Raw genomic sequence first — 105432 nt, forward strand, 5'->3', positions numbered from 1 at the left:
CTTTGTTGTATGCGAAGTCGAATAAGCACGGTACTTACTGCGCTGTTTCATCCAAATTGCTTGGCTCGCTTGCGACTGGTTCAACAAGACACTGTTCTGGCACAGTGCGACCGTCGTTCTGTTGATTCGTCCAGTTGTGCTTCTCGCGGTTCAGGGATTGAATGTTTCGCTCGTGCAGTCAGCCTCCCAATCACTGGGATATCGGCTACTCGCAAGGAGACGCGTGCATGTCGACCCTGAACACTTACGCGCTGCCCACGGTATGGAAAAACCCCGGTTCGCTCGACTCGACCTTCGCCATCGGCGGTGTTGCGCAGGTGTACTTTGCCGGTAGCCTGTCCAGCCAGACGCAACATGTCGCGCTCGATGCGCAGGGTCGGATTCTGGTCGCCGCCAAGGTCGGTACGCCGAAGGGAAGTCGTTTTGGCCTGGCGCGGCTGCTGGGTGATGGTTCGGCGGATTTGTCGTTCGGTACTCAGGGCAGCGTGATCGGCGGCTTCATCGAGGGCTTCGAAGCCAAGGCCGGCAAGGTTCAGGTACTAGCTGACGGCAAGATTCTGCTGGCCGGCCTGCATTATGAAGACACCCATCGCACCCTCCCCGCCTTCGCCCTGTTCGATGCCGACGGCAGGCCAGATCGAACTTTCGGTGATGACGGCTTCCAGATCGTGCGCCTGCCCGGCGAGCTGTCCATGGGCACCCGCGACAACTGGCTGCCGCCGGGTGTGCCAGGTGTTGAAGCCTGTGACTTTGCGGTGCAGGAAGACGGTCGCATTCTGCTGATCGCCAACCATCATTTCAGCCTCGCCGACCACGCCGGGATGCTGATTCGCCTCTGTTCTGATGGAAGCCTCGACGAATCGTTCAACGGGCGCGGATTTGTCATGGTTCGCCACTTGCTGCTCAACACCTGGCTGAGCACCCTGCTGTTGAAGGCGGATGGGCGAATTGTCGTCGCAGGTTCCATCGACTTTCCGCAGCAAGGGCTGCTGGCGGTTTACCAGTCCGATGGGCGTCTGGACGAGCGTTTTGCCGTGGACGGTTTCATGGCGTTCAGGGCCCACGGCAACAGCGCTCAGGTCAGCCAGATCATCGAGTCCGCCGACAGGCTCTACTGCTTCGGCAGCAGCCGCGATCCGATCCGCTGCCTGACGTTTGTCCTGCACGCCAACGGTCGACCGGACCTGCACTGTCATCATGGCCAACCACAGGTGGTGGACATCGGTCCCAGCGGATGCCAATGGAACGCCGCCCAGTTGATGAGCGATGGCCGCATCGTTGCCGTGGGCGCGACCATCGGCGGGGTTGAAGCCGACTTCATGGTCGCCCGTTATCAAGCTGACGGCAGTCTCGATCCCGCGTTCGGCCAGGGCCACGGTTGGTTGCGCACGCGACTGGGGCGAAGTCTCGATACAGCCAATTCTCTGGCTGTACAAACTGACGGGGCTATCGTGGTGGGGGGCTATTCACTGGATGGCAACTACCGGGCAATGGTTGCGCGTTATCTGAATCCCTAGAGCATTCAACAGGATCGAGGTTATCGGCGACTTGATCTTCCTTGAAACATCCGGCAACTTTCGCGCTTCTAAATAAAAGGAGCAGCCGATGTCCGGTTCAATCGCCCAGGCGTTCGCGCACAACTTCCTCGGGCAATCGCCACGCTGGTACAAGGCGACCATCGTCGGTTTTCTCATTCTCAATGCCGTGGTGCTGTTCACCATCGGCCCGGTCGCCGCAGGCTGGTTGCTGGTGATCGAATTCATCTTCACCCTGGCCATGGCGCTCAAGTGTTATCCGTTGATGCCCGGCGGCCTGCTGTTGATTGAAGCGTTGCTGTTGAAGATGACCACGCCGCAAGCGCTTTACGATGAATTGCTGCACAACTTTCCGGTGATCCTGCTGCTGATGTTCATGGTTGCCGGTATCTACTTCATGAAAGATCTGCTGCTGTTTCTCTTCTCGCGGCTGCTGTTGGGCGTGCGCTCGAAAGCGATTCTGGCGCTGATGTTCTGCTTCCTGTCGGCATTTCTTTCGGCATTTCTTGATGCGTTGACCGTGACGGCGGTGATCATCAGTGCGGCTGTCGGGTTTTACTCGGTGTATCACCGGGTCGCGTCTGGCAATGATCCACGCAAGGACAGCGAATTCGGTGACGATGAGCATCTACCGTCGCGACACCATGAGGACTTGAATCAATTCCGCGCTTTCCTGCGCAGCCTGTTGATGCACGGCGCGGTCGGCACGGCGCTCGGTGGCGTCTGCACCTTGGTCGGTGAGCCGCAGAACCTGTTGATCGGCCATGAGATGGGCTGGCATTTCGGCGAGTTCTTCCAGAAAGTTGCCCCGGTGTCGCTGCCGGTACTGGTGGCGGGTCTGGTTACTTGCGTGCTGCTGGAGAAGCTGCGCTGGTTCGGATACGGCACGCTGCTGCCGGACAACGTCCGCGCTGTGTTGGCTGACTACGCTGCCGAGGACAACGCCAAACGCACGCCCCGTCAGACGGCGGCGCTGCTGGTGCAAGGGGCGGCGGCGCTGATTCTGATTGGTTGCCTGGCGTTTCACCTGGCTGAAGTCGGCCTGATCGGTTTGATGGTGATCGTATTGATCACCGCGTTTACCGGGATCACCGACGAGCATCGCCTGGGCAGCGCGTTCAAGGATGCAATGCCGTTTACCGCGCTGCTGGTGGTGTTTTTTGCCGTAGTGGCGGTGATCCATGATCAGCAGCTGTTCGCACCGCTGATCCAATGGGTTCTGGCGTTGCCGATGGATCAACAGCCGGGCATGTTGTTCATCGCCAATGGTCTGCTCTCGGCGATCAGCGACAACGTGTTTGTCGCGACCATTTACATCACTGAGGTGAAACAGGCTTTTCTTGCCGGGCACATGACTCGCGAGCACTTCGAAACCTTGGCGATTGCGATCAACACCGGCACCAACCTGCCGAGTGTGGCGACACCGAATGGTCAGGCAGCGTTTCTGTTCCTGCTGACCTCGGCAATCGCTCCGCTGGTACGTCTGTCGTACGGGCGCATGGTGTGGATGGCGGTGCCGTATACCGTGGTGATGGGTTTGTTGGGCTGGTATGCGGTGAGCTATTGGCTCTAAGCCACACTGAATAACCCTGTGGGAGCGAGCCTGCTCGCGAATGCGTTAGGTCAGGCAAAGAAGGTGTTGAATGTGCCGACGCCTTCGCGAGCAGGCTCGCTCCCACATTGGTTTTTGTGTCGGGTCAGTGCGGGAGGATGTACTGCTCGATCGCCAAAGCCACGCCGTCTTCGGTGTTCGACGCTGTAACGACATCCGCCTGACGCTTCACCGCATCTTCCGCCTGTCCCATGGCAATCGACAAGCCGGCGCATTTGAACATCGCCGGGTCGTTGCCGCCGTCGCCGATGACAGCGGTTTGCTCCAGCGGCACGCCGAGGTATTCGGCAATGGTTGTCAGCGCGGTACCTTTGTTAGCCTCAAGCGCAGTGACGTCCAGATACACCGGCTGCGAGCGCGACACTTGCGCCATGCCGTTGACCTTGGGCAACAGCTGCGCCTCCAGCTCGATCAGCAACTCAGTGTTGTTGCTGGTGGCAACGATCTTGTCGATGCGCTCCAGATACGGTTCGAAACTCTCGACCACCACCGGCGGATAGCCGAGGCCGCTCTGTTCACGTGGGACCATTGGCCCGTGTGGATCCTTGAGCAGCCAGTCGCCGCCGCTGAACACCCAGATTTCCACCTCCGGTTGATCGGCAAACTGCGCCAAAGCAATCAGCGCGGTCGTCGCTGGCAGATAATGCGCAGCCAACAGTGTGCCGTCCGGTTTGACGATGGTGCCGCCATTGAACGCCGCCGTCGGCAGATCAACGCCCAGCGCCTCGATCTGCTGCAACATGGCTTTCGGCGGGCGGCCGCTGGCGAGGCTGAACAGCACGCCGGCCTCGCGCAACGAGCGCACGGCTTCGATGGTGCGTTGATTCAGCGTGTGATCGGGCAGCAACAACGTGCCGTCCATGTCGCTGAGCAGAAAACGTATCGGTTGTTTCGACAAATCACTCATCCCAGGCTGTGCCAGACGCGACCATCGCGAGTCAGGAGATCTTCCGCTGCTTGCGGGCCATCTTCGCCGGCCGCGTAGGTCTCGACGCTGGCGTCCTGCTGCCAGGCATCAAGGAAAGGCTGCACGGCTCGCCAACCGTTCTCGATGTTGTCGGCACGCTGGAACAGCGTCTGGTCGCCGGTCAGGCAGTCATAGATCAAGGTTTCGTAGCCGGTGGAAGGCTGCATCTCGAAGAAATCCTTGTACGCAAAACCCAGCTCGATATTGGCCATGTTCAGCGCCGGCCCCGGGCGCTTGGCCAGCAGGTCGAACCACATGCCTTCGTTTGGCTGGATCTGGATACGCAGGTAAGTCGGCTGCAACTCGTCGACTTCGGTGTCGCGGAACTGCGCGTACGGCGCCGGTTTGAAGCAGATGACGATCTCGGTGTCGCGCACGCTCATGCGCTTGCCGGTGCGCAGATAGAACGGCACGCCGACCCAGCGCCAGTTATCGATCATCACCTTCAGCGCCACGTAGGTCTCCGTGGTGCTGTCGGGCGACACGTTGGCTTCTTCGCGATAACCCTTCAACGGCTGGCCATCGCGCTCGCCAGCGCTGTACTGGCCGCGCACCGAGTTGGCCCGGGCTTCTTCCGTCGACCAGGGACGAATCGCCCCGACGACTTTGGCCTTCTCGCCGCGCACCGCGTCAGCGCCGAAAGCAGCCGGCGGTTCCATGGCGACCATGGCCAGCAACTGGAACAGGTGATTGGGCACCATGTCGCGCAGTGCGCCGGTGTGTTCGTAAAAACTGCCACGGGTTTCCACGCCGACGGTTTCCGCCGCAGTGATCTGCACGTGGTCGATGTAATGGTTGTTCCAGAACGCTTCGAAGAGGCTGTTGGAGAACCGGCTGACCAGGATGTTCTGCACGGTTTCCTTGCCCAGGTAATGGTCGATCCGGTAGATCTGCTTTTCGCTCATGACCTTGAGCAGGCAAGCGTTCAAGGCTTCGGCAGTGTGCAGATCGGAGCCGAACGGCTTCTCGACCACCACCCTTCTGAACGCTTCGGGCGTTTCTTCAAGCAAACCGGCGCTGCCGAGACGGCGCACCACTTCACTGAAGAAACGCGGCGCGGTGGCCAGGTAGAACACCGCATTGCCGGTGCCGCTGTCGGCGATTTTCGCCGCCAGGGCTGAATAAGTGCTGTCGTCGAGGAAATCGCCCTGGACGTAGCTGATGCCCTTGGCGAGCTTGGCCCACAAGGCCGGATCAAGCATCTGATCGCCCTTGCCGACCTTCGCCGCCACTTCGGTACGGATGAAGTCTTCGAGCTTTTGCGCGAAGGCTTCATCGGTAATGGCGTTGTGATCAACGCCGACGATCCGCAGATTCTCGTCGAGCAGACCGTCGCGACTGAGGTTGTACAGCGCCGGCATGAGCAAGCGCTTGACCAGGTCGCCGTGGGCACCGAACAGGAACAGCGTGGTCGGTGGTGCGGGTTCTGCCTTGGATTTTCTGCGGATCGTACGGGTCATTTCTTGGCAATCTCCACGTGGCCGCCGAAGCCGAAGCGTTGTGCCGACAGGATCTTGTCACCGAAGGTACCCTGCCCGCGCGAGCGGTAACGGGAGAACAGCGAGTTGGACAGCACCGGTACCGGCACCGCTTGCTCCATGGCCGCTTCGATGGTCCATTGGCCTTCGCCACTGTCGGCGACCGAGCCGGAGAAGCCGTCGAGCTTCGGATCGCTGGCCAGCGCATCGGCAGTCAGGTCCAGCAGCCACGACGAAACCACGCTGCCACGACGCCAGACTTCAGCGATATCGGCCACGTTCAGATCAAAACGCTGATCTTCCGGCAGGCGTTCGCTGGATTTGGTCTTGAGAATGTCGAAGCCCTCGGCGAACGCGGCCATCATGCCGTACTCGATGCCGTTGTGGATCATCTTCACGAAGTGCCCGGCACCGGCGGGACCGGCGTGGATGTAGCCGTGCTCGGCACGGTGGTCATCGGACTTGCGATCCTTGGTGCGTGGGATGTCGCCCATGCCCGGCGCCAGTGCGGCGAACAGCGGATCCAGACGTTTGACCGTCTCGGCGTCGCCGCCAATCATCATGCAATAGCCGCGTTCCAGGCCCCAGACGCCGCCGGAGGTGCCGACGTCGATGTAGTGCAGGCCCTTCTCGTTCAGCGTCTTGGCGCGACGAATGTCGTCCTTGTAGTTGGTGTTGCCGCCGTCGATGATCGTATCGCCGGGCTCAAGCAGTTCGCTCAGGGTGTTGATGGTGTCTTCGGTCGGTGCGCCCGCCGGCAGCATGACCCAGACCGCGCGCGGCTTGTCGAGGCCGGCAACCAGCGCTGGCAAGTCGGCGACGCCGGTGGAGCCCTCGGCGACCAGGTTATCGATGAAAGCGGTATTGCGGTCGTAAACAACGGTGGTGTGCCCGTTGAGCATCAGACGTCGCGCAATATTGCCGCCCATGCGGCCCAGTCCAATAATCCCGAGTTGCATGTGCTGATGCTCCTTACTACAAATAAATGTGTGTCATTGGTTATAGCCCAACGCGACTGATGGAGGTTAGTCCAGAGCGTTGCGATGAAGTTTCCGGGCATTGTGCCCGATCCAGAGTGATAACGCCCCGAATCCTGCCGAAGACACACCGACCATGAAAAATAAAAAAGTTCCCTTTCAGGGCAAAAGAAATCAAAATTGGCGCCGATAGTAAGTCAAGCGCCTCAAAACGAGGAGTGACTTACAGTTGATGCACGCCATTTGCGAGGTGAGCAATGGGCACAGTACACACAGCAATGCCGCCACAAACCCTCTACGTTACGATCCGTCGCGATGAATTGCGCCAGTTGAAAGACGAGCGCGACCAGTTGAAGCACGAATTGGCGCAATTGCGCGCATTGACCCAAGGCTCGCAGCCGCAACCGCGTCCGGTTGTGCAGCGCGCACCCCACGCCTGATCCCCGCCTGCTTCGGGAACGGCCCCCGTCGTTCCCGACACGTTGCACCTCTGACCGCCTGATACTCATCAAACGCGGCGCTTAACAAATCTTTCACATGCCCTTGGGGATACTGCGCCCCATTCTGGCCGTACCTGCGTGTACGGCCTCTGTTCGTCGGTGTCATGGAAGCGTTCCGGCGTGGGATTGATGATTGAGCTGGAGCACTGAATGGCATTGTTCAAACGCAGCAAAACGACTGCGACGGGTTTTGACTGGGCTGGATTTATCTGGCTGTTCGTTTTCTTCTGGTACTTCTCGGGCATCACCCAACTGCTGATCCAGCTGACCGGCACATCCGGCTTCACCGGCTTCCGCCAGGCCTTCGTGATGAGCGCGCTGTGGCTGGCGCCGATGCTGCTGTTCCCCAAACAGACCCGCCTGCTCGCCGCCATCATCGGCGTGGTGCTGTGGGCCTGCTCGATGGCCAGCCTCGGCTACTTCTTCATTTATCAGCAGGAATTCTCGCAGAGCGTCATCTTCATCATGTTCGAGTCGAACGTGTCGGAAGCCGGCGAGTACATGACGCAGTATTTCGCCTGGTGGATGATCCCGGCGTTCCTCGCCCATACCGCGTTCGCTTACTTTTTATGGACGCGTCTGCGCCCGGTTTACATGCCGCGTGGTCGCGCGCTGGTAGCGGCGACGGCAATTGTCGTCGCCGTGGTCGGCTATCCGCTGGTCAAGCAAACCATGCGTATGGGCACCTTCGCCCAAGGTTTCGAGAAATTCGAAACCCGTATCGAGCCCGCCGTGCCCTGGCAGATGGCTGTGGCCTATCACCGCTATCAGGAAACCCTCGCCGACATGCAAGGCATGCTCGACAGTGCGAGCAAGATCCCGCCGCTGAAAAACCTCAAGGACGCCTCGGCCGGGCAACCGGCGACTTTGGTGCTGGTGATCGGCGAGTCGACCAACCGCCAGCGCATGAGCCTCTACGGTTATCCGCGCAACACCACACCGGAACTGGACAAGCTCAAGGATCAACTGGCGATCTTCGACAACGTCATCACTCCGCGCCCCTACACCATCGAAGCGCTGCAGCAAGTGCTGACCTTCGCCGATGAGCAGAACCCGGATCTGTACCTGTCGACGCCATCGCTGGTCAGCGTGATGAAACAGGCCGGTTACAAGACGTTCTGGATCACCAACCAGCAGACCATGACCAAGCGCAACACCATGCTCACGACCTTCTCCGAACAGGCTGACGAGCAGGTGTACCTGAACAACAACCGCAACCAGAACGCCGCGCAGTACGACGGTGACGTTATCGAGCCGTTCAACAAGGCGCTGACTGATCCGGCTGAACGCAAACTTATCGTCGTGCACCTGCTCGGTACGCACATGAGCTACCAGTACCGCTATCCGCCGACGTTCGACAAGTTCCAGGATCGCCAGGGTGTCCCTGCCGGCGTGCGCGATGACCAATTGCCGACTTACAACAGCTACGACAACGCGGTGCTGTACAACGATTTCGTGGTTTCAAGCCTGATCAAGGACTACGCCAAATCCGACCCGAACGGCTTTTTGCTGTACCTGTCCGACCACGGCGAAGACGTCTTTGACTCGGCCGGCCACAGCACCTTGGGCCGCAACGAGAACAAACCGACCGCGCCGATGTACACCATCCCGTTCATGGCCTGGGCTTCGCCGAAGTGGAAAGAAAACCACGACTGGAATTTCGCTGGCGACCTCAGCCGCCCGTACAGTAGCTCGCAGTTCATCCACACCTGGGCGGATCTGGTCGGATTAAGCTCGGATGAACTGGACCGCAGCAAGAGTCTGGTCAGCGACAGCTTCGTGCCGCGCAAACTGTTGATTGGTGATCCGTATCAGACGGCGAAACGCTCACTGATCGATTTCAGCTTGATGAAACCCAAGCAGCCTGCCTCGGCAGAGGTGGCGAAGAAGTAAGACGACAAAGGGCCCGCGAGGGCCCTTTTTTGTGCCCATCGGCCGCGATGTTTCTGTAATACGCCGCAATATTTGCCCTGAACCAGCGTTAACCCATTGTTAATGGCGGCGACACAGACTCTTTTCTGCGGTCTGCTTCACGGACGAACCGACTCCCACTTGTTCAGTAGGAGGCACCATGAAAACCACTACCTTCATTCTCACCACCCTGCTCGCCCTCGGCTCCACCAGCGCCTTCGCCGAAGGCGGCGCCGAGCGCATGCGTTATTACTACGACAATTTCCCGGTCCAGCACGCGCAAAGCGAGCAAAAGGCCGACTCCAGTGCGAAAGAAATCCGCGTCCCTGCTGACCAGACGGCCCAGGTGACCGAGTCTTATCGCGACTGAATTTTACCGAGCAACCGATGAACCTTCCGTGGCTCCGCTCTGGCCCGGGAGATGACAGTTAGGCGCCCTCATTGGGGCGCCTTTTTTTATGTTGGTGATTTGCGGTGAGGCGCCTTCAGGCCTGCAAGTCCTTTATCCAGAACAGCATCCGCCCGTGATCCGGATTGAACATCCCCGGTGCAAAGCCGAATTTGCGATACGAACCCTGCGCCACCGCATTGCCTTCCAGCACTTCCAGGGTGATTTTGCAGCAACCGCGCTGACGGGCGATTTCTTCTACCTTCTGCAGCATTTTCTGACTGAGCCCCAGGCCGCGAAATTTGCCGACCACGGCGACGTCGTGAACGTTGACCAGCGGTTTGCAAGCGAAGGTCGAGAAGCCTTCGAAACAGTTGACCAGCCCGGCCGGTTCGCCGCCGACGAAGGCCAGCACGCTGAAGGCATGCGGGCGGCGGGCGAGTTCTTCGGGCAGGCGTTGCAGCAGTTCGGGCGCGATCGGCTGACCACCGCCCATGGGATCTTCGGCGTAGTGGTTGAGCACGATGCCGATGGCTTCGGCGTGCACCGGGTTGCTGTAGCTGGCCTGAAGTACGAGTATTTCTGCGGAATCCATTTCCATCCCCGATAAGCAAAAAGCCCCGGCGCGCAAGGTGCTAGCTGAAAGGCCTGGGGGGGACCTTAGCTTGGGTGCGCCGGAGAGGGCAACTTGAAAAGCTGAAGATCAAAAGATCGCAGCCTCGTTGCACTCGTCAGCTCCTACGGTCCTATATGTGTAGGAGTTGACGAGTGCAACGAGGCTGCGATCTTTCGCGGTCAGTGGCCCCAGATAAGCTCTTCAGTCCAGCCCAGTTCGGCGAAGTCTTCGGCGCGCAATGCGCTTTCGCCGACGCAGAAAAATTCATCCAGTTGCGGTGGCTTTACCGCCGTGCCGCTGAGCATGGCGTGCACCTGGCCACGATGATGGATCTGGTGTTCGAACAGGTGCGAAAGCATGCGCAGGCGGCTGTCATGTTGCGGTTCGTCGCGAGCGATAGTGACGATTCTCGGCAGATCGGCATCGCGCAGTTGCTCGCAATAGGCGATCAGCCGGCGATCAACGCGGGCCTGTTCGGCACGCAGCGTTGCCGCATCGGTAAACGGCTCGTCCTGAATAAAGAATACGTAGCAATCCGGGTGCGGCTCGTCCCCGCGCAATTCGCGTTCCAGCGCGTCGACGTAGAACCAGTCGCAAGTGAGGATGTGATTAAGCGTGAGGCGGATGCCGGGGAAGAAGCTCACCCGTGGCGCCGCCAGTTCAGTGGCATCGAGCTGGCTCCAGGCCTTGGCCAGACGATGATTGGCCCAGGCATTCTGGTAGGCCATGGTCAGCAAATGATGGGACAACGGTTGACTCATGTCGGCGCCCTCTTCTTTCAGGCTTCAGCGAAGCGCTGCAATTGCATCTCCCGCAAACGGCTGAGGGTGCGGCGGAAAGGGAATTCCAGATAGCCCTCGGTGTACAGCGCGTCCATCGGAACGCTTGCCTCGACGTACAGCGGCACTTTGCGGTCGTAGCATTCGTCGACCAGTGCGATAAAGCGGCGAACGCCGTCGTCGTGCACCGATAACTGTGGCAGTTCCCGGTCGCCGGCGACCACGCGCTCAGCGCCGTCTTCGGTACCGCGTGCGATACGTCCTTCGCGTTTTTTTGCGCTGAGGTTCGGTACTTCGCTCAACAGAATAGCCCGGTAGCGATCACACAGGGCGATGAAGTCCATGGCGGCGAAAGGTTGTTCGCACAAATCGCTGTAGCGACACCACAGCACGGATTCGCTGGCTTGCACCACGTTGAGTGTGCGGTGGCCCACGGCGACGGGTTCCTCGCTGACAGTCTCATCTGCAGCCAGCGATTTGAACACGGCCTCCAGTGCGCTCGGTAAAACATCCGCGCGAACAAAATAACGCTGCTCGATCGTCCCCGGATGCAAGCGATGATCCTCGGCGCCATTCACCGCGACCACTGTCATGTGTGCCTTGATCGCCGTAATCGCCGGCGTGAAACGGTCGCGGTTGAAGCCGTCGGCGTATAGATCATCCGGCGGCAGATTGGAGGTGCAGACGATCACCACACCTTCATTGAACATCACCTGAAACAGCCGGCCGAGAATGATCGCGTCGCCGATGTCATTGACGAACAGTTCATCGAAGCACAGCACGCGCACTTCGGCGGCCAGCTCTTTGGCCAAGGCGCGCAACGGATCGGCGATGCCACTGAGTTGGAACGAACGCTGATGCACCCAGCCCATGAAGTGATGAAAGTGTTGACGCCGCGCCGGCACGCGCAGGCTCTGATAGAACTGATCCATCAGCCAGGTCTTGCCGCGCCCGACCGGCCCCCACAGGTACACGCCGCCGACCGAGCGGGCGCCGGCGTGCAAGGCTTCATGGCATTTTTGCAAGGCCCAGACCGCGTGTTCCTGGGCTTCATCCTGGATGAAACCCTTGTGGTCGACTGCGTGTTGCCAGGCACTGAGGGGGGAGTCGAAAGTCATGCGCGGGAGTATGCCACGGGCGCTTTTCCATTGCCGGTCGAGGCACGCTTGATCGTTCCCGCGCTCTGCGTGGGAATGCCTCAAGGGACGCTCCGCGTTCCAGCTCTGGAAGGGACGCGGAGCGCCCCGGGCTGCATTCCCACGCGGAGCATGGGAACGATCAGAACAAGGGAGAGGCAGTAAAACCTGACCTTTCAGGCAGTTATTGCTCGTTGCCCTCGCCGCCCTCTTCCGGCATTCTGCGCACCCATTTTCTGACCCGGCCCCGCCTTGCGGCGCGCACATCACCATGACCGCCTCTGACAAAACCCCGCGCAACAACGACCTGATCTATGGCCTCAACGACCGTCCGCACCTGACCGCCACGGTGTTCGCCGCGTTGCAGCACGTGTTGGCCAGCTTCGTCGGCATCATCACCCCGACCCTGATCATGGGCGGCGCCCTCGGTCTGCACAGTGAAATCCCCTACCTGATCAGCATGGCGCTGTTCGTCTCCGGCCTCGGCACCTTTGTCCAGGCCAAGCGCTTCGGTCCGGTGGGTTCCGGTCTGCTTTGTCTGCAAGGCACCAGTTTCTCCTTTATCAGTGTGATTCTCAGCGCCGGGTTCATGGTCAAGGCGCGCGGCGGCGGCACTGATGAAATCCTCTCGACGATCTTCGGCGTGTGCTTCTTCGCCGCGTTCATCGAAGTGGTGCTCAGCCAGTTCATCGGCAAACTGCGCATGCTGATCACGCCGGTGGTGACCGGCACGATCATCACGCTGATGGGCCTGTCGCTGATCAAAGTGGCGATGACCGACATCGCCGGCGGCTTCGGCGCGCCTGACTTGGGTGCGGCCAGTCACGTATTTCTGGCGGCGCTGGTGATCGGTACCATCGTTGTGTTGAACCGTGTCGACGTGCCGTTTCTGCGCCTGGGCGCGATCGTCATCGGCCTGACCCTTGGCTACGTGGTGGCCTGGCTGATGGGCACGGTGGATTTCGCGTCGATGCCCGAGGTGCCGCTGGTCAGCGTGCCGGTGCCGTTCAAGTACGGTTTCAACTTCGATTGGGTGGCGTTCGTGCCGGTGGCAGTGATTTTCCTTGTGTCGCCGCTGGAAGCGGCCGGTGACCTGACCGCCAACTCGATGATCTCGCGGCAACCGGTGAAAGGCCCGCTGTACATCCGCCGGATCAAATCCGGCCTGCTCGCCGATGGTCTCAACTCGGCCATGGCGGCAGTGTTCAACAGCATGCCGATGGTGACCTTTGCGCAGAACAACGGCGTGATCCAGTTGACTGGCGTGGCCAGCCGCTACGTGGCGTTTTTCATCGCCGGGCTGCTGGTGTTGCTCGGTTTGTTCCCGATGATCGGCGCGGTGCTGCAACTGATGCCGAAACCGGTGCTGGGTGGCGCCGAACTGGTGATGTTCGGCACCGTCGCCGTGGCCGGAATCAAGATCCTCGCCGAGGCCGGCCTGCATCGACGCAACATGCTGATCGTGGCGATTTCGCTGGGCATGGGCCTCGGCATCGCCGCCGTACCGGAAGTCCTGCGCGAACTGCCGCAAGCGCTGCGCAACATCTTCGAATCGCCAATCACTGTCGGTGCGTTGTGCGCTATCGTGCTGAACATCTTCCTGCCGGAAGAATTCATCGAGCTGGAAGAAGACGATTTCGACCCGGAAGCTTCGATCCTGCAGGTCATGGAAAACCCCGACGTCACCGGCAAAGGTGAACCCGGCCAAGCGGCGGCTGTCGCACAGTTGAACCGCTGACGTCGCGCCTTGGCAAAAAGGGCTGCACCGGCAACGGTTCAGCCCTTTTTTGTCGAGAGATTTTTATGCGCCGCCTCCACGCCGTCATCCTGTCGCTTCTGCTGTTGTCGCTCAGTGCCTGCGCACTGTTTCCCAATCGCGACCCAGTGAACATCAACGTGGTTGGCCTCGAACCGTTGCCCAGTCAGGAACTGGAAGTGCGCTTCGCGATCAAGCTGCGCGTACAGAACCCCAATGAAACGGCGATCGATTACAACGGCATCGCCCTGGATCTGGAGGTCAATGGTCATTCGCTGGCTTCGGGTGTGAGCGATCAGAGCGGCTCGATCCCGCGTTTCTCTGAAGCCATTGTCACGGTACCGGTCAGCGTCTCGGCGTTCTCGTTCCTGCGCCAGACCTTGGGCCTGAGCCAGACGCAAAGCCTCGATAACCTGCCCTACGTGCTGCGCGGCAAACTGGCGGGCGGTTTGTTTGGCACGATGCGCTTTACCGACAGCGGCAAGTTGAGCTTGCCTAAAGCGAGTGCGGCGACTTGGTAGTCAGCGGTTCCAATCGGCAGAACAACACACAATCCCTGTGGGAGCGAGCCTGCTCGCGAAAGCGGTAGTTCAGGCAATTCCAATATTGCAGGTGCCTACGTCTTCGCGAGCAGGCTCGCTCCCACAGGTTCTCTGCAAGTTTCAAGGTCAGGAATTGAACCGCACCCCCGGCTTCGCCCGCTCATCAACGTTCAACTCGAACACATCCGGCCGCGCATAGTGGCCGACCACATCGTAGTCATACCGCGCGCGGATCAGTTCATCGGTGTCGATCTCCGCCGTCAGCAACCCCGCCTCGCCACGCAAAGGTCCAGCCAGCACATCGCCCATCGGCCCGACGATCACGCTGCCGCCGGCAATCAACGGTCGATCCCCGGGCCAATTGGCAATCTCCACCCCCAACGCATTCGGCGAGGCCTGCACCTGACAGGCGCTGACCACGAAACAGCGGCCTTCGTGGGCGATGTGGCGCATGCTGACCTGCCACATCTCGCGCTCGTCAACGGTCGGCGCGCACCAGACCTCCACGCCCTTGGCATACATCGCCGTGCGCAGCAGCGGCATCATGTTTTCCCAGCACACCACCGCGCCAAGCTTGCCGACCTGGGTGTCGAACACTGGCAGCGTCGAGCCGTCACCCTTGCCCCAGATCAGTCGCTCGGTGCCGGTGGGCATGAGCTTGCGGTGTTTGCCGAGCAGCCCGGCCTGCGGATCGAAATACAGCACCGTGCAATACAACGTGCTGCCGGCGCGCTCGATCACGCCGATCACCAGATTGGCCCCGGTGCGCGCTGACAATCCGGCCAGGGCGTCGGTTTCGGCGCCAGGCACATCAATGGCGTTGGCAAAATAACGCGCAAAGGCCTCACGCCCCTCGGGCAGTCGATAACCCAACTGGGTGCCGAAACCTTCGCCTTTCGGATAACCACCGAGCAAGGCTTCCGGCATCACCACCAGCGCAGCACCGGATTCGCTGATTGCGTCTTCCCAGCTCAAGATCTGTTCAAGGGTTTCGTCTTTGCCACCGGGCAAGGCGCCTATCTGCAACGCCGCCACTATGGATTTGGCCATCGTGTTTACTCCATCAGGTTCAGGTGTTGCTGATTTTCCAGCGTCACGCGATCATGAATAAAGCCCTGCCCACTGCTGAATGATATGAGCCAAATGAATATCGCCGATATCGACCTCAACCTGCTGAAAGTCTTCGAAGCGCTGCACGAGGAATCCAGCGCCAGCCGCGCCGCCCTGCGTCTTGGCGTAACGCAGTCGGCGGTCAGCGCGGCGTTGCGTCGTTTGCGTGAGGTGTATGGCGATCAGTTGTTCGTGCGCACCGGGCGCGGTCTGGCGCCGACGCTGCAAGCCAATCAGTTGAAACCGGTGATCAGCGATGCCCTGAACAAATGCCGGCAAAGTCTGGCCATGCTTGATCCAGCGACCAATCAGTACGAGGGGCGCTCGGTGGCGATCGGTCTGTCAGATGATTTTGAAATTGCCTACGGCCGCCGCCTGATCGAGGAAATTGCCCGTCGTGCGCCGAAGCTGCGGCTGATATTTCGCCAGACCCACAGCCAGATCGTTGCCCGGGCGCTGATGGAGCGCAGCATCGACCTGGCGATCACTGCCGGAGGATTTGCCGAGCGCCTGCTCAGCCGTCAGGTGTTGGGCGAAGGCGGATATGCGTGCCTGGTCGACCCGGCCAGTCTCGCGCCAGGCCAACAGCAGATCGCGTTGCAGGAGTTCGTTGAACGCGAGCACATTCTGGTGTCGTCGGGCGGCTTTATCGGCATTACCGATGAAGGATTGGCGGCAGTGGGTTTGAGCCGCCGAGTCTGCGCGTCGACCACGCATTTTGCTGCACTGCCCTTTTTGCTCAAGGGCAGTCAGGCGGTGGCGACGATCCCGGCCCATGCCGCCGCAAGTATCGCGGCGCTGAGCGGGCTGGCGCTGCTGCCCTGCCCTCTGGCTTTACCGCGCTATCCGGTGGAACTGGGCTGGCGCACCAGCACGCAGATCGATCCGGTGCTGGTCAAGGTTCGTGAGGCGATTGCCGCCACGTTCAGCCAGGGGTGAAGCGGATTATTTGTTCGCCGCCATCAGGCGATTGACTTCACTGCGCACCATGTTGGCGAACTCCGGCGGCGACATGCCGTCCAGCTCGGCGCGGACCCACTCGGCCCATTTGCCCTTGCGCTTGGAGCGCTCCCCAAACAGGCGCGCGGCTTCGCCTTTGGCTTTGCCCAGATTGTTCTGCCAGAGTTCGAACAGACGGGATTTCTCGTCTTCCAGCGCTGCGCGCTCTGCGAGGGATTTGTCGGCCAGATTGAAACTCATGGGGATTTATCCTGCTGCGTAAAATGGCGACATCTTACACGCTCGGCACAAATCTCCGGTGCAGGTTTTTCCCTTGTCCGCGAATGACATGCAACTTTTCGCCTGCCGCTACACTCCATTGGTCACTGTCCATTCACCTGCAAGGAGTCACCCAATGGCCCGTAAAACCGCCTCGCAAGCTGCCGAAGAGCAAATCAAGGATCAAGCTTTCAGCGAGCTTCAGGCTCTGATCGAAGAATCGGACAAACTGCTCAAGAGCAGCGCTTCACTGGTAGGCGAAGAAGCAGAAACGCTGCGCGCACAAATTGCCCAGAAGCTGCAGCTGGCACTGGATTCGGTGTCCAGCGTGCGCGACCGCACCAAACCCGCCGTTGAAGCCACGGAAAATTACATCGGTGGCCACCCTTGGCAAACCGTGGCGATTTCCGCCGGTTTCGGCCTGGTGGTGGGCTTGCTGCTCGGCCGTCGCTGAGTTCCAGCGCCACAAAAAAAAGCGAGCCTTGCGGCTCGCTTTTTTATGCCTTGTGCAAACTCAGTCCCCCGCCAACTCCCGCAACTGCCCCAGCGTCTGTTCATCAAGCGTGATGCCCTGCGCTAATGAGCGGGCACGCTGCAAATGCCGCCGATCCCCCGGCAAACGCTTGAGCCCGACCCCGTGCATCTGCCGCACCAGTTCCTCGCTGCGCTGGGCGAAGTTCTGCCCCGCCGCTTTGCTCGGATCGATGACGATCAACAACTGGCCGGTCCACGGCGTTTTCGCGCCGGGATGGTTGGACCAGTCAAACTCGAATGAGAAATTGCCGCCGGTCAATGCCGCCGCCAGCAACTCGACCATCATCGACAGCGCCGAGCCTTTGTGCCCGCCGAACGGCAACAACGCGCCGCCTTCGAGAATAGCCTTGGGGTCCTGGGTCGGTTGGCCGAGGCTGTCGACCCCCATGCCGACCGGGAGTTTTTCCCCCTTGCGCGCGGCGATCTGCACATCGCCATGGGCAATGGCGCTGGTGGCAAGGTCGAACACAATCGGCGCGGCGTTGGCTCTTGGTGCGGCGAAGGCAATCGGATTGGTGCCGAACAATGGCCGATCAGCGCCATGGGGCACCACGCAGGTCATGCTATTGACCACGCTCAGCGCGACCAGACCTTCGTCGGCGAAGGGCTCGACATCCGGCCACAAAGCAGCGAAATGATGCGAGTTGCGAATCGCCAGCACCGCGATCCCGGCATGACGCGCCTTCTCGATCAGCAGTGGTCGGGCCGCTGCCAACGCTGGCTGGGCAAAACCGTTGCCGGCGTCAACCCGGACAAACCCCGGCGCGACGTCTTCAACCTGGGGCACCGCATGGCCATTGACCCAACCGCTTTTCAGCGTCGAGACATAACCGGGGATGCGAAACACGCCATGACTGTGAGCGCCGTCGCGTTCGGCGTTGGCGCAGTTGGCGGCCAGCACCCGGGCGACTTCGCTGGAAGTGCCGTGGCGCAGAAAAATCGTTTCAAGCAGTTGCGTCAGTGCCTCGAGGGACACTGTGGACGAGCCAGGATCGTGTAGCGCAGACATCTGAAGCTCCAGAATGATTATTGGAGGGAACAACAGCGTACGGTCGAATTTGCCCACCGATTAACCGCGCCCGAGCTGCCAGCTGTCAACCCTTCGATTGATCGGCATCCGCTGGCGCGCCCTGATGCACATTTCACGGTCAGCGTGTGCGGTAACTATCTACCGCAAGTGCTCCAGTCTGCGCATCTACTGTTGAGTTCCAGCCCGATGGCGCCCCGTTCAGAGTTGCAATGATGTCCACCCCGACTGCCCCGCTGTTGTTTCCAGTGATATTCGATTCACCCGGCCTGCATGCTGCCCTGGGTCCGGCACACGGTCTCAACAGCAAAGACTTCGACTGGCTTGCCCATGCGCAACTGGCGACGCAATCGCTGCGCAACAAGCAGACCCCGCCGATGCTGGCCGAACGCATCCTGCTCAACGCCGACAAGCAACAGGCCGTGCCGCTGGCGGGCAGCTTCATGCTCAGCGCAGGGCCGGATGACAACGGCGTGTTTCTCTATACGCCCTACGATGGCCTGAAAAAATTCGCTGACCGCCAAGCACTGACGGACGCCCTGCAGACACGCCTCGACAATGCCGGGGAAGCTGATGATCTGCTGGCTGTCCTCTCGGTTTCGCTGCGCAAGGAACTGGTGGAAAAACGCGGGATTACCCTGACCTGCGAAACCATCGAAGGTGATGTGTTCGAGGACCAGCAAGCGGCTATCGGCGAATCTCTGGACCGGTGCGCCCGTGACCTGCTGGACGAGCTCAAACGCCTGCCATCCCTTGCAACGTTGCTGGAAAAGATTCTCGACGAACTGCTCGAAGCGCATTTTGCCGCGTTGCAACAGTCGCTAACCCGGGTCGGTTTCTATTCGACGACCTCCTCTGCGGACAAACAGTGGGTCGACGCGCTGTCGCTCAGTGACGCGCTGCTGCTGCACTTTCATCGCCAGGGCTGGCCGCACGGTCAGACCGTGGAATTTACCCATCCTGCTCGTCCGGTCAGCGAAGACGATCAGTCTGCCTGGACCCAGGCGATCGAGTGCGCATCGGGAAAATTGACCATGCTGTTGTTTCGGCAGCTTGAGATCTACTGGAATGGCGCCTCATTCGAGGGCTCGCCCAGACGTACTTTCTTCAGCCAGACGCTACAGGATCAAGCGCGAGCCGATCTGATGATCAAGCGCGAAACGCAGATCCTCACTGCCAGCGAATTCGACGCCCTGCACTGTCTGGTCCGTGAGCCAAGCGTTGCAGTGCGGCGGCCAACGTTCGAAACCGTGTGCCTGAGCGAAGAGACAGCCTGTGTCGAGCTGGCCGGTTCGCTGATGATCAATCATGACAAGGCTTATCTCTATACGCCCAGCCAGGGCCTGCAGGTACTCACCGACTACGCCGACCTCAAACAGACACTGACCGCCAAACTGCGAGCTGCCGGGCACGAAGATGAGCTGTACGGGCTGATGAACCTGCAAGAGCGCAATCGCTACCTTGGCTTCACTAACGCACAGGTATCCGGGGAAAACATTGGCGGTGAGATCATGACGACGCTGTTCGAGACCATCATCACCAAACAACGCCAGAACATTGAATTCGTGTTGCAGCGCTTTCGTCAGAGCAAACGCACCACCGATATCCATGCACTCTTTGATAAGGCATTGGATATCCGATCGATGATTCATGAACGATTGCTCAAGCTCGATCTCAATCAGCGCTGGAGTACCCGTCCGTTATTCACCAGCACTCCGCCATCGTCACTGGTGCAAGCGGACAAGGCTGCGCAGCAGGCGACGAGTCTGGGACGGACGCTGGATAATCTGACCAGCCACTTCAAAGACCAGCCGACCGCGCACAGCGCCGAACAGCGCGTCTTTTTGGAAGGCATTGTGTGGAAGCTGGCCCAGGCGTTCGAAGATGGCCTGCGCGGTGAGGCCTACCTGCGCAATCTCAGCGGGTCATGGCTGGAGGCGGAGCGAAAGATCGTCGACACCGTGTTCGATGCCACGCATCCGACACGCAGGGAGCGCCAGTCACTCAATGGTTTTCGCCCCGATGCATGGTCGCTCACCCTCACCTGTGCCGAGTTCAAAGGTGCATTGCCGCTCGCTCACTGCGTGCTCCTGACCGAGCGCGGCGGCATGGATGACCAGCATTCTGGACGCGCCATCCTGTGGACACCGGCCACGGGGCTGGAACAGTTCGAGAATATCGCCGTCGCGCAGAAGCAATTGCAACAACGCCTGGATGACAACAACCAGAGTCACACGCTGCTGGAAAATCTGCCAAGGGCTCAACGTCGACTGGACCAGCAATACACCCTGGGCAGTTTTCAATTGATTGAAGACCGGGTTTCCAGCAATCGCATGCAATCGGGCATTGAACACTTCCTGGCCAATTCAGAAGAGCTGCGCGTGTGTATCAAGGACCAGCGCACGTTGCAGACTTACCTTGAGCAAATGAAAAGCGCGGTGATCGATACCAATCTGCGCCGCGCCGTTGACCTTGCCCGAACCCTTGCCAGTCATCTGGATTATCCCGACTGGTTGCGCATGGCCTCGGCGACCGAGCAGCGCACGCAACTGGCGTTGCTGGATGAACTGCGCCGCGCGTTCATCGACGGCAAGGATTTCCTCGATGAGGCCCCGGCGCTGGCCACTCATATCGAGCAGACCCTCAAGACACTGCTCGATGCGCGATTTCCAGGCAACGGCCTCAAGCCACAGGACATCCGGATCACCCCCAACCTGACACTGGCCGGCCCTGCCTGTGACTTGCTGGAGTTTAGCTTGCATCACTACAACGTCGTGCAGGACAGCGGTTTCAAAGTGGCATCGACAACAGCGACAGCACTACCGAAGGATTTTGGCCAGTCCGCCGTACGGCAACTGCTGCAATCTCTCGACGTTGCCACTACCTACACCGCGAAAGTGACGGAAGCGCTGACAGCTGATAGCGCGTCAGCACACCTCAGCAAAGAACGGTTCTTGCGCCAGCTGCCCTGGCAGTTGATGCAGCACGCCCACTCGATGAAGTTGCAACAGCAACTCTCCGATACCGGCTACGACTATATCTGCCAGGTCCTCGATATGCCGGACGGGATAGCGCGGGCGATGGTCGACGGTGCTCACGCCATCGCTTGTCCGCTATCGTTGATCAAGACTTCAGGCGCTGATTGCGTAGACGCGCTCGGACTGTATGTCTTCAGTCCGGGCGCAGGGCAAACAGGTCCCCGGGTCCTTTATGCACCTTACTCAAGATGGATATTTCGCGAGTTCGAGAACGAAGCGCAGTTGATCGAAGCACTGAATACCCCCGGCCACTTTCAGGACTTGCTCATCCGGCGTCTGCCTGACGCGCAGCAGGCCGTATTCAAGAGCCTGTTGAAAACAACGATCGGCAAAAACAGTGAAATCACCCTTCATGACTCCCCCATAAAGGGCAACGTGCTTGAGCAGTTGCACAAAGACACCCTGAGTCTTCTGCCACAAATGCTGCGCAGCCAACCACAGATCAACGCCCAGGCAGATTGGGAAGCAGTGAAGTTTCTGTTCAGCCACGGCGTCCGCCTGGTGCCGCACGTGTTGCCGGGCAAACTCGCCTGCGGATTTTTCCTTTGGCGCAGCTATCAGGATTTCAAGGCCTCCGCTGAAGGCCTGCAGGATCACCACTGGGCGAACGCCCTGAAAAGCTTCATTGCAGGGGCGATTACCCTCTTCAGCCTGGGACGTCTGTCGTGGGAAAGCGAGGCAGAAACGGTCAGTACCGAATTCGCCGCAGAAGCGCACGCACCTGAGGGTACAGCCACGACGGTGCAAGCAGCCTCTCGCTGGGCAAAAGTGTCACCGGTAACGCCCGCCCGCGTGGATCTGCAGCCCTTCGAAAGCAGCACGGCACTGGAAAGCCTCAAGCTCGATGCCAATAAGCTGGTCTATGGAGATTCGTCGACGACGCAGAAATACGCCGCTATTGCCGGCAAGGTGTATCCGACGGTCCAGGTCGAAAAGACCTGGTATTTGCGCAAAAAAGACGGCAACCAGGGGCCGGCACTCGAGGAGAAAAATTCCCGTCTGGTCGTCGCAAGCACCAGCCAGCAGGTGTATCGCTGCCGGTCAAAAAAACGTGACCCTGTGCAACACGAAGTCGAGGAAAACCGTTCCATAGAAATGTATATCCAGGCCAGAGGCATGGCCCAGATCAACCGTCGCTATCCGGCCAGGGCGTTCGTGATACAGCAAGCGGTAAATCGTGCAAGAGAATACGCAGTCAATTGTCTGCATAACTACGTTACGCAGCGCGACAACCTTACCGGCACGCGGTTAGAGACAGTTTTAAAGGAGTTCTTCGAGGTGTCGGTAATAACGCCTACGCTGCTCAGGAAATTCGAGAAGGTGATTATTCCTGTTTGCCGAGAACTGACGAACCCGAAAGACGATCTGCTCTACACCGAACGCTTTTTTACTGGTCTGAACGGACCTGGCAGCGGCAATACCGTGGCATTCGTTTTCAAACAGGATAAGAGAAAAATCATTCATCTCACTGAGCTGTTTTTCAACCCGGGACTGGATAAATACACTGCGCATTTGCCCCCTCGGTTCAATGTTGATTCCCATGCCCGCGCTGTAACGCTGATCCATGAGCTCTCGCATCTGGTTTGCGACAGCGACGATCTTGTCGCCGTGCAGGCCATGGCGCCTTATCTGGACCTCATCGATACGAGGACGCCCTCGGGCAAACATGCCAAGGAATCTATTGAACGTCATCGCAGCTTATTGTCGCGCTACGGCAAGCATTTGTTTGCGGTGAAGACCGGCAAACAGGTCTGGACCGACCTGGACAAAGTACCCGCGCATGCCGGCAATTACCAAAAAATCCTCAGCCTTACCAACACCACAAACCTTGCAGATGCACGCCTGGCGTTTTGCCGCCCTGATTCTGCAGATGCAAGGATTGACGTCATGCTCGCCAACGCCGATTCGATCGCATTGCTCATCAGTGAACTGGGCCGTCAGCTCGACCCGCTTCCCGCCCCCCTATCGTCAGCGGCGCCGGGGTCGGATCAGGCAGGAGCCTCGCAAGCGCTGCCGTGAAGACAAAAAAATGCGCTGACGTCGCGCCAGCGCATTGCTCAACACAAGAATCAGTGAGTGCTTAAGGTGGGTTAGTCCTTCTGGTCCCGCAGCACATTGCCGGAAGCGCCATCAATGCGAAATTCGTAAACAGTGCCGTCGGCCTTGCGCCCTTCGCCTTCCCAGTAGCCGTCATTGTCGGCGCCGATCTCATAGACCTCGACATAACCGGCCTTGGTCTTGGCGACCTCGATGGCCTTTTCGATGGTGATCCAGCCTGCGCCTGGCTTGTCCGCCAGGGCGGCACCGGCGCTGAACAAACCGGCAGTGGCAATCAGGGCTGCGAATGTCTTTTTGATCATTTTTTCACTCCATTTATGGATAGTAGGCAGTTGCTTCCTGTTTTTTTGGGCGCCACAGGGAAAAATAAGTTCCACGTTGATGGGTAAATGCCATGACGGATGTTCTCGGCAGCCTGCCGGCGAGGTTAGAATGAGCGAAATCAGGACGAGTCAATGACCCAAGACACTCTCTCGGAAGCCGAATACGATGCGATCACCGATGCCGCCGCGCACTGGTGCATGCGTCTGCACGCCGCTGACTGCACGGACGAGGAGCGTCGCGCATTTGAAGCCTGGCACGAAGCCCATCCGCTGCACGCCTTTGAATACGAAGCCATGCAGGAAATCTGGGAAGTCGCCGGAGACCTGCCTCGAACCGAACCCGAGGCGCTCGCGGCGCAGCGCAAACCCTTGCGTTCGTGGCGCAAGTTCGCGGTCATCGCCGGCGCCTGCGCTATCGGCTTGCCGCTCGCGGCCTACAGCGGCTGGAATCTGGGTTGGGTACCCAACAGTTATCAGCATTACGCCGCCACTGACAGTGTGCGTCAGATCACTCTGAGCGACGGCAGCCAGCTGGAACTCAACCTGAACACCGACCTGACTTTCAGCAATTACAAGAATGAACGTCGCGCCACTCTGAACAAGGGCGAGGCGTTTTTCAATGTCAGCCATGACGCGTCTCATCCGTTTGTGGTGCGCGCCGGCGATGGCAAGATCCGCGTGACCGGTACCCGATTCAACGTGTGGATGTATGAAGATCAGGTTCGGGTCAATCTGGTCGAAGGTTCGGTGCTGGTCAGCAGCAATCGCGATCTGCCGGGCGACGGCCTGCGTTTGAGTCCATCGATGCAGGCACGCTACCGACATGGCGATTACGCACCGCAAATCAGCCAGACCTACCCCGGCGATACCTCGCTGGCGTGGCGCAGCGGCCGACTGATACTGGACAACCTTGCGCTGCACGACGCCCTGCCTTTGATCAACCGTTACCTCGACAAGCCGTTGATGCTGGCCGACACCAGTACCGGCGCGATCCGCGTGGGCGGTGTCTACAACATCAAAGAGATGAACAACCTCGCCAACAGCCTGCCGAAAGTGCTGCCGGTCTACCTGACTCGCAACAAGGAAGGCAACCCGGTAATCAATTCGATGCCGCAACGCCCGCCGAAAAGCTGAAGGCCGCGTCCCTTGCGGGAGGCGGCCTTCGTTTGTTTCAGGCGACGACTGTTTACTGCGCTGCCACCTTCCCTGCCTGATCCTGCTTGATCGTCCGCACCTGATATTGCGGATCCGCCTGGATCTGCTGCTCAGTGAATGGCAGGACACTCCACTGTTTCTTCGAAAACGCCTCGGTCTGATCGCGTGAATATTTCGACGCCGGATCACTGGATAACGAGAACGCCAGCAGCCCTTGGGCGTGCGGGCCTTTTTCGTCGAAGCTCACCACTTGCAGATAGCTGGTGCCGCTGACCACCTCAAGTTTGCCATCCTCACGGGGCACGCTTTGCATCGCGTTGTAGATGCCCAACGTACCCGGCCCGCCATGAATCGGCGTTTGCCGCCCGCCACTGCTGACCACCTGGATATCACCCCAGCGCATGTCCGGCTTCAGGCCCATTTTGCCGGCCAGTTCGACCGACGCCAGCATCGCTTCACGCAGCGCCTTGGCCACGGCCGGTTGTTCGAGCGCCAGGCCGTGCGGAGTGTGTTGCGCATCAGCCGGATTGAATGCAACACGCCAGATATCCGGTGATTCAAGCAGCGCCTGCATGATGTTCTGGAAGTGCACCAGACCGATCCCGGAATCCAGACTGGCACGACCATCCCAGGCTTTGAGGCTGGCACAGACCGGCTTCAGCGTGGCCGCATCGCTGCCCAGATCGGCGCCGCAGAACTTCAGCAGATCGGGCATGACCTGCGCGGCCAGATAGACCTGATCGTCCATGACCATATGCTGCAGATCCTTGACCGCCAACGGGCCTTTTTTGCTCAGTTCAGCCAAACGATCAAGCGCAAATCGCGAGCGCAGGCCCAGCGGTTGTCCGTCCTGACTGATCAGCGGTGAATAGCCAGTGAGCGGTTGCGCCGGGTTGGCCAGCCACGCTGAATCGTTGGAGTGCTGAACGAAATCCTTGCGCAGCAATTGCGGTAACTGGCTGGACGCAAAAATGCCCTGCTGCGCCGCTTGCGGATCGACATCCCAGGCACAGCCGCTGTTGGCACCGTCCAGGACAATCATGCGCAGACCGAGGCGTGGGTCGCTGCACTTGGCCAGTTTTTCCGCGCTGACATTCGGCACCACCGACAGGTTCATGTACAGCGTCTGGCCCTTGTCATCCACCGCCAGAGTGTTGACCCACGGAATGCCCTGGGTCGTGTGCACCGCGTCTTGCAGATCCTTGAGACTGCCGGCCCGGTTCATCGCATACCACTGTTCGAGCACGCGATCGTTGTCGAGGTTGGCATCGCGCAAGCTGTAGGCATATTGCTTGTCCCAGTCGAGCTTGCCCGGCCATTGCACGATCGGGCCGAACTTTGAACTGTAGATATCGCGCTTCACTGGCACGACCTGCCCGTCAGCCTGCTTGACCTGCACGGTAACCGCCTGCTTGCTCAGTGGCAGCGACTTGCCATCGAGCAAATACCGGGTCGGATCCTTTGGATCGAGTTGCAGGCGATACAAGGTGAAGTGTTTCGATGAGTCGACAGTGTGGGTCCAGGCCAGATGCTGGTTGAAACCGATGTTGATCATCGGCAGACCCGGCAAAGCCGCGCCCATGACATCGAGCTTGCCGGGGATGGTCAGGTGCATCTGATAGAAACGCATGCCGCCGACCCATGGGAAATGCGGGTTGGCCAGCAACATGCCACGGCCGTTGAACGAACGCTCGCTGCCGACCGCCACGGCGTTGCTGCCGCGATCCAGGGCGAAACGTTGCTGACGGGCGTCGGCCAACTGGAACGCCTCGGTGTCGTGCTTGACCTGTGCGGTCGCTTGCGGCGGAGTGGCGCCGGCCAGAGCCTCGGCGAACTGCCCGACCCCGCCTTCCACCAACAGGCGCCGCGTCAGTTTGACCAGATCCTCGGCACTGATATCACGTACCCACTCGCCCTGGCATTGCTGCGGCAATCCCTGCTGGCGCCGTTCGGCCAGATAGCGGTTGTATCCGGCGGCATAACCCTCGACCAGGTCGCGGACCTGCGTCGGTTGCGCCTGCCAGAAGGTTTCGACCGCTTCTGGAGTATTGAGCCAGGTGAAGAACACATCACTGACGCGGTTTTCCCGTTGTTCGACAGTGAACTGCTCCGGGCCGAAGTAGCGTGAGCGCTCGCCGTTGACCGTCACAATCTCGTTGGCCAGCAAACACAGGTTGTCCTGGGCATAAGCGTAACCGATGCCGAAGCCCAGCCCGCGTTCGTTCTCGGCACGAATGTGCGGCACGCCGAAACTGGTGCGGCGAATATCGGCGCTGGTTTGTGCAGCCGGGCTCAGTGCATGGGCCGACAGGCTCAGTCCGAACAAGGTGCTGGCGAGGGCCAGCCCGGTGAGTTGCCTGGAAATAATCACGCTTGCTCCTGATCGAAAGGTCGATTGCCCCTGCGTCCACGCGCAATGAGCCTGACGAAGAAACGAAGCTGAGGAAAAAAATTTAGCGGGCAATCCTTCGGCACGAGGCCGGCATCACAAGGCCGGGACGAATTTGCGACGAAATTTCTACATCTTTTCTTTCATGATTTGTCGTGCTGAAACGTCTTGTTTAGAGAGCGCAACAAAACCTTTCCCGATCTGGCTCTGAAAAGGAGTAATCGCATGTACAACTCGCAACTACCAACGGACGGTAGCCAGACGCCACAGGGCGTTTCCATGGGTTCGCACACCGGCAATTTCACCCAGCGCGGCGAGCGTCCGGGCAACGAGCGTATTCGCGTGCTACTGAAGAGTTTCGGCCTGCGCACCAGCCTGATTCGTCTGAAAGTCATCGACGCCCTGCTGGTGGCGGCACAGAGCAATCGTCGCCTTGGCGTACGTGGCGTGCATAGCCAGTTGCTCGATCTGGACGTGCCGTTGTCCTTTCTCAGCGTGCGCGAAGTGCTGAAACGCTTGTGCGCCGAAGGCGTGATCACCTTCAATGCCGACAAGAGTTACAGCCTGCACCCGCAGGCTGCAGCGGTCCTCAACCACGAATGAGGCTCGCTTTCAGGGCTTGACCTTGCGGCGCATCACGCCATTGATCACCACCACAACCACGGCCACGCCGATCGCGACGTATTGGAAAGTTTTCTCGGTGATCATGCCGGCGTTTTGCAGCCAGGACAGGCCCAGCATGATCGCCAGTACCGACAGGGCGATCAGAATCGAATAAATCAAGCGTTGCTTCTGGGTCATTGCGGTTTCCTGAAACGTTGGAATGTATGCGTTTACAAGCCATACGCTTGCCGAATTAGGGGACGTGCCGGGGCAAACGGAGTGCCATGTTACAGCCGCGGAAGATTTTTCGCTGCATGGCCGCCCAACCCGGAAGCGCGGCCCGCCCGGTCGATTTACCGCAAACAATGCCCGCCCTGTCGCGAGCATTGTTGTTTCTGCCGCAATGGCAGCCAGGTAAACATGTTTGCGTTCCGCCCGCCCTTTAAACATGCCGTAAGTTTTTGAAATCTGCTGACGCAGCAAACGGCTAGGTCTGCTGTGCGGCTGCGCCTAGGCTCTGCGAACTTCCTACCACTCATAAAACAGGGATGTTCATGCAGAGAACACTTATCAATATCGGCCCCAGACAGGTTGCCGGTTTCTGTCTGGCGCTGACCGCTTTCGAACTGCTCACTTACATGGCCAGCGACGTGATCATGCCAGCGATGCTGGACGTCACCACCGACCTCGAAGCGGACGCGCGGCATGTACCCCATGCATTCAATCTTTATCTGTTGGGTGGCGTCTGCCTGCAATGGCTACTGGGTCCCTTGTCCGATCAATTCGGGCGCAGGCCACTGTTATTGATCGGCAGTGCGCTGTTCGGTGTGTCGTGCGCGGCAGCTTTCAGCACCGACAGCATCGAAGCGTTCAACCTGTTGCGTCTGTTGCAGGGCATGGGGCTGGGATTCGTCGTCGCCGTGAGCTACCCGGCATTGCAGGAGGTTTTTTGCGAAGCCGACGCCGTCAGGCTGATGGCGTTGCTCAGCAATGTTGCGTTGTTATCGCCGTTGCTCGGGCCGCTGCTTGGCATCCTGCTGCTGGAATGGCTGAGCTGGCGGGAAATTTTTCTGCTGCTGGGATGCACAGCAGCGCTGGTATGGCTCGGCCTGTTGCTGTGGATGCCGGAAACCGTGGGCGTCGAGCGCCGCGACGGTCATCAAACTCGCCCAGTACCCTTCTCCTGGCGCCTCACTTGTCGGCGCTACGGTGCGCTGTTGGGCAATCCGCGTTTCCTCTGTGCCAGCCTGGCGCTCGGCCTGATGAGTCTGCCGCTGATCGCCTGGATAGGCCTGGCGCCATTGCTGCTGGTGCGGGTACTGGAAATGCCGCCGCTGGAATATGGCCTGTGGCAGATACCGGTGTTCTCGGCAGTCATCGCCGGCAATCTGATTCTCGACCGCTTGCTGCAGACTCATTCGCTGACGCAATTGATTCAACTGGCGCTCTGGCCGTTCTGTCTGGGCCTTCTGTTTCTGGCCGCGTGCGCATTGCTCGGCGCGGGGCTTGGTCCGGTGGTGGCGAGTTTGTCGCTGTACGCCGTCGGGCTGGGCATGAGCAATGCGGCGGTGTATCGCCTGGCGCTGTTTTCCAGTGACGACAGCAAAGGTCTGGTGTCGGCGCTGACCGGCATGATTTCGATCGCCGTCATGGGCCTTGGCGGTTCGCTGATTGCGGCCATCGGTGGCGGCAGCCGTCTTGAATACTTCGCTCTCTGGGCCGCATTCGGCGGGCTGATGTGCCTGCCCATGGTTTACCGGCTCCTGCAAACCACCACATCTGATGTGGCCTCGCCTCAGTAAGGAACATGGATGACTCACCTACCCTATGCCGACGCGCTGTGCGCGTTGGCGCAACCCTATTGCCGGAATTCAGCCCCGCTCGATCTGTTTGATCGGGCGATGACCGAAATCAGCCGCTTTCACTGCGATCACACCCCGGGTTACGCCCATTGGCTCAACGCCCACGGACTGACGCCGCAGGACCTCGACAATCTCAGTGACTGGTCGCGTCTGCCGCCGATCTTTGCCAGTTTCTTCAAGCAACACCTTCTGCTCAGCAGCACGGGGACGAACGCCCTGGAACTGACTTCGTCGGGCACCAGCGGGCAGAAAAGCCGGATGCGTTACGACGAACGCAGCCTGGCTCGGGCGCAGTTCATGGTTGCGCAGATCTTTCGCCATTACGCCTGGGACACTCCCGATAGTCCGTGCAACTACCTGCTGTTGAGCTACGAACCCGAAGGACGCATCACCTTGGGCACCTCGTTTACCGACCAGTTTCTCTGTCGGTTTGCCCCGGTCAATCGCGTGGTTTACGCCTTGCGCAACACCGGTAGCGGCCATCAGTTCGACGTATTCGGCGTGATCGCCGCATTGCAGTCATTCGCTGAAGAAGGTTTGCCGGTACGGATTTTCGGCTTCCCGGCGTTTCTCTGGCAGACCCTGCAACGCATGCAGGCTACCGCTGTGCAGGATGTGCAATTGCCCGCCGGTTCGCTGGCTTTTTTTGGCGGTGGCTGGAAAACCCAGGCTGCGCAGGAAATTCCCAAACCACAGTTTTACGCCCATATCCATCGGCAACTGGGCATCGAACCGGCCCGCTGCCGCGATGGTTACGGTGCTGTCGAACACGCGGTGCCTTACATCGAATGCGCCCGTCACCGCTTTCATGTGCCGGTGTATTCGCGGGTGCTGATTCGCGATCCGGTGGATTTTTCCCTGTTGCCCTATGGCCAACAAGGCCTGCTCGGCTTCGTCTCGCCTTACATCTCATCGAGCCCGGCCCACGCCGTGGTCATGAGCGACCTTGCCACACTGCACCCGGGCGCAAGTTGCGGCTGTGGATTGACCAGCGACTGGTTCGAACTGCACGGCCGCGCCAGCACCACAGCGGGCAGAAGCTGCGCAATGGCCGCCGCCGAATTATTGGGAAGTCACTGATATGTATTTGATCAATGGACAACTGCACCACGCTTATAGCCTTGACCAAGCATTGCAAGACCTGCAACAGGCGTTGCCGCAACACTTGGCGAGGGCACTCGACAGCCGCACAGTCATCGAAGCAGTCGCTGGATTTGCCCGGCAGCTGCATGACGCGCACACGGATCTGCGCCTCGACAACGAGCAGCGGCAGGCCCTGATCGATTTCTGCCAACCCGAAGCGCTAGCCTACAAACGCCAGCGTGAGTTGGGCGCCGAAGCCGATTGCCTGCGTCGTTTCGATTATCGCCAGCCACGCTTCGAAGCCTGGCGTCCACTCGGGCTGGTGGTGCACATCACTCCGGCCAACGCGCCGCTGCTGGCCTTTTGCGCGGTGGTGGAAAGTCTGCTCGCCGGCAACGTCAACTGGTTGCGCCCCAGCCGCAGCGATCAAGGCCTGACGGCGCGACTGTTGCGCGCGTTGGTCGACTGCGATGCAAGCGGACAACTGGCCGGACATGTGGCGGTGATTCCAGCGAGCACCGAGCAGATCGGCAAGCTGTGCAAACCCGCCAACGGCGTTGCAGCGTGGGGTGGCGAAGCGGCCCTGCAAGCGATTCGGCAACAGTTGGTGCCGGGTTGTCGCTGGATCGATTGGGGGCACCGCATCAGCTTCGTCTATCTCACCCCGGAATCGTCTACGCCGGAGGCGCTTGATGCCGTCGCCGACGAAGTCTGCCGACTGGATCAGCAGGCCTGCTCCAGCCCGCAATGGCTGCTGGTGGACAGCGATGATCCGCAGGTTCTGCGCGATATCGGTGAACGCCTGGCGCAGGCCCTGCAACGACGCGCCGCACAGTGGCCGGCACTGGTACCGACAATCCAGGAAGCTGCCCAAATTACCACGCACACGCAGATGGCCCGCCTCGGTCAGAGTTTTGCCGGGCACACCGGGCAAGTGTGGAGCGGCCCGGGCTGGCGGGTGATATGGAGCCATGATCGGCAACTCGCGCCTTCACCGCTGTTTCGCAGCGTACTGCTGCACCCGCTGCCGCAAGCGCTGCTGACCGCCACCCTGCTGCCGTGGCGCAACGTCCTGCAAAGCTGTGCGCTGGTGTGTGCGCAATCGCGCATTGCCGAGCTTACCCATGCGTTGATCGCCGCCGGGGTCACGCGTATCGCATCGATCGGCAGCATTCACGACGGTTACGCAGGCGAACCCCATGACGGCGTCTATGCGCTGCAACGTTTGAGTCGGCGGGTATCGGTGAGTCTGGCGGCCACGCAGCTGCCGAATCAGGCCAGTCTCGATTCACCGCCACTCGCGGCGAAGTCGTGCGCTGCGATCATGAACAAAGAGGCGTTCGTCGCCCAGCCCATCAACGATCAGGCGCAGCTGTATTTCCGCTCTGGAGGCAGCAGCGGCACCCCTGCTCTGGCCGGCTACAGCTATCGCGATTTCGATCGGCAGATGCGCGCAACCGCTGATGGGCTGTTCGCCGCTGGTCTTGATCCGGCGCGGGATCGGGTCATGAACCTGTTCTTCTGTGGCGGGCTGTACGGCGGTTTTCTAAGTTTCAGCAAAGCGCTGGAATTGCTCGAGGTGACGCACCTGCCCATGGCCGCCCCTATCGATGACGACTACCGGGAGATTGCCCAACTGATCATCGACCAACGGGTCAACGTGCTGGTGGGAATGCCCGCCACACTGCATCGCCTGTTTTTGAATGAGCAGCAGCGGCTGCGCGCTTATGGCGGGGTTGAAAAGGTCTTTCTCGGTGGCGAGCACCTGAGCGAGCAGAACCGTGCATTGCTGCGCAGTTGTGGCGTCTCGAGCATTCGCTCGGCGATCTACGGCAGCGTCGATGCCGGTCCGCTTGGGCATGCCTGCGAGGATTCGGCGGATGGGATTTTCCATCTGATGAGTCAAATCCAGCAGTTGGAGATTGTCGCGTTCGATGCGGATGTGGCGGTGGCCGATGATCAGGTGGGCCGGCTGGTGGTGACCTCGCTCGCCCGCGAGGGTGGCCAGCGCGTGCAGCGTTATGAGATTGGCGACACCGGGCGCTGGCTGCCGGGCGTCTGCGCCTGCGGGCTGACGTCGCCACGCTTCGAGCTGTTGCAACGCCACGGCAAGCTGTTGCGCATCGGCACTGACTTCATCTCCCTGAGCGAATTGGCGTCGCGGCTGCAAGTGCCGTTTCAGTTGCAGCTGGACCACAGCGCCGAGGGCGTCGAGCGCATGCAACTGCACTGTGAACTTGCGGCCGACATCGCTAAACACCGTCTCACCGATTACCTGACCCTGATGACCGTAGTCGACAGCGGACTGCTGGTGCTGCAGATCGAACAATGCCCGCCCGAGCACTTCGTTCAAAACAAACACAGCGGCAAGACGCCGCTGGTCATTGACTCCCGCCGCTGACGCTTGCCGTGAGCTGGCTCATTCGAATCAAGAAGAACACACCGTGAAAACAACCGACCCGATTAGCGAATTGACGGGTTTTGCCCGCAAGCATTCGCCCTACTACAGGAACAGCCTCGCCGATATTCCCGAGGCAATAAGCTCGCTGCGCGAACTGCCACTACTTGATCCGGCAGACTTCTGGAAAGACAGCGCGGATCTGGCGCAATGGCCGGTTCTGACTGCCCCGATTGCCCACGCCCTGGTCTTCAAGACCGGTGGCTCAACCGGCGGCGGCAGGCTCTCCGTATATGCCCGAACGGAATGGCAACGCACAGTGGAAGCTTTCGGCCGCAGTCTGAGCGAGCAATTCAGCTCCGGCGACCGTGTCGCCAATCTGTTCTTCGCTGGCGACCTCTACGCCAGTTTCCTGTTTATCCACGATTCACTGGCCCATGTGGAAACGCCTATCACCGAGTTTCCGTTTACCGGCGAAGTCGACCCGCCAATGCTGGCCGAAGCCATCGTGCAACACCGGATCAACGTGTTGGCTGGCGTGCCTGCGCAATTATTGACCTTCGCCAGTTGGCTCCAACACCGCGGCCTTGCGCTGCCCTTGGTTGATACCGTGCTTTATGGCGGGGAGAGTCTGTTTGCCTCACAACGCCAGCTCCTTGAGCAAGTGCTGCCCAACGCGCGCATTGCCTCGATCGGCTACGCCAGTGTCGATGGCGGATTTATCGGTGCTAGTCATCGTGACTGCATCGAAGGAGAACATCGCACACCTGACGGCCACGTACTGCTGGAGATTGTCGATCAGCACAGCGGCGCAACGATCGAGGCCTGCGATCAAACCGGTCTGCTCGTATTGACCAATCTGCATCGCCGCTTGATGCCGCTGATCCGCTATCACGTCGGAGATCTCGCGTGCTGGCGAGAGCCGTCGGGCACTGCGCAACGCAAATTCGCCCTGCGCGGGCGCAGCGGCAGCAGCCAGCGTGTGCGGGTCGGCATTCTGTCGCTGATGACCGATGAAATCAGCGAAAGCGTACGGAGCATCACTGGCAGCAACGATTGGCAGTTATTGATCGAACACGACGACGGCAGGGATCTATTGACGGTGAAATACGTAGTCAACGAAGGATCGACCCGCATCGAGGACAGACTCGAGGCCCGCTTGATCGAACTGTATCCGCAGATACCACAACTGCGAGGCGCCGGGTTATTGCAGCTGCGTATACAGAGCTGCCGCTTCGAGGACCTTGCGCGCCATCCTCGCGCAGGGAAAAGCCTGCGGATCGTCGATTTACGCTGCTACGACCGACATGACAGGGAGGTGCGTGATGCAAGCGTTGATCCTGCGCAATTACCGTGACACCGACGCCACGGCAGTCAGCCAGCTGTTTCGCGAGGTCTATGGCGATCATTACGTGCAAAGCGACGTCTACCTGCCCTGCCTGATCAATCAGAACCACGCAGCCAAGCGCTGGCACTCACTGGTTGCGGTCGAGGGTGAACGGATTCTTGGCCATGCCACTTTGTATCGGCAGAGCGAAAGCTCGCACGATGCCGAACTGGCCTTGAGCGTCGTACATCCCGATACCCGCGGCAAGAACATTGCCACGCGCCTGGGCGCGCAACTGCTGACTCATGCACAAGCGTTGGGTTGTCGCAGCGTTTCGATCAAACAGGTCACCCACCACTCCTATACCCAACGCATGGCTATCGGTCTCGGTTTTCATAACACCGGACTGTTGCCGGACTATGTCCGCTCACCCTTTGGCGGCAAAACACCGGAGTCGATCGTCTTGGGTGTCCGCGCCATAGACGGCTATCAGCGCCCGCTGCCGGAGCAGCCGTGGCCAACCCGCTACCGTGCGTTCATGGAGCGTATGACGGCGGCGTTTGGCTGTTCTCCCAGTGCAGCATGCTGGCGCGGGCCCTCGGTTCAGGTTCAACAACACGGCGATCGCCATGAAATGCTCGTGAAAAAACTCGAACCGGAACTGCTCGATCAGCTGAGAACGTTGCCCGGGCATTGGTTGATTTCGATTCGTTTGCAGCTGTCCCGACAGTTTGCCGTGGATCTGCACAGTCTTAACGCCATCGGTTTTGCTTTCACCGGTCTGGCGCCTGCGCAAGACAATCGAGGAGGCTGGCTGACGTTGTTTCATCGCGGCTACCGCACGCGCAAGCTGACATTGCATTGCCCGCACATGCAGCAGTTACACGACCAGGCACAACGTCAACTCACTGGGCGAGCCATGGCTGCGGTGTAATCAGCCCGAGCCCGCACACGGATGAGCGGGCTTCATCGGCAGAAGTCAGGCCTTTGCCTTCAGGCCTTTGTCGGACGGAACTGCCGCATTGCCTTCGCCATAGGTCTTGAGATTCTGCAGGACGTAAATGGCTTTCTTGAATTCGGGAATCAGGCTCTTGCCGTAGTAATTGCCATTGAGACTGTTGGTCTGGATGGCATCGAGCTGCGTGGCGAAATACTCCAGCGCGTTGAACTTCGCCTCCGGGTCTTTCTGCACGCCGAAGCGGTCGAATTTGTCGCCGGCATTGAGCAAGGTGATCGAGGTGATCTCGGAAATCAGGCCGCGCCCGCGCAGGAATTCGCTGAGGTTGCCCAACTGCTTTACGGAGACGTTGGCTGGATCAAAGCCCTTGATCTGCTTGCGCAAACCCTGTTTGTCCATCTCCGCGACGTTAAGCGCATTCGGATCGTTGCCGACCAGGGTCAGCATCTGCTGCACCTTGACGCTCTGCGAAACCTGTTTCTTCGCCCCGGTATCACGGACCATTACGCCCGCCTTGCTTTCCCAGGCGCCGGTATAGCCGATCGTCATGCGAGGATTCCTTGTGCAATGAGCATGAAATGTCCTTGTTCCAACCAATTGAATGGGCGCGAGTATCGGCCGATGCGCCTGATCGCACCAAGTCATTTGTGCGCTTTTTTACAAATCTCGTACATTCATGACACCGAGCTTAAGGCCCGCAAACATTGCTTCAGAGCCGTCATCAGGATGTAACAACTGTGGCGATTGCTGGAGATGTACCAATCCCGATACCAACCGGTCATCGCCCTGAGTTCTTTCGGCGCGCAAGTACCTAAAGCTTCCGCCCGTAACGACGATACGCTGTGATACCCGCCCTGTTTTATTCCTGCCCTCCAACAAAAACGCCGCTCAAGGATCAGTTCCATGCCCGCACTGCGCACTATTCAGGCTCGCTACACGCTGTTTCTGATTCTGTTCATCCTGTTGTTGTCCGTGCTCACCGTGGTCGGCATCAGCCAACTGGTCGCACCGACCCTGCGCGATACCGAAGAGAAGGTCGTGCTCAACCGCATCGCCGAAGTCGCCGTGCAGATTCAGGGCGAACTGAACAAGGTGCAGGCGCAGCAACGCAGCATCACCCAGACCATCCCCCTGCTCGACAGCGCCGCCATCGACGTGGTGCTGCCAGGGCTGGTGGATCAGTACGGCGAACTGAAAGTCTTTGGCGGCGGTATCTGGCCGTTGCCGGGCCAGCGCGAAGCCGGGCGCAACAAGTTCAGCACCTTCTGGCACCGGGATGCCTCGGGTCAGCTCAAGGTCAATACGTTCTGGAACAGCGACGCCGCACCGAACTACTACGACCAGAGCTGGCACAAGGGCGGCATGGCCACCCCGCGCGGTCAGTGCGCGTGGGCCGCTGCCTATAAGGACGACGCCAGTGCCGAGCCGCGCACCAACTGCGCCATGGCGATCTACAAGAACGGCAGTGCCTGGGGCGTTTCGACCATCGACGTGACCCTGGGCTTCTTCAACGACCTGGTGGCGCGCAAGGAAAAAGACCTCAACGCCGAAATGCTCATCGTCGAGGCTGACGGCAAGATCATCAGTAACAGCTCGCGCATCAGCGGCCCGATCGTGTTGAAGAACATCAGCGAACTGGCGGCCAGCTCGACCTTCATCAATCAGATCAAGACCGGCCTGCAGAACCGCGATAAAGCGCAACGCGTCGAGTTCGACAACAACGGTGAAGACGCCACATTCTTCATGCGCCCTATCGAGGGCACACCGTGGTTCCTCGCCACCGCCCTGCCGACCAAAATGCTCACCGCCCAGCGTGACGATGTGCTCAACAGTCTCAGCCTGATCCAGATACCGCTGGTGATCCTGCTGGTGCTGTTGCAGGTTTACGCGATTCGCAAACTGGTACAGCGCATGAAGGCTCTGAAAGCCAACATCGATTCACTGTCCAGCGGTGACGCCGACCTGACCCGCCGCATCACCATTCGCGCTGAGGACGAACTGGGCGCCATCGGCCATTCGGTCAACACCTTCATCGTCTATTTGCAGAACATGATCGGCGAAGTCACCCAGGCCACCGGTGCCATGGCGTCCAGCCTCGACAATCTGCAACGCACTTCGGCGCACACCAGCCAGATTCTGCTGCGTCACGCCTCGGAAACCGACCAGACCGTCACTGCCATTACCGAAATGAGCTCGACCGCTGAAAGCGTGGCGCAGAATGCCGCTGAAACCGCTGCGTTCACCCAGCGCGCCAATGAAAATGCCGATCGCTCGCGCGTCGTGGTGGGTGAAGCAACCAACAGCGTGGTCGCGCTGATCGACGAAGTGGCCAGCGCTACACACAAAGTTGAAAACATGCAGCAGGACGCCCAGCGCATTACCGAAATCCTCGGTGTTATCGGTGCGATTGCCGGGCAGACCAACCTGCTCGCCCTCAACGCCGCGATCGAGGCGGCGCGTGCCGGTGAACAGGGTCGTGGCTTTGCGGTGGTGGCGGATGAAGTCCGCGCCCTTGCCGCCCGCACTCAGGCCAGCACTTCGGAAATCAACGAAATGTTGACTCGTCTGACCCAAGGCGTCAGTTCCTCGGTCAGCGCCATGGAAAACACCCAGGCCAGTTGCCAGTCCGCCGCTGACGCCACCGCCCGAGTCAACTCGGGGCTGGACGAAATGGCCGGCTCGGTCAGCCACATCAACAGCCTCAGCACGCAGATCGCTACCGCCGCCGAACAGCAAAGCGCAGTGACTGAAGAGATCAACCGCAGCATGGTGCAGATTCGCCACATGGTCGATGAACTGGTGCAGAGCGGCCAGGCCAGCGAGCTGAATACCCGCCAGTTGCTCGAAGCCAACAGCCGCGTGAGCGCGATCATGGGGCGGTTCAAGGTCAGTTAAGCCAACCGCGATCACGGGGATTTTGGCCTTTACGCCATTCCCCTGTGGGAGCGAGCCTGCTCGCGAAAGCGATTTTTCAGTCACTGTATCTGCGGCTGGTCAACCGCATTCGCGAGCAGGCTCGCTCCCACATTGGTTCGGGTGTTTTGTAGCAACTGGAAACACTCAGTTGATATAGGAGCGGGAAAACAGGTCAAAATGCGTTCTTGCTGACCTTCACCGAGTCGAGAGCCCATTCCCATGCGAAGCCAACTGCGTCTGCTCGCCCTGAGCGCCCTGTTCATCTCCTCCCTGGCGCAAGCCGCCGAACTGATCCCGATCGAAGTGCACCGCGATGCCAATTGCGGCTGCTGCAAAAAGTGGATCAGCCATCTCGAAGCCAATGGCTTCAAAGTCGAAGATCACGTCGAAAGCGACATGAGCAGCTTTAAACAGCAACACGGCGTACCACCGCGTCTGGCGTCCTGCCACACGGCGATCATCAATGGCAAATTCGTTGAAGGTCACGTGCCGGCCGATCAGGTGCTTGCGTTGAGCAAGCGTGACGATCTGCTGGGTGTGGCTGCACCGGGCATGCCAATGGGCTCGCCGGGCATGGAAATGGACGGCATGAGCGATGCGTACCAAGTGATCGGCCTGAAGAAGGACGGCGCTGACGTGGTAGTGGCGGACTACCCGGCCCGTTGATGGGGGCAGCCTACTTCGGCCTGTTCTTTGCTGCGTTTGGCGCGGCGACATTGTTGCCGTTGCAGTCCGAGGCGCTGCTGGTCGGCCTGATCGTCAGCGAGCGTTACTGGCTGTGGGGTTTGCTCGCGGTGGCGACGCTGGGCAACGTGCTCGGTTCGCTAGTCAACTGGTGGCTGGGCCGCGGCATCGAGCGCTTTCAGGATCGACGCTGGTTCCCGGTCGGTCCGCGGCATATGGCCAAGGCGCGCAAGCACTACGAGCGCTATGGGCATTGGTCGCTGCTGCTCAGTTGGCTACCGGTGATCGGCGATCCGCTGACCTTGATAGCAGGCGTCATGCGCGAACCGCTCGGGCGCTTTCTGTTGATCGTCACCCTGGCCAAAGGCGCGCGCTATGGCGTGCTGGCCTTGCTGACCCTGGGCTGGCTCGGTTGAACCAACCCTTCCTGTGATTGCCTTTGTTTAACGTCGGCGTAATCCCGACCTTCCAGAGTCGGCCAATTTTCAAGGAGTTTGTGCTTATGTCCGTCACGCTTTCCCGCTGGCTGCCCGGCCTCGTCCTCAGCGCTGCCCTGCCATTAATGGCGCACGCAGCCACTGAAACCGCCTCCGCCGAAGGGCCTGCCTATGGCCCGGAGCTGCAAGGCTTCCAATATCCCTACACGCTTAAACACTTCGCCTTCGAATCCCAGGGTCAGAAGCTGCAAATGGGTTACATGGACGTCGCCGCCAATGGCAAGGCCAACGGCCGCACCGTGGTGCTGATGCACGGCAAGAATTTCTGCGCGGCGACCTGGGACAGTTCGATCAAGGCCTTGAGCGATGCCGGCTACCGCGTGATTGCGCCGGACCAGATCGGCTTCTGCACCTCCAGCAAACCCGAGCACTATCAGTACAGCTTCCAGCAACTGGCGACCAACACCCAGCAATTGCTCAAGGCGTTGGGCATTCAGAAAGCCACTGTGCTCGGTCACTCCACCGGCGGCATGCTCGCCACCCGTTATGCGCTGCTGTTCCCGGAGCAGGTCGATCAATTGGCGATGGTCAACCCGATCGGTCTGGAAGACTGGAAAGCCCTCGGCGTTCCGTATCGCACCGTCGATCAGTGGTATCAGCGTGAGTTGAAGGTCACGGCCAAGGGCATTCGCGACTATGAGCGCACCACCTATTACGATGGCCGCTGGAAGCCCGAATTCGATCGCTGGGTCGACATGCTCGCCGGTCTGAGCAAAGGTCCGGGCAAGACCCAGGTCGCGTGGAACTCGGCGCTGATCTACGACATGATCTTCACCCAGCCGGTCTACTACGAGTTCAAGGACCTGAAGATGCCGACCCTGCTGCTGATCGGCACCTCCGACACCACCGCCATCGGCAAGGACCTCGCACCGCCGGAAGTCAAAGCGAAAATCGGCCACTACGAGGTGCTTGGCAAACAGGTCGCCAAGTTGATTCCGCAGTCGACGCTGATTGAATTCCCGGGCATGGGTCATGCGCCGCAAATGGAAGAACCGGAAAAATTCCATCAGGCGCTGCTCGGCTGGCTGGGCAAGACTCCTTCCGCTCCTTGATGAGGCAAGCCGATGACGGTGCAGATTGCAGTGATCGATGACTGGCAGGACGTGGCCCGCGACGTGGTCGACTGGTCCGTGCTGGAGAGCATCGGTGAAGTGACGTTTGTGCATGATTACCCGGCCGACAACGCGACACTGGCCGAGCGCCTCGGCCAGTACGAGGTGATCTGCGTCATGCGCGAACGCACGCGTTTCGACGCCGATTTGCTCGGGCGCTTGCCCAATCTGAAGTTGCTGGTCACCGGCGGCATGCGCAATGCCGCGCTGGACATGCCGGCCGCTGCAGCGCTGGGCATCAAGGTCTGCGGCACCGACAGTTACAAACACGCCGCGCCGGAACTGACCTGGGCGCTGATCATGGCGGCCACCCGTGATCTGGTGAAGGAAGCCAATGCCTTGCGCGCCGGCCAGTGGCAACAGGGCCTCGGCGGCGATCTGCACGGCAAGACCCTGGGAATCCTGGGTTTGGGCAGCATCGGCCAGCGGGTCGCGCAGTTCGGCCAGGTGTTCGGCATGCGGGTGATTGCCTGGAGCGAGAACCTCACCGCCGAACGCGCCGAACAGGCCGGCGTGACGTATGTCAGCAAGCAGCAATTGTTCGAGCAGGCCGACGTGCTGTCGGTGCATCTGGTGCTCAGCGAACGCAGTCGCGGTCTGGTTGATGCCCAGGCGCTGGAGTGGATGAAACCGAGCGCGCTGCTGGTCAACACTGCTCGCGGGCCGATCGTCGATGAAGCGGCGTTGATCAAGGCGCTACAGAAACGGCGCATTGCCGGGGCGGCGCTGGACGTGTTCGAGCAAGAGCCTTTGCCGGCCCTGCACCCGTTTCGCACGCTGGACAATGTCCTGGCTACCCCCCATGTGGGCTATGTCAGTCGGCAGAATTACGAACAGTTCTTCCGGCAGATGATCGAGGATATTCAGGGTTGGGCAGCTGGGGAGCCGGTGCGTCTGTTGAATTGATTCCATCACTTTAAAGTTGAGTTGCTGCAACAGGCCTCTTCGCGAGCAGTCTCGCTCCCACAGGTTGTACGCGTTCCAATGTGGGAGCGAGCCTGCTCGCGAAGAAGTCACCTCGGACGACACTTTGAAACAGCCTCGCACCACAACGGTGCAACCCGCCCATCCCCTAGCACAAAATCGTGACTGCCCAGTCACCGTTTTGGCCCACTCCGACCGAAAAACATGCCCTTCGTCGGAGCGTTTCCCCTCCTGAACCCTCGCTTACATCCCGACACAACCGATTGTCGAACAATTTACCCATTTGCCCCAACCCGCTCTAGGATCTGGCCTAGACTCATTTTTCAGTGGCCAAACCACTCGGTCATACCGACGAAAAAAAGTCGAAACTTTTGCTTCACGCCACAGGTCATCAGAACAACTGGGCGAAAGCGACTGGTGTAATCCTTGCAACGGCCTCACCACCCATTCTGCTTGCGCGTGTTGGGTCAGCATTTGCTCACCGATGCGTGGCGCCTTTGCGCCCGGCCACAGGACTTGGCCACGAAACAGCTTGTTCGAGACAAGAATCAGATCACACACGGGAGATACATATGATCAGTGCGGCATTGGATATTCAGGGAGAGCGTGCTCACCAGTCGCTTGGAGAATCGAGCACCATCAGTGTTCCCGGCAGCCGACAGATCAACGTACCCGGCAACAAGACGCTTGCTCCGGTAGCAAGCCAGAATCCCAACAAGAAAAAAGTGTTGTTCGTGACTTCGGAAATCGCCGATCTGGTCAAGACCGGCGGCCTCGGTGACGTCTCCGCCGCCCTGCCCCGGGCCATGGCCCATCTGCATGATGTGCGGGTGCTGATCCCCGGTTATCCGCAGGTGGTGCACAGCGAAAACCCGATTCACATTATCGGCGAGCTGGGTGGCCACGCTGCGCTGCCACCTTGCAAGATCGGACGCATGGACATGCCCGATGGCCTGGTGATCTACGTGTTGATCTGCCCTGAACTCTACGAGCGTGAAGGTGGCCCTTACGGCGCCAACAACGGTCGCGATTGGCCGGACAACCATATCCGCTTCGCCCGTCTCGGCCTGGCCGCTGCCGACATCGCCGCCAACCTTGCGCAAATCCACTGGCGCCCGGATCTGGTGCACGCCCATGACTGGCCGGCTGGCCTCGCGCCCGCTTACATGCACTGGCGCGGGCAGCGCACGCCAACCCTGTTCACCATTCACAACCTTGCCTACCAGGGCGTGACCAGCCTCGGTTCCTGCCCGGAGCTGGGGATTCCCACCCATGCCCTGCAACAGGAAGGCATGGAGTTCTACGGCAAGATGTCGTTCCTCAAGGCCGGCATGGCCTATTCGAGCCACATCACCACGGTCAGCGCGACGTATGCGCAAGAAATCACCACCCCGGACTTCGGCTGTGGCCTCGACGGATTCCTTGCCGCCAAGACCCAGCAAGGCCTGCTCAGCGGCATCCCGAACGGCATCGACGAGAGCTGGGATTCGGCGACCGACCCGCACCTGTTCGCCCCGTTCGCCATCGGCGACTGGGAAGGCAAAGCGGTCAACGCCGCCCACGTCCGTGAGCTGTTCGGCCTGAATGACTCTACCGGCCCACTGTTCGCCGTGGTTTCGCGCCTGGTCTATCAGAAAGGTCTCGACCTCACCGAAGCGGTGTCCGAGTTCATCGTGCAGAACGGTGGCCAGATCGCAATCATTGGTCGCGGCGAGCCGGAAGAAGAGCAAGCCATGCGCGAATTGGCTCTGCGCTTCCCAGGCCAGATCGGCGTGCGCATCGGCTTCAACGAGACCGATGCCCGACGCATGTTCGCCGGCAGCGATTTCCTGCTGATGCCGTCGCGTTACGAACCATGCGGTCTGAGCCAGATGTACGCCCAGCGTTTCGGCTCGCTGCCGGTCGCGCGCAACACCGGCGGTCTGGCCGACACCATTGAAAACGGCGTCACCGGTTTCCTCTTCGATGAGTCCACCGTTGATAGCTACAAGGAAGCCCTGAGCCGCGCGTTCAAGGTCTTCGCCTTCCCGGAACTGCTCAACGCCATGCGTTGCCGTGCCATGGCTGCACCGTTCAACTGGAGCAAGGCAGTTGAACCGTACGCCGAACTATATGAACAACTGGTCGCCAAGGCGTTGGGTAAAGCCAGCCACAAATAACCAGGGAGTTGCAGAAAATGCCGTCAAGGACCCAAGAAACCTGGCCCCACGGCGCGATCATGCTGGATGCCGAGCACACGCAATTTGCGTTGTGGGCGCCTGACGCGTTCTACGTCAGTGTGGAACTGGAAGATGGAAAATCGTTGCCCATGCTGCCTCAGGGCGACGGTTGGTTTGTAATCAAGGCCAATTGCCCGGCGGGCAGTCGCTACCGTTACTGCATCGATGGCGAACTGGAGGTGCCGGACCCGGCCTCCAGGGCGCAGGATGGTGACCTCGACCGCCACAGCGTGGTGGTCGACCCACATGCCTATCAATGGCGGCACACGACCTGGAATGGTCGGCCGTGGAGCGAAGCGGTGATTTACGAGCTGCACGTCGGTGCGCTCGGTGGATTTGCCGAAGTCGAACAGCATCTGGCGCGCTTGGTGGCGCTGGGCATTACCGCCATCGAACTGATGCCGCTGGCGCAATTCCCCGGTGATCGCAACTGGGGCTACGACGGAGTGCTGCCCTATGCACCGCAAGCCTCCTACGGCACACCGGAACAACTCAAACACCTGATCGACACCGCCCACGGCCATGGCCTGGCGGTGATTCTCGACGTCGTCTACAACCACTTCGGTCCCGACGGCAACTATCTGCATCGTTACGCCAAAGGCTTTTTCCGCGAGGACAAACACACGCCCTGGGGCGCGGCGATCGACTTCCGTCGCCCGGAAGTGCGCGAGTTCTTCATTGAAAACGCGCTGATGTGGCTGCTCGAATACCGTTTCGACGGTTTGCGTCTGGATGCGGTGCACGCGATTGAAGATCCCGACTTTCTCAGCGATCTGGCCCGGCGCATTCGCCAGCAGATCGACCCGACCCGGCACGTCTGGCTGACCGTCGAGAACGAGCTGAACCAGTCGAGTCTGCTGGAAAACGATTACGACGCGCAGTGGAACGACGACGGTCATAACGCGTTGCACGTGCTGCTGACCGGCGAAACCGACGCCTATTACGCTGACTATGCCGCGCAGCCCACCGAGCAACTGGTGCGCTGCCTGAGCCAGGGCTTCGTGTTCCAGGGCCACATCACTCGCCATGGCGAACCTCGCGGCGAGCCGAGCGAACATCTGCCCTCCACTGCTTTCGTGCTGTTCCTGCAGAACCATGACCAGATCGGCAACCGTGCCTTTGGCGAACGCCTGCATCAGCTCGCCGACCCGCGTGCGGTACAAGCGGCGACGGTGTTGTTGCTGCTGTCGCCGATGATTCCGCTGATGTTCATGGGCGACGAGTTTGCCGCCGAGCAACCGTTCCTGTTTTTCACCAGTCACCACGGTGAACTGGCGGAACTGGTGCGGGAAGGTCGGCGCAACGAGTTCGCCGCATTCAGTGCCTTTACCGATCCGCACAAGCGCGAGCAGATCCCCGATCCGAATGCCGAAGAAACCTTCCGCGCCTCACACCCACGACTGGTTGGCAGTGGCACGCCGTTACAACAGGAGACGCAAGAGCTCTACCGGCAACTGTTGAAATTGCGTCACCAGTACATCATTCCCAACCTCTCCGGGACTCAGGCTCTGGGCGCGCAGATGCTCGGCCATGGCGCGGTCAGCGCACGCTGGCGACTGGGCAACGGCAGTGAGCTGCGAATTGACCTGAACCTCAGTGACACGCCAGTGGTCAACCCTGCACAGACTGATACCGAATGGTTGTTTCAACAGCCACCCGCAGTCGAACTGTCGGACCCGAACCAACTGCCGGCGTACACCGCGCTCGTCAGCCTCACGGCCGCACCCGTTATGCACCCCCTGGATGGAGAGCGCCTATGAGCGATGCGCAACTGGAAATACTAGCCAGTCGAGCCGGCCTTGCCGTCGACTGGATCGACGCCAACGGGCGTCAGCAAAAAGTCGCTCCTGCTGTGTTGCGCAATGTCCTGATCGGACTCGGCCACCCCGCCAGTACGGCGCAAGAAATCGATGCCAGCCTGCTGGAATTGCAAGAAGTCCAGCAAGACCGCCATTTGCCACCCCTGCTGACCTGCGACGTGGGCGTTGCCCTCGACCTGAGCCGCTATTTCTCACCGGAAACCCCCTGCGAAATCCATCTTGAAGACGGCTCGCAGATGAACCTGAAGCTGGACAACGAAGCCATGTTGCCCGGCTTGATTCCGGTCGGTTATCAGCAAGTGCATATCGCCGATCAGTATTTCACGCTCGCCGTGGCGCCTGAACGCTGCTTCAGCGTCGCCGATGCGGTCGATAGCCCGATCCCGCGAGCCTGGGGTCTGAGCGCCCAGTTGTATTCGCTGCGCCGTCCGGGTGACGGTGGTTTTGGCGATACCCAGGCACTGGAGGAACTGGTTCGTGTAGCGGGTGAACGCGGCGCCGATGCGCTGGCGATCAGTCCGATGCACGCGATGTTCAGCGCCGACAATGGCCGCTACAGCCCTTATTCGCCGTCCAGCCGCTTGTTTCTCAATTCACTGTATGCCGCGCCGGGGAGCATTCTTGGCGAACGCGCGTTGCGTGATGCAATTGATGCCAGTGGCCTGGCCGCGCAGTTCGAGCAGCTGGAAAATCTCAAGCTGATCGACTGGCCGACCGCTGCCGAAGCAAAGCAGAAGCTGCTGCAAGCCTTGTATGAAGGTTTCGTCGCTGGTGAGCATCCGCTGCACGCCGACTTCGCCAGTTTTCGTCACGCCGGTGGCGAAGCGCTGGAGAACCATTGCCGCTTTGAAGCGATTCAGGAAATGCGCGCCGCCCGTGGCGAAAGCCTCGACTGGCGCGAATGGCCGGAGCACTGGCACGACCCGCGCGGCGCAGCGCTCGGCGCGTTTGCCGAGGAATATGCCGAGCGCATCGGTTATTTCGCCTTCTGCCAATGGCTGATCCATCGCTGCCTCGAACGAGCGCAAACTGCTGCGCGCAGTGCTGGCATGGGGATCGGTCTGATCGCCGACCTCGCCGTCGGTGCTGACGGTGCTGGCAGTCAGGCCTGGAGTTTCCAGGACGAATTGCTCGCCTCGCTGACCGTAGGCGCACCGCCGGACATCCTCAATCGCAGCGGCCAGGGCTGGGGCATTTCCGCGTTCTCGCCGGAAGGGCTGATCCGCAATGGTTTCCGCGCCTTCATCGACATGCTGCGCGCCAACTTCGCCCACGCCGGTGGCTTGCGTATCGACCATGTCATGGGCCTGCAACGCCTGTGGGTGATTCCCAACGGCGCCGCTCCGGCCGATGGCGCCTATCTGTATTACCCGTTCGACGACATGTTGCGCCTGCTGACCCTGGAATCCCATCGGCATCAGGCTATTGTGCTCGGTGAAGACCTCGGCACGGTACCGGAAGGCCTGCGGGAAAAACTCGCCGCGCGTTCGATTCTGGGCATGCGCGTATTGTTGTTCGAACAGGACAACACCCGCTTCAAACCGATTCTCGACTGGCCGGATGATGCCCTGGCGACCACCAGCACCCATGACCTGCCGACGCTCAACGGTTGGTGGCATGGCCGCGATATCGACTGGAACGCACGCCTCGGGCTGGTCGATGCCAATGGCGAAATCGACTGGCGTCGGCATCGCGAGCGTGAACGCGAAGGCCTGCGCGATGCACTGCGCCAGGATCCGCAGAATTTCCGCGAAGAGTCCCACGAAGCCGATCAAGTGGTCGATGCCAGTGTGCGTTTCCTCGGCCACACCCGCGCGCCGCTGGTCCTGCTGCCGCTGGAAGATGCCTTGGGTATCGATGAACAGCCGAATCTGCCTGGCACCACCGATTCACATCCGAACTGGTCGCGACGTTTGCCCGGTCCCAGCGAAGCGTTGCTGGACGGCCCCGATGCCGCCCGCCGCCTGGAACTGCTGGCCTGCGCGCGCCTTCAAGCCTCTGAGCGTGACCAATGAATCAACAGCAAATCCAGCCACTGCGCGCCACCTTGCGCCTGCAATTTCATAAAGGTTTTACCCTCGAACAAGCGGTGCCACTGGTGCCGTACTTTGCCCGCCTCGGCATCAGCCATATCTATGCCTCGCCATTGCTGGCGGCGCGCGCCGGTTCCATGCATGGCTACGACGTGGTCGACCCGACCCAGGTCAATCCGGAACTGGGCGGCGAGCCGGCGTTGCGCCAACTGGTCAGCACCCTGCGTGAACACAACATGGGCCTGATCCTCGATATCGTTTCCAACCACATGGCCGTGGGCGGCAATGACAACCCGTGGTGGCTCGACTTGCTGGAATGGGGACGCCTGAGTCCGTTCGGCGAATTCTTCGACATTCAGTGGCACTCGCCGGACCCGTTGATGGAAGGCCAGTTGCTGCTGCCGTTCCTTGGCAGTGATTACGGCGTGGCGTTGCAGGAAGGTACGCTGAAGCTGAAATTCAACGCGCAGACCGGGACTTTTTACGTTGAGCACTACGACCACCACTTCCCGATCTGCCCAAACAATTACGGCGAACTGCTCAAGTCAGACGACACACTGAAGTCCTTGGCCGATCGCTTCAGTACGCTCAGTTACCAGACCGACGCACATTCGCTGGCGATGCCGCTCAAGCAGGAGCTGCGCGAGCTGGCCAGCGATCCGCGTGTTCTGGCGACTATCGAAGGCAACCTCGCACAGTACGATTCCACCACCGAGGAAGGCTTTCACAAGCTCCACGAACTGCTGGAACGGCAGAGTTATCGCCTGGCCAGTTGGCGCACGGCGGCGGACGACATCAACTGGCGGCGCTTCTTCGACATCAACGAGCTTGGCGGCCTGCGCGTCGAGCGTCCGGCGGTGTTCGAAGCGACCCACGGCAAAATTTTCCAATTGGTCGAAGAAGGTCTGGTCGACGGCTTGCGCATCGACCACATCGACGGCCTCGCCGACCCGCGTGGCTACTGCCGCAAATTGCGCCGTCGCCTTGATCACTTGGCGCCGGGACGTCACCTGCCGATCTATGTCGAGAAGATCCTCGGCGAGGGCGAAACCCTGCGCCGCGACTGGAGCGTCGACGGCACCACCGGCTACGAGTTCATGAACCAGCTGTCGTTGCTGCAACACGACCCGGACGGCGAACACGTGCTCGGCGAGCTCTGGCAGCGCCGCACCGAGCGCCCGGCTGCGTTCATGGAAGAAGCGCAACTGGCCCGTCAGCAGATCCTCAACGGCTCGCTGGCCAGCGACTTTGAAAGTGTCGCGCAAGCCCTGCATCAAGTTGCGCGTGATGACCTGATGACCCGCGACCTGACCTTGGGCGCGATTCGCCGCGTGCTGCATGCGCTGATCGTGCACTTCCCGGTTTATCGCACTTACATCAGCGCCATGGGCCGGTCCGAGCAGGACGAAGCGATTTTCCAGCACGCCATGGACGGTGCGCGGCAAACCCTCAGCGAAGCCGACTGGCCAGTGCTCGACTCGGTCGCCAGCTGGCTCGGCGGCACGCCTTGGCGCCGCAAGCCACGGGGGCGCTCGCGCAAGATCCTCAAGCATGCCTGCGTGCGTTTCCAGCAACTGACTTCGCCGGCAGCTGCCAAAGCCGTGGAAGACACCGCGCTGTATCGTTCGGCGGTGCTGCTGTCGCGCAATGATGTCGGTTACAACACCGAGCAGTTCAGCGCGCCGGTCAGCGAGTTCCACGAAGTCAATCAACAGCGCATGGCCGAGTTTCCTGACAACCTGCTGGCGACTGCCACCCATGACCATAAGCGCGGCGAAGACACCCGCGCCCGGTTGGCCGTACTCAGCGAGCGCAGCCATTGGTACGCCGATCAGGTCGAACTGTGGCGCGCCCTCGCCCGCCCGGTGCGCATCGAAGATGACGCGCCTTCCGCTGGCGACGAACTCATCCTCTATCAGGCATTGCTCGGCAGTTGGCCGCTGGACCTGCAGGACGATGACCAGGCCGGTTTCGCCGATTACGCCAAGCGCATCTGGCAGTGGCAACAGAAAGCCCTGCGCGAAGCCAAGCTGCAAAGCAGCTGGAGCGCGCCGAACGAAGCGTATGAAAACGCGGCCCAGGCTTTCACTGAGAAGCTGCTGACCGGTGAAGAAGGCGAGTTGCTGCGTGCGGCGCTGAGCAAGACCGTCAACAGCATCGCCGCTGCCGGCGCGCTCAACGGGCTGGCGCAAACCTTGCTGCGCATGACCGTGCCGGGTGTGCCGGATCTGTACCAGGGCAACGAGTACTGGGATTTCAGTCTGGTGGACCCGGACAACCGTCGGCCGGTGGATTACGGCGCCCGCGAGCAAGCGTTGCAGGCATCTGTGCCGGGTACCGAACTGCTCAAGGACTGGCGTGACGGGCGCATCAAACAGGCGCTGATCAGTGAGGTGTTGAACCTGCGCAAGGAACACAGCGAGCTGTTCCGTCGTGGCGATTACCAGCCATTGGAAGTACTGGGCAGTCAGGCGCACAACGTCTTGGCATTCGCGCGTGAACACGAAGGCGTGCGGGCCATCGTGGTAGTGCCGGTGCGTTGCGCGACGTTGCTGGAAAACAGTGCCATGCCGCAGGTCGATGCGCTGCGCTGGGGCGATACGCGGGTGGTTTTACCGTCTGCCGCTTCGGATGCAAACCTGAAGGGACTTTTTGCAAGCAGCGTAGTCACACAAAACAGGGAGCTGAATGTCAGCGAAGCGCTGGGGGATGTCCCGGTCAATCTCTTTATCCAACACTTAACACAAGCATGAGTTCAGTTCAGGAGCATTGCGATGAGCACCGACGATAAACGCATTCGCGAATTCGCCTATCAGATCTGGGAGTCGGAAGGGAAACCTGAAGGCCACGAAGAACGTCATTGGGAAATGGCGCGCAAGCTGGCCGAGGCCGAAGCGCTGGCACCCAAGAAGCCACCGAAAGCGGCGGGCAGCAAAGTGGCTGGCAAGACTACAGCCGCTGCAGCGAAAAGCACCGACGGCAAGACTCCGGCAACCGCCAAAGCCAAACCGGCAGCGAAAGCCAAGCCGGCGGCCACGCCCAAAGTAGTCCCGCCGGGCGAAAAGGCTACCGAGAAAAAGCCGCGAGCAGCGAAGAAGCCTCCGGCGAACTGACCCGATCCATTTTTGAACTGAATGACTGTGTGGCGAGCGTGCTCGCCACAAGGGGTTCTTGCGCCCTGAAGAAAGTCCCTTATTGGGAAAAACACACAACCCTGTGGGAGCGAGCCTGCTCGCGAAAGCGCTAGGCCAGTTGGTGAAAATGTCGAATGTACCGACGCTTTCGCGAGCAGGCTCGCTCCCACCAGGAAATCTCATTGCCTGAACTGTCCCGTTTTTTGCAGGAGCAATCATGACCCGTCCAAAGAAAGCCGAACCCGCTGCGCACGCCGAGCCGTCGAGAATCCGTGAAGGCCTGCCCTTCCCGCTCGGTGCGACCTGGGATGGTCTGGGGGTGAACTTTGCTCTGTTTTCCGCCAACGCCACCAAGGTCGAGCTGTGCATTTTCGACGATGCCGGCGAGGTCGAGCTCGAACGCATCGAGCTGCCGGAATACACCGATGAGATCTACCACGGCTACCTGCCGGATGCGCATCCTGGCTTGATCTACGGCTACCGCGTATATGGTCCTTATGACCCGGCCAATGGTCACCGCTTCAACCACAACAAACTACTGATCGACCCGTACGCCAAGCAATTGGTCGGCGAGCTGAAATGGTCGGAGGCGCTGTTCGGCTACACCATCGGCCACCCCGACGCCGACCTCAGTTTCGACGAGCGTGACAGCGCGCCATTCGTGCCCAAGTGCAAGGTCATCGACCCGGCGCACACCTGGGGCAACGACCATCGCGTCAGCGTGCCGTGGGACAAGACCATCATCTATGAAACCCACGTGCGCGGCATCAGCATGCGTCACCCGTCGGTGCCGGAAAACCTGCGTGGCACTTTCGGCGGTCTGATGGTTGACGACGTGCTCGAGCACATTCGCAAGCTCGGTGTTTCGTCTGTCGAACTGCTGCCGATCCATGCTTTCGTCAACGATCAGCATCTGCTGCAAAAGGGCATGACCAACTACTGGGGCTACAACAGCATCGCGTTCTTCGCCCCGGACCCGCGTTATCTTGCCAGTGGCAAGATTGCCGAATTCAAGGAAATGGTCGCGCACCTGCACGACGCCAACCTCGAAGTGATTCTCGACGTGGTCTACAACCACACCGCCGAAGGCAACGAGCAAGGTCCGACCCTGTCGATGCGCGGTATCGACAACGCCTCCTACTACCGTTTGATGCCGGACGACAAGCGCTACTACATCAACGATTCCGGCACCGGTAACACCCTGGACCTGAGCCACCCGTGCGTGCTGCAAATGGTCACTGACTCCCTGCGCTACTGGGCCAGTGAGATGCACGTCGATGGCTTCCGCTTCGACCTGGCAACCATTCTTGGCCGCTACCACGATGGTTTTGACGAGCGCCACAGCTTCCTCGTCGCCTGCCGTCAGGACCCGGTGCTGCGTCAGGTGAAAATGATCGCCGAACCTTGGGACTGCGGCCCCGGCGGCTATCAGGTCGGCAACTTTCCGCCGGGCTGGGTCGAATGGAACGACAAGTTCCGCGACACCGTGCGTGCGTTCTGGAAAGGTGACGACGCTCAGCTTGCCGATTTCGCCAGCCGCATGACCGCTTCCGGTGAGATGTTCAACCAGCGCGGGCGCCGGCCGTATTCGTCGGTGAACTTCATCACCGCCCACGACGGTTTCACCCTCAACGATCTGGTCTCGTACAACGACAAGCACAACGAAGCCAACGACGAGAACAACCAGGACGGCAGTAACAACAACCTGTCGTGGAACCACGGCGTCGAAGGTCCGACCGACGATCCGGAAATCAACGCTTTGCGCCATCGGCAGATGCGCAACTTCTTCGCTACCCTGCTGCTGGCCCAGGGCACACCGATGATCGTTGCCGGTGACGAGTTCGCCCGCACCCAGGACGGCAACAACAACGCCTATTGCCAGGACAGCGAGATTGGTTGGGTCAACTGGGACCTGAGCGAGGACGGCAAGGCCCTGCTCAAGTTCGTCAAACGCCTGATCAAGCTGCGCCTGACTTATCCGATCCTGCGTCGCGGACGCTTCCTGGTCGGCGAGTACAACGAAGACATCGGCGTCAAGGACGTGACCTGGCTGGCACCGGACGCCACCGAGATGACCACCGAGCACTGGCACGATGCGCACAACCGCTGCCTCGGCATGCTGCTCGACGGACGCGCGCAGGAAACCGGCATCCGCCGCAAAGGTGCCGACGCGACCCTGTTGCTGGTGGTCAACGCACACCACGACATCGTCAACTTCACCCTGCCGGAAGTGCCGGACGGCGGCTTCTGGACCTGCATGATCGACACCAATCAGCCGTCGATTCGCGGCCAGGAGCGCTTTGAATTCGGCCATGAATATTCGGTGACCGGGCGTTCGTTGCTGCTGTTCGAACTGCAACGTGACGAAGAAGATTGATATGGACTTTCAACATTATCTGGCCCGCCGTCCGCCAGATTACGCCGACACCAACGCCCTCGGCCGTTGCCTGAGGGCGATGGTCGAGGCCGGCCTCGACCGCTTGCCGTTACCTGGCAGCGGTCACACGCTGGAGCGCTTTCAGCGTCTCTCGGAAGTCGGTGGACACGATTTAGGCCTGTGCAAACTCTATGAGGGCCACACCGACGCGCTGGCGATCATCGAGCAATTGGGCGGTACGCCAACCCCGGGCAGCACGTGGGGCATGTGGGCCGCCGAACCGCCGCAGGCGCGGGTGAAAGTCACGCCGGCCGGGCATATGGTGACGCTGAACGGGCGCAAAGCCTGGTGCTCTGGCGCTGCGGTGCTCAGCCACGCCTTGCTTACCGCATGGGACGCGGACGGTCAGCAGCAATTGGTTGCAGTCGCACTCGATCAACCTGGCGTGACCATCACCGATCAAGGCTGGCAAGCGGTGGGCATGGCGGCCACCGGCAGCGTTGAAGTGCTGTTCGACAACGCCGAAGCGCAGGCCATCGGCAACCCCGGTGATTACCTGCAACGGCCGGGTTTCTGGCAAGGCGGGATCGGTATCGCGGCTTGCTGGTATGGCGCTTCACGGCGGATTGCCGAAGGGCTGCGTCAGCATTGCGCGCAACGCGATGAACCGCACGCCCTCGCCCATCTCGGTGCGACTGACACAGCACTGCAAGCGGCAGCCGATGTGTTGCGCTTCAGCGCGCTGCAAATCGATGCGCAGCCCGAGGCCGACGCTGAATTGCTCGCCCGCCGCGCCCGCGCCGTGGTTGAACAGTCTGCTGAACAGGTGATGCGTGAAGTCGGTCGTGCGTTGGGTGCCGGGCCGTTTTGTCAGGATCGGCATTTCGCCCGGTTGAGTGCCGACCTGCCGGTGTTTCTGCGCCAGAGTCACGCTGAACGCGACCTTGCTGCACTGGGCCAGCAGATTGCTGGTCAGTCCTGCGAGGTCTGGGCGTTATGAAGGACAACCCGATCGTTGGCCAGGGCACTTCATTGCAGCAATGGCAGGCTTCGCGGCGTCTGGCCGAGCTGCCGGCCATCGACATTCTTGACTTGGTACCGCTGGGTTCGCGAGCGGTGATCATCGCACCGCACCCGGACGACGAAGTGCTCGGTTGCGGCGGCATCATGCAGTTGCTGGCGGCAGCCGGACGGCCGTTGCAGTTGATCTCGGTTACCGATGGCAGCGCCAGTCACCCCGGCTCGCAGCGCTGGACAGTCGAGCGTTTGAGCGTGGTGCGCCCGCAGGAGTCTGCCGAAGCCTTGCGTCGTCTCGGCTTGCCGATGCACAGCCTGAAATGGCTGCGCGGCGGTTTTACCGATACGCAAGTGGCGGCGCAGGAAACCGAGTTGAGCGGATTCATCGCCGGTTATCTGCATGCCAGTGACGTGGTTTTCACGACCTGGCGCCAGGACGGTCACAGCGATCACGAGGCCGTCGGCCGCGCCAGTGTCGAAGCGGCGCGACGCGTTGGTGCGACCTGCCATGAACTTCCGGTCTGGACCTGGCACTGGGCAACCCCGGAAGACGCTTCGGTGCCATGGGAGCGGGCGCGCAAGATTCTCCTTTCACCGACGCACATCGCACGTAAACGCCACGCCGCGCACGCGTTCGCCAGCCAGTTGGAAGGCGACCGCGACGTCGGCCTCGGGCCGGTGCTCGGGCCCTATGTGCTCGATCGTTTGCTGCAACCTTTTGAAGTGGTGTTCCTGTGAGCGTCGATGATCGCTATTTCGACGGCCTGTTCGCGGGCAATGACGACCCATGGGCGTTTCGCCAGCGCTGGTACGAACAGCGCAAGCGCGCGATCACCCTCGCCGCCCTGCCCCGTCCGCGCTACAGGTCGGTGTTCGAGCCGGGTTGCGCCAACGGCGAACTAAGTGCAGAACTGGCCCCGCGCTGCGACCGCCTGTTGTGCTGCGACACGGCGAGCGCGGCGGTGAAGCTGGCGCGTACGCGCTTGAGTGTGTTCGAGCATGCCGAAGTTCGTCAGGGCCGCCTTCCGGCTGACTGGCCGGAGGAAAAATTCGACCTGATCGTATTCAGCGAAGTCGGTTACTACCTCGACGAAAAAGATCTGACAGAAATGATCCGCCGGATCAGTGAGTCACTGACCGCCGACGGCCAATTGCTGGCCTGCCACTGGCGCCCGCCGATCGAGGGCTGTCCGTTGAATGCGCGTCAGGTCCACGATCAGATCCACGATCAGTTGGCTTTGCCGCGTCTGGTGCTGCATCAGGAAGCGGATTTCATTCTTGAACTGTGGAGCCGCGAGCCACGCTCGGTGGCGGCCCTGGAGGGCTTGCGTTGATCGGTATCGTGATTCCGGCGCACAACGAAGAGGCGCTGCTTGATGAATGCCTGCGTGCAGCGTTGCGTGCCAGCCAGCATGCACAACTGGCCGGCGAGCCGGTGGAAATACTGGTCGTGCTCGACAGTTGCAGCGATGGCTCGGCGCAGATCGTCAGCGCTTATCCAGTGCTCAGCTTGCAGATCGATGCACGCAACGTTGGCGAAGCCCGCGCCGCCGGTGCGCGCCTGTTGCTCGAGCGTGGTGCCCGCTGGATCGCCTGCACCGACGCCGACAGCCGCGTCGCCGATGACTGGCTGGCGGCGCAACTGGGGCTGGAGGCTGACGCAGTGTGCGGCACGGTAACGGTCGAACACTGGCACGAATCGATCGATGAGGCGGCGCAGATTCGCTATCACCATCACTATCAGGCTCGCGATGGCCATCGACACATTCACGGCGCCAACCTCGGTGTCAGCGCCGAGGCTTATCGCCTGGCCGGCGGTTTCAAACCGCTGACCTGTGACGAGGACGTGCAACTGGTGCGTGCACTGGAGCGCAGCGGCGCCAATATCGCCTGGAGTCACCGACCGCAGGTGCACACCAGCGCCCGTCTAGACAGTCGGGCCAAGGGCGGGTTCGGTGACTTTCTGCGCAATCTGGCACAGCTGGAATAAAAAATTACGGATCAGATTGATCTGTGACGCGACGAATCGGCTGTCTTGAGCAATACTCTGCCTCGCAGTAATCCAAGGGTTGGAGCACTGCACCGTTGCTATTCATTTGCCTTCACGGGCCGCGATCAGCGTTGGCTGCTCACGACTGAGGGCGAGATACCACAAGGACGTCGCACTCATGAAATCGTCATTACTCAACGAACACGGCCTGCCGGCACAGATCTGGAACAGCGCGCCGCAACTCGACAATATTCCCGTCATCAACACCCACAGCCTGGTACCCGCCGGCGCCCGCGCCGTGGTCATCGCCCCGCATCCGGGCGATGAAGTGGTCACTTGCGGCGGTCTGCTGCAACTGCTCTCCAGCCTTGGCCATCCCCTGCAATTGCTCTCGATTACCGACGGTAGCGCCAGCCACCCCGGCTCGCGCCAGTGGTCGGAACAGCGCCTGAGCGTATTCCGTCCGCAGGAAAGCGTTGAAGCCCTGCGCCGCCTCGGCCTGCCCATGCACAGCCTGAAGTGGGTGCGCGGCGGCTTTACTGACAATGCACTGAGTGATCAGCAAAGCCAGCTCACCGAGTTCATCGGCCGTTACCTGCGACCGGGCGACGTAGTGTTCAGTACCTGGCGCAAGGATGGCCCGCCGGATCATGAAGTGGTTGGCCGGGCCAGTTTCGACGCGGCGCAGAAGGCTGGGGCGACCTACCACGATGTGCCGGTGTGGGCCTGGCACTGGCCGGAGCGCGACCAGCAGATGATTCCCTGGGAACGCGCGCGCAAGCTGCGTCTCGACACCTGGACAGTCGCGCGCAAGAGCCACGCCACCCACGCCTATGCCAGCCAGCTCAAAGGCGAACCGGCCATCGGCATCGCCCCGCTGCTGCCGCCGGTGCTGCTGGAGCGGATGCGCTTGCCGTATGAAATCGTCTTCTTCTGAACGGCGGAAGCTCAACATACCTGTGGGAGCGAGCCTGCTCGCGAAAGCGGTGTGTCATGTGTCAGATGTATTGAATGTGATGAAGTCTTCGCGAGCAGGCTCGCTCCCACATTGGCCCAGCAGTGAATCATCGTAAGGAACTGCCACCCCCTCAAACCAGTCGCATGAACAGGCATGGCCCAATTCAGAGGAGTGAACGTGTCCAGCGATCCCAAGCGTCAAGCGGTCGACGCGCCAGTCATTCATCGCCTGCGGGTACTCACGGTCAACACCCACAAGGGCTTCACCGCGCTGAATCGGCGGTTCGTTCTACCGGAGCTGCGCGAAGCGATGCGCAGTACCTCGGCCGATCTGGTGTTTCTGCAGGAAGTGGTGGGTGAACACGAACGCCATTCCAGCCGTTACAACGACTGGCCGCAGACGTCGCAGTACGAATTCCTCGCCGACAGTATGTGGAGCGATTTTGCCTACGGGCGCAACGCCGTTTACCCCGACGGCCACCACGGCAACGCGCTGCTGTCGAAATACCCGATCCGCGAATATCGCAACCTCGACGTGTCGATCACCGGGCCTGAACGGCGCGGGCTGTTGCACTGCATTCTTGATGTGCCTGGGCATGCCGAGGTGCATGCAATCTGTGTGCATTTGAGTCTGCTGGAAAGCCATCGACAATTGCAGTTGCAACTGCTCTGCCAGTTGCTTGAATCTCTACCCGACGATGCGCCGGTGATCATCGCCGGCGATTTCAATGACTGGCAGTTGCAAGGCAACGCCGCCCTCGCCCGTCGCGATTATCTGCATGAAGCCTTTGAGCGCCATCATGGGCGCCCGGCGAAAACCTATCCCGCGCGGTTTCCCTTGCTGAGGCTTGACCGGATCTACCTGCGCAATGCCAGCAGCCATGACCCACGCATCCTTGGCAACAAGCCATGGACGCATCTTTCCGATCACTTGCCTTTAGCAGTTGAAGTGCACCTGTAGCTGCATTTTTGACAGCAATTAAATGACAGGCCTTCCCGGCAACCAACGCTCGGAAGGACCTTTCGTCGGCGGCAAAAAACCGTCAGCCGCCTGCTTCGCAAGCGTTTTTCCATGCAAACAAACACTTAGTTATGTGCAGAAAAACAAACGCTTGCAAAGGCTGATTTAAGCACGCCATTCATCGTGCATTTTCTTGACGCGCAGGCGTCACTCTTCTTATCTCTACCTTACTACCCCCGGAATCACTACTGGGGCTGACCTTCCGGCACTCGCGAAATCGAGCAGCCGCGGTTCGCCCCGCTCTATTCGGTCGCCCCTCGTTCGGGGTAGGAGAGACGCCAAACACGAGATGACGCATGCGCTTGCAAGGTAGACCTCCATGAAAACTTCACTGACCCCACTCGAACTGAAAATCACCCTTTGCACAGTGTCAGGTTCACTGCTGCTGTGCTCGTCCATGGAGGCGCATGCGGGATCTGCGGCGGACGAACCCGCGTGGTATCGCGCCGACATACCGGTGCTGACCCTGCCAGTAACCGTGATAACACCCGGACCACTGCCATTGAGTCAGCAGAGTTCGCGCCTGATTACTGAGGATCTTGCCCCATCTGCCTGGGACGAGCTGTACGGCAAAAGCGCTCGGCAAGCACAGACCGACGCACTTTCATCCGGTTATGCGATGGCCGCTGGCGAGTTCAAAGGTCCGGCCGTGGTCACGTTGAAAAGCGCTAACGGGACCACTCAGACCCTTGGTCTCATAGGTGGCGACAATCAGGTCCAGCTGAATGCCGATGGTGCGCTGACCCGACGTGCCCTCGCCGACCGCAACACTGACAGCCTCAACCTGCAAGGCCAGAGCCTCGGCGCCTATTACAGTCTGGTGGGTGCGCAAGGCTGGCACGTCGACCTGTCGGCCAGCGGCGGTCGGGTCAGCGGCTTCAGTCGCACTGCGCAAGGTAATCGGCAAGCCACCGAAGGCAACGCGATGACCTTTTCCGTTGAAGGCGGTTATCCGATCGGCTTGAGTGACAACTGGGTGGTCGAACCACAGGCGCAACTGATCAACCAGCGCATCAGCCTCGACGCGCCTTATGCAGGCTCGGGCAACGCCTCGTCGACCGACCTCACCGCGTGGAGTGGCCGCGTCGGTGCGCGGTTGAAAGGCAGTTATGACTTGAACGGGTTGCCTGTTGAACCCTACGTGCGCACCAACCTTTGGCACACCGTTTACACCGGCAGCACGGTGACGCTCGATCAGGTCGACAAGATCAGCAGCAGCCGCAAGTCTTCGACAGTGGAATTGGGTTTGGGCCTGGTGGCGCGGGTCACGCCGGCGGTAAGCCTGTACATGAGCGCCGATTACAGCAGCGATGTGGATGACAATGATCTGAACGGGATCATCGGCAGCCTCGGCGTGCGGATGCGCTGGTGATCTGCTGAACGCTGAAGAACCTTGTGGGAGCGAGCCTGCTCGCGAAAACGGTGCCACCCTCAACATCATTGTTGACTGACATGGCGCCTTCGCGAGCAGGCTCGCTCCCACAGCTGCTAGCCCTGCGGCTTGAGAATCAACACCGCCAACGGCGGAAGATTCAGTTCCAGCGACAACGATTGACCATGACTCGGTACTTCATCGGTCAATGCCCCGCCACCATTGCCATAGTTGGAGCCGGCGTAAATGTCGGCGTCACTGTTGAACAGCTCGGTCCAGCGCCCGGCAAACGGCACGCCGACGCGATACGACTGGCGCGGTACCGGTGTGAAGTTGGCAACCACCAGCACTGGCGAGCCGTCCTTACTCCAGCGCAACCACGCGTAAACGCTGTTGATCGCATCATCGCCAATCAACCACTGGAAGCCTTGCGGCGCGTCGTCCTGATCGTGCAGTGCCGGCTCTTCGCGATACAGCCGGTTGAGATCGCCCACCAGTTTCTGCACGCCTTTGTGCTCGGAATACTGCAGCAGGTACCAGTCCAGCTGCTGATCATGGTTCCACTCGCGCCATTGGCCAAACTCGCAGCCCATGAACAGCAGCTTCTTGCCCGGATGCGTCCACATGAAGCTCAGATAGGCGCGCAGGTTGGCAAATTTCTGCCAGCGGTCGCCGGGCATCTTGTCGATCAGCGAGTGTTTGCCATGCACCACTTCGTCGTGTGAAATCGGCAGGATGAAGCGCTCCGACCAGGCATAGACCAGACCAAAGCTCAACTCGTTGTGGTGATGGGCGCGGTACACCGGGTCCTGCTGGATGTAGTGCAGCGAATCGTGCATCCAGCCCATGTTCCATTTGTAGGAAAAGCCCAAGCCGCCCTGCTGGGTGCTCTGGCTGACGCCCGGCCATGCGGTGGACTCTTCGGCGATCACCAGCGCACCCGGCGCTTCCAGTTCAACCACGTCGTTCAAATGACGCAGGAAGTCGATGGCTTCCAGGTTCTCCCGACCGCCGTGGCGGTTCGGCACCCATTCGCCAGCCTTGCGCGAATAATCGCGGTATAGCATCGAGGCCACGGCATCGACACGCAGGCCGTCGATGTGGAAGTGTTTCAGCCAGTGCAGCGCCGAGGCCAGCATGTAACCGTGCACTTCGGTGCGACCGAGGTTGTAGATCAGCGTGTCCCAATCCTGATGGAAGCCTTCCAGTGGGTTGCCGTATTCGTACAGCGCGGTGCCGTCGAACTGCGCCAGACCATGGGTATCGGTGGGGAAATGCGCCGGTACCCAATCGAGGATCACACCGATGTCGGCCTGGTGACAGGCGTTGACGAACGCGGCGAACTGATCCGGTGTGCCGTAACGTGCGCTCGGCGCGAACTGCGAAAGCAACTGGTAACCCCAGGATCCACCGAACGGGTGCTCCATGATCGGCATCAGTTCGATGTGAGTGAATCCCAGCTCTTTGACATAAGGAATCAGCCGCTCGGCCAGTTCCGGCCAGGTGTACTGGCGCGCGACTTCGCCGAGATCATCCAGCTCGCACTGCCACGAGCCGGCGTGCAACTCATAGATCGACAGAGGCTTGGAGCGCTGCTGGCGATCCTGACGGGAATTCATCCACTCGTGATCCTGCCAGTCGATTTGCAACGGCGAGGCGACTTTCGAAGCAGTGTCCGGCGGCAGGCTGGTGGCCAGCGCCATCGGGTCGGCCTTGAGCGGCAGAATGCCGTGGGCGCCGAGGATTTCGTACTTGTACAACTCCCCCGCTTGCAGGCGAGGGATGAACAACTCCCACACGCCCGAAGGATGGCGCAGGCGCATCGGGTGACGACGACCGTCCCAGACGTTGAAATCGCCAACCACCGAGACACGGCGGGCATTCGGTGCCCACACGGCAAAGCGCACGCCGTCCACGCCATCAACGGTTTTCAGCTGTGCACCGAGGCAAGCGCTGAGGTCACGGTGATTGCCTTCGGCGAACAGATACAAATCCATTTCCCCGAGCAACTGACCAAAGCTGTACGGATCTTCGGCGACCTGCTCGCCACCAGCCCAGCGCGTGCGCAACAGGTACGGTCGCGCCTGATCGAAATGGCCTACAAACAACCCCGGCGTCTCGGTCATCTCCAGCGGGCCAAGCTCTTCGCCGCTGTCCTTGTCCAGCACCGCGACACTCAGCGCACCCGGCAGATAAGCGCGGATGAATTGCCCGCCGGCGCCATCGCCGTGCGGGCCGAGAAGGGAAAACGGGTCCTGATGTTCGGCGCGTACCAAGGCATCAATGTCGCGTGCCGAGGGTAACAATGCTTCCTTTACCACACCCTGTTCCTTGTTCGAGAAACTCATGACTACTCTCCACCAAGATCGGAAAAGGGTTTAAGCCCTGTCAATAATCCATACAAGCCGTGCAATGGCACGGGCAGCCACGTTGGGCGGTTTTCCGCCTCGTAGGCCACTTCATAAGCGGCTTTTTCCAGGCCGAACAACGCCAGCGCGGCGTCGGCCCCCTGAGGATCCTGCCAGGCATGCTCAAGACTAGCTGCTGCCTCGCGGTATGCCTGGACAAATGCCTCGCGTGCTTCGCGCAGATAACGCTCGGCGACACGTTTACGCGCCGCTTCGGCTTCGACGCTGTTGTCGACGTTGTGCACATTGATGGTCATCGCCGCTGCGTAATCGAACGAACGCAGTACGCCGCTGACATCCTTGTACGGGCTGTGCTTGCCGCGACGCTCACTCAACGGCCGCGCCGGTTCGCCCTCGAAGTCGATCAGGTAGGCATCGCCCTTGATCACCAGCACCTGACCCAAATGCAAGTCGCCATGCACCCGGATGCGCAAGCCGCCAGTGGCTTTCTTCGCCAGATCCTGCACATGGGCAAGAATGGTTTTCTTCTCGTCGAGCAGACGCTTGACCAGTTTCTGGTCCGCCGCGTTCAACTCGCCTTGATGCTGCTTGAGCAATTTCAAGGCATGTTCGACCTGGGCGGTGACATCCTTGGCCGTCGCGGCCATGTCCTTGCTCGACGACACTTGCGGCGCAAAGTCGGCGTTGTCGGTTGGCGCAGCGAGCACCTGATGCATCTCGCCCAGACGTTGGCCGAGCATGCCGGCGAAGTCCTTCAGCTCGCCGAGCGCGTTGTAATGCTGCTCCTGCTCGGACATGGCGTCGGCCAGTTCATCACGGAGCGCCCGTTCCAGGTTGTTCTGCGTCCATTCCCATGCATCGCCCTGATTGCTCAGATAACCCTGAGCGATCATCAACAGATTGTCTTCCCCCTGCGCGTCGCGGCGAATCACCGAACCCAGCAGTGGCGAGATATTGGCAAACCCGGCCTCGGTCAGGTAAGCGCTCATTTCCAGTTCCGGGTGTACGCCAGAAGCCACTTTGCGTATCAGCTTAAGCACCAGGCTGTTGCCGACAACCACGGAGCTGTTCGATTGCTCGGCCGACAGGTAGCGCACATCCGACTCGGCGCCGAGGCCGAGTTTTTCCAGATGATCTGTCTGTTCGAAGCGGATTTCGCCTTCGATCGACTCCAGTACGGTGTTGTTCTGCATGCCTTGCAGAACGGCGCGGACGAAGGTTTCCAGACTGAACGCATCGGTAATCAGGCCGACCTGACGCACACGGCGTACACGCGATAGCGCCAATTGCTGCGGCAACGGCGGGCCGACATGGTCTTCGGCAATGAAGCCGAACGGCAGTTGATAACGGTTGGTCTGGCCACCGCTGGTGACTTCGATTTCGCTGAGCAGCACTGGATGCTGGGCGTCGCCGAAACGCACGCCATAAGCCAGATTGACCTTCTCGATCGCCGCGTCCTTGCCGGCGAACCAGCGACGGTTCTGCAGCCAGCTCGGCAGAATGCTTTGCTCCAGCGTGTTGCGCGACGGTGCTTCGAGCAGCTCTTCCATGCGTTTTTTCAGTACCAGCGTGGTGAAGTCCGGCAGGCTCTGCGCCGGTTCGACGTGCCAGCTCGGCATCTGGTTCTCCGTTGCCAGCGCGAACCAATAGAAGCCGTACGGCGCCAGGGTCAGAAGGAAATTCAACTGGCCGATCGGCGGGAACGCGTTACCGCCGAGCATTTCCACCGGCACCATGCCGACGTACGCCGACAGATCCAGCTCCACTGCTTGCGCACTGCGCGAGACGTTGGCCACGCACAGGATGATTTCGTGCTTGCCATCAACATCGGTGTATTCGCGGGTATAAGCCAGCACGCGACGGTTGGCCGGCGAGAGCATTTTCAACGTGCCACGGCCGAAGGCTTTCGATTGCTTGCGCACGGCCAGCAGGCGCCGCGTCCAGTTCAACAGCGAATGCGGATCGCCGGACTGGGTTTCGACGTTGACCGACTGATAGCCATACTGCGGGTCCATGATCGGCGGCAGTACCAGACTGGCCGGATCGGCGCGGGAGAAACCGCCGTTGCGGTCGATCGACCACTGCATCGGCGTACGCACGCCGTCGCGGTCGCCGAGGTAGATGTTGTCGCCCATACCGATTTCGTCGCCGTAATACAGAGTCGGCGTGCCGGGCATCGACAGCAGCAGGCTGTTGAGCAGTTCGATGCGGCGACGGTCGCGTTCCATCAACGGTGCGAGACGACGGCGAATACCGAGGTTGATCCGCGCGCGACGGTCAGCCGCGTAATAATTCCACAGGTAATCGCGCTCACGGTCGGTGACCATTTCAAGGGTCAGCTCATCGTGGTTGCGCAGGAAAATCGCCCACTGGCAATTCGCCGGAATTTCCGGGGTCTGCCGGAGAATGTCGGTAATCGGGAAGCGATCTTCCTGCGCCAACGCCATGTACATGCGCGGCATCAGCGGGAAGTGGAAGGCCATGTGGCATTCGTCGCCATTGACCCCAGCGGCATCGGTGTCACCGAAATACAGCTGAGTGTCTTCCGGCCACTGATTGGCCTCGGCCAGCAGCATCCGGTCGGGGTAGTTGGCGTCGATCTCGGCACGGATCTGCTTGAGGACGTCGTGGGTCTCGGGCAGGTTTTCGTTGTTGGTGCCGTCGCGCTCGATCAGGTACGGAATCGCGTCGAGGCGCAGGCCGTCGATGCCCATGTCCAGCCAGTAGCGCATCACCGACAACACGGCTTTCATGACTTGCGGGTTATCGAAGTTCAGATCCGGCTGGTGCGAGTAGAAGCGGTGCCAGAAGTACTGACCGGCGACCGGGTCCCAGGTCCAGTTGGACTTCTCGGTATCGAGGAAGATGATCCGCGTGCCGTCGTATTTCTGGTCGTCATCGGACCAGACGTAGAAATCCCGCGCCGCCGAACCCGGCTTGGCTTTACGCGCACGCTGAAACCACGGGTGCTGGTCGGAGGTGTGGTTGATGACCAGTTCGGTAATCACCCGCAGACCGCGCTTGTGCGCTTCGGCAATGAAGCGCTTGGCGTCGGCCATGGTCCCGTAGTCGCTGTGCACGCCACGGTATTCGGCGATGTCGTAGCCGTCGTCGCGACGTGGCGAGGGGTAGAACGGCAGCAGCCAGATGGTGTTGACGCCGAGGTCGGCAATGTAATCGAGTTTGGCGATAAGCCCGGGAAAGTCGCCGATCCCGTCATTGTTGGAGTCGAAAAACGATTTGACGTGAACCTGATAGATCACCGCGTCCTTGTACCAGAGCGGGTCTTTGATGAAGGCGGCTGCCTTGGGTTTCTTCGCCATGTGGAACTCCTGTTGAATACTTTATGGGCGTCCCACGACGATCGTTCCCACGCTCTGCGTGGGAATGCCGCCATGGACGCTCTGCGTCCGCTTTGGGACGCGGAGCGTCCCGGGATCCATTCCCACGCAGAGCGTGGGAACGATCATTACGTGGCGCTGATCCGCCAAATCCCGAACGGCTGATACGCCGGGTCAATGCGCATGAACTGATATTTGCCGTGCCAGTCCCAGCGATGGCCGTTCATCAAATCTTCGCCATGGGTGGTGGCATCGTCCGGCAGGCCCATTTCCCACAGCGGCAGTTCGAAATTCGCTTCCTGCACGTTATGCGGATCGAGGCTGACTGCGACCAGAATGAAATTGCTGCCATCGGCGCTGCGCTTGCCGAAGTACAGAATGTTGTCGTTCCAGGCGTTGTAGATTTTCAGACCCAGATGCGTGTGCAGCGCCGGGTTCTGCCGGCGGATGCGGTTGAGCTGAGCGATCTCGGCAATGATGTTGCCCGGCGCGGTGAAGTCGCGGACACGGATCTCGTATTTCTCCGAATCCAGGTATTCCTCTTTGCCCGGCACCGGCGCCGATTCGCACAATTCGAAACCGGAATACATGCCCCACAGCCCCGAACCCATAGTCGCCAGCGCCGCGCGAATGAGGAAACCGGGACGCCCCGACTCATGCAAAAACGCCGGGTTGATGTCCGGGGTATTGACGAAGAAATTCGGCCGGTAGCATTCGCGCCACGGCGACTGGTTCAGCTCGGTGAAGTATTCCGCCAGCTCGGCCTTGGTATTGCGCCAGGTGAAATAGGTGTAGCTCTGCGAATACCCGACCTTGCCCAGACGCGCCATCATCGCCGGCGTGGTGAAGGCCTCGGCGAGGAAGATCACTTCCGGATACAGCGTGCGCACATCGGCGATCAGCCATTGCCAGAACGGCAGCGGTTTGGTGTGCGGGTTGTCGACGCGGAAGATTTTCACGCCTTCCTTGACCCAGCCGACGACGATGTCGCGCAACTCGACCCACAGGCTCGGAATCGCGTCCGGCGCATAGAAGTCGACGTTGACGATGTCCTGGTATTTCTTCGGCGGGTTTTCGGCGTATTTGATCGTGCCGTCCGGGCGCCAGTTGAACCAGCCCGGATGCTCTTTGAGCCACGGGTGATCCTGAGAACACTGGATGGCGAAGTCGAGAGCGATTTCCAGGCCATGGTCGGCGGCGGCGGCCACCAAACGGCGGAAATCTTCACGGGTGCCGAGTTGCGAGTGAATCGCTTCGTGGCCACCCTCTTCGCTGCCGATCGCGTACGGACTGCCGGGATCGTCCGGTCCGGCAGTCAGGGAATTGTTGCGGCCCTTGCGGTGGGCGCGGCCGATCGGGTGAATCGGCGTGAAGTACAACACGTCGAACCCCATGTCCTGAATCATCGGCAGACGCGAGTGCACATCGTTGAAAGTGCCGTGACGCTGGGGATCGTCGGTGATCGAGCGCGGAAACAGCTCATACCAACTGGCGAATTCGGCCAGTTCACGCTCGACGTCCATGGGGAATTCGGCGCTGATGCTGAGGTAGGCACGGTGATCGGCCTGAGCCATCAGCTCTGCACTGCGCGAGTGCAGAAACAGTGCGACCTGCTCGGTTTCGAGCAGGCCGGACAATTCATGGTGCAGCGCCGCGAGCTGCTCGCTGAGCTGGCCTTCGCTGCGTTCGGCGGCCTGTTGCACCATCGTGCGGCCTTCCTGCAACTCCAGAGAAACCGGCACCGCCGCGCTGTGCTTCTTTTCCAGTTCGTACTGGAAGCTGGCGAAATGGTCGATCCACGCTTCGATGCAATACAGGTAGCGGCCCTGCTCTTCGGGGCGGAACTGGCCTTGCCAGGTGTTATTGCCCTGATCGGACATGACCTCGGTCTGCCAGGTTTCCTGGCCTTCCTCGCGCCAGCGGATGCGCACGGCGAGCTTGTCATGGCCGTCGGCAAAGACTTTGCTGGTCACCACCACTTCGCGCCCGGCAATCGATTTGGCGGCGAACTGGCCGCCGTCGAGAGTCGGCATGGTGTTTTCGATGACGATACGTGGCAGCAGCAACGCCTGCGACAGCGGCATGTGCGGGTTGTAACTCAGCTCTGAAGGTCTTTCAGCAGTCATTGAGCATCTCTCCTTAACGCCCCAAGGACGCTCTTGTGCCGGAACAGTATTCGCGACAAAGCGCCGGCCCTGTCATGAACTCACTTAGGTTCCGAGCAACCGGCGCGGGGAAAAGTTCAGATGAAATTAACAAGACAAACCTGCGGATCGAATTTGTCGTGGCCGGGTCAACTCACTTAAGCACGTCCCACGCCATGTGCCATACGGAGGTCACCTGATGAGCATCCCGATCCCGGCGGAAACGCCCGATCCGAACATCGACAAACCCACCCTGCCGGATACCGAACCGCCACCGGTGCCCGAGCAAGAGCCGCCAGGCACCACGCCACCACCGAAAGAAGAGCCACCGAGCACGATGCCGCCGGTGATCGTCTGACCCTTGCCCCCTGATCGTCCCCATGCTCCGCGTGGGAATGCAGCCCGGGACGCTCTGCGTCCCATCCAGAGCCGAACGCGGAGCGTCCGTTGAAGCATTCCCACGCGGAGCGTGGGAACGATCATCAGCCGGCGGGGAGTCAGAGGTGGTCGTTCTTGTCGACATCCTTTTCGAACACTCTGACCACGTACGGCATCACACTGAAGATCGCCAGCGCCAGAATGGTACTGAGCAATGCCGTCGCTTCCTTGCCCAGCCCCGCCGCCACGCCGATCGCCGCCGTCATCCATAAGCCCGCCGCCGTGGTCAGGCCTTTGACATGGGCCTCGTCGCCCTGTTGATTTTTCAGAATGGTCCCGGCGCCGAGAAAGCCGATCCCGGCAATCACGCCCTGCAAGACCCGACTCATGGCATCGGATTCTGCGCCCGAGGTCTGCGGCACCAATACGAATAGCGCAGCACCCAATGCCACCAGCATGTGCGTGCGCACGCCCGCTGCCTTGCCTTTATGCTCGCGCTCAAATCCGAGAATCCCGCCGAGAATCGCCGCCATCACCAGACGTACGGTGATCCGGGTCATTTGCGAGGCGTCGCCGATATCGGCAAATTCGGCTTGCATCGTGGCCCACACTTCATCCCACCAGTCTTCCATCGTGCCTCCCTTGTTATTGGCTTGATAAGCGATGGACAACAGCGACCATTAATCGGTTGCGCAGAACGATCGGCGCGCTGCGCTTCCTAATGTGCAGACCTCCCTCGAACAAGGACTGCCGCCATGCCCGTGCGAATCGATGAATCCAACCCCGAGCAGAAAGTGTGTTTTTTTACCGTCGAGCATGGTGAGGAAATTCGCATCTGCGACACACTCGAAGTCCTGACCGATAGCGACAAAGCCATGTCGTTCGTGGAAATCGAAGGCAAACGTACCTACATCACCGAAGCAGAAGCCGATGCCTTGACCGTCGCCGGGGCCAAGGACGGGCGCAAACATCTGAAGGCCGATGACAGTGATTCGGTGGTTTGATTGATCTCGATCAACACCCGTCGCAGACGCCTGCAATAGGCGTTTGCGCCTTGCCTGGCAGGTTGCTTCAAGTTGTCGCAGGCAGTGCGCCAAACCTCATCTGATCCGCTTTTTATTGCCAAACCTGAGTCTGTTCTGCAAACAGATCGGCGCTCATAGTGCATCGGCCTGATGGAGGCTGATGAGCGAACGAACATGAGCGAGCAAATCCCCGTCCGAACCGTAGAAGCATCGCCAACGATAAAAAGCGTACCCGCGCGCCCTTTGAAAGCGACCGCCGGACCCACCGACAAGCAGATCCATACCCGCAGTTTCACCGGCCTGTTCCGCAACTTGCGTATGAGCGGCGCCGGCGTTCTGTTTGTGCTGTTTTTCGGCACCGTGTGGCTGAACTGGGGCGGTCGGCAGGCGGTGCTGTGGGATCTGGCGGAAAGCAAATTCCACATCTTCGGCGCGACGTTCTGGCCGCAGGATTTCATTCTGCTCTCGGCGCTGCTGATCATTGCTGCGTTCGGACTCTTCGCCATCACCGTGTTTGCCGGTCGCGTCTGGTGCGGTTACACCTGCCCGCAGAGCTCGTGGACGTGGATCTTCATGTGGTGCGAGAAGATCACCGAAGGCGAGCGCAACCAGCGCATCAAACTGCAAGCGGCGCCATGGAGCCTGAACAAACTGGCGCGGCGTGCCGCCAAGCACACGCTGTGGCTGGCAATCAGCGTGATCACCGGCCTGACCTTCGTCGGCTACTTCACCCCGATCCGGCCGCTGGCCGAAGAACTACTGACCCTGCAGATCGGTGGCGTCAGTCTGTTCTGGGTGCTGTTTTTCGCCGCCGCCACGTACATCAACGCCGGTTGGCTGCGTGAGGCCGTGTGCATGCACATGTGCCCGTATGCGCGGTTCCAGAGTGTGATGTTCGACAAGGACACGCTGACCATTGCGTATGATGCTGCCCGTGGCGAAAACCGTGGTCCGCGCAAGCGTGATGTGCGCCCGGTAGAAGCCGGTCTGGGTGATTGCATCGACTGCCAGTTGTGCGTGCAGGTCTGCCCGACCGGCATCGACATCCGCGATGGCTTGCAAATGGAATGCATCGGCTGCGCAGCATGCATCGACGCCTGCGATTCGATCATGGACAAAATGCATTACCCGCGCGGCCTGATCCGCTACAGTTCCGAGCGCGAATTGCAGGGCGGCAAAACCCATCTGCTGCGTCCGCGTTTGATTGGCTATACGGCGGTGTTGTTGTTGATGATCGGAGCGTTGGCGCTGGCATTGATCGAGCGGCCGATGGTGTCGCTGGACGTGACCAAGGATCGCGGGTTGTTCCGCGAGAACGCTCAAGGCCAGATCGAGAATATTTATTCGCTGAAAGTGATCAACAAGACTCAGCAACGGCAGGATTACCGGTTGAGTCTGGTTGATGGCGACGGGTTTGAGTTGCAGGGCAAGACGGCATTGAGCCTGGCGCCCGGGGAGATTGTCGATGTACCGGTGTCGGTGGCAATGACCACCGAGCGCCCGGCGAGCAGTTCGCAGACATTGAGTTTCAGGATTGAAGACAGTGACGAGCCGCAGGTATACAGCGTGGCGAAGAGCCGGTTTGTGGCGCCGATGAATCGTTGATTGCCCTTAGACTGCGGTGCTTTCATTCGCGAGCAGGCTCGCTCCCACAGGAAATCGCGGTCGTTGTGGGAGCGAGCCTGCTCGCGAATGGAGGCGACGCGATTCCTTATAGACCCCATTCGGATCCACCATGAAACGCTACGAAAAATTCGCCGATGACATCGCTGAACTGATCCGCTCCGGCGTCCTCGGGCCTGGCCAGCGGGTACCGTCGGTGCGCTATGCCAGCCAGGCTTACGGGGTCAGCCCGTCGACCGTGTTCCAGGCCTATTACCTGCTCGAACGCCGTGGCCTGATCCGCGCCCGGCCGCGCTCTGGTTACTTCGTCAACGCCCATACGCCGAGCACATTCTCCGAGCCGGTGATCAGCAGCCAGGTCAACGAATCCACCGAAGTCGACGTCAGCGAGCTGGTGTTCTCGGTACTCGATTCGATCAAAGACCCCAACACCGTGCCCTTCGGCTCGGCCTTCCCCAGCCCGACGCTGTTTCCGCTGCAACGCCTGTCGCGCTCCCTGGCCAGCGCCGCGCGGGAGATGGATCCGCGCATGGTCGTCACCGATATGTCGCCGGGCAACCCGCAACTGCGCCGGCAGATTGCTCTGCGCTACATGGTCGGCGGGCTGATGCTGCCGATGGAAGAGCTACTGATCACCAACGGCGCTCTCGAAGCGCTGAACCTGTGCCTGCAAGCAGTGACCGAGCCCGGCGATCTGGTGGCCATCGAGGCCCCGGCGTTTTATGCCTGCCTGCAAGTGCTGGAGCGCCTGAAGCTCAAAGCCGTGGAAATCCCCGTGCACCCGCGTGACGGCATCGACCTCGGCGTGCTCGCGCAAACTCTGGAACGCCATCCGATCAAGGCCTGCTGGTGCATGACCAGTTTCCACAACCCGATGGGCGCGACCGTGCCCGAGGCGAAGAAACAGGAGCTGGTCGAACTGCTGCGTCAGCATCAGGTGCCGTTGATTGAGGACGATGTCTACGCCGAGCTTTATTACGGGCAACAGGCGCCAAAACCGGCCAAGGCTTTTGATACTGAAGGATTGGTCATGCATTGCGGCTCGTTCGCCAAAAGTCTCGCCCCCGGCTACCGCATCGGCTGGGTGGCGGCCGGGCGTTTCGCGCAGAAGATCGAGCGACTGAAGCTGATGACCTCGCTGTGCGCTTCGATGCCGACGCAAGCGGCAATTGCCGATTATCTGCAACACGGCGGCTACGATCGGCATCTGCGCAAACTGCGTTATGCCCTGGAAGAACAGCAGAGCGCGATGCTCGCGGCGATTGCCCGTTACTTCCCGGCGCAGACCCGCGTCAGCCAGCCGGCGGGCGGCTACTTTCTGTGGCTGGAATTGCCGGAGCAAATGGATTCGCTGAAGCTGTTCCAGATGGCCCTGGCACAAGGCATCAGCATCGCGCCGGGGCCGATATTCTCACCGACCCAGCGTTTCAGAAATTGCATTCGCTTGAATTACGGCAGCCCATGGACCGAGGAATCGGAAAAGGCCATGGAGACGTTGGGGCGGATTGTGCGGTCGTTCTGAGGGATAGATGTTGTCTGGACTGGCCCCTTCGCGAGCAGGCTCGCTCCCACAGTTGATTTGTGAATACAGAACCAATGTGGGAGCGAGCCTGCTCGCGAAGAGTCCGGCATTAACACTGCAAATCCACTGGTTTACCGCCCACCCCCCAAATCAACAAACGTCCCGGTCGCATACGACGCCTTGTCCGACAGCAACCAGACAATCGCCTCCGCCACTTCATCCGGCCGCCCGCCCCGGGCCATGGGAATCGCCGACTCGAGCTTGCTGACCCGATCCGGGTCGCCGCTCAGGGCATGGAAGTCGGTGTAGATGTAGCCCGGACGCACTGCATTGACGCGAATGCCCTCACCCGCGACTTCTTTCGACAGACCGATGGTAAAGGTGTCGAGCGCGCCTTTGGATGCGGCGTAATCAACGTACTCGTTCGGCGAACCGAGGCGTGCCGCGACCGAGGACACGTTGACGATGCTGCCGCCCTGCCCGCCGTGTTTGGGCGACATGCGCAGGATCGCGTGCTTGGCGCAGAGGATCGGCGCCAGCACGTTGGTTTTCATGATTTTGAGGATGCGGAATTCGGACATTTCATCGACCCGCGACTTCTGCCCGACGGTGCCGGCGTTGTTGACCAGCGCGGTAACCCGGCCCAGTTCGGCGTCGACGCGCTGAAACATCGCGATCACTTCGTCTTCGATGCTGACATCGGCGCGGACCGCGATGGCCTGGGCGCCCAAGGCGCGAACCTGCTCTAGTACGTTGTGTGCGGCCTGTTCATCCGACTGATAGTTGATGCAGATCCGGTAGCCCTGTTCGGCTGCCAGCAATGCCGTAGCCGCGCCGATTCCGCGCCCGCCACCGGTGATGACAATGACTTTATCCATGCTGGCCTTCCCCCACGTGCACACGTAACAGTCGGGGGAAGAATAACTGCGATTGGCGGGTTTTGCATGTGGCGCCTATTCGGGCGCCTTCGCGAGCAAGCCCGCTCCCACAGGGTCTCTCAGACCACCGCCAGCCGTTGCCCGCGCACGATGTCCTGCATGAAGCGCTCCGCCGGCATCGGGTGGCCAAGCAGATAGCCCTGCAGCGAGTCACAGCCCAGTTTGGTGAGGAAATCCTGTTGCGCGCCGGTCTCGACACCCTCGGCGACAATCCGCAGGTCCAGGGCCTGCCCCAGCGCAACAATCGCCGAGACGATCGCCGCATCATCGCTGTCATGCTCCAGATCGCGGACGAAACCGCGGTCGATCTTCAGCTCATTGGCCGGCAAACGCTTGAGGTACATCAGGCTGGAATAACCGGTGCCGAAGTCGTCGATCGACAGGTCGACACCCATGTCCGACAGCTCTTGCAGCACGGTCATGCTCGCATCGGCGTCGCTCATAGCTGTGGTTTCAGTGATTTCCAGGGTCAGGCTGTTGGCCGGCAAGTGGTGGGTCGCCAGCGCCTTGGCCACGCTTTGCACCAGCCCGGCATGGCAGAACTGCAAGGCCGAGAGGTTCACGGCGATGCGCCAGTCGGTGTAACCGAGTACGTACCACTCGCGCATCTGCCGGCAGGCTTCGTTGAGCACCCATTCGCCCATCGGAATGATCAACCCGGTTTTCTCCGCCAGATCAATGAACTTGTCCGGCATCAACATGCCATGCAGCGGATGCTTCCAGCGCAGCAGCGCTTCGGCACCGACGGGGCGACCGTTGGCGGCGTCGAATTTGGGCTGGTAATGCAGGCAGAACTGGTTGTGCTCAATGGCCGCGCGCAGGTCCTGTAACAGTTGCAGTTGTTTGCGCGCGTTGGTGTTCATCGACGCATCGAAGAAGCTGTAGCCGTTCTTGCCACCGCCCTTGGCGTGGTACATCGCGGCGTCGGCGTTCATCAGCAGTTCCTGGGCGTTGGCGCCGTTGCCCGGATACAGGGCAATGCCGACGCTGGCGGAAATCTGCAGGTCATGCTCGGCGACGCGGAACGTGCGACCGATCAGGCCGACCTGACGCGCGGCCAGGCTCAAGGCGTCATTGGGCTCGCTCAAGCGCACCAGTAAAACGAACTCATCGCCACCGATCCGCGCCAGGGTGTCCTGGCTGCGCAAGTCTTCACGCAGACGCGCGCCGACCTCACGCAGCAATTGGTCGCCCATGTGATGGCCGAATGCGTCGTTGACCGGTTTGAAACCGTCGAGGTCGATGAACATCAAGGCGAAGCAGCCGCCCTGCTCTTCAACTTTTCTGATCGCCTGATTGATGCGGTCGTCGAGCAACATGCGATTGGGCAGGCTGGTCAGCGGATCGTGCAAGGCCAATTGGGTGAGTTCGCGATTGGCCACCGTCAGCGAGTGCGCCAGATCAGCGGTGCGCGCTTCGAGGCGGGCGTCGAGGATCGAGGTCAACAGGGCAATCGACAGCACCGCCAGCGTGGTGACCACGACCAGGCTGTCGAGGCCGTTGCCCTTCAAGCCATTGAGCGTCGCGCCGCAGAAACTGCCGTCAGGAAATTGCGCCGCCGCCATGCCGGTGTAGTGCATGCCGACAATCGCCACCCCCATGATCACCGCGGCGCCAGCACGAATCAGCCGCACATAGGGCGAATGCTGGCGCAGGCGAAAGGCAATCCACAACGCCGCTGCCGAGGCGCCGACGGCGATCAGCAGGGAGGCGCTGAACAATGTCGGGTCGTAATCGATGCCCGGGGTCATGCGCAGCGCGGCCATGCCGGTGTAGTGCATGGCGCTGATGCCCGCTCCCATGATCAACGCACCGAAGGCCAGTTGCGCCAGTGGCAGTTTCGGTTGGCTGACCAGCCACAACGCAAAACCGCAGGACAGCACCGCGATCAGCAGCGACAGCGCAGTCAGGGTGAAGTCATAGCCCAGGTCGATCGGCAATTTGAAGGCGAGCATGCCGATGAAATGCATCGACCAGACGCCAACGCCCATCGCCAACGCCCCGCCCGCCGTCCAGAAATGCACGGCCCGGCCTTTCGCCGTGGCGATGCGCCCGGTGAGATCGAGCGCCGTGTAGGAAGCCAGAATGGCCACGCACAACGAAATGAAAACCAGGGTGAAGGAGTAGCTGCCGATGAGCATGGACGTTCTCGTGACAAGCCGAAACCGTACTGCTTCCATTCTCGGTCGGGCAAATGCGGCGATTGTACTGATTGCGCGAAATAACGCACTGACAAAGTAACCAAATTGCCATCAAGCCGATGAAACGCTTGTTCGATCGTCCTACAAGGCTCTGCGGTGGGCTTTAACCTAAGCTGAACTGGCTGATGACGATCGTTCCCACGCTCTGCGTGGGAATGCAGCCGGGGACGCTCCGCGTCCCTTTCAAAGCTGAACGCGGAGCGTCCGATGATCATTCCCACGCAGAGCGTGGGAATGATCATCGGGTGTTGTCGCTGACATCCAGTTGGCCGTCCCAGCCGCCGCCCAGTGCGGCGATCAGTTGTACGCTGGCGATCAGTCGGCTCTGCAGAATATTCAGCACACTGCGTTCGTTACTCAGCGCCGTGGCCTGCACCACTACCACGTCGATATAAGCAATCAGCCCGGCCTTGTACTGGTTTTCCGTCAGGCGCAGGGAATCGCGGGCGGCATCCAGCGCTTCCTGGCGTACCGCCGCTTCGTCTTCATACACCTTGAGCTGGACCAGGTAGTTTTCCACTTCGCGGAAACCGTCGAGCACGGTCTGGCGGTAGCGGGCGACGGTTTCGTCGTAGGCGGCTTCGCTGCGGTCGACCTCGGCCGAACGAATGCCGCCGTCGAACAGCGGCAGAGAAAGCTGCGGGCCGACCGACCAGAAACGGTTCGGCAGGCTGATCAGGTTTTTCGAGGTACTGCTGCTGTAGCCGCCGCTCAGGCTCAGGGTCAGGTCCGGGTAATACGCGGCTTTCGCCACGCCGATGTTGGCATTGGCGGCAATCACCGAGCGTTCGGCCGAAGCGATGTCAGGACGGCGTTCCAGCAGCTGTGAGGGCAAGCTCAGCGGTACCTGCGGCAGATTCGGGATGCTCTGGCTTTCGGCGATGCTGAAGTTGGCCGGTGCTTCGCCGGTCAGTACGGCAATAGCGTTTTCAAACTGTGCGCGCTGCCAGATCAGGTCGACGAGATCGGCCTGGGTGCTTTTCAACTGGGTTTGGGCCTGCGCCACCGCATCGCGCCCGGAAACCCCGGCGCGGTACTGGTTTTGGGTCATTTTCAGCGAGCGTTGATAAGCGGCAACGGTGGCCTCGAGCAAACGCTTCTGCTGATCGATGACGCGCAGTTGCAGGTAGTTCTGCACCAGTTCCGATTGCTGACTCAGACGCATCGCTGCCAGATCGGCAAAGCTCGCCTGGGCGTTGGCCTCGTCGGCCTCCAGGCCACGGCGCAGCTTGCCCCAGACGTCGGCTTCCCAACTGACGCCCAACTGCGCGTTATAAGTGTCGCGGATGCCGCTTGAGGAACTGCTCAGGCTCGAACTGCTGCTACCGGTGCCCTGACTCGAGCGGGTCTTGCCCAGACTCAGGTCGACGCTCGGGTAAAATGCCCCGCGTGCACTGCGCACCAAGGCCTGCGCCTGACGAAACTGCGCTTCAGACTGGGCGACGGTCTGGTTGGAGCTATTGAGTTTTTCGATCAAGGCGTTGAGCTGTTGGTCGCCGTACAACTCCCACCAGGCGCCACGGGCCAGCGAGTCGCTGGGATTGGCCTGACGCCAGCCTTCGGCTTCCTTGAACTGAGCGATTTCGGCAGTTTGCGGGCGCTGGTAGTCCGGGCCGACTGCGCAAGCGCTGAGCAGCGCCACGCACAGTGACAGGCTCAACAGGCGCGAGCCGCGAACGGTGGCCAATTGGAGAAGCGAACGGTCAGTCATAGCGGAGTTTCCAGAGCGGCGTCAGTGCGCACGCCACGCCATTTGTTGAAGCGATGGCGCAGCTTGTCGAGATATAGGTAAACCACCGGGGTGGTGTAAAGGGTCAGGACCTGGCTGAACACCAGGCCGCCAATGATGGTCAGTCCCAGCGGCTGGCGCATTTCCGCACCCTCGGCACGGCCGAGCAGCAACGGCAAGGCGCCGAGGATCGCCGCCAGCGTGGTCATCAGAATCGGTCGCAGGCGTTGCAGACAGGCGCTGCGGATCGACTCCAGCGGCGACAGGCCCTGATGACGCTCCAATTGCAGCGCCAGATCGATCATCAGAATGGCGTTCTTTTTCACCACGCCGATCAGCAGGAATATCCCCAGCAGGGAAATCAGGCTGAACTCGCCGCCCAGTGCATAAATCGACAGCAACGCGCCGACCCCGGCCGAGGGCAAAGTCGAAAGAATGGTCAGCGGGTGGATGTAGCTTTCATACAGCACACCGAGCACCAGGTACACGGCCAGCAACGCACCGAGGATCATGAACGGCTGGCTCTTCTGCGTCGCGGCGAAGGCGTCAGCGGTGCCGGCCATTTTCGCAATTACATCCTCCGGCAGGCCGACCTTGGCGATCGCCCGTTCAATGGCAGCACTGCCCTGCTCTACGGTCACGCCTTCGGCCATGTCAAAGGAAATGCTTTCGGACGCGAACTGGCCTTCATGACTGACCCGGTCGTTTTCCAGGCTGTTCTCGTAATGGGCGAACGTCGACAGCGGCACGCGCGCACCGTCAGCGGTAATCACCTCGACCTGCTTGAGTGTCACCGGATCCTGGGCATATTTCGGATTGACCTCCATCACCACCTGATACTGGTTGAGGCTGTCGTAGATCGTCGAAATCTGCCGCTGGCTGTAGGCGTTGTTGAGCACGGCGGTGACCATGTTCATGTCGACCCCCAGGCGTTTCGCCTGATCACGATCGACAATCAGCGTCACCTGTTGCGCCCCGGCACCTTCGCGGGCGTCGATGGCGGTCAGCTCGGGCAAGGCACGCAACGCGGTGACCACTTTCGGGAACCACTTGCGCAGCTCGGCGAGGTCGCCGCTTTGCAGGATGTAGGTGTATTGCGAACTGGTCTGCTCGCGGCCGCCACCAAACTGCAGATCCTGGTCGGCCATCAGCATCAACTGCGCCCCGGGCACCTTGGGCATTTCCTTGCGCAGGCGTTCGATGACTTTCTGCGCCGACAGCTGGCGTTCCTTGATCGGCTTCAGGCGCACGATCATGAAGGCGTTGTTGGTGCCGTTGTTGCCGCCGATGAACCCGGCCACGCTTTCCACCGCTTCATCCTTGAGCACGGCGCGGCGGAAGGTTTCCATTTTCGGCTGCATGACGTTGAAGGACAGACCGTCGTCGCCACGCACGAAACCGATCAACTGGCCGGTGTCCTGCTGCGGCAGGAAGGTTTTCGGCACCACCACATAAAGCGCAATGTTGACGCCAACGGTGAGCAGCAGGCTGAACAAGGTCAGACGGCGATGACGCAATACCCAGTCGAGGCTGGTGGCGTATTTGCCGACCATCCAGTCGTTGGTCTTGTGGCTCCAGCGTTGCAGGCGGTTTTCCTGGCCCGGCGTGTGCGGCTTGAGCCAGCGCGCGCAGAGCATCGGTGTCAGCGTCAGGGACACCACCAGCGACACCACGATTGCCGCCGCCAGCGTAATGGAAAATTCGCGAAACAAGCTCTCGACCAGCCCGCCCATGAACAGGATCGACAGGAACACCGCCACCAGCGAGACGTTCATCGACAGCAGGGTAAAGCCGACTTCCTTGGCCCCGAGGTACGCGGCCTGCATCGGCTTGACGCCTTCGTCGATGTGCCGGGAAATGTTTTCCAGCACCACGATGGCGTCGTCCACCACCAGACCGGTGGCGAGAATCAGCGCCATCAGCGACAGGTTGTTCAGCGAGAACCCGTACAGATACATCACCGCGAAAGTACCGACCAGCGACACCGGCACCGCCAGGGTCGGGATCAGCGAGGCGCGGAAGTTACCCAGAAACAGGTACACCACCAGCACCACCAGGGCGACGGCGATCAGCAAGGTCATCTCGGCTTCATGCAGCGTAGCCTTGATCACTGGCGAGCGATCCATGGCCAAATTGAGTTTGACGCTGGCCGGCAGCACCGCTTGCAGCGCGGGCAACTGCGCCTTGATCTCGTTGACCGTCTCGATGATGTTGGCGCCGGCCTGACGGTTGATCACCAGCAATACCGCCGCGTCGTCGTTGAAGAAACCGCTGTTGTAACGGTCTTCGACGCCATCGCTGACTTTCGCCACATCCTTGAGACGCAATGCGGCGCCGTCGGCGTAGTGAATGATCAGCGACTCATAATCCTTGGCTTTCTCCAACTGGTCGTTGGCCTGGATCTGCCACAAGCGCTCGCCGTCCTCGACCGAACCCTTGGGCCGCCGTACGTTAGCGTCGGCAATGGTCTTGCGCACATCGTCGAGGGCCACGCCGTACTGGTTCAGCGCCTGCGGTTCGAGCTCGATGCGCACTGCCGGCAGCGAACTGCCACCGATCTGCACTTCACCGACGCCCTGCACTTGCGACAGGCTTTGCGAGAGGATGGTCGAGGCCAAGTCGTAGAGCTGGCCTTTTTCCAGCACATCCGAAGTCAGCGACAGCACCATGATCGGCGCCTGCGACGGGTTGACCTTTTTATAGGTCGGCATGCTGCGCATCCCGCTCGGCAGCAGATTGCGCGAGGCGTTGATCGCCGCCTGCACTTCCCGCGCCGCGCCGTTGATGTCGCGGTCGAGGTCAAATTGCAGAATCACCCGCGTCGAACCCTGACTGGAGCGGCTGCTCATGGTGTTGACGCCGGCAATCGCACCGAACGAACGCTCCAGCGGCGTGGCCACCGTTGAAGCCATAACCTCGGGACTGGCGCCCGGCAGACTGGCCTGGACGACGATCACCGGGAAATCCATCTGCGGCAGCGGCGATACCGGCAACAGACCGAAGCTGACCCCGCCGAGCAACATGATGGCCAGCGAGAGCAGCATGGTTGCCACGGGGCGTTTGATGAAAGGTCCGGAGAGGTTCATAGCGTCGAGCTCCAAGCTGCAAGCTGCGAGCTACAAGCTGTTCCTGCGCGCGCAGGCTGCTGTTTTCTTGCAGCTTGAAGCTTGCAGCTTGCAGCTGCTTTCACCACGCCGCTCACACCACCTCTCCCGCGACAGGCTTGGTCCAACGCCGCCCCAACCGATCAAAAGCCAGGTAAATCACCGGCGTGGTGAACAGCGTCAACACCTGGCTCACCAGCAAACCGCCGACCATCACCAGACCCAACGGCTGACGCAGTTCCGCGCCAGACCCCGTGGCCAGCATCAGCGGCACTGCGCCGAACAACGCCGCCAGCGTGGTCATCAGAATCGGCCGGAAGCGCAGCAGCGCCGCTTGATAGATCGCCTCCGCCGGGGCCATGCCCTGGGTGCGTTCAGCGTCGAGGGCGAAGTCGATCATCATGATCGCGTTCTTCTTGACGATACCGATCAGCAGGATGATGCCGATAATCGCGATCATGCCCAGGTCGTTGCCACTGAGCAGCAACGCTAGCAAGGCACCGACTGCGGCGGACGGCAAGGTCGAAAGAATAGTGATCGGGTGGATGTAGCTCTCGTAAAGCACGCCCAGCACGATGTACATGGTCACCACCGCCGCCAGAATCAGCAGCAAGGTACTCGACAGCGAAGCCTGGAACGCTTGCGCCGCGCCCTGGAACTGAGTCTGCACGCCGACCGGCATGCCGATGTCCTGCTGCACCTGCTCAATGATGTCCACGGCATGCCCCAACGCCACGCCCGGCGCGAGGTTGAACGACATCATCACCGCCGGGAACTGGCCGATGTGGGTGATCGCCAATTGCGCCTGACGCTCTTCGACATGCGCCAGACTCGACAAACGCACCTGCGCGCCGTCGGTAGTCTTGACGTGAATCTGATCCAGCGCCTGCGGGCCGATCTTCTCCCCGGCCTGGGCTTGCAGCACCACGCGGTACTGGCTGGCCTGGGTGTAAATGGTCGAAATCTGCCGCTGGCCGAACGCGTCGTACAGCGCATCGGTGATATTCGCCACCGACACGCCAAGGCGCGATGCGGCGTCACGGTCGATCACCAGATAGACCTGCAAGCCTTTGTCCTGCAGATCACTGGCCACGTCGGTCAACTCCGGACGCTGCGCCAGGGCTTCGACCAGACGGCCGCTCCACTGGCTGAGCAATTCGGAGTCCGGCGAAGACATGCTGAACTGATACTGGGTGCGACTGACCCGATCCTCGATGGTCAGGTCCTGCACCGGCTGCATGAACAGCCGAATGCCGACCAGTTTGTCCAGTTTTGGTTGCAGGCGCGAAATTACTTCGCTGGCCGTCAGATCGCGCTCGCCATGGGGCTTGAGGTTGATCAGCAAGCGGCCGCTGTTGAGCGTGGCGTTGTCGCCGTCGACGCCAATGTAGGACGACAGGCTCTGCACCGCCGGATCTTCGAGAATGATCTTCGCCAGTTGCTGCTGCCGTTCGCCCATCGCCGCGAAGGAGATCGACTGCGGCGCTTCGGAAATTCCCTGAATCACCCCGGTGTCCTGCACCGGAAAGAAACCCTTCGGCACGATCACGTACAGGAACACGGTCAACGCCAGTGTGCCGATGGCGACCAGCAAGGTCAGCGGCTGATGCTTGAGCACCCAGCGCAGCATCCGCCCGTATTCGTTGATCATCCAGTCGATGAACGCACCGCTGGCGCGGTAGAAACGGCCTTGCTCGTGCTCCTGCGGTTCACGCTTGAGCAGGCGCGCGCACATCATCGGCGTCAGGGTCAGCGACACCACCAGGGAAATCAGGATTGCGACCGCCAGGGTGATGGCGAACTCGCGGAACAGGCGCCCTACCACGTCGGCCATGAACAGCAGCGGAATCAGGACGGCGATCAGCGACAGGGTCAGGGAAATCAGGGTGAAGCCGATCTGTTTCGCGCCCTTGAGCGCGGCCTGCATCGGGCTGTCACCCTCTTCGATGAAGCGCGAAATGTTCTCGAGCATGACGATGGCGTCGTCGACCACGAAGCCGGTGGCAATGGTCAGCGCCATCAACGTCAGGTTGTTCACGGAGAAACCGGCGAGGTACATCACGCCAAAGGTGCCGATCAGCGACAGCGGCACGGCAACCGAGGGAATGATCGTCGCACTGGCGCGGCGCAGAAACAGGAACGTGACCATGACCACCAGCGCGATAGCGATCAGCAGTTCGTGTTGCACGTCGGTGACCGAGGCACGGATGGTCTGGGTGCGGTCTGTGAGCACCGTGACGTCGAGGCCGGCCGGCAGGTTGTCGGTGATGCTTGGCAGCAAGGCCTTGATGCGGTCGACCACTTCGATGACGTTGGCGCCCGGCTGACGCTGGATGTTCAGCAGCACCGCCTGATTCTGGTTGGCCCACGCGGCCAGACGCTCGTTCTCGGCGCCATCGACGATTTCCGCGACGTCCTTGAGCCGCAACGGCGCGCCGTTCTTGTAGGTCAGGATCAGATTGGCGTAGTCCTCGGGCGAGGTCAGTTGGTCGTTGGCATCGAGCATCGACACCCGGGTCGGGCCATCGAAGTTGCCTTTCGGCTGGTTGACGTTGGAGGCGCCGATCAGCGTGCGCACGTCCGACAGGTTGAGGCTGTTGGCCGCCAGCGCTTCGGGGTTGACCTTGATTCGTACCGCCTGACGCTGGCCGCCGGCAATGCTGACCATGCCGACGCCGCTGATCTGGGCGATCTTCTGCGCCATGCGCGTATCGACCAAGTCATTGAGCTTGGGCAGCAGCATGGTTTTCGAAGTGATGGCCAGGGTCAGCACCGGGGTGTCCGCCGGATTGACCTTGTTGTACACCGGCGGTGCCGGCAGGTCGGTCGGCAGCAGGTTGGTCGCGGCGTTGATCGCGGCTTGCACCTGCTGCTCGGCGACGTCCATGTTGATGTCGAGGCTGAAACGCAGGGTCAGCACCGAAGCGCCGCCGGAGCTGGTCGAGGCCATTTGCGTCAGGCCCGGCATCTGCCCGAACTGGCGTTCAAGCGGCGCGGTGACGGCGCTGGTCATTACGTCCGGACTGGCGCCGGGGTACAGGGTCATGACGCGGATGGTCGGGTAATCGACCTGCGGTAAGGCCGAAACCGGCAGCAGGCGATAAGCGATCAGGCCGGCCAGGACAATGGCCAGCATGCTCAGGGTGGTGGCTACCGGACGGAGGATGAACAGCCGCGAAATGTTCATGCGCCCTTCTTGGCCTTGTCAGCGGTGGTCGCATCGGGATTGGCGGCAGATTTGCCTTGCAGGTGTTCGGTCGGCGAGGTCGGCACTTCGCTGCTGTCATTGACCACTTCGACTTCGCTGCCCTCCTTCAGGCGATCGGTGCCTTCAAGCACAACGCGATCGCCAGCGGCGAGGCCTTCGGTGACCACGGTGTTGTCACCGTCGCTGGCACCGATTTTCAGTTGGCGAATGGTGACTTTCCTGTCGCCGTCCAGCGCATAGACGAAGGTGCCATTGGTACCGAACTGGATCGCTGCCGACGGCGCCAGCACTACACCTTTGAGCGTGTCGGCCAGCAAATGGACGTTGACGAACTGGTTGGGAAACAGCGACTGGTCGCGATTGTCGTAGCGGGCCTTGAACTTGAGGGTGCCGGTGGCCACGTCGATCTGGTTGTCGAGGCTTTGCAGCACGCCAGTGGCTTGCAGCTTGGTGTCGCCGCGATCCCAGGCTTCGGCAGGCAGTTTGGCGCCGCTGCGGTAACGGGCGAGCACGGTGTCGAGACTGTTTTCCGGCAAGGTGAAGGCCACGCTGATCGGTTGCGTCTGGGTGATCACCGCGAGGAACGTGGTGTCGTTGGCGGCGACGAGGTTGCCGACGTCGACCTGACGCAGACCGACGCGACCGGCAATCGGCGCGCGGATCTTGGTGAATTCGAGATTGAGCTTGGCGTCGTTGACCGCTGCCTGATTGGTCTTGACCGTGCCCATATACTGCCCCACCAGCGCTTCGGCGGTGTCGAGGGTCTGTTTGGCGATGCTGTCTTCTTTATACAGCCCACGATAACGCTCGACGTCGACCTGGGCGTTTTTCAGTTGCGCCTGATTCTGCAGCAGTGTGCCTTCGGCCTGAAGCAAAGCGTTCTGGTAAGGACGCGGATCGATCTCGGCCAGCAGGTCGCCCGCCTTGACCATCTGCCCTTCTTCGAAATGAATCTTCACCAGTTCGCCGCCCACCCGGCTGCGCACGTTGATGGTATTGAGCGCGGTGACCGTGCCCAGTGCCTTGTAATACAGCGGGAAGTCGCCCTTCACCGCCGGCGCCACACGCACCGGAATCGGCCCGGTACCGCCGCCGAAGCCCGGCCGCATCATTCCCGAGCGCCCGGTATGGCCGGCGGCCGCTTTGTCGCCGCCCGCCTTGTCAGCAGAGCCGGTGGGCCAGAATTTCCAGCACAGGACAGCGATGACCAACAGGACCAGCAGGCTGATCAGCCAGCGACGGGATTTGCGGGGGGACGATTGCATGGAGTTATTGACCATTGGGCGCGTGGGCTTCTATTACGGGAGGCTGAACGATAAGCACTGAGTGGATTTAAGCAAAGCAGCTTTACCGGCAATTTACCTTCCACTTACGTTTCAAGGTGTGAGGCAAAACCCTGATACACAAATGAAAACGGCCTGGACAGGGCCAGGCCGTTAACAATTGTAAAAGCCTTACTTGAGAACGGACAGTGCCGCTTCGTAGTTAGGCTCTTCGGCGATTTCCTTGACCAGTTCGCTGTGCAGGACGGTGTCGTTTTCGTCCAGCACCACAACGGCGCGAGCGGTCAGGCCTTTCAGTGGACCGTCAGCGATGGCCACGCCGTAGTTTTCGATGAACTCGCTGCCGCGCAGGGTCGACAGGTTCTGTACGTTTTCCAGACCTTCGGCGCCGCAGAAGCGCGCCTGGGCGAACGGCAGGTCAGCGGAGATGCACAGCACCACGGTGTTGCTGATGTCGTTGGCCTGGGCGTTGAACTTGCGCACGGAGGTGGCGCAGGTCGGGGTGTCGACGCTTGGGAAAATGTTCAGGACTTTGCGCTTGCCGGCGAAGTCTTTCAGGGTGACGTCGGACAGATTGCCGGCTACCAGGGAAAAGGCTGGCGCCTTGGAACCGGCTTGTGGCAACTGGCCGTTGACTTGAACCGGATTGCCTTTGAGGGTGACTTGAGCCATGACTTGAGTCCTTCTGTTTTTTGATTGGAAAGCATGCAAGAGGCGGAAGTTAACCACGAAATCGGCTGACGACCTATGCCCCGTTGGAAATTGTTGGGCGCTCCACGGCGAGATTGTATACAAGTCCTATGGGAGCGAGCCTGCTCGCGAAATCAGGTATCGATATCAGAAACGTGTGTCAACTGGACTACCGCTTTCGCGAGCAGGCTCGCTTCCACAGAGTTTGCAGTGCCGCCCCAACCACCTTCGATTCAGCCCGGCTCCGACCATTAGAGGTGTGATGTGTGCACCCCGCCGCCCGCACCAACGAATTAATTCCTTCGACTGGCTAACCCCCGATTAGCTGCTAGTTTCAGAAGGACGTGTCCTACAGGCTTGATAAGCAAAGGGATAACGCAGTAGCGGCGCGACAGTGCTCAGTTGTCCGGAAAAACACCATGGAATCGGGAATGATCTGCAGTCGAGCCGGGAATAGAGGATTTCTGCCGGGGCCGGGTGGCGCGGCGTTTACCATGCTCAAGCCACGGAGCGGGCGTCTCCTCGTCTTGCTGTGCCTGGGCGTCAGTCCATCGCTGTTCGCCGCGGAAGGTGGCGTCGGCCGGCCGATCACGGGCCAGCAAGTGTTCGCCAATGCTGGCATCGTGCCGCCGGAGCCGGGCTGGGTAATGTCGTTGACCAGCATCTGGTACGACGGCTCGCTCAAGGGCAGCGACGGCGCACCGATTTCCGGCGCGATCAGTGGCGGGATCGACATGAAAGTCTCCTACACCATGGCCAACTTCACCCATGTCTGGAACACCGGCAAGGGCCGCTGGAATTTCGCTTCGGCAATGGGCCTGCCGGTGCAATACACCGACATCAAGGCGAGCATCACCGGCCCGCGCGGGCGCACTTTGGGTGACAGCGATTCCGGCACGCAGTTTGCCGATGCGCTGATCACCCCGCTCGCCGCTGGTTATCACTTCGACGAACTCAATCATCTCTCGCTGTCGCTACCGATCTACGTGCCGACCGGCGCCTATAACAAGGATCGCCTGGCCAATCCCGGACAGAACAATTACACGTTCATGCCAACCGTGGCCTTTACCCACCTCGACGGCAAGGGCGGCGAGTTCACCTTGTCCAGCGGGCTGGAGTTCTACACCGAGAACGACGCTACCGACTATCGCAACGGCAACATCTTCACCCTCGACGCCCTCTGGACCCACGGCTTGGGCAATGGCTGGAACGCCGGACTTGCCGCCGGCTACGTGCAGCAACTGACCGACGACAAAGGCCAGACCGCCGATGTCTTCAATGGCTATCGCGGCCGTTCGGTCGGCGCCGGCCCGGTGGTTGGCTGGGCCGGAAAGTTCGCCGATGCCCAGGCCAATATCAGCGCGCGCTGGGTGCCGGAGTTCGACACCAAAAACCGCCCCGAAGGCAACGGCTTCAGCGTCAATCTGACCCTGGCGTTTTTCTAGACCCGGACACAAAGGACTGCCCATGACAGCGCTCACCGACCTCAACGCCCTGCAAGCCAGCATTGCCGAAGCGGTGCTCGGCCAGGATCAAGTCATCCGGCAGATTCTGCTCGGGCTGTTGGCCAATGGTCATTTGCTCCTGGAGAGCCTGCCCGGGCTGGCCAAGACACGCACGGTCAAGGCACTGGCCAAACACCTTGATGCCAAGATGAGCCGAATCCAGTTCACCCCCGACCTGTTGCCCTCGGACATCACTGGCGCCGAGGTGCTGCACCAGGTCGAGGGCAAAAACGAGATCCGATTCCAGCCCGGCCCGCTGTTCGGCAATCTGATCCTCGCCGACGAAATCAACCGCGCCCCGGCCAAGGTCCAGGCGGCGCTGCTCGAAGCCATGGAGGAGCGCCAGATCACGGTGGCCGGCAACAGCCATGCGCTACCGGAGCTGTTCATCGTGGTGGCGACGCAGAACCCGATCGAGCAGGAAGGCACCTACCCACTGCCGGAAGCGCAGATGGACCGTTTTCTGATGAAGGTGCTGCTCGATTACCCCAGCGCCGAAAACGAAAGCCAGGTGCTGCGCCTGCTGCGTAACGAAGAGTTTGCCCAAGGTGCGAGCACCACGCCGGTGAAGAATTTCACCTTGCCGCAAGAGGTGATTTTTGCTGCGCGCAAGGAAGTCAGCGCGGTGCACGTTTCACCGGCCATCGACACGTACCTGATCGACCTGATCAACGCCACCCGGCACCCCGCCGAATACGACGAAGACCTCGCACGCTGGATCGCCATTGGTGCCAGTCCCCGTGGCGGCATTGGCCTGGACCGCTGCGCCCGGGCCGATGCGTGGCTGCAGGGGCAGGATTTCGTTTCGCCGGACAACGTCCGCGCCGTGGTCCATCCGGTGTTGCGCCATCGTTTGCAGCTGAGTTACGACGCGGTTGCCGATGGTGTCAGCGCCGATCAGGTGCTTGACCGGATTCTCGACAAAGTGGCGATTCCCGCATGAACGACGAAGGCTTGGTCTACGTCTCTCTCGCGCAATTGATGGCGCTGGAGTTCAAGGCCCGTGACCTGAGCTTTCTTGCCCGGCAGCCGCAGGGCAGCATCCTCGCCGGCAACCACGCCTCGCGGCTGCGCGGACGCGGGCTGAATTTCGACGAGTTGCGCCGCTATCAACCGGGCGATGACCTGCGCCACCTCGACTGGCGCGCTTCGTTGCGCACCGGCAAACCGGTGGTGCGCACTTTCACAGAAGAACGCGACCGCCCGGCCCTGATCGTGGTCGACCAGCGCATGTCGATGTTCTTCGGCTCGCAGCGCAGCTTCAAATCGGCAGTCGCCGCCGAACTCGCCGCGCTGGCGGCGTGGATGGTTTTTCATGCCGGGGATCGGGTTGGCGGTCTGGTCTTCAACGACCAGCGTATCGACAGCATCGCGCCGTTGCGCAGTCGCAAGCGTGTCGAAGCGCTGCTCAGCCGCGTAGTGCAGCAAAACCGCGCGCTGAACGCCGGTAATCCCGACGCCGAAGATGAGGACCAACTGGACAAAGCCTTGCAGCGCTGCCTCGGTGTGGCCGGGCACGACCACTTGATCTGCATCGTCAGCGACTTTGCCGGCGCCGGTGAACGCACCTTGCAATTGATGCGGCAGCTGTCGGCGCACAACGATGTGATTGCCTTGCAGGTCTATGATCCGCTGGCGCTGAAACTGCCGAACAACGGTCGACTGCTGGTCACCCAGGGCGAGTTGCAGGTCGAACTGGCGATCGAGAAACGTAACGTGCAGCAGCCGCTGGGGGATTTTCTCAGCGGGCGGCTCAAGGACGTCGCCACCCTGCTGCGCCGCAGTCAGGTGCCGCTGATGATGATCAGCACCGCCGAGGAGGCCCATGGGCAACTGCGCGCCGAACTCGGCAAAAGCGCAGGGGGCGCGCGATGAACCCGAACATCCCCAGCATCGATCAGCTCAAGGAGCTGGCCCTGCCCGCGCCCGTCAGCTATGCGCCGCAAACCTGGGGCTGGTGGCTGTTGCTGGCGGTGCTGGTGCTCGCCGCGCTGTTGATCGGCCTGCGCAGATACTGGCAATGGCGCCGCGACCGCTATCGCCGTGAAGCCCTTGCCCGACTGGCACAGTTGCGCGGCCGCAGTGACGACCTCAATGCCCTGCGCGAATTACCTGAGCTGCTCAAACGCGTAGCCCTGTCCATGCCCACTCAATCGCGGCGCTGGAATGCATTCCCTGTGGGAGCGAGCGTGCTCGCGAACACGTCAGCGCATGCAATACCTCGATCCAATGACACAGCGCTTTCGCCAGCAGGCTCGCCGCCACAAGGGCCGGCGGCGCTCGGCAGAGATGACTGGCAGGAATTTCTACAACGGCATTGCAAAAACAGAATGCCCGCCGACTTCAGCACGCAACTGGCCCAACTCGCCTACGCGCCGGACCCCGTATTGCGCGCCCTCCCCGCAGCGCAACGGCAAATGCTCTTCGACAGCTGCCAATACTGGGTGGAGCATCACCATGTGGCAGCTTGATTACCCCTGGTTGTTACTCCTGCTGCCGCTGCCCTGGCTGGCTTACCGCTTTCTGCCCGCCTACAACGAAGCCCGCAGTGCCGTGCGCGTACCGTTTTTCGGCGCGATGAGCCGCGCGGTCGGCGAAGCGCCAGGCACCGCGGGCAGTCGACGCAATCGCTGGCAACTGCTGCTCAATGTGCTGGTGTGGGCGCTGATTCTGCTGGCCGTGTCACGTCCGGTGTACGTCGAAAAGCCGATCGAACGCCAGCAACCGGTGCGCGACCTGATGCTCGCCATCGACCTTTCGCAGTCGATGGAAACCGAGGATTTCACTAACGCCCAAGGCGAAAAAATCAATCGCCTGGCGGCGGTCAAAGGCGTGGTGCAAGGCTTCATCGACAAACGCAAGGACGACCGCATCGGCCTTATCGTATTTGGCAGCGGTGCCTATCCACAGGCCCCGCTAACCCTCGATCACGCCAGCCTGTCGTTGTTGCTGGCCGATACCGGGATCGGCATGGCCGGCCCCAACACAGCGATCGGCGATGCGATCGGGCTCAGCCTGAAATTGCTCGACAAGGCCCATGAGCAGGAAAAAGTCCTGATTCTGCTCACTGACGGCAACGACACCAGCAGCGCGATCACCCCGGATCACGCCGCTGAAATGGCTGCCAACAAAGGCGTGGTCATTCATACCATCGGCATCGGCGACCCCGACGCTTCCGGCGAAGCGAAGGTCAATCTGCAAGGCCTCGAACAGATCGCCAATACCACCGGCGGCCGCTTCTTCCGCGCCGAAGATCGCGCGGCACTGGATCAGGTCTACACCACCCTCGACCAGCTCACTCCGCATCAGGTAAAAACCCTCAGCCATCAGCCGCAACGGGAATTGTTCTACTGGCCGCTGGGCGCAGCATTGCTGCTGTTGGCGCTGTATCAGCTCGGCGCCCTTTTACGCCCGAACCTGACGGTTGCGCGGCAGCGGCAGGAGGCCTGAAATGGAGATCAACCTGAGCGATTTCCATTTTCTGCGCCCGCTGTGGCTGTTGCTTGCGCTGTTCGGCGCAATGCTGCCACTGATCTGGCGTCGTAGCCGCGACCTGCAAAAACGCCTGCGCGGCAATATCGCCGAACACTTGCTGCCGCACTTGTTGATCACCCCGCAGGATCACCAGCGCTGGCGCCCGGTGCACCTGCTCTGTGCCCTGCTGATCCTCGGCGCACTCGCCGCGGCCGGGCCAACGTGGGAACAGGATCGCCCGGACTTTCTCGAGAACCGCGCACCACTGATCGTTGCCGTCGACCTTTCGCCGTCGATGGACGCCAACGATGTGCAGCCGACGCGGCTGGAAGCGGTCAAGCACAAGCTGCATGATCTGCTGCAACGTCGCGCCGCTGCGCGGACCGCACTGATCGCCTATGCCGGCAGCGCGCATCTGGTGTTGCCACCGACCGACGATCCGGCGCTGCTCGACAGTTTCATCCAGGCCCTGGGCACGGGCTTGATCGACAAACCGGGCAAGAACGTCGCCGCCGTGATCGATCAAGCGAAACGCTTGCTCAGCGCCGAGAACACCCCGGGCAGTCTGCTGCTGATGACTGATGGGGCCGATACCACGCAACTCGATGATCTGCAAAAACACCTCGACGGCAGTGCCTTGCAGGTTCTGGTTCTGGCGGTGGGCAGCGAAGACGCGGGCGTCATCACTAACGCCAGCGGCCAACCGAAAATCGACAGCAGCGGACGACCAGTGCTCGGCAGTTTCGATCAAGCGGCCCTCAAGCAATTGGCCTCGGCCGTCGACGCGCCGCTCGGCAGCCTGACCCTCAATAACGATGACCTGGAGTGGATCGAGTTGCACGCACGGCAACACTTCCAGAGCGCCAGCGCCGAACAGCGCGAATTGCACTGGAAGGACGCCGGTTACTGGCTCTGCTGGCCGTTGCTGTTACTGGCGCTGTTCAGCGTACGCAAAGGCTGGAGCGTCAACTGGATGCCGGCGCTGTTTTTGGCCGTAGGGTTGGGCTGGCCTGCGGCGCCGGCGCAGGCCAACGCCCTCACCGATGCGTTTTTCACCCGCGACCAACAAGGCCGCTGGGCGTTTGAGCATGATCGTTTGCCCGAAGCCGCGGCGCTGTTCGTCGACCCGTACTGGAAAGGTATCGCGGCCTATCACGCTGCCGATTACGACTTGGCAATGGCGACCTTCGCCCGCCTGGACACGCCGCAGGCGTACTTCTACCTGGGCAACATTTACGTGCGCCGCTTCAAGTTCGATCAGGCGATTGCCGCCTACAGTGAGGCGTTGAAACTGCAGCCGCAATTTCCCGAAGCGACCGCCAATCTGGCCTTGGCTCAGGCACTGCTCAAGGACACCGAAAGCGCAGAGAAAAACGCTCCGCAAACCAAACCCGATGAAGTCAAATTCGACAAGGCACCCGGTAAAGGTCAGAGCAAAAAGGTCGAGACCCAGCAGGCGGCGTCCGACGCGCTGTGGCTGGAGAACCTGACCACCTCGCCGGCGAAGTTTCTAAGGCAGAAGTTCAGCTTGCAGGATCAGCAGGGAGACCGGCCATGAACCTCCGGCACCTGAGCGCCGCCATCGCTGGCAAGCCAGCTCCCACAGGGAATTTCTGTGTAGTTGCAAACTTTGTGAAGATTGCTGTGATTTGTGGGAGCTGGCTTGCCAGCGATGGCGGCAGAACAATCAGCGCAAAGCTCAGCGCCCTGCTGCTGACCAGCCTGCTGTCTCTGAATGTTTTTGCAGCCCCAGCGCAACTGAAGGTCGAGGCTCACCTCAACCCCAGCGAAGGCGCGATGGTCGGCGGGCTGGTTGAACTGCAACTCGACGTGCTCACCGACACCTGGTTCACCAGCGCCGCCACCCTGCCCGATCTGCAACTCGACGGTGCGCTGGTAATGCCGCCGAACGGCCAGGCGCAGCATCTGAACCAGACCATCGATGGCCAATCGTTCAATGGCTTGCGCTATAGCTATCTGATCACGCCCAACGTCGCGCGCAGTTTCGATATCCCGGCGCTGACCGTACGCGCCACACTGGGCCAGGCCACTGAAGAAATCAGCGCACAGAGCCAGCCGCTGAGTTTCAGCGCCGCCCAGCCGCCCGGTTTCGCGCCCGGGGAGACGCCTTTGGTCGCCAGTGGGTTGCGCTTGAAACAGATCGTTACCAATTCGGCCACGCCGCTGAAAGTCGGCGACAGCATCACCCGTGAGCTCACCCTGCAAGCCGATGGCGCGCTGGCGATGGCCCTGCCGATTCCGACCTTCCGTGATGTCGACGGCTTGAGTCGCTACGCGAAGACGCCACAAGTCACTGCGCTGGATGACGGTCGCGGCAATATCCTCGGCGGCCAACGTGTCGACAGCGCCAGCTATCGCATCGACAGCGCCGGCACTTACACGCTGCCAGCCATCCGCGTGAAATGGTGGGATTCCGCTGCGAAGCAGATCCGCAGCGCTGAAGTGCCGGCCGTGAGCTTCGAGGCCGCGGCCAACAACGCCTATAAACCGGTGTTTTCGCTCGCCGAAGACCTCAGGCAACTGCAACAGAATCACTTGCACTTCTCCAGCCGCTGGCTGCTCTGGCTGGCGCTGGCGGTCGGCCTCGCCGTCGGTGTGTACTTGCTGCGGCCCGTCGCCGTTCACGCCCATCAACGCTGGCTCGCACATAAACGGGCGAAGCAATTGGCCTGGCAGCATTCGCCCGCTTTCGCCTGGCAACAAATCGCCCCGCAACTGCAAGCCAGGCCGGCGCAACTGACCGCGCTGTACCTGTGGCTGCGGCGTAGTCGTCTGGGCTTGAAACTCACGGGCGCCGGGCCACGTTTGCAGGGATTGTTACGCGGGCTTTACGGCCGTCAGTCTGCTGCCGATCAAACACTTGTTCAGCTTCGCCAATCGTTGTCTACGCTTCAAAGTCAGGTCGCCCGCCAACAGGCGAAACCCGCACCGGCCCTGCGCCCGCTCAACCCTGTGCATGAGAAGGATTTCACATGATCAACCCGTTGCTGCGTCGCCAACGTTTCGGTCTTGCCCTGCTGTTGACACTGGTTCTGCCCCTGCTGGCACAGGCGAATGAACCGCTGCCGTCATGGAACGACGGCCCGGCCAAGAAGAGCATTATCGAGTTCGTCCAGGCCGTGACCGACCAGAGCAGCAAGGACTTCGTCAAACCGGCCGATCGCATCGCCGTGTTCGACAATGACGGTACCTTGTGGAGCGAGCAACCGGCTTACTTCGAATTGCTGTTTGCCTTCGACGAGGTCAAGCGCACCGCCGCACAACACCCGGAATGGAAAACCACACAGCCGTTCAAAGCGGTGCTGGAAAATGATCACAAGGCCCTCGCCGCGTCGGGCATGGAGGGTTTGCTGCAGATCGTCGGCGCCACCCACAGCGGCATGACCACCGAAGCCTTCGATGACTACGCGAAAACCTGGTTCAGCCAGGCGCGCCACCCGAAAACCAGCAAGCCCTACACGGAAATGATCTTCCAGCCGATGCTGGAAATGCTCGACTACCTGCGCAGCCAGAACTTCAAGACTTACATCGTTTCCGGCGGCGATACCGGCTTCATGCGCGCCTTCGCCGAGAAGGTCTACGGCATCCCGCCGGAACAGGTGATCGGTACCACGTTCGTCACCTCTTACCAATTCAAGGACGGCAAAGCTTCCATCGTGCGCACGCCGAAAGTCGCGCACAACGACGACGGACCGGGCAAACCGGTCAGCATCGATGCGGTCATCGGTCGGCGGCCGATCCTCGCCTTTGGCAACTCCGACGGCGACCTGCAGATGCTGCAGTGGACCGCCGCCGGGCCGGGCAAGCGCCTGATGGGGCTGGTGCACCACACCGATGCCAAGCGCGAGTGGGCTTATGACCGGCAATCGAATATCGGCCGACTCGACAAGGCCCTCGACGAAGCGAATTCCCGTGGCTGGACGGTGGTGGACATGGCGTCGGAATGGCGCCGGATCTATCCGTTCGATCCGCCGGCAACCGAGCAGGTGCAATAAAAAGCGTAATGCAGGAGAGCAGTAAACGTTTGTCGCAAAAAACGACCCCCGTGCAAAAGGAGCAAGTCAGATGACTCGCATACGCAAGTGGCTACCGAAACTCGCCCTGGTGGCAACCTCGGTGATGGCGCTGTCGGCAACCGCCACAGCGGCTGAAAAACCCAACATTCTCGTGATCTTCGGCGACGACATCGGCCAGACCAACATCAGTGCCTATTCCATGGGCGTGGTCGGATACAAGACGCCGAATATCGACCGTATCGCCAAAGAAGGCATGATCTTCACCGATTACTATGCCGAAAACAGTTGCACGGCCGGACGCTCGTCGTTCATTACCGGGCAGACACCGTTGCGTACCGGCTTGTCCAAGGTCGGCATGCCCGGGGTACCGGTGGGCTTGCAGCCACGCGATGTGACCATTGCCCAAGCGCTGAAAGCCCAGGGCTATGCCACGGGTCAATTCGGCAAGAACCACTTGGGCGACAAAGACGAATATCTGCCGACCAATCATGGTTTCGACGAGTTTTTCGGCAACCTGTATCACCTCAACGCCGAAGAGGAGCCGGAGCGTCCGTACTGGCCCAAGGATGATGCCGAGTTCGTCAAGGCCGCCTCGCCTCGTGGCGTGATCCACAGTTTTGCCGACGGCAAGATTGAAGACACCGGCGCGCTGACCAAGAAACGCATGGAGACCATCGACGACGAAACCACTGCGGCAGCGCAAGCGTTCATCGAGAAACAGGCCAAGGCGGACAAGCCGTTCTTTGTCTGGATGAACACCACACGCATGCATGCCTTCACTCACGTGCGCGAATCCATGCAAGGCCAAAGCGGCATGGTCGGCAACGAATATGCCGATGGCATGCTCGAGCATGACGGCGACGTCGGCAAGCTGCTCAAGACACTGGATGACTTGAAGCTGACCGAGAACACCATCGTTGTCTACACCACCGATAACGGCCCGAACCAATGGTCGTGGCCCGACGCTGCAACGACGCCGTTCCGCAACGAGAAAAACTCGAACTGGGAAGGCGCGTACCGTGTACCGGCGATGATTCGCTGGCCGGGCAAAGTCAAGGCAGGCGAAGTCTCCACGCAGATGTTCTCCGGTCTGGACTGGTTCCCGACACTGTTGGCCGCCGTGGGCGACACCGACATCAAGGACCGCTTGCTCAAGGGCGCCGACATCGGCGGCAAGAACTTCAAAGTGCACCTGGACGGCTATAACCAACTGGACTACCTGACGGGTAAAACCGACAAGAGCGCGCGCAAGGAGTTCTACTACTTCAACGATGACGGTGCGTTGGTCAGCATGCGTTTCAATGATTGGAAACTGGTGTTCTGTGAGCAGCGCGCGCCCGGCGGACTGCAGGTGTGGAGCGAACCGTTCACCTGCCTGCGTGTGCCGAAAATGTTCAACCTGCGCATGGACCCGTACGAACGCGCCGATGTCGTGTCTGACCAGTACTATGACTGGCTGACGAAAAACGACTATCTGATTTTCGACGGTACCCGCCGCGCGGCGAAGTTCCTGCAGACCTTCGTCGACTATCCACCTAGCCAGCGTCCGGCGAGCTTCAGCATCGACCAGATCCGCGAGGACGTGGACCGCCGTATCGAAGAAAAAATGAAGAAAGCCCAGTAATAGCGCTGTACCGCCGCTCGCCTTCATCGGCGGGCGGCCCTGTTTTGAACAAGCGTTCGGGTCGGTTTCGTTCGCGCTCAGGCTCGCTCCCACAAGGTTTTCTGCGATCGATCCCACGCTCTGCGTCCAATGCCGAAGCGGACGCGGAGCGTCCAGTGAGGCATTCCCACGCAGAGCGTGGGAACGATCAACATCAGCCAATCCATAACAAGGCTCACCGCATGTCCTCACGTATCGCCAGCAAGCCGTCGGCCATACCCGTTCCGCAAGCCGCGTCCACCATCTCAATGATCCCTGCCCTGCTGCTATGCATCTCCGGCGCGGCAGCATTGGTCTATCAGGTGTTGTGGATCAAACAGCTGTCGCTGGTGGTCGGCGTCGAGGTCTACGCAATCACCACCGGCATCAGCGCGTTTTTCGCCGGGCTCGCGCTCGGCGGCTGGCTGTTCGGGCGCTGGGCCGATCGCTTGCAACAGCCGGTTCTGCTGTATGCCGGGCTGGAAGTACTGGTGGCGATACTCGGGGTTGGCGCGACAGTGGCCATGAGTCTGGCGGCCGGTGCGTTTGCCTGGTTGCAAGGTCATGTCGGCGTGCTTGCGTGGTTGCTGCCGTTTGCGCTGGTGGGCATTCCGGCGGTGTTGATGGGCGGGACGCTGCCGGTGCTGGTGCGCTCACTGGCGGCTGAGCCGGGCAAGGCCGGCGGTCAGTTGTATGCGGCGAATACGCTGGGCGCGATCGTTGGCACTTTGCTCGCCGCGTTCGTACTGATCGCCAGCCTCGGCGTGCGCGGCAGTGCGCTGTTCGCCGCGATGCTCAACCTGCTCGCCGCGGCCGGTGCGCTGTGGTTGCAGCGCCAGCAGCCAGTAGCGCTGGCCGCGCCGGTCAAACACGGCAACGCCAAAGCGCCCGACCGCACTGCGTTGTGGCTTTACGCGATCGCCGGGGGTGTGGCGTTGGGTTACGAGGTGGTCTGGTCGCAATCGATCGTGCAGTTCATGAGCACGCGCACCTATGCGTTTGCTGTGGTGCTGGCGACTTACCTGACCGGGCTGTTTATCGGCAGCGCCCTGCTCGCCCGTCGCGTCGAGCGCATTCGCGACCCATGGGGCGTATTCGGCTTGTTGATTGCCGGTGCAGGCCTGCTTGCGCTGCTGGAGATCGCCGTGCTCGGCCGCTGGCTGGTGCTCGCGCAGAGCCATGCGGAAACCTGGCTGCTGAGTCTGGGCGCCAGCGAGCTGGCCGGTATGAGCGCGCGCTTTGCCGTGGCGGCGCTGAGCATCGTGTTTGTGCCGACCCTGCTGCTCGGCGCGGCGTTTCCGCTGGCGTTGCGCCTGAGTGTCGGCAGCGAACGTGTGGGCCGCGATGTCGGCGCCGTTGTCGCGTTCAACACCCTGGGCGGGATCATCGGTGTGATGCTTTGCGGCTTCGTATTGATTCCCTTGCTGGGCCTTGTGCGCACCCTCGGCCTACTGGCGCTCGTCGCAGCGACAATCGGTTATCTGGCGGTGCGCAAGGGCCATGGCGTGGCGAAAGGTCGGCGCCAGGCCGTGGCCGCACTAGGTCTGGTTTGCGTAGCGGTGGCGGTACTGACGCCCGTCGACAAACTGGCCAGCCTGTTGCCCGGCGCACGTAACGGCACGCTGGCCTTCTACGAGGAAGGACGCGGCGGTACGGTCGCGGTGGTCACTCAGGGACGTGGCGAAAACACCTTCCACCGTTTGTACATCCAGGGTGTGTCGAACACTGGCGATGCCATGCCGTCGCTGCGCTACATGCGCATTCAGGCGCTGCTGCCGCTGCTGATCCACAACGGTGAACCGCGCTCGACCCTGGTGATCGGCTTCGGCACCGGCATCACCGCAGGCGCCATGCTGCGCTATCCAGGTCTGGAACATCGCGTGGTTGCCGAATTGCTGCCATCGGTGGTGAAAGCAGCGCCGTTGTTCAAGGGCAACTTCAATGCCGCCAGCGATCCCGGCGTCGACGTACGCCTGCGCGACGGCCGCCAGGAACTGCTGCGCAGTGCACAGACCTACGACGTGATCACCTTGGAACCGCCACCGCCCTCCGCCGCTGGCGTGGTCAATTTGTATTCGCGGGACTTCTACCAGCTGGCCGCTAGTCGCTTGCAGGACCAGGGCATCGTTGCCCAGTGGCTGCCGCTGCCGACGCAGAATATCGACGACTCGCGCTCACTGGTGCGCAGCTTCCTCGACGTGTTCCCGCATGCCTCGCTGTGGACCAGCGAGTTCCATGAAATGCTGCTGGTTGGCTCAATGAAACCGATGCAACTGGACGCCGCGAAAATCACTGCGCGCTTCCAACAGGACAGCGTACGCAACACCCTGCAGGACGTCGGCATCGGCTCGGCGGCGGCGCTGCTGGCCACCTGGGTCACCGATCGCGCCGGCCTGGAGCGCTTCGCCGCCGATGCACCGGCAGTGACTGATGATCAGCCGCGCATCGAATACGCGCCGTGGGTACGCAGCAAGGAAATCACCCGCGTGCTACCGGCGCTGCTGGACTTGTATCAGCCGCCTACACTGGTCAACGCCGATGCCGGGTTCAGTGAACGCATGGAAACGCATCGGCAGCGGTTGATGCAGTTTTATCGGGCAAGCCTGCACGCCTACGACGGCGATCGGGACGCCTGGGGGCGGGATATCCGGGAAGTGATGCAAGGGGATCGGGCGAACCCATATTTTCGCTGGTTTGTCGGGCAGTAAGGCGGGGACTGACAGGATGCCTTCGCGAGCAGGCTCGCTCCCACAGAAAAGCAGAGCAGCGCAGCTGCCCGCGGCGAAGCCGCCCCACTCAACAATGAGCGTTAGCTCGAGTGCTTTTGATCTTGATTCACCGGCGACGTCGGAAGGCTGAGCGGAGGGATTGATCCGGGGGTGGGAGCGTAGCGACCGTCTGGCGCAGCCAGACACAGCGGAAGGAGGTGCAGCGAAGCAAACCGTAGCCGCTGCGCCCGGATCGATCCCGCAGCGAAGGAACCCGAGCCTGCGAGGGCCGAACGTAGGAGCAAGCCTTTTTGGGTACTTTTTCGGCGTTTGGAAAAAGTGCCTCGCCGTAAGGGCGAAACCGTAATCAGCAACACCCGCAGCAACGGATATGTACCCAAAAAACCAGGAGGCAGGCCCCACCAAAATAGCGGGAGCCAGCCTGCTCACAAAGAGGCCCCAAGCCTCACGACATCACTTGGCCTCGGACTTCAGCTTCAGATACGTCTGATGCATGTCACTTGCCCAACCATCGATCACCGCTTTGACATCAGTGGCTTTCATCACCTGCGAGGAATTTTCCAGCGGCTGCCCGGTGCCCTTGCGCACCACTTGAGCCACCACCTTGTTACTGCTGCCGTCGAGGAACACCGCCTCGGTGGCCAACGTGGTTTCCTGATCGCGAATACCAGTGGCCGTGCTCACCGCAGCAGCCACCAAGGCAATCGGAATCACCTCATACACATGCAGGCCTTCGGTCTTGCTGCTCACCGCAGTGATCGCCGGCCGGATCACGATGACGCCAGGCCCCGGACCGGTGGCCAGCGGCAGCGACTTGCTCAGCTCACGCTTGAGCGCCTGATCGTAATAACTGGTGATGCCATTGAGGGTTTGCTGGGGGATTTTTTCCGTCGCTTGCGGCTTCGGATACAACTGGCTCGGTTCGACATAGACGCTGCTGAATTTGTTGATGTCGAGTTTCGGGTCCATCCAGCGCATCACCTCGGCACCCGACGGTGATTTGGTCTCCTTCAGTTGACTGTAATCCTTGAGAAAACCGGAGTACTGGTCTGGCTCGACGGTTTTGCTGGAACAACCCACCACACCCAGGGTGGCGATGCACAGCGTGCCCATCATTACGGCTAGCTTCATGCTGTAACTCCTGTCAGAAGGCCAAATCGTTTGCATAGGGGGAGTTACAGGTATAGCTAAAACCGCAGCAATTGCGATTGCAAATTACAAAATTCACACGGCGCTGCGCAGCAAGTCACAGCGCTTATTTGACAGACGCGCTGCATGCGGCAAAGCTGCATCCAGATGTATGCACGCCAGAAGGCCAACGCACCGGACTACGGAAGTCGCAATGCCCAAGCACAAAAACAAAGCGGTGCAACCTGAACCTGACGCATCACCCTCCTCTTTTTCGCGTTACCTGTTTCCAATCACCATCGGTGTGCTGCTGGCGGCCGTGGCGGGCATTGGCTGGTTCCTGTTCAGCCCGGTGCCGGCCCCCGTCAAACCCGCACCGATCAGCACACCTGTAGCACCGCCAGCCAAGCCGCAACCGACTGTGGCAAACAAACCGGCAAGCATGGTCGATGAGCAGCAATGCCAGGGCTGCCACAGCGAACAGGTCAAGGACTGGCAAGGCTCGCATCACCAGCTCGCCATGCAGCCGGCGACCGCCGAAACTACCCTCGGCGACTTCAACAACGTGACCTTCAAGGCCGAGAACGAGACCACACGGTTCACCCGCAAGGGCGATGAATTCTGGGTCAATGCGCCCGGCATCGACGGCAAGAATGCCGACTTCAAAGTGGCGTACACCTTCGGCATCGCGCCGCTACAGCAATATCTGATCGAGGTCGGTCAGGGGCGTCTGCAAGCCCTCGGCGTGGCGTGGGATACCGAGAAAAATCGCTGGTTTCATCTGTACGCCGGCCAGGGCGTGAACTTCAAGAATCCGCTGCACTGGAGCAAACCGAGCCAGAACGCCAATTTCATGTGCGTCGAATGCCACACCACCGGTTTCAAGCGCAATTTCGATGCAGCGAGCAACAGCTTCAACAGTCAATGGAACAGCCTCGGAGTCGGCTGTCAGACCTGTCATGGCCCGGCGTCGAACCACCTGGAATGGACGCAGAAAAAAGACGATTTGATCCATAAGGGCTTCGACGTCGATCTCAAGGACAAGAACGCCACGGTAGAAATCGAAACCTGCGCGCGCTGCCATTCCCGCCGCGCACCGCTGGGCGATGGCTTCACCGTCGGCAAGCGGCTGATGGACGATTACCTGCCCAGCGCCCTGACCCGCGAACTCTATGCGCTGGACGGCAAGATCAAGGACGAAGTGTTCGAACACGGCTCGTTCCTGCAAAGCAAGATGTTCGACAAGGGCGTGCGCTGCAGCAATTGCCATAACCCGCACAGCAACGAACTGAAGGCACCGGGCAACGCCGTGTGCCTGCAATGCCACAATACAGCGGGCAAGACCTCGGTCGCTGGCGTCGACGGCAAGGGCTTGCAAGCGAAGAATTACGACTCCATCGAACACACCCGCCACGCCATGGGCCAGCCCGGCTCGCAGTGCGTCGATTGCCACATGCCTGGCAAGTTCTACATGGGCAACGACTTTCGGCACGACCACAGTTTCAGCATTCCCAACCCGGAGCGTGCGCAGAAACTCGGCACCCCAGACGCCTGCCTGACCTGTCACCAGGGCAAGGCCGGCGACAAGGTCACCGCGCAGTTCAAATTGTGGAACGCCTCCGCCTCCCCGGCTCAGCAGGCGCCACGCTATGACGAAAGCCTGTGGCTGATCCGCAATGGCCAGCCCGGCGCCGCCGACGCGCTGTACCAGCAATTGCAGCGCAGCAACCTGCCGGCGATCCAGCGCGCGACGCTGCTGGCGGAATTGCCGCTGTACCCGAGCGAACAGGCGCTGAAACTGGCCACTCAGCATCTCAAACATCCAGAGCCACAGGTGCGCGACAGCGCGGTGCGGGCAATCAGCGCATTCTTGCCACCGCCGGAGCGTGCGCCGTTATTGGCGCCGTTGCTCAATGATCCAGTGAAAGCCGTGCGCATCGTCGCCGCGCGGGATCTGCTCGGTGCCTCGCGCAACAATGGTCTGGGGGCGGCGCAAGCCAGCTGGAACGCGGCGATCGCCGAATATGAAGTCGTGCAGAAAAGCTTGCTCGAACGTGCAGAAGCCAATCTCAATCTGGCGATGCTGTACCAGGCCAGCGGGCGCAGTGCCGAGGTCGAACCGTTGCTGCGCAGCGCCCTGCAACGTGACCCGGACTTCTACCCGGCGCTGGTCACGCTGGCACAGTGGCTGGAAGCGAATGGTCGCGCCACCGAAGCGCAGAAGCTGTTGGATGACAGCCTCAAGCAGCATCCGGATGCGGCGCTGTTGCAGCACACGCGCGGGTTGTCGCTGATCCGTGCCGGCCAGTCCGCCGACGCCATGTCCTACCTGCGCAAAGCCGCGCAACTGGAACCGGAGAATGCGCAATACGGCTATGTACTGGCGGTGGCGCTGCATGAGAGCGGCAAGGTTGATGAGGCGTGCGCGATTCTGGAAAGTTTGCTCAAGGTACAACCGGCCAACCGCAATGCGCGGCTGTCGCTGATTCAGTACTACCTCGATAGCGACCAGGAACTCAAGGCGCAGGTGCTGTTGCAGGGCTGGAAGAAAATGAACATGGGGGATCCGGCGCTCAAGTGATCGATGGGATGCCCCCCCGATCACCTTTGGGAGCGAGCCTGCTCGCGAATGCAATCTGTCAGTGACATCGCAGTCGGCTGACGTAGCGTTTTCGCGAGCAGGCTCGCTCCCACAGGGCTACCACTGAGCTTCAGCGTTTGCATTACCAGGACGATGTTTCGCCACTGCGCAAAGCCATCTCTCGCCGGCTATTGGCGCGCATCGCCTTGATCAGCGACACCGTCCCCACCAACAAAATCGCCGCACCAAACAAAAAGTCGATGTTGTACAGCTGGAAATCTTCCACTGGCCCGATCAGCAATGTGCGCACCACCGCAATCCCCACCAGCGTCGCGAGAAAGTCGATCCCCGGTTCATCGCGGTAAAACACCAGCATCAGTGGCAGGCACAGCACCAGCAGAAGCAACAGCACCACAACCTTGAACGAGCCTTTGCGCTCGACGCTGAACGCACACTCATGCGCGCCGTAAGGCTTGTAGTCCTCGTCGCGAATCATCGAGTTTTTCTCGTTGATGTAGTCGGCGCGGTTGTACTTCTGGATCGGCGTGAAGGTGTTGGACATCTCCATCAGCGTGGTGATGTTCTTGAAGCGCAAGTCGATGCGCTCGCTGCCCTTGAGGTAATACAGCACCGGTTTGTAGCCGTAGCGATAAGTGTCGAACGGGAACGCCGCGGTCTGGGCGTGCACGCCGATCGGCCGCGGTTCGAGTTCAGCGAAGGCGCTTTTGTTGGTCGACGAGAGGTTGCGGCTCAGCGGCTGCACCTTGATCTGCTCGAGGAAGATCGGCGTCACGCCGAACGACCACTGCAACGGTTCCAGACGCAGGCGCAGTTCGTTGCGGCCCAGGTCGTAGCGGTTGAAGGTGCGTTCGGAAACCACCAGCGAACCGCCGACCATGAACTCGCCGCGCAGGTTGTTGGTGACGCGCAAGGTCAGTTGATCCTTGCCCAGCAACGCCGCTTCCGTGGTCGGTGGCGTGCCGCACCACGCGTTGCTCTCGCCGACACCGCCAAGCTGGCCGTCGCGGTTTTCCTTGAATACGTAAAAGTAACTGGCCCACAGCGTCAGCAGCAAAAGCGACGCCGTGAGACCGAGGATTTTTTTGCCCGGACTCACTGATCAGACTCCCTTCTTCGGTTCCATCGTCCAGCCGAAAACCCGCTGGCGACGGCGACTCTACCAAAAGGCCATCAGTGACCCAAGGGAAAATGCCGGATCGGCACCGAACCTAAGGGTTTCCCCGGTACTCGCCTCACCCCCCCAAGGAGCGAGCCTGCTCGCGATAGCGGTGTTTGATCGTTACACGCTCTGCGTGGGAATGCAGCCCGGGACGCTCTGCGTCCCAATCTAGGTGCGATCGCGAGGAATCAGGCTTTGCAGTTGCTGCGCCAGAAAATTCGCATCAAACGCAAACGTATCCGGATCCTTCAAACCATTAGTCTTGCGCCACTGCCACGCACCATCCGCCAGGCCAACCAGGGAAATGCTCCCGTACCGCGCCGCCGTCAGCCCCATCACTGCCAGGGAAATCTGCCCGCCGCTGCCCATCACATCCGGCACAAACTCCACCGGTTTGCCGGCAATCACGATGCTCAATTTTTCCGTCTTGAACGTCGAGGTCTCCACCGGCACGCTCGGCCCGGACGCGACATACGCCTCGCGACTGACCTCCAGCAAATTCGGCGCCTTGACCGGTTCAAGCCATTGCTCGATCTGGTCGAACAGCGCGCCAATCCGTGTTGCCCATTCAGCTGATTGCGTAGTGAAAAGTTGCTTCTTGTGCGCTTCGCTCTCGGCATAGTGGCGAAGCATTTCGCCCAGTTGCTGTACGTCGTTCATTGCGGTGTTCCTCGGAAAGGACCTGCGAAGGGTGATAGTGGCAGATCCCCGGCGCGGCGTACGTTTAGTTCTTGCAGATGCACAGTTGCGGGAAAGATCGGCGGTACAGTCAGTCGGTACTGGCGTCGAGTCTCGAACAGAAGGTAACTTCGGGCAGACCTGAATGCTCGACACTGACATTTGCTTGAGGAAATTCAATGCGCACCATCGGCCTTATCGGCGGCATGAGCTGGGAGTCCAGCGCCGAATACTATCGCCTGATCAACCAACAGGTCCGCGAGCGCCTCGGCCCTTTGCGTTCGGCGCAGTTGCTGATGTTCAGCGTCGACTTCGGCCCGGTCGAACAGGCCCAGCACGCCGGGCGCTGGGACGATGCTGCGGCGATTCTGGTGGATGCCGCACGCCGGCTTGAAGCTGGCGGCGCCGAGTGTGTGGTGCTGTGTACCAACACCATGCACAAGGTCGCCGAGCAGATTCAGGCCGCGATCAGCATTCCGTTCCTGCACATCGCCGAACCCGCCGCCCAAGCTGCATTGGAAATCGACGCGCGCACGGTCGGGTTGCTCGGCACCGCGTTCACCATGGAGCAGGACTTCCTCAAGCAGCGACTGATCGCCCAAGGCCTGACCGTACTGGTGCCGGATGATGCCGAGCGCAAAGAGGTGCACCGGATCATCTACGACGAACTTTGCGTGGGCGTGATCAGCGAACAATCGCGAGAAATCTACCAACGCGTCATCGAATCCCTGACCGCCCGTGGCGCCCAGGCGATCATCCTCGGCTGCACCGAAATCGGCCTGCTGATCAAACCCGAACACAGCGCCCTGCCTCTGCTCGACACCACCGAGCTGCATGCGCAGTCAGCGGTGGCGTTCGCACTGGGCGACTGACTCAGGGTTTCGGGCTATTGCGTAGACGGGCCATGCTCAGGGTGTCGACCCACTGCCCGTCGCGCATTGAAGCGTCGAGGGGCAGATTGCATTCGCGAGCAGGCTCGCTCCCACATTTTGATCCAGCCCGGGCACAACCCCTGTGAGCACTGAAGATTCATGTGGGAGCGAGCCTGCTCGCGAAAGCGACCTCACAGCCAACACCTGCTTCCCGGCAAAAAACATCTACCGTGCTGTCGCCAACTTTTGCCTTTTAAACGCCGCTGTTTAAAAGACACCTCCAGACACGCCTTCCAAGCTACAAATTCTTGCGCCATTGCCTACAGCTACGCCAGAATCCGCCGGCTTGTGCGCTTAGGGGGCGGATTCTATTGTGGTGCGGTCGCTGACGAATCAGCGATCGGGTCTCGCAGCCCGTCGATCTCTGGACGCACAACACCCGCTGTTTTTATGGCGGCTGTACGTGGGAGGCCTTCGGGTCTGCCGGTTCTAGAGTCCCGGTCTGCGACCCGCGTATAGCTGCCACCAACCATTTCGTATCGCAGCGAAAGTTGGCAGCTCCGTCGACTCTAGGAGCTTCACCATGATCAAACCAACACCCAACCCACCCGAAACCGACCCCACCTCCCCCTACGAATCCCTCGACTCGAAAAAACTCCACCAAGCCGCCGACCGCGCCCTCGACCACTACCTCTGCC

78 protein-coding genes are annotated in these 105432 nt (G+C 60.7%); 51 read left to right on the plus strand and 27 right to left on the minus strand.

The features are described 5' to 3' along the window. Positions 1 to 227 precede the first annotated feature (227 nt). On the plus strand, positions 228 to 1517 hold the full coding sequence (locus tag J5M66_RS12050) for a hypothetical protein (protein ID WP_207809107.1): 1290 nt from the start codon (positions 228 to 230) through the stop codon (positions 1515 to 1517). An 88-nt stretch (positions 1518 to 1605) separates the two neighbouring features. Beyond that, positions 1606 to 3108, plus strand: a complete 1503-nt coding sequence (gene nhaB / locus J5M66_RS12055) for a sodium/proton antiporter NhaB (protein ID WP_024012907.1) — start codon at positions 1606 to 1608, stop codon at positions 3106 to 3108. A 124-nt stretch (positions 3109 to 3232) separates the two neighbouring features. Here nhaB and J5M66_RS12060 read toward each other — a convergent pair whose 3' ends face one another. Genes J5M66_RS12060 through gnd form a run of 3 tightly spaced genes read right to left on the minus strand, consistent with a single transcriptional unit; the run spans position 3233 to position 6551 of the window. Further along, positions 3233 to 4054: an HAD family hydrolase gene (locus J5M66_RS12060; RefSeq protein ID WP_207809109.1), complete on the minus strand. Its 822-nt coding sequence runs from the start codon at positions 4052 to 4054 to the stop codon at positions 3233 to 3235. After that, positions 4051 to 5574: a glucose-6-phosphate dehydrogenase gene (zwf, locus tag J5M66_RS12065; protein ID WP_207809111.1), complete on the minus strand. Its 1524-nt coding sequence runs from the start codon at positions 5572 to 5574 to the stop codon at positions 4051 to 4053. Before zwf ends, J5M66_RS12060 begins: the two co-directional genes overlap by 4 nt. Beyond that, on the minus strand, positions 5571 to 6551 hold the full coding sequence (gene gnd / locus J5M66_RS12070) for a phosphogluconate dehydrogenase (NAD(+)-dependent, decarboxylating) (RefSeq protein ID WP_016774672.1): 981 nt from the start codon (positions 6549 to 6551) through the stop codon (positions 5571 to 5573). The genes zwf and gnd overlap by 4 nt, the downstream gene beginning before the upstream one ends. A 275-nt stretch (positions 6552 to 6826) precedes the next feature. Between gnd and J5M66_RS12075 the strand changes: the two genes are divergently transcribed. The 3 genes from J5M66_RS12075 to J5M66_RS12085 all read left to right on the plus strand — a co-directional run bounded on the left by J5M66_RS12075 (position 6827) and on the right by J5M66_RS12085 (position 9350). Continuing rightward, entirely contained in the window at positions 6827 to 7009 is a 183-nt protein-coding gene (locus J5M66_RS12075) for a DUF6026 family protein (protein WP_016774671.1), read from the plus strand. Between the two features lie 210 nt (positions 7010 to 7219). Continuing rightward, positions 7220 to 8962, plus strand: a complete 1743-nt coding sequence (locus J5M66_RS12080) for a phosphoethanolamine transferase CptA (RefSeq protein ID WP_123442524.1) — start codon at positions 7220 to 7222, stop codon at positions 8960 to 8962. A gap of 178 nt (positions 8963 to 9140) precedes the next feature. Continuing rightward, positions 9141 to 9350, plus strand: coding sequence for a hypothetical protein (locus J5M66_RS12085; protein WP_133337865.1), 210 nt, complete (start codon positions 9141 to 9143; stop codon positions 9348 to 9350). A 115-nt stretch (positions 9351 to 9465) separates the two neighbouring features. Here the strand turns inward: J5M66_RS12085 and J5M66_RS12090 are convergent, their stop codons facing one another. The 3 genes from J5M66_RS12090 to zapE all read right to left on the minus strand — a co-directional run bounded on the left by J5M66_RS12090 (position 9466) and on the right by zapE (position 11881). After that, entirely contained in the window at positions 9466 to 9963 is a 498-nt protein-coding gene (locus J5M66_RS12090; protein WP_207809113.1) for a GNAT family N-acetyltransferase, read from the minus strand. A 200-nt stretch (positions 9964 to 10163) separates the two neighbouring features. Beyond that, entirely contained in the window at positions 10164 to 10745 is a 582-nt protein-coding gene (locus J5M66_RS12095; protein WP_207809115.1) for a DinB family protein, read from the minus strand. A gap of 17 nt (positions 10746 to 10762) precedes the next feature. After that, positions 10763 to 11881, minus strand: coding sequence for a cell division protein ZapE (gene zapE / locus J5M66_RS12100; RefSeq protein ID WP_207809117.1), 1119 nt, complete (start codon positions 11879 to 11881; stop codon positions 10763 to 10765). A 289-nt stretch (positions 11882 to 12170) separates the two neighbouring features. On the opposite strand from zapE, the gene J5M66_RS12105 reads away from it, so the two are divergent. Both J5M66_RS12105 and J5M66_RS12110 read left to right on the plus strand, forming a co-directional pair. Beyond that, on the plus strand, positions 12171 to 13637 hold the full coding sequence (locus J5M66_RS12105) for a nucleobase:cation symporter-2 family protein (protein WP_110603344.1): 1467 nt from the start codon (positions 12171 to 12173) through the stop codon (positions 13635 to 13637). Between the two features lie 65 nt (positions 13638 to 13702). Continuing rightward, positions 13703 to 14176, plus strand: coding sequence for an LEA type 2 family protein (locus J5M66_RS12110; RefSeq protein WP_122698323.1), 474 nt, complete (start codon positions 13703 to 13705; stop codon positions 14174 to 14176). A 147-nt stretch (positions 14177 to 14323) separates the two neighbouring features. Here J5M66_RS12110 and J5M66_RS12115 read toward each other — a convergent pair whose 3' ends face one another. Then, entirely contained in the window at positions 14324 to 15247 is a 924-nt protein-coding gene (locus tag J5M66_RS12115) for a carbon-nitrogen hydrolase family protein (protein WP_207809120.1), read from the minus strand. An 84-nt stretch (positions 15248 to 15331) separates the two neighbouring features. Here J5M66_RS12115 and J5M66_RS12120 point away from each other — a divergent pair, with 84 nt between their 5' ends. After that, positions 15332 to 16246, plus strand: a complete 915-nt coding sequence (locus J5M66_RS12120; protein ID WP_207809122.1) for a LysR substrate-binding domain-containing protein — start codon at positions 15332 to 15334, stop codon at positions 16244 to 16246. A 6-nt stretch (positions 16247 to 16252) separates the two neighbouring features. On the opposite strand, the gene J5M66_RS12125 is transcribed toward J5M66_RS12120, so the two are convergent. After that, positions 16253 to 16507, minus strand: a complete 255-nt coding sequence (locus J5M66_RS12125; protein WP_003224595.1) for a hypothetical protein — start codon at positions 16505 to 16507, stop codon at positions 16253 to 16255. Positions 16508 to 16661: 154 nt separating this feature from the next. Here J5M66_RS12125 and J5M66_RS12130 point away from each other — a divergent pair, with 154 nt between their 5' ends. After that, positions 16662 to 16979, plus strand: coding sequence for a DUF883 family protein (locus J5M66_RS12130; RefSeq protein WP_016774661.1), 318 nt, complete (start codon positions 16662 to 16664; stop codon positions 16977 to 16979). 60 nt (positions 16980 to 17039) lie between these two features. Here the strand turns inward: J5M66_RS12130 and J5M66_RS12135 are convergent, their stop codons facing one another. Continuing rightward, on the minus strand, positions 17040 to 18068 hold the full coding sequence (locus J5M66_RS12135) for an Ldh family oxidoreductase (RefSeq protein WP_122881034.1): 1029 nt from the start codon (positions 18066 to 18068) through the stop codon (positions 17040 to 17042). 233 nt (positions 18069 to 18301) lie between these two features. Here J5M66_RS12135 and J5M66_RS12140 point away from each other — a divergent pair, with 233 nt between their 5' ends. Continuing rightward, entirely contained in the window at positions 18302 to 23143 is a 4842-nt protein-coding gene (locus J5M66_RS12140; RefSeq protein ID WP_207809124.1) for a DUF6543 domain-containing protein, read from the plus strand. Positions 23144 to 23214: 71 nt separating this feature from the next. Here the strand turns inward: J5M66_RS12140 and J5M66_RS12145 are convergent, their stop codons facing one another. Then, positions 23215 to 23484 carry a PepSY domain-containing protein gene (locus J5M66_RS12145; protein ID WP_123442531.1) on the minus strand — a complete coding sequence of 90 codons (270 nt, stop codon included), beginning with the start codon at positions 23482 to 23484 and terminating at the stop codon, positions 23215 to 23217. 153 nt (positions 23485 to 23637) lie between these two features. Between J5M66_RS12145 and J5M66_RS12150 the strand changes: the two genes are divergently transcribed. Further along, positions 23638 to 24639, plus strand: a complete 1002-nt coding sequence (locus tag J5M66_RS12150) for a FecR family protein (RefSeq protein WP_024012894.1) — start codon at positions 23638 to 23640, stop codon at positions 24637 to 24639. A 52-nt stretch (positions 24640 to 24691) separates the two neighbouring features. Here the strand turns inward: J5M66_RS12150 and J5M66_RS12155 are convergent, their stop codons facing one another. Then, the gene (locus tag J5M66_RS12155) at positions 24692 to 27031 is read right to left on the minus strand and encodes an acylase (protein ID WP_207809126.1); all 2340 of its coding nucleotides are present in this window, start codon (positions 27029 to 27031) and stop codon (positions 24692 to 24694) included. Positions 27032 to 27274: 243 nt separating this feature from the next. On the opposite strand from J5M66_RS12155, the gene J5M66_RS12160 reads away from it, so the two are divergent. After that, positions 27275 to 27652 (plus strand): fe2+ zn2+ uptake regulation protein, encoded by a 378-nt coding sequence (locus tag J5M66_RS12160; RefSeq protein ID WP_024012892.1) that lies wholly within the window; start codon positions 27275 to 27277, stop codon positions 27650 to 27652. A gap of 9 nt (positions 27653 to 27661) precedes the next feature. Here J5M66_RS12160 and J5M66_RS12165 read toward each other — a convergent pair whose 3' ends face one another. After that, positions 27662 to 27850 (minus strand): hypothetical protein, encoded by a 189-nt coding sequence (locus J5M66_RS12165; protein WP_016770563.1) that lies wholly within the window; start codon positions 27848 to 27850, stop codon positions 27662 to 27664. Between the two features lie 356 nt (positions 27851 to 28206). Between J5M66_RS12165 and J5M66_RS12170 the strand changes: the two genes are divergently transcribed. Genes J5M66_RS12170 through J5M66_RS12190 form a run of 5 tightly spaced genes read left to right on the plus strand, consistent with a single transcriptional unit; the run spans position 28207 to position 35256 of the window. Next, complete coding sequence (locus J5M66_RS12170) at positions 28207 to 29454, plus strand: MFS transporter (protein WP_207809128.1); 1248 nt, start codon at positions 28207 to 28209, stop codon at positions 29452 to 29454. Between the two features lie 9 nt (positions 29455 to 29463). Continuing rightward, positions 29464 to 30594, plus strand: coding sequence for an acyl-protein synthase (locus J5M66_RS12175; RefSeq protein WP_207809131.1), 1131 nt, complete (start codon positions 29464 to 29466; stop codon positions 30592 to 30594). Between the two features lies 1 nt (position 30595). Beyond that, positions 30596 to 32998: an aldehyde dehydrogenase family protein gene (locus J5M66_RS12180; RefSeq protein WP_207809132.1), complete on the plus strand. Its 2403-nt coding sequence runs from the start codon at positions 30596 to 30598 to the stop codon at positions 32996 to 32998. Between the two features lie 43 nt (positions 32999 to 33041). Beyond that, on the plus strand, positions 33042 to 34352 hold the full coding sequence (locus tag J5M66_RS12185; protein WP_207809135.1) for a phenylacetate--CoA ligase family protein: 1311 nt from the start codon (positions 33042 to 33044) through the stop codon (positions 34350 to 34352). Continuing rightward, positions 34321 to 35256 carry a GNAT family N-acetyltransferase gene (locus tag J5M66_RS12190; protein ID WP_207809137.1) on the plus strand — a complete coding sequence of 312 codons (936 nt, stop codon included), beginning with the start codon at positions 34321 to 34323 and terminating at the stop codon, positions 35254 to 35256. Before J5M66_RS12185 ends, J5M66_RS12190 begins: the two co-directional genes overlap by 32 nt. A gap of 45 nt (positions 35257 to 35301) precedes the next feature. Here J5M66_RS12190 and J5M66_RS12195 read toward each other — a convergent pair whose 3' ends face one another. Continuing rightward, positions 35302 to 35829, minus strand: a complete 528-nt coding sequence (locus J5M66_RS12195) for a hypothetical protein (RefSeq protein ID WP_024012886.1) — start codon at positions 35827 to 35829, stop codon at positions 35302 to 35304. A 354-nt stretch (positions 35830 to 36183) separates the two neighbouring features. Here J5M66_RS12195 and J5M66_RS12200 point away from each other — a divergent pair, with 354 nt between their 5' ends. From J5M66_RS12200 to J5M66_RS12285, 18 genes are all read left to right on the plus strand, one after another. Then, complete coding sequence (locus J5M66_RS12200) at positions 36184 to 38175, plus strand: methyl-accepting chemotaxis protein (RefSeq protein WP_122612245.1); 1992 nt, start codon at positions 36184 to 36186, stop codon at positions 38173 to 38175. A gap of 240 nt (positions 38176 to 38415) precedes the next feature. Beyond that, positions 38416 to 38862, plus strand: coding sequence for a DUF411 domain-containing protein (locus J5M66_RS12205; RefSeq protein WP_041480975.1), 447 nt, complete (start codon positions 38416 to 38418; stop codon positions 38860 to 38862). Continuing rightward, complete coding sequence (locus J5M66_RS12210) at positions 38862 to 39296, plus strand: YqaA family protein (protein WP_207809140.1); 435 nt, start codon at positions 38862 to 38864, stop codon at positions 39294 to 39296. Before J5M66_RS12205 ends, J5M66_RS12210 begins: the two co-directional genes overlap by 1 nt. Before the next feature lie 86 nt (positions 39297 to 39382). Beyond that, complete coding sequence (locus J5M66_RS12215; protein ID WP_122746324.1) at positions 39383 to 40429, plus strand: alpha/beta hydrolase; 1047 nt, start codon at positions 39383 to 39385, stop codon at positions 40427 to 40429. 12 nt (positions 40430 to 40441) lie between these two features. Continuing rightward, the gene (locus J5M66_RS12220; RefSeq protein ID WP_123442540.1) at positions 40442 to 41395 is read left to right on the plus strand and encodes a D-2-hydroxyacid dehydrogenase family protein; all 954 of its coding nucleotides are present in this window, start codon (positions 40442 to 40444) and stop codon (positions 41393 to 41395) included. 590 nt (positions 41396 to 41985) lie between these two features. Further along, positions 41986 to 43572, plus strand: coding sequence for a glycogen synthase GlgA (glgA, locus tag J5M66_RS12225; protein ID WP_122746326.1), 1587 nt, complete (start codon positions 41986 to 41988; stop codon positions 43570 to 43572). Positions 43573 to 43589: 17 nt separating this feature from the next. Beyond that, positions 43590 to 45392 (plus strand): malto-oligosyltrehalose trehalohydrolase, encoded by a 1803-nt coding sequence (treZ, locus tag J5M66_RS12230; RefSeq protein WP_207809142.1) that lies wholly within the window; start codon positions 43590 to 43592, stop codon positions 45390 to 45392. Further along, positions 45389 to 47467 carry a 4-alpha-glucanotransferase gene (gene malQ, locus J5M66_RS12235; protein ID WP_123442542.1) on the plus strand — a complete coding sequence of 693 codons (2079 nt, stop codon included), beginning with the start codon at positions 45389 to 45391 and terminating at the stop codon, positions 47465 to 47467. Before treZ ends, malQ begins: the two co-directional genes overlap by 4 nt. Continuing rightward, positions 47464 to 50238 (plus strand): malto-oligosyltrehalose synthase, encoded by a 2775-nt coding sequence (locus tag J5M66_RS12240; protein ID WP_207809144.1) that lies wholly within the window; start codon positions 47464 to 47466, stop codon positions 50236 to 50238. The genes malQ and J5M66_RS12240 overlap by 4 nt, the downstream gene beginning before the upstream one ends. 21 nt (positions 50239 to 50259) lie before the next feature. Further along, positions 50260 to 50598, plus strand: coding sequence for a DUF2934 domain-containing protein (locus tag J5M66_RS12245; protein ID WP_123442544.1), 339 nt, complete (start codon positions 50260 to 50262; stop codon positions 50596 to 50598). A gap of 238 nt (positions 50599 to 50836) precedes the next feature. Further along, entirely contained in the window at positions 50837 to 52996 is a 2160-nt protein-coding gene (gene glgX, locus J5M66_RS12250; RefSeq protein WP_041480983.1) for a glycogen debranching protein GlgX, read from the plus strand. Position 52997: 1 nt separating this feature from the next. Then, the gene (locus J5M66_RS12255) at positions 52998 to 53996 is read left to right on the plus strand and encodes an acyl-CoA dehydrogenase (RefSeq protein ID WP_024012877.1); all 999 of its coding nucleotides are present in this window, start codon (positions 52998 to 53000) and stop codon (positions 53994 to 53996) included. Further along, complete coding sequence (locus J5M66_RS12260) at positions 53993 to 54751, plus strand: PIG-L family deacetylase (protein WP_207809147.1); 759 nt, start codon at positions 53993 to 53995, stop codon at positions 54749 to 54751. Before J5M66_RS12255 ends, J5M66_RS12260 begins: the two co-directional genes overlap by 4 nt. After that, on the plus strand, positions 54748 to 55347 hold the full coding sequence (locus tag J5M66_RS12265) for an SAM-dependent methyltransferase (protein ID WP_071172362.1): 600 nt from the start codon (positions 54748 to 54750) through the stop codon (positions 55345 to 55347). The genes J5M66_RS12260 and J5M66_RS12265 overlap by 4 nt, the downstream gene beginning before the upstream one ends. Next, positions 55344 to 56003, plus strand: a complete 660-nt coding sequence (locus J5M66_RS12270) for a glycosyltransferase (RefSeq protein ID WP_130929877.1) — start codon at positions 55344 to 55346, stop codon at positions 56001 to 56003. The genes J5M66_RS12265 and J5M66_RS12270 overlap by 4 nt, the downstream gene beginning before the upstream one ends. Before the next feature lie 178 nt (positions 56004 to 56181). Beyond that, positions 56182 to 56940: a PIG-L family deacetylase gene (locus J5M66_RS12275; protein WP_123442547.1), complete on the plus strand. Its 759-nt coding sequence runs from the start codon at positions 56182 to 56184 to the stop codon at positions 56938 to 56940. Positions 56941 to 57138: 198 nt separating this feature from the next. After that, entirely contained in the window at positions 57139 to 57921 is a 783-nt protein-coding gene (locus tag J5M66_RS12280) for an endonuclease/exonuclease/phosphatase family protein (RefSeq protein ID WP_016774637.1), read from the plus strand. Positions 57922 to 58300: 379 nt separating this feature from the next. After that, positions 58301 to 59353: an autotransporter outer membrane beta-barrel domain-containing protein gene (locus J5M66_RS12285; RefSeq protein WP_207809149.1), complete on the plus strand. Its 1053-nt coding sequence runs from the start codon at positions 58301 to 58303 to the stop codon at positions 59351 to 59353. Positions 59354 to 59469: 116 nt separating this feature from the next. Here the strand turns inward: J5M66_RS12285 and glgB are convergent, their stop codons facing one another. From glgB to J5M66_RS12300, 3 genes are all read right to left on the minus strand, one after another. Then, complete coding sequence (glgB, locus tag J5M66_RS12290; protein WP_207809152.1) at positions 59470 to 61701, minus strand: 1,4-alpha-glucan branching protein GlgB; 2232 nt, start codon at positions 61699 to 61701, stop codon at positions 59470 to 59472. A 2-nt stretch (positions 61702 to 61703) separates the two neighbouring features. Then, positions 61704 to 65045: a maltose alpha-D-glucosyltransferase gene (gene treS / locus J5M66_RS12295; protein ID WP_207809154.1), complete on the minus strand. Its 3342-nt coding sequence runs from the start codon at positions 65043 to 65045 to the stop codon at positions 61704 to 61706. Positions 65046 to 65191: 146 nt separating this feature from the next. After that, positions 65192 to 67189: an alpha-1,4-glucan--maltose-1-phosphate maltosyltransferase gene (locus tag J5M66_RS12300; RefSeq protein WP_016774633.1), complete on the minus strand. Its 1998-nt coding sequence runs from the start codon at positions 67187 to 67189 to the stop codon at positions 65192 to 65194. Positions 67190 to 67406: 217 nt separating this feature from the next. Here J5M66_RS12300 and J5M66_RS12305 point away from each other — a divergent pair, with 217 nt between their 5' ends. Next, positions 67407 to 67565: a hypothetical protein gene (locus J5M66_RS12305; protein ID WP_163012245.1), complete on the plus strand. Its 159-nt coding sequence runs from the start codon at positions 67407 to 67409 to the stop codon at positions 67563 to 67565. A 139-nt stretch (positions 67566 to 67704) separates the two neighbouring features. Here the strand turns inward: J5M66_RS12305 and J5M66_RS12310 are convergent, their stop codons facing one another. Further along, positions 67705 to 68217, minus strand: a complete 513-nt coding sequence (locus tag J5M66_RS12310) for an MgtC/SapB family protein (protein ID WP_016774631.1) — start codon at positions 68215 to 68217, stop codon at positions 67705 to 67707. 123 nt (positions 68218 to 68340) lie between these two features. Here J5M66_RS12310 and J5M66_RS12315 point away from each other — a divergent pair, with 123 nt between their 5' ends. The 3 genes from J5M66_RS12315 (at position 68341) to mapR (ending at position 71755) form a co-directional block, all read left to right on the plus strand. Continuing rightward, the gene (locus tag J5M66_RS12315; RefSeq protein WP_016774630.1) at positions 68341 to 68589 is read left to right on the plus strand and encodes a DUF3203 family protein; all 249 of its coding nucleotides are present in this window, start codon (positions 68341 to 68343) and stop codon (positions 68587 to 68589) included. A 195-nt stretch (positions 68590 to 68784) separates the two neighbouring features. Continuing rightward, on the plus strand, positions 68785 to 70215 hold the full coding sequence (ccoG, locus tag J5M66_RS12320; protein ID WP_207809155.1) for a cytochrome c oxidase accessory protein CcoG: 1431 nt from the start codon (positions 68785 to 68787) through the stop codon (positions 70213 to 70215). A 130-nt stretch (positions 70216 to 70345) separates the two neighbouring features. Further along, positions 70346 to 71755, plus strand: coding sequence for a GntR family transcriptional regulator MpaR (mapR, locus tag J5M66_RS12325; RefSeq protein WP_207809157.1), 1410 nt, complete (start codon positions 70346 to 70348; stop codon positions 71753 to 71755). 131 nt (positions 71756 to 71886) lie between these two features. Here the strand turns inward: mapR and J5M66_RS12330 are convergent, their stop codons facing one another. From J5M66_RS12330 to tpx, 7 genes are all read right to left on the minus strand, one after another. Next, positions 71887 to 72633, minus strand: a complete 747-nt coding sequence (locus J5M66_RS12330; RefSeq protein WP_123442552.1) for an SDR family oxidoreductase — start codon at positions 72631 to 72633, stop codon at positions 71887 to 71889. Between the two features lie 119 nt (positions 72634 to 72752). Next, positions 72753 to 74834, minus strand: a complete 2082-nt coding sequence (locus tag J5M66_RS12335) for an EAL domain-containing protein (RefSeq protein WP_024012869.1) — start codon at positions 74832 to 74834, stop codon at positions 72753 to 72755. Between the two features lie 298 nt (positions 74835 to 75132). Beyond that, the gene (locus J5M66_RS12340) at positions 75133 to 76605 is read right to left on the minus strand and encodes an efflux transporter outer membrane subunit (protein ID WP_207809160.1); all 1473 of its coding nucleotides are present in this window, start codon (positions 76603 to 76605) and stop codon (positions 75133 to 75135) included. After that, on the minus strand, positions 76602 to 79709 hold the full coding sequence (locus J5M66_RS12345; RefSeq protein WP_071172349.1) for an efflux RND transporter permease subunit: 3108 nt from the start codon (positions 79707 to 79709) through the stop codon (positions 76602 to 76604). Before J5M66_RS12345 ends, J5M66_RS12340 begins: the two co-directional genes overlap by 4 nt. Positions 79710 to 79821: 112 nt before the next feature. Next, entirely contained in the window at positions 79822 to 82914 is a 3093-nt protein-coding gene (locus J5M66_RS12350) for an MdtB/MuxB family multidrug efflux RND transporter permease subunit (protein WP_123442554.1), read from the minus strand. Next, the gene (locus J5M66_RS12355) at positions 82911 to 84215 is read right to left on the minus strand and encodes an MdtA/MuxA family multidrug efflux RND transporter periplasmic adaptor subunit (RefSeq protein WP_207809162.1); all 1305 of its coding nucleotides are present in this window, start codon (positions 84213 to 84215) and stop codon (positions 82911 to 82913) included. Before J5M66_RS12355 ends, J5M66_RS12350 begins: the two co-directional genes overlap by 4 nt. A 174-nt stretch (positions 84216 to 84389) precedes the next feature. After that, the gene (gene tpx, locus J5M66_RS12360; protein ID WP_016774621.1) at positions 84390 to 84890 is read right to left on the minus strand and encodes a thiol peroxidase; all 501 of its coding nucleotides are present in this window, start codon (positions 84888 to 84890) and stop codon (positions 84390 to 84392) included. A gap of 512 nt (positions 84891 to 85402) precedes the next feature. Between tpx and J5M66_RS12365 the strand changes: the two genes are divergently transcribed. From J5M66_RS12365 to J5M66_RS12410, 10 genes are all read left to right on the plus strand, one after another. Next, positions 85403 to 86353, plus strand: a complete 951-nt coding sequence (locus J5M66_RS12365; protein ID WP_207809164.1) for a transporter — start codon at positions 85403 to 85405, stop codon at positions 86351 to 86353. A gap of 22 nt (positions 86354 to 86375) precedes the next feature. Next, positions 86376 to 87356, plus strand: a complete 981-nt coding sequence (locus J5M66_RS12370; protein ID WP_207809167.1) for a MoxR family ATPase — start codon at positions 86376 to 86378, stop codon at positions 87354 to 87356. Then, positions 87353 to 88288: a DUF58 domain-containing protein gene (locus J5M66_RS12375; RefSeq protein ID WP_125916188.1), complete on the plus strand. Its 936-nt coding sequence runs from the start codon at positions 87353 to 87355 to the stop codon at positions 88286 to 88288. Before J5M66_RS12370 ends, J5M66_RS12375 begins: the two co-directional genes overlap by 4 nt. Then, entirely contained in the window at positions 88285 to 88884 is a 600-nt protein-coding gene (locus J5M66_RS12380) for a DUF4381 domain-containing protein (RefSeq protein ID WP_207809170.1), read from the plus strand. Before J5M66_RS12375 ends, J5M66_RS12380 begins: the two co-directional genes overlap by 4 nt. Continuing rightward, on the plus strand, positions 88871 to 89863 hold the full coding sequence (locus tag J5M66_RS12385; RefSeq protein WP_016774616.1) for a VWA domain-containing protein: 993 nt from the start codon (positions 88871 to 88873) through the stop codon (positions 89861 to 89863). Before J5M66_RS12380 ends, J5M66_RS12385 begins: the two co-directional genes overlap by 14 nt. A 1-nt stretch (position 89864) precedes the next feature. Then, positions 89865 to 91445, plus strand: coding sequence for a VWA domain-containing protein (locus tag J5M66_RS12390; protein WP_207809172.1), 1581 nt, complete (start codon positions 89865 to 89867; stop codon positions 91443 to 91445). Then, positions 91442 to 92884: a BatD family protein gene (locus J5M66_RS12395; RefSeq protein ID WP_207809175.1), complete on the plus strand. Its 1443-nt coding sequence runs from the start codon at positions 91442 to 91444 to the stop codon at positions 92882 to 92884. The genes J5M66_RS12390 and J5M66_RS12395 overlap by 4 nt, the downstream gene beginning before the upstream one ends. Beyond that, entirely contained in the window at positions 92881 to 93903 is a 1023-nt protein-coding gene (locus J5M66_RS12400; RefSeq protein ID WP_207809176.1) for an HAD family hydrolase, read from the plus strand. The genes J5M66_RS12395 and J5M66_RS12400 overlap by 4 nt, the downstream gene beginning before the upstream one ends. A gap of 70 nt (positions 93904 to 93973) precedes the next feature. Continuing rightward, a complete protein-coding gene (locus tag J5M66_RS12405; protein WP_016774612.1) occupies positions 93974 to 95548 on the plus strand; it encodes an arylsulfatase in 1575 nt (524 codons plus the stop codon). 221 nt (positions 95549 to 95769) lie between these two features. After that, the gene (locus J5M66_RS12410; RefSeq protein ID WP_207809179.1) at positions 95770 to 98274 is read left to right on the plus strand and encodes a fused MFS/spermidine synthase; all 2505 of its coding nucleotides are present in this window, start codon (positions 95770 to 95772) and stop codon (positions 98272 to 98274) included. Between the two features lie 474 nt (positions 98275 to 98748). On the opposite strand, the gene J5M66_RS12415 is transcribed toward J5M66_RS12410, so the two are convergent. Next, positions 98749 to 99426 (minus strand): DUF3313 domain-containing protein, encoded by a 678-nt coding sequence (locus J5M66_RS12415; protein WP_016774611.1) that lies wholly within the window; start codon positions 99424 to 99426, stop codon positions 98749 to 98751. A 211-nt stretch (positions 99427 to 99637) separates the two neighbouring features. Here J5M66_RS12415 and J5M66_RS12420 point away from each other — a divergent pair, with 211 nt between their 5' ends. Beyond that, on the plus strand, positions 99638 to 102004 hold the full coding sequence (locus J5M66_RS12420; protein WP_207809180.1) for a tetratricopeptide repeat protein: 2367 nt from the start codon (positions 99638 to 99640) through the stop codon (positions 102002 to 102004). Between the two features lie 142 nt (positions 102005 to 102146). Here the strand turns inward: J5M66_RS12420 and J5M66_RS12425 are convergent, their stop codons facing one another. Further along, positions 102147 to 103121 carry a hypothetical protein gene (locus tag J5M66_RS12425; RefSeq protein WP_207809183.1) on the minus strand — a complete coding sequence of 325 codons (975 nt, stop codon included), beginning with the start codon at positions 103119 to 103121 and terminating at the stop codon, positions 102147 to 102149. Positions 103122 to 103352: 231 nt separating this feature from the next. Next, a complete protein-coding gene (locus J5M66_RS12430; protein ID WP_122881014.1) occupies positions 103353 to 103844 on the minus strand; it encodes a hypothetical protein in 492 nt (163 codons plus the stop codon). 197 nt (positions 103845 to 104041) lie between these two features. On the opposite strand from J5M66_RS12430, the gene J5M66_RS12435 reads away from it, so the two are divergent. Beyond that, positions 104042 to 104734, plus strand: a complete 693-nt coding sequence (locus J5M66_RS12435) for an aspartate/glutamate racemase family protein (RefSeq protein WP_123442566.1) — start codon at positions 104042 to 104044, stop codon at positions 104732 to 104734. The last annotated feature ends 698 nt before the right edge of the window (positions 104735 to 105432 follow it).

This window comes from Pseudomonas sp. 67(2021) (genome assembly GCF_017491835.1).
GTDB classification, from domain to species: Bacteria; Pseudomonadota; Gammaproteobacteria; order Pseudomonadales; family Pseudomonadaceae; genus Aquipseudomonas; species Aquipseudomonas atacamensis.

What these genes read in the sequence shown, in the direction of transcription:
- J5M66_RS12050 (WP_207809107.1), top strand. Translation starts at nt 228, where the DNA reads ATGTCGACCCTGAACACTTACGCGCTGCCCACGGTATGGAAAAACCCC.
- nhaB (WP_024012907.1), top strand. Translation starts at nt 1,606, where the DNA reads ATGTCCGGTTCAATCGCCCAGGCGTTCGCGCACAACTTCCTCGGGCAA.
- J5M66_RS12060 (WP_207809109.1), bottom strand. Translation starts at nt 4,054, where the DNA reads ATGAGTGATTTGTCGAAACAACCGATACGTTTTCTGCTCAGCGACATG.
- zwf (WP_207809111.1), bottom strand. Translation starts at nt 5,574, where the DNA reads ATGACCCGTACGATCCGCAGAAAATCCAAGGCAGAACCCGCACCACCG.
- gnd (WP_016774672.1), bottom strand. Translation starts at nt 6,551, where the DNA reads ATGCAACTCGGGATTATTGGACTGGGCCGCATGGGCGGCAATATTGCG.
- J5M66_RS12075 (WP_016774671.1), top strand. Translation starts at nt 6,827, where the DNA reads ATGGGCACAGTACACACAGCAATGCCGCCACAAACCCTCTACGTTACG.
- J5M66_RS12080 (WP_123442524.1), top strand. Translation starts at nt 7,220, where the DNA reads ATGGCATTGTTCAAACGCAGCAAAACGACTGCGACGGGTTTTGACTGG.
- J5M66_RS12085 (WP_133337865.1), top strand. Translation starts at nt 9,141, where the DNA reads ATGAAAACCACTACCTTCATTCTCACCACCCTGCTCGCCCTCGGCTCC.
- J5M66_RS12090 (WP_207809113.1), bottom strand. Translation starts at nt 9,963, where the DNA reads ATGGATTCCGCAGAAATACTCGTACTTCAGGCCAGCTACAGCAACCCG.
- J5M66_RS12095 (WP_207809115.1), bottom strand. Translation starts at nt 10,745, where the DNA reads ATGAGTCAACCGTTGTCCCATCATTTGCTGACCATGGCCTACCAGAAT.
- zapE (WP_207809117.1), bottom strand. Translation starts at nt 11,881, where the DNA reads ATGACTTTCGACTCCCCCCTCAGTGCCTGGCAACACGCAGTCGACCAC.
- J5M66_RS12105 (WP_110603344.1), top strand. Translation starts at nt 12,171, where the DNA reads ATGACCGCCTCTGACAAAACCCCGCGCAACAACGACCTGATCTATGGC.
- J5M66_RS12110 (WP_122698323.1), top strand. Translation starts at nt 13,703, where the DNA reads ATGCGCCGCCTCCACGCCGTCATCCTGTCGCTTCTGCTGTTGTCGCTC.
- J5M66_RS12115 (WP_207809120.1), bottom strand. Translation starts at nt 15,247, where the DNA reads ATGGCCAAATCCATAGTGGCGGCGTTGCAGATAGGCGCCTTGCCCGGT.
- J5M66_RS12120 (WP_207809122.1), top strand. Translation starts at nt 15,332, where the DNA reads ATGAGCCAAATGAATATCGCCGATATCGACCTCAACCTGCTGAAAGTC.
- J5M66_RS12125 (WP_003224595.1), bottom strand. Translation starts at nt 16,507, where the DNA reads ATGAGTTTCAATCTGGCCGACAAATCCCTCGCAGAGCGCGCAGCGCTG.
- J5M66_RS12130 (WP_016774661.1), top strand. Translation starts at nt 16,662, where the DNA reads ATGGCCCGTAAAACCGCCTCGCAAGCTGCCGAAGAGCAAATCAAGGAT.
- J5M66_RS12135 (WP_122881034.1), bottom strand. Translation starts at nt 18,068, where the DNA reads ATGTCTGCGCTACACGATCCTGGCTCGTCCACAGTGTCCCTCGAGGCA.
- J5M66_RS12140 (WP_207809124.1), top strand. Translation starts at nt 18,302, where the DNA reads ATGTCCACCCCGACTGCCCCGCTGTTGTTTCCAGTGATATTCGATTCA.
- J5M66_RS12145 (WP_123442531.1), bottom strand. Translation starts at nt 23,484, where the DNA reads ATGATCAAAAAGACATTCGCAGCCCTGATTGCCACTGCCGGTTTGTTC.
- J5M66_RS12150 (WP_024012894.1), top strand. Translation starts at nt 23,638, where the DNA reads ATGACCCAAGACACTCTCTCGGAAGCCGAATACGATGCGATCACCGAT.
- J5M66_RS12160 (WP_024012892.1), top strand. Translation starts at nt 27,275, where the DNA reads ATGTACAACTCGCAACTACCAACGGACGGTAGCCAGACGCCACAGGGC.
- J5M66_RS12165 (WP_016770563.1), bottom strand. Translation starts at nt 27,850, where the DNA reads ATGACCCAGAAGCAACGCTTGATTTATTCGATTCTGATCGCCCTGTCG.
- J5M66_RS12170 (WP_207809128.1), top strand. Translation starts at nt 28,207, where the DNA reads ATGCAGAGAACACTTATCAATATCGGCCCCAGACAGGTTGCCGGTTTC.
- J5M66_RS12175 (WP_207809131.1), top strand. Translation starts at nt 29,464, where the DNA reads ATGACTCACCTACCCTATGCCGACGCGCTGTGCGCGTTGGCGCAACCC.
- J5M66_RS12180 (WP_207809132.1), top strand. Translation starts at nt 30,596, where the DNA reads ATGTATTTGATCAATGGACAACTGCACCACGCTTATAGCCTTGACCAA.
- J5M66_RS12190 (WP_207809137.1), top strand. Translation starts at nt 34,321, where the DNA reads ATGCAAGCGTTGATCCTGCGCAATTACCGTGACACCGACGCCACGGCA.
- J5M66_RS12195 (WP_024012886.1), bottom strand. Translation starts at nt 35,829, where the DNA reads ATGACGATCGGCTATACCGGCGCCTGGGAAAGCAAGGCGGGCGTAATG.
- J5M66_RS12200 (WP_122612245.1), top strand. Translation starts at nt 36,184, where the DNA reads ATGCCCGCACTGCGCACTATTCAGGCTCGCTACACGCTGTTTCTGATT.
- J5M66_RS12205 (WP_041480975.1), top strand. Translation starts at nt 38,416, where the DNA reads ATGCGAAGCCAACTGCGTCTGCTCGCCCTGAGCGCCCTGTTCATCTCC.
- J5M66_RS12210 (WP_207809140.1), top strand. Translation starts at nt 38,862, where the DNA reads ATGGGGGCAGCCTACTTCGGCCTGTTCTTTGCTGCGTTTGGCGCGGCG.
- J5M66_RS12215 (WP_122746324.1), top strand. Translation starts at nt 39,383, where the DNA reads ATGTCCGTCACGCTTTCCCGCTGGCTGCCCGGCCTCGTCCTCAGCGCT.
- J5M66_RS12220 (WP_123442540.1), top strand. Translation starts at nt 40,442, where the DNA reads ATGACGGTGCAGATTGCAGTGATCGATGACTGGCAGGACGTGGCCCGC.
- glgA (WP_122746326.1), top strand. Translation starts at nt 41,986, where the DNA reads ATGATCAGTGCGGCATTGGATATTCAGGGAGAGCGTGCTCACCAGTCG.
- treZ (WP_207809142.1), top strand. Translation starts at nt 43,590, where the DNA reads ATGCCGTCAAGGACCCAAGAAACCTGGCCCCACGGCGCGATCATGCTG.
- malQ (WP_123442542.1), top strand. Translation starts at nt 45,389, where the DNA reads ATGAGCGATGCGCAACTGGAAATACTAGCCAGTCGAGCCGGCCTTGCC.
- J5M66_RS12240 (WP_207809144.1), top strand. Translation starts at nt 47,464, where the DNA reads ATGAATCAACAGCAAATCCAGCCACTGCGCGCCACCTTGCGCCTGCAA.
- J5M66_RS12245 (WP_123442544.1), top strand. Translation starts at nt 50,260, where the DNA reads ATGAGCACCGACGATAAACGCATTCGCGAATTCGCCTATCAGATCTGG.
- glgX (WP_041480983.1), top strand. Translation starts at nt 50,837, where the DNA reads ATGACCCGTCCAAAGAAAGCCGAACCCGCTGCGCACGCCGAGCCGTCG.
- J5M66_RS12255 (WP_024012877.1), top strand. Translation starts at nt 52,998, where the DNA reads ATGGACTTTCAACATTATCTGGCCCGCCGTCCGCCAGATTACGCCGAC.
- J5M66_RS12260 (WP_207809147.1), top strand. Translation starts at nt 53,993, where the DNA reads ATGAAGGACAACCCGATCGTTGGCCAGGGCACTTCATTGCAGCAATGG.
- J5M66_RS12275 (WP_123442547.1), top strand. Translation starts at nt 56,182, where the DNA reads ATGAAATCGTCATTACTCAACGAACACGGCCTGCCGGCACAGATCTGG.
- J5M66_RS12285 (WP_207809149.1), top strand. Translation starts at nt 58,301, where the DNA reads ATGAAAACTTCACTGACCCCACTCGAACTGAAAATCACCCTTTGCACA.
- glgB (WP_207809152.1), bottom strand. Translation starts at nt 61,701, where the DNA reads ATGAGTTTCTCGAACAAGGAACAGGGTGTGGTAAAGGAAGCATTGTTA.
- treS (WP_207809154.1), bottom strand. Translation starts at nt 65,045, where the DNA reads ATGGCGAAGAAACCCAAGGCAGCCGCCTTCATCAAAGACCCGCTCTGG.
- J5M66_RS12300 (WP_016774633.1), bottom strand. Translation starts at nt 67,189, where the DNA reads ATGACTGCTGAAAGACCTTCAGAGCTGAGTTACAACCCGCACATGCCG.
- J5M66_RS12305 (WP_163012245.1), top strand. Translation starts at nt 67,407, where the DNA reads ATGAGCATCCCGATCCCGGCGGAAACGCCCGATCCGAACATCGACAAA.
- J5M66_RS12310 (WP_016774631.1), bottom strand. Translation starts at nt 68,217, where the DNA reads ATGGAAGACTGGTGGGATGAAGTGTGGGCCACGATGCAAGCCGAATTT.
- J5M66_RS12315 (WP_016774630.1), top strand. Translation starts at nt 68,341, where the DNA reads ATGCCCGTGCGAATCGATGAATCCAACCCCGAGCAGAAAGTGTGTTTT.
- ccoG (WP_207809155.1), top strand. Translation starts at nt 68,785, where the DNA reads ATGAGCGAGCAAATCCCCGTCCGAACCGTAGAAGCATCGCCAACGATA.
- mapR (WP_207809157.1), top strand. Translation starts at nt 70,346, where the DNA reads ATGAAACGCTACGAAAAATTCGCCGATGACATCGCTGAACTGATCCGC.
- J5M66_RS12330 (WP_123442552.1), bottom strand. Translation starts at nt 72,633, where the DNA reads ATGGATAAAGTCATTGTCATCACCGGTGGCGGGCGCGGAATCGGCGCG.
- J5M66_RS12335 (WP_024012869.1), bottom strand. Translation starts at nt 74,834, where the DNA reads ATGCTCATCGGCAGCTACTCCTTCACCCTGGTTTTCATTTCGTTGTGC.
- J5M66_RS12340 (WP_207809160.1), bottom strand. Translation starts at nt 76,605, where the DNA reads ATGACTGACCGTTCGCTTCTCCAATTGGCCACCGTTCGCGGCTCGCGC.
- J5M66_RS12345 (WP_071172349.1), bottom strand. Translation starts at nt 79,709, where the DNA reads ATGAACCTCTCCGGACCTTTCATCAAACGCCCCGTGGCAACCATGCTG.
- J5M66_RS12350 (WP_123442554.1), bottom strand. Translation starts at nt 82,914, where the DNA reads ATGAACATTTCGCGGCTGTTCATCCTCCGTCCGGTAGCCACCACCCTG.
- J5M66_RS12355 (WP_207809162.1), bottom strand. Translation starts at nt 84,215, where the DNA reads ATGGTCAATAACTCCATGCAATCGTCCCCCCGCAAATCCCGTCGCTGG.
- tpx (WP_016774621.1), bottom strand. Translation starts at nt 84,890, where the DNA reads ATGGCTCAAGTCACCCTCAAAGGCAATCCGGTTCAAGTCAACGGCCAG.
- J5M66_RS12365 (WP_207809164.1), top strand. Translation starts at nt 85,403, where the DNA reads ATGCTCAAGCCACGGAGCGGGCGTCTCCTCGTCTTGCTGTGCCTGGGC.
- J5M66_RS12370 (WP_207809167.1), top strand. Translation starts at nt 86,376, where the DNA reads ATGACAGCGCTCACCGACCTCAACGCCCTGCAAGCCAGCATTGCCGAA.
- J5M66_RS12375 (WP_125916188.1), top strand. Translation starts at nt 87,353, where the DNA reads ATGAACGACGAAGGCTTGGTCTACGTCTCTCTCGCGCAATTGATGGCG.
- J5M66_RS12380 (WP_207809170.1), top strand. Translation starts at nt 88,285, where the DNA reads ATGAACCCGAACATCCCCAGCATCGATCAGCTCAAGGAGCTGGCCCTG.
- J5M66_RS12385 (WP_016774616.1), top strand. Translation starts at nt 88,871, where the DNA reads ATGTGGCAGCTTGATTACCCCTGGTTGTTACTCCTGCTGCCGCTGCCC.
- J5M66_RS12390 (WP_207809172.1), top strand. Translation starts at nt 89,865, where the DNA reads ATGGAGATCAACCTGAGCGATTTCCATTTTCTGCGCCCGCTGTGGCTG.
- J5M66_RS12395 (WP_207809175.1), top strand. Translation starts at nt 91,442, where the DNA reads ATGAACCTCCGGCACCTGAGCGCCGCCATCGCTGGCAAGCCAGCTCCC.
- J5M66_RS12400 (WP_207809176.1), top strand. Translation starts at nt 92,881, where the DNA reads ATGATCAACCCGTTGCTGCGTCGCCAACGTTTCGGTCTTGCCCTGCTG.
- J5M66_RS12405 (WP_016774612.1), top strand. Translation starts at nt 93,974, where the DNA reads ATGACTCGCATACGCAAGTGGCTACCGAAACTCGCCCTGGTGGCAACC.
- J5M66_RS12410 (WP_207809179.1), top strand. Translation starts at nt 95,770, where the DNA reads ATGTCCTCACGTATCGCCAGCAAGCCGTCGGCCATACCCGTTCCGCAA.
- J5M66_RS12415 (WP_016774611.1), bottom strand. Translation starts at nt 99,426, where the DNA reads ATGAAGCTAGCCGTAATGATGGGCACGCTGTGCATCGCCACCCTGGGT.
- J5M66_RS12420 (WP_207809180.1), top strand. Translation starts at nt 99,638, where the DNA reads ATGCCCAAGCACAAAAACAAAGCGGTGCAACCTGAACCTGACGCATCA.
- J5M66_RS12430 (WP_122881014.1), bottom strand. Translation starts at nt 103,844, where the DNA reads ATGAACGACGTACAGCAACTGGGCGAAATGCTTCGCCACTATGCCGAG.
- J5M66_RS12435 (WP_123442566.1), top strand. Translation starts at nt 104,042, where the DNA reads ATGCGCACCATCGGCCTTATCGGCGGCATGAGCTGGGAGTCCAGCGCC.